Annotated in this window: 94 protein-coding genes and 6 pseudogenes (1 of these 100 running past the window's edge); 50 read left to right on the top strand and 50 right to left on the bottom strand. The window is 70.2% G+C overall.

What is annotated here, in order from left to right; all coding sequences use genetic code 11:
- The 3 genes in view from AB0C87_RS16885 to AB0C87_RS16875 are tightly spaced (at most 54 nt apart) and all read left to right on the top strand, a layout consistent with a single transcriptional unit that may run on beyond the window.
- Nucleotides 1-652: the 3' portion of an oligopeptide/dipeptide ABC transporter ATP-binding protein gene (locus tag AB0C87_RS16885; RefSeq protein WP_353831264.1), read on the top strand. The gene continues 296 nt to the left of window position 1, outside the view; the window shows 652 of its 948 coding nt (coding positions 297-948); the start codon falls outside the window, past its left edge; the stop codon is at nt 650-652.
- Complete coding sequence (locus AB0C87_RS16880) at nt 649-1,638, top strand: M24 family metallopeptidase (protein ID WP_345172243.1); 990 nt, start codon at nt 649-651, stop codon at nt 1,636-1,638. The genes AB0C87_RS16885 and AB0C87_RS16880 overlap by 4 nt, the downstream gene beginning before the upstream one ends.
- 54 nt (nt 1,639-1,692) lie before the next feature.
- Nucleotides 1,693-4,185 carry a LuxR C-terminal-related transcriptional regulator gene (locus AB0C87_RS16875; RefSeq protein ID WP_360578315.1) on the top strand — a complete coding sequence of 831 codons (2,493 nt, stop codon included), beginning with the start codon at nt 1,693-1,695 and terminating at the stop codon, nt 4,183-4,185.
- Between the two features lie 9 nt (nt 4,186-4,194).
- On the opposite strand, the gene AB0C87_RS16870 is transcribed toward AB0C87_RS16875, so the two are convergent.
- Nucleotides 4,195-4,803, bottom strand: a complete 609-nt coding sequence (locus AB0C87_RS16870; RefSeq protein ID WP_360578313.1) for a hypothetical protein — start codon at nt 4,801-4,803, stop codon at nt 4,195-4,197.
- Nucleotides 4,800-5,195 carry a rhodanese-like domain-containing protein gene (locus AB0C87_RS16865; protein ID WP_345172249.1) on the bottom strand — a complete coding sequence of 132 codons (396 nt, stop codon included), beginning with the start codon at nt 5,193-5,195 and terminating at the stop codon, nt 4,800-4,802. Before AB0C87_RS16865 ends, AB0C87_RS16870 begins: the two co-directional genes overlap by 4 nt.
- Before the next feature lie 262 nt (nt 5,196-5,457).
- Between AB0C87_RS16865 and AB0C87_RS16860 the strand changes: the two genes are divergently transcribed.
- The 8 genes from AB0C87_RS16860 (at nt 5,458) to AB0C87_RS16825 (ending at nt 17,479) form a co-directional block, all read left to right on the top strand.
- On the top strand, nt 5,458-6,843 hold the full coding sequence (locus AB0C87_RS16860; RefSeq protein ID WP_353831267.1) for a serine hydrolase: 1,386 nt from the start codon (nt 5,458-5,460) through the stop codon (nt 6,841-6,843).
- Nucleotides 6,840-7,883 carry a membrane dipeptidase gene (locus tag AB0C87_RS16855; RefSeq protein ID WP_353831268.1) on the top strand — a complete coding sequence of 348 codons (1,044 nt, stop codon included), beginning with the start codon at nt 6,840-6,842 and terminating at the stop codon, nt 7,881-7,883. Before AB0C87_RS16860 ends, AB0C87_RS16855 begins: the two co-directional genes overlap by 4 nt.
- 166 nt (nt 7,884-8,049) lie before the next feature.
- Nucleotides 8,050-10,143, top strand: coding sequence for an ABC transporter ATP-binding protein (locus AB0C87_RS16850; RefSeq protein ID WP_360578310.1), 2,094 nt, complete (start codon nt 8,050-8,052; stop codon nt 10,141-10,143).
- A 64-nt stretch (nt 10,144-10,207) separates the two neighbouring features.
- The gene (locus AB0C87_RS16845) at nt 10,208-11,158 is read left to right on the top strand and encodes an ABC transporter permease (RefSeq protein ID WP_360353355.1); all 951 of its coding nucleotides are present in this window, start codon (nt 10,208-10,210) and stop codon (nt 11,156-11,158) included.
- A gap of 20 nt (nt 11,159-11,178) precedes the next feature.
- Nucleotides 11,179-12,072 (top strand): ABC transporter permease, encoded by an 894-nt coding sequence (locus AB0C87_RS16840; protein WP_345172260.1) that lies wholly within the window; start codon nt 11,179-11,181, stop codon nt 12,070-12,072.
- Between the two features lie 196 nt (nt 12,073-12,268).
- Nucleotides 12,269-14,131, top strand: coding sequence for an ABC transporter substrate-binding protein (locus AB0C87_RS16835; protein WP_360578308.1), 1,863 nt, complete (start codon nt 12,269-12,271; stop codon nt 14,129-14,131).
- A 31-nt stretch (nt 14,132-14,162) separates the two neighbouring features.
- Nucleotides 14,163-15,398 (top strand): erythromycin esterase family protein, encoded by a 1,236-nt coding sequence (locus tag AB0C87_RS16830; protein WP_360578306.1) that lies wholly within the window; start codon nt 14,163-14,165, stop codon nt 15,396-15,398.
- Entirely contained in the window at nt 15,395-17,479 is a 2,085-nt protein-coding gene (locus AB0C87_RS16825) for a prolyl oligopeptidase family serine peptidase (RefSeq protein ID WP_360578304.1), read from the top strand. The genes AB0C87_RS16830 and AB0C87_RS16825 overlap by 4 nt, the downstream gene beginning before the upstream one ends.
- Here the strand turns inward: AB0C87_RS16825 and AB0C87_RS16820 are convergent.
- From AB0C87_RS16820 to AB0C87_RS16780, 9 genes are all read right to left on the bottom strand, one after another.
- Nucleotides 17,457-19,121, bottom strand: a complete 1,665-nt coding sequence (locus AB0C87_RS16820) for a helix-turn-helix domain-containing protein (RefSeq protein ID WP_360578302.1) — start codon at nt 19,119-19,121, stop codon at nt 17,457-17,459. The two genes, AB0C87_RS16825 and AB0C87_RS16820, sit on opposite strands and share 23 nt — an antisense overlap.
- Nucleotides 19,122-19,215: 94 nt before the next feature.
- Nucleotides 19,216-20,325, bottom strand: coding sequence for an o-succinylbenzoate synthase (menC, locus tag AB0C87_RS16815; protein ID WP_360578300.1), 1,110 nt, complete (start codon nt 20,323-20,325; stop codon nt 19,216-19,218).
- The gene (locus tag AB0C87_RS16810) at nt 20,322-21,209 is read right to left on the bottom strand and encodes a GNAT family N-acetyltransferase (protein ID WP_360578299.1); all 888 of its coding nucleotides are present in this window, start codon (nt 21,207-21,209) and stop codon (nt 20,322-20,324) included. Before AB0C87_RS16810 ends, menC begins: the two co-directional genes overlap by 4 nt.
- Nucleotides 21,202-22,434 carry a M20 family metallopeptidase gene (locus tag AB0C87_RS16805; protein WP_360578297.1) on the bottom strand — a complete coding sequence of 411 codons (1,233 nt, stop codon included), beginning with the start codon at nt 22,432-22,434 and terminating at the stop codon, nt 21,202-21,204. The genes AB0C87_RS16810 and AB0C87_RS16805 overlap by 8 nt, the downstream gene beginning before the upstream one ends.
- Before the next feature lie 134 nt (nt 22,435-22,568).
- A complete protein-coding gene (locus AB0C87_RS16800) occupies nt 22,569-24,266 on the bottom strand; it encodes a Na+/H+ antiporter NhaA (protein WP_360578295.1) in 1,698 nt (565 codons plus the stop codon).
- 10 nt (nt 24,267-24,276) lie between these two features.
- Nucleotides 24,277-24,588 carry a DUF6510 family protein gene (locus AB0C87_RS16795; RefSeq protein ID WP_345172277.1) on the bottom strand — a complete coding sequence of 104 codons (312 nt, stop codon included), beginning with the start codon at nt 24,586-24,588 and terminating at the stop codon, nt 24,277-24,279.
- A gap of 16 nt (nt 24,589-24,604) precedes the next feature.
- On the bottom strand, nt 24,605-25,276 hold the full coding sequence (locus tag AB0C87_RS16790) for an FAD-binding oxidoreductase (RefSeq protein ID WP_353831277.1): 672 nt from the start codon (nt 25,274-25,276) through the stop codon (nt 24,605-24,607).
- Nucleotides 25,277-25,284: 8 nt separating this feature from the next.
- Entirely contained in the window at nt 25,285-25,884 is a 600-nt protein-coding gene (locus AB0C87_RS16785; RefSeq protein WP_360578293.1) for a sulfite oxidase-like oxidoreductase, read from the bottom strand.
- A gap of 247 nt (nt 25,885-26,131) precedes the next feature.
- A complete protein-coding gene (locus tag AB0C87_RS16780; protein WP_360578291.1) occupies nt 26,132-27,766 on the bottom strand; it encodes a LamG domain-containing protein in 1,635 nt (544 codons plus the stop codon).
- 325 nt (nt 27,767-28,091) lie between these two features.
- Between AB0C87_RS16780 and AB0C87_RS16775 the strand changes: the two genes are divergently transcribed.
- On the top strand, nt 28,092-28,403 hold the full coding sequence (locus AB0C87_RS16775; RefSeq protein WP_360578289.1) for a hypothetical protein: 312 nt from the start codon (nt 28,092-28,094) through the stop codon (nt 28,401-28,403).
- A 298-nt stretch (nt 28,404-28,701) separates the two neighbouring features.
- Here the strand turns inward: AB0C87_RS16775 and AB0C87_RS16770 are convergent, their stop codons facing one another.
- Nucleotides 28,702-29,733, bottom strand: coding sequence for a hypothetical protein (locus tag AB0C87_RS16770; RefSeq protein ID WP_360578287.1), 1,032 nt, complete (start codon nt 29,731-29,733; stop codon nt 28,702-28,704).
- A gap of 172 nt (nt 29,734-29,905) precedes the next feature.
- Nucleotides 29,906-31,186, bottom strand: a complete 1,281-nt coding sequence (locus tag AB0C87_RS16765; protein ID WP_360578285.1) for an NYN domain-containing protein — start codon at nt 31,184-31,186, stop codon at nt 29,906-29,908.
- A 446-nt stretch (nt 31,187-31,632) separates the two neighbouring features.
- On the opposite strand from AB0C87_RS16765, the gene AB0C87_RS16760 reads away from it, so the two are divergent.
- On the top strand, nt 31,633-32,454 hold the full coding sequence (locus AB0C87_RS16760; RefSeq protein WP_353831281.1) for a hypothetical protein: 822 nt from the start codon (nt 31,633-31,635) through the stop codon (nt 32,452-32,454).
- An 85-nt stretch (nt 32,455-32,539) separates the two neighbouring features.
- Here the strand turns inward: AB0C87_RS16760 and AB0C87_RS16755 are convergent, their stop codons facing one another.
- From AB0C87_RS16755 to AB0C87_RS16740, 4 genes are read right to left on the bottom strand one after another with little or no spacing between them, the layout of a single operon-like run.
- Nucleotides 32,540-33,304: a hypothetical protein gene (locus AB0C87_RS16755; RefSeq protein WP_353831282.1), complete on the bottom strand. Its 765-nt coding sequence runs from the start codon at nt 33,302-33,304 to the stop codon at nt 32,540-32,542.
- The gene (locus AB0C87_RS16750) at nt 33,297-36,806 is read right to left on the bottom strand and encodes a hypothetical protein (protein WP_360578282.1); all 3,510 of its coding nucleotides are present in this window, start codon (nt 36,804-36,806) and stop codon (nt 33,297-33,299) included. The genes AB0C87_RS16755 and AB0C87_RS16750 overlap by 8 nt, the downstream gene beginning before the upstream one ends.
- Nucleotides 36,799-39,003: a WD40 repeat domain-containing protein gene (locus AB0C87_RS16745; protein WP_360578280.1), complete on the bottom strand. Its 2,205-nt coding sequence runs from the start codon at nt 39,001-39,003 to the stop codon at nt 36,799-36,801. Before AB0C87_RS16745 ends, AB0C87_RS16750 begins: the two co-directional genes overlap by 8 nt.
- Entirely contained in the window at nt 39,000-41,696 is a 2,697-nt protein-coding gene (locus AB0C87_RS16740; protein WP_360578278.1) for a hypothetical protein, read from the bottom strand. Before AB0C87_RS16740 ends, AB0C87_RS16745 begins: the two co-directional genes overlap by 4 nt.
- 443 nt (nt 41,697-42,139) lie before the next feature.
- Here AB0C87_RS16740 and AB0C87_RS16735 point away from each other — a divergent pair, with 443 nt between their 5' ends.
- The gene (locus tag AB0C87_RS16735; RefSeq protein WP_360578276.1) at nt 42,140-42,646 is read left to right on the top strand and encodes an SRPBCC family protein; all 507 of its coding nucleotides are present in this window, start codon (nt 42,140-42,142) and stop codon (nt 42,644-42,646) included.
- Nucleotides 42,643-43,818 carry a zinc-dependent alcohol dehydrogenase gene (locus AB0C87_RS16730; RefSeq protein ID WP_360578275.1) on the top strand — a complete coding sequence of 392 codons (1,176 nt, stop codon included), beginning with the start codon at nt 42,643-42,645 and terminating at the stop codon, nt 43,816-43,818. The genes AB0C87_RS16735 and AB0C87_RS16730 overlap by 4 nt, the downstream gene beginning before the upstream one ends.
- 117 nt (nt 43,819-43,935) lie before the next feature.
- On the opposite strand, the gene AB0C87_RS16725 is transcribed toward AB0C87_RS16730, so the two are convergent.
- From AB0C87_RS16725 to dnaK, 8 genes are all read right to left on the bottom strand, one after another.
- Nucleotides 43,936-45,045: a hypothetical protein gene (locus tag AB0C87_RS16725; RefSeq protein WP_360578273.1), complete on the bottom strand. Its 1,110-nt coding sequence runs from the start codon at nt 45,043-45,045 to the stop codon at nt 43,936-43,938.
- Nucleotides 45,046-45,238: 193 nt separating this feature from the next.
- Nucleotides 45,239-45,787 (bottom strand): type 1 glutamine amidotransferase domain-containing protein, encoded by a 549-nt coding sequence (locus AB0C87_RS16720; protein WP_360578271.1) that lies wholly within the window; start codon nt 45,785-45,787, stop codon nt 45,239-45,241.
- Between the two features lies 1 nt (nt 45,788).
- Nucleotides 45,789-46,949, bottom strand: coding sequence for a glutathione-independent formaldehyde dehydrogenase (locus tag AB0C87_RS16715; protein WP_360578269.1), 1,161 nt, complete (start codon nt 46,947-46,949; stop codon nt 45,789-45,791).
- Nucleotides 46,950-46,989: 40 nt separating this feature from the next.
- On the bottom strand, nt 46,990-49,605 hold the full coding sequence (clpB, locus tag AB0C87_RS16710; RefSeq protein WP_353831291.1) for an ATP-dependent chaperone ClpB: 2,616 nt from the start codon (nt 49,603-49,605) through the stop codon (nt 46,990-46,992).
- Nucleotides 49,587-49,931: a chaperone modulator CbpM gene (locus AB0C87_RS16705; RefSeq protein WP_345172316.1), complete on the bottom strand. Its 345-nt coding sequence runs from the start codon at nt 49,929-49,931 to the stop codon at nt 49,587-49,589. The genes clpB and AB0C87_RS16705 overlap by 19 nt, the downstream gene beginning before the upstream one ends.
- The gene (locus AB0C87_RS16700; protein WP_345172318.1) at nt 49,931-50,890 is read right to left on the bottom strand and encodes a DnaJ C-terminal domain-containing protein; all 960 of its coding nucleotides are present in this window, start codon (nt 50,888-50,890) and stop codon (nt 49,931-49,933) included. Before AB0C87_RS16700 ends, AB0C87_RS16705 begins: the two co-directional genes overlap by 1 nt.
- Complete coding sequence (locus AB0C87_RS16695) at nt 50,890-51,486, bottom strand: nucleotide exchange factor GrpE (protein WP_360578267.1); 597 nt, start codon at nt 51,484-51,486, stop codon at nt 50,890-50,892. Before AB0C87_RS16695 ends, AB0C87_RS16700 begins: the two co-directional genes overlap by 1 nt.
- Entirely contained in the window at nt 51,449-53,326 is a 1,878-nt protein-coding gene (dnaK, locus tag AB0C87_RS16690) for a molecular chaperone DnaK (protein ID WP_345172322.1), read from the bottom strand. Before dnaK ends, AB0C87_RS16695 begins: the two co-directional genes overlap by 38 nt.
- A 353-nt stretch (nt 53,327-53,679) precedes the next feature.
- Between dnaK and AB0C87_RS16685 the strand changes: the two genes are divergently transcribed.
- The 8 genes and pseudogenes from AB0C87_RS16685 to AB0C87_RS16650 all read left to right on the top strand — a co-directional run.
- The gene (locus AB0C87_RS16685) at nt 53,680-54,129 is read left to right on the top strand and encodes a DUF1931 family protein (RefSeq protein WP_345172324.1); all 450 of its coding nucleotides are present in this window, start codon (nt 53,680-53,682) and stop codon (nt 54,127-54,129) included.
- Nucleotides 54,130-54,227: 98 nt separating this feature from the next.
- The gene (locus AB0C87_RS16680; protein ID WP_360578265.1) at nt 54,228-57,095 is read left to right on the top strand and encodes an AAA family ATPase; all 2,868 of its coding nucleotides are present in this window, start codon (nt 54,228-54,230) and stop codon (nt 57,093-57,095) included.
- Nucleotides 57,096-57,265: 170 nt separating this feature from the next.
- Entirely contained in the window at nt 57,266-58,840 is a 1,575-nt protein-coding gene (locus AB0C87_RS16675; RefSeq protein ID WP_345172328.1) for a Na+/H+ antiporter, read from the top strand.
- A gap of 178 nt (nt 58,841-59,018) precedes the next feature.
- The gene (locus AB0C87_RS16670; RefSeq protein WP_360578262.1) at nt 59,019-59,141 is read left to right on the top strand and encodes an Hsp20 family protein; all 123 of its coding nucleotides are present in this window, start codon (nt 59,019-59,021) and stop codon (nt 59,139-59,141) included.
- Between the two features lie 79 nt (nt 59,142-59,220).
- Nucleotides 59,221-59,607 (top strand): thioredoxin, encoded by a 387-nt coding sequence (gene trxA, locus AB0C87_RS16665; RefSeq protein ID WP_345172332.1) that lies wholly within the window; start codon nt 59,221-59,223, stop codon nt 59,605-59,607.
- Nucleotides 59,591-61,183 (top strand): FAD-dependent oxidoreductase, encoded by a 1,593-nt coding sequence (locus tag AB0C87_RS16660; RefSeq protein WP_360578260.1) that lies wholly within the window; start codon nt 59,591-59,593, stop codon nt 61,181-61,183. Before trxA ends, AB0C87_RS16660 begins: the two co-directional genes overlap by 17 nt.
- Nucleotides 61,184-61,201: 18 nt before the next feature.
- Entirely contained in the window at nt 61,202-62,428 is a 1,227-nt protein-coding gene (locus AB0C87_RS16655; protein ID WP_360578259.1) for an FUSC family protein, read from the top strand.
- 471 nt (nt 62,429-62,899) lie between these two features.
- Nucleotides 62,900-63,073, top strand: a pseudogene (locus tag AB0C87_RS16650) (IS630 family transposase); the annotation flags it as partial.
- A gap of 72 nt (nt 63,074-63,145) precedes the next feature.
- Here the strand turns inward: AB0C87_RS16650 and AB0C87_RS16645 are convergent.
- Nucleotides 63,146-63,523 carry a nuclear transport factor 2 family protein gene (locus AB0C87_RS16645; RefSeq protein ID WP_360578257.1) on the bottom strand — a complete coding sequence of 126 codons (378 nt, stop codon included), beginning with the start codon at nt 63,521-63,523 and terminating at the stop codon, nt 63,146-63,148.
- 193 nt (nt 63,524-63,716) lie between these two features.
- Here AB0C87_RS16645 and AB0C87_RS16640 point away from each other — a divergent pair, with 193 nt between their 5' ends.
- Nucleotides 63,717-64,637, top strand: coding sequence for an SEC-C metal-binding domain-containing protein (locus tag AB0C87_RS16640; RefSeq protein WP_360578255.1), 921 nt, complete (start codon nt 63,717-63,719; stop codon nt 64,635-64,637).
- 458 nt (nt 64,638-65,095) lie between these two features.
- On the opposite strand, the gene AB0C87_RS16635 is transcribed toward AB0C87_RS16640, so the two are convergent.
- The 3 genes from AB0C87_RS16635 to AB0C87_RS16625 form a co-directional block, all read right to left on the bottom strand.
- The gene (locus AB0C87_RS16635) at nt 65,096-65,875 is read right to left on the bottom strand and encodes a polysaccharide deacetylase family protein (protein ID WP_360578253.1); all 780 of its coding nucleotides are present in this window, start codon (nt 65,873-65,875) and stop codon (nt 65,096-65,098) included.
- Nucleotides 65,872-67,026: a glycosyltransferase gene (locus AB0C87_RS16630; RefSeq protein WP_360578252.1), complete on the bottom strand. Its 1,155-nt coding sequence runs from the start codon at nt 67,024-67,026 to the stop codon at nt 65,872-65,874. Before AB0C87_RS16630 ends, AB0C87_RS16635 begins: the two co-directional genes overlap by 4 nt.
- Before the next feature lie 108 nt (nt 67,027-67,134).
- Entirely contained in the window at nt 67,135-67,548 is a 414-nt protein-coding gene (locus tag AB0C87_RS16625; protein WP_360578250.1) for a hypothetical protein, read from the bottom strand.
- 152 nt (nt 67,549-67,700) lie between these two features.
- Here AB0C87_RS16625 and AB0C87_RS16620 point away from each other — a divergent pair, with 152 nt between their 5' ends.
- On the top strand, nt 67,701-67,844 hold the full coding sequence (locus AB0C87_RS16620; RefSeq protein WP_345172348.1) for a hypothetical protein: 144 nt from the start codon (nt 67,701-67,703) through the stop codon (nt 67,842-67,844).
- A gap of 296 nt (nt 67,845-68,140) precedes the next feature.
- Here the strand turns inward: AB0C87_RS16620 and AB0C87_RS16615 are convergent, their stop codons facing one another.
- Entirely contained in the window at nt 68,141-69,457 is a 1,317-nt protein-coding gene (locus AB0C87_RS16615) for an MFS transporter (protein ID WP_360578248.1), read from the bottom strand.
- A gap of 223 nt (nt 69,458-69,680) precedes the next feature.
- Here AB0C87_RS16615 and AB0C87_RS16610 point away from each other — a divergent pair.
- Nucleotides 69,681-70,217, top strand: a pseudogene (locus AB0C87_RS16610) (DUF6461 domain-containing protein); the annotation flags it as partial.
- Nucleotides 70,218-70,471: 254 nt separating this feature from the next.
- Here the strand turns inward: AB0C87_RS16610 and AB0C87_RS16605 are convergent.
- The 5 genes from AB0C87_RS16605 to AB0C87_RS16585 form a co-directional block, all read right to left on the bottom strand.
- Nucleotides 70,472-72,019 carry a M4 family metallopeptidase gene (locus tag AB0C87_RS16605; protein ID WP_360578246.1) on the bottom strand — a complete coding sequence of 516 codons (1,548 nt, stop codon included), beginning with the start codon at nt 72,017-72,019 and terminating at the stop codon, nt 70,472-70,474.
- 427 nt (nt 72,020-72,446) lie between these two features.
- Complete coding sequence (locus tag AB0C87_RS16600) at nt 72,447-73,427, bottom strand: helix-turn-helix domain-containing protein (RefSeq protein ID WP_360578244.1); 981 nt, start codon at nt 73,425-73,427, stop codon at nt 72,447-72,449.
- A gap of 275 nt (nt 73,428-73,702) precedes the next feature.
- Complete coding sequence (locus AB0C87_RS16595; protein WP_345172356.1) at nt 73,703-73,828, bottom strand: zinc-ribbon domain-containing protein; 126 nt, start codon at nt 73,826-73,828, stop codon at nt 73,703-73,705.
- Between the two features lie 965 nt (nt 73,829-74,793).
- A complete protein-coding gene (locus AB0C87_RS16590; protein WP_360578242.1) occupies nt 74,794-76,395 on the bottom strand; it encodes an AMP-binding protein in 1,602 nt (533 codons plus the stop codon).
- A 106-nt stretch (nt 76,396-76,501) separates the two neighbouring features.
- Entirely contained in the window at nt 76,502-77,152 is a 651-nt protein-coding gene (locus AB0C87_RS16585) for a TetR/AcrR family transcriptional regulator (RefSeq protein WP_345172359.1), read from the bottom strand.
- A 118-nt stretch (nt 77,153-77,270) separates the two neighbouring features.
- Between AB0C87_RS16585 and AB0C87_RS16580 the strand changes: the two genes are divergently transcribed.
- Genes AB0C87_RS16580 through AB0C87_RS16540 form a run of 9 tightly spaced genes read left to right on the top strand, consistent with a single transcriptional unit; the run spans nt 77,271 to nt 84,382 of the window.
- Nucleotides 77,271-78,110 carry an alpha/beta hydrolase gene (locus AB0C87_RS16580; RefSeq protein ID WP_360578240.1) on the top strand — a complete coding sequence of 280 codons (840 nt, stop codon included), beginning with the start codon at nt 77,271-77,273 and terminating at the stop codon, nt 78,108-78,110.
- Nucleotides 78,107-78,418 carry a hypothetical protein gene (locus AB0C87_RS16575; protein ID WP_345172363.1) on the top strand — a complete coding sequence of 104 codons (312 nt, stop codon included), beginning with the start codon at nt 78,107-78,109 and terminating at the stop codon, nt 78,416-78,418. Before AB0C87_RS16580 ends, AB0C87_RS16575 begins: the two co-directional genes overlap by 4 nt.
- 2 nt (nt 78,419-78,420) lie before the next feature.
- The gene (locus AB0C87_RS16570) at nt 78,421-79,263 is read left to right on the top strand and encodes a hypothetical protein (protein ID WP_345172365.1); all 843 of its coding nucleotides are present in this window, start codon (nt 78,421-78,423) and stop codon (nt 79,261-79,263) included.
- Nucleotides 79,253-79,600 (top strand): non-heme iron oxygenase ferredoxin subunit, encoded by a 348-nt coding sequence (locus tag AB0C87_RS16565; RefSeq protein ID WP_345172367.1) that lies wholly within the window; start codon nt 79,253-79,255, stop codon nt 79,598-79,600. The genes AB0C87_RS16570 and AB0C87_RS16565 overlap by 11 nt, the downstream gene beginning before the upstream one ends.
- A complete protein-coding gene (locus AB0C87_RS16560) occupies nt 79,597-80,895 on the top strand; it encodes an SRPBCC family protein (protein ID WP_360578238.1) in 1,299 nt (432 codons plus the stop codon). Before AB0C87_RS16565 ends, AB0C87_RS16560 begins: the two co-directional genes overlap by 4 nt.
- Nucleotides 80,892-81,398: a 3-phenylpropionate/cinnamic acid dioxygenase subunit beta gene (locus AB0C87_RS16555; protein WP_345172371.1), complete on the top strand. Its 507-nt coding sequence runs from the start codon at nt 80,892-80,894 to the stop codon at nt 81,396-81,398. The genes AB0C87_RS16560 and AB0C87_RS16555 overlap by 4 nt, the downstream gene beginning before the upstream one ends.
- Before the next feature lie 13 nt (nt 81,399-81,411).
- Nucleotides 81,412-82,230, top strand: coding sequence for a 3-(cis-5,6-dihydroxycyclohexa-1,3-dien-1-yl)propanoate dehydrogenase (hcaB, locus tag AB0C87_RS16550; protein WP_360578236.1), 819 nt, complete (start codon nt 81,412-81,414; stop codon nt 82,228-82,230).
- Complete coding sequence (locus AB0C87_RS16545; protein ID WP_360578234.1) at nt 82,227-83,198, top strand: LLM class F420-dependent oxidoreductase; 972 nt, start codon at nt 82,227-82,229, stop codon at nt 83,196-83,198. The genes hcaB and AB0C87_RS16545 overlap by 4 nt, the downstream gene beginning before the upstream one ends.
- Entirely contained in the window at nt 83,195-84,382 is a 1,188-nt protein-coding gene (locus AB0C87_RS16540; RefSeq protein ID WP_360578232.1) for an FAD-dependent oxidoreductase, read from the top strand. The genes AB0C87_RS16545 and AB0C87_RS16540 overlap by 4 nt, the downstream gene beginning before the upstream one ends.
- Before the next feature lie 378 nt (nt 84,383-84,760).
- Here AB0C87_RS16540 and AB0C87_RS16535 read toward each other — a convergent pair whose 3' ends face one another.
- From AB0C87_RS16535 to AB0C87_RS16515, 5 genes are all read right to left on the bottom strand, one after another.
- On the bottom strand, nt 84,761-86,494 hold the full coding sequence (locus AB0C87_RS16535) for a SpoIIE family protein phosphatase (protein ID WP_360578230.1): 1,734 nt from the start codon (nt 86,492-86,494) through the stop codon (nt 84,761-84,763).
- Nucleotides 86,495-86,914: 420 nt separating this feature from the next.
- Nucleotides 86,915-87,301 (bottom strand): STAS domain-containing protein, encoded by a 387-nt coding sequence (locus AB0C87_RS16530; protein ID WP_360578228.1) that lies wholly within the window; start codon nt 87,299-87,301, stop codon nt 86,915-86,917.
- A 700-nt stretch (nt 87,302-88,001) separates the two neighbouring features.
- The gene (locus AB0C87_RS16525; RefSeq protein WP_345172382.1) at nt 88,002-88,205 is read right to left on the bottom strand and encodes a cold-shock protein; all 204 of its coding nucleotides are present in this window, start codon (nt 88,203-88,205) and stop codon (nt 88,002-88,004) included.
- Nucleotides 88,206-88,493: 288 nt separating this feature from the next.
- Nucleotides 88,494-88,901 (bottom strand): hypothetical protein, encoded by a 408-nt coding sequence (locus AB0C87_RS16520; protein ID WP_353832873.1) that lies wholly within the window; start codon nt 88,899-88,901, stop codon nt 88,494-88,496.
- Between the two features lie 62 nt (nt 88,902-88,963).
- On the bottom strand, nt 88,964-89,308 hold the full coding sequence (locus AB0C87_RS16515) for a hypothetical protein (protein WP_345172386.1): 345 nt from the start codon (nt 89,306-89,308) through the stop codon (nt 88,964-88,966).
- Nucleotides 89,309-89,779: 471 nt separating this feature from the next.
- Here AB0C87_RS16515 and AB0C87_RS16510 point away from each other — a divergent pair, with 471 nt between their 5' ends.
- Entirely contained in the window at nt 89,780-90,667 is an 888-nt protein-coding gene (locus AB0C87_RS16510) for a tyrosine-type recombinase/integrase (protein ID WP_360578225.1), read from the top strand.
- A gap of 562 nt (nt 90,668-91,229) precedes the next feature.
- On the opposite strand, the gene AB0C87_RS16505 is transcribed toward AB0C87_RS16510, so the two are convergent.
- Both AB0C87_RS16505 and AB0C87_RS16500 read right to left on the bottom strand, forming a co-directional pair.
- On the bottom strand, nt 91,230-92,402 hold the full coding sequence (locus AB0C87_RS16505; protein WP_360578223.1) for a glutathione-independent formaldehyde dehydrogenase: 1,173 nt from the start codon (nt 92,400-92,402) through the stop codon (nt 91,230-91,232).
- A gap of 17 nt (nt 92,403-92,419) precedes the next feature.
- Complete coding sequence (locus tag AB0C87_RS16500) at nt 92,420-93,679, bottom strand: amidohydrolase (RefSeq protein ID WP_360578221.1); 1,260 nt, start codon at nt 93,677-93,679, stop codon at nt 92,420-92,422.
- A 141-nt stretch (nt 93,680-93,820) separates the two neighbouring features.
- Here AB0C87_RS16500 and AB0C87_RS16495 point away from each other — a divergent pair.
- The 3 genes and pseudogenes from AB0C87_RS16495 to AB0C87_RS16485 form a co-directional block, all read left to right on the top strand.
- Nucleotides 93,821-94,054 (top strand): annotated as a pseudogene (locus tag AB0C87_RS16495) (TRIC cation channel family protein); the annotation flags it as partial.
- A 74-nt stretch (nt 94,055-94,128) separates the two neighbouring features.
- A pseudogene (locus AB0C87_RS16490) lies at nt 94,129-94,263 on the top strand (TRIC cation channel family protein); the annotation flags it as partial.
- 102 nt (nt 94,264-94,365) lie between these two features.
- Nucleotides 94,366-94,512 (top strand): hypothetical protein, encoded by a 147-nt coding sequence (locus tag AB0C87_RS16485; protein ID WP_360578506.1) that lies wholly within the window; start codon nt 94,366-94,368, stop codon nt 94,510-94,512.
- Nucleotides 94,513-94,723: 211 nt separating this feature from the next.
- Here the strand turns inward: AB0C87_RS16485 and AB0C87_RS16480 are convergent.
- Nucleotides 94,724-95,037: pseudogene (locus AB0C87_RS16480) on the bottom strand (IS5/IS1182 family transposase); the annotation flags it as partial.
- A 63-nt stretch (nt 95,038-95,100) separates the two neighbouring features.
- Here AB0C87_RS16480 and AB0C87_RS16475 point away from each other — a divergent pair.
- The 5 genes from AB0C87_RS16475 (at nt 95,101) to AB0C87_RS16455 (ending at nt 97,512) form a co-directional block, all read left to right on the top strand.
- Entirely contained in the window at nt 95,101-95,628 is a 528-nt protein-coding gene (locus AB0C87_RS16475; RefSeq protein ID WP_360578219.1) for a GNAT family N-acetyltransferase, read from the top strand.
- Nucleotides 95,629-95,724: 96 nt separating this feature from the next.
- On the top strand, nt 95,725-96,048 hold the full coding sequence (locus AB0C87_RS16470; protein ID WP_360578217.1) for a Tn3 family transposase: 324 nt from the start codon (nt 95,725-95,727) through the stop codon (nt 96,046-96,048).
- 60 nt (nt 96,049-96,108) lie between these two features.
- Nucleotides 96,109-96,717: a dihydrofolate reductase family protein gene (locus tag AB0C87_RS16465; RefSeq protein ID WP_360578216.1), complete on the top strand. Its 609-nt coding sequence runs from the start codon at nt 96,109-96,111 to the stop codon at nt 96,715-96,717.
- 26 nt (nt 96,718-96,743) lie between these two features.
- A complete protein-coding gene (locus tag AB0C87_RS16460; protein WP_353832882.1) occupies nt 96,744-97,145 on the top strand; it encodes a VOC family protein in 402 nt (133 codons plus the stop codon).
- A gap of 145 nt (nt 97,146-97,290) precedes the next feature.
- Nucleotides 97,291-97,512 carry a hypothetical protein gene (locus AB0C87_RS16455; RefSeq protein WP_353832883.1) on the top strand — a complete coding sequence of 74 codons (222 nt, stop codon included), beginning with the start codon at nt 97,291-97,293 and terminating at the stop codon, nt 97,510-97,512.
- A 102-nt stretch (nt 97,513-97,614) separates the two neighbouring features.
- Here the strand turns inward: AB0C87_RS16455 and AB0C87_RS16450 are convergent, their stop codons facing one another.
- Nucleotides 97,615-98,256, bottom strand: coding sequence for a carbonic anhydrase (locus tag AB0C87_RS16450; protein ID WP_360578214.1), 642 nt, complete (start codon nt 98,254-98,256; stop codon nt 97,615-97,617).
- 747 nt (nt 98,257-99,003) lie between these two features.
- On the opposite strand from AB0C87_RS16450, the gene AB0C87_RS16445 reads away from it, so the two are divergent.
- The 3 genes from AB0C87_RS16445 to AB0C87_RS16435 all read left to right on the top strand — a co-directional run bounded on the left by AB0C87_RS16445 (nt 99,004) and on the right by AB0C87_RS16435 (nt 104,818).
- Nucleotides 99,004-99,279 carry a hypothetical protein gene (locus AB0C87_RS16445; protein WP_360578213.1) on the top strand — a complete coding sequence of 92 codons (276 nt, stop codon included), beginning with the start codon at nt 99,004-99,006 and terminating at the stop codon, nt 99,277-99,279.
- A gap of 305 nt (nt 99,280-99,584) precedes the next feature.
- Nucleotides 99,585-101,102, top strand: coding sequence for an MFS transporter (locus AB0C87_RS16440; RefSeq protein WP_360578211.1), 1,518 nt, complete (start codon nt 99,585-99,587; stop codon nt 101,100-101,102).
- A 482-nt stretch (nt 101,103-101,584) separates the two neighbouring features.
- The gene (locus AB0C87_RS16435; RefSeq protein WP_360578209.1) at nt 101,585-104,818 is read left to right on the top strand and encodes a WD40 repeat domain-containing protein; all 3,234 of its coding nucleotides are present in this window, start codon (nt 101,585-101,587) and stop codon (nt 104,816-104,818) included.
- 762 nt (nt 104,819-105,580) lie between these two features.
- Here the strand turns inward: AB0C87_RS16435 and AB0C87_RS16430 are convergent.
- Entirely contained in the window at nt 105,581-106,054 is a 474-nt protein-coding gene (locus tag AB0C87_RS16430; protein WP_353832886.1) for a hypothetical protein, read from the bottom strand.
- Nucleotides 106,055-106,171: 117 nt separating this feature from the next.
- Here AB0C87_RS16430 and AB0C87_RS16425 point away from each other — a divergent pair, with 117 nt between their 5' ends.
- Nucleotides 106,172-106,372 (top strand): DNA-binding protein, encoded by a 201-nt coding sequence (locus AB0C87_RS16425; RefSeq protein WP_360578207.1) that lies wholly within the window; start codon nt 106,172-106,174, stop codon nt 106,370-106,372.
- Between the two features lie 791 nt (nt 106,373-107,163).
- Here AB0C87_RS16425 and AB0C87_RS16420 read toward each other — a convergent pair.
- Complete coding sequence (locus AB0C87_RS16420; protein WP_360578205.1) at nt 107,164-107,463, bottom strand: hypothetical protein; 300 nt, start codon at nt 107,461-107,463, stop codon at nt 107,164-107,166.
- Nucleotides 107,464-107,599: 136 nt separating this feature from the next.
- Between AB0C87_RS16420 and AB0C87_RS16415 the strand changes: the two genes are divergently transcribed.
- Together AB0C87_RS16415 and AB0C87_RS16410 are read left to right on the top strand one after the other, a co-directional pair.
- Nucleotides 107,600-112,441 (top strand): caspase family protein, encoded by a 4,842-nt coding sequence (locus tag AB0C87_RS16415; RefSeq protein WP_360578203.1) that lies wholly within the window; start codon nt 107,600-107,602, stop codon nt 112,439-112,441.
- Between the two features lie 315 nt (nt 112,442-112,756).
- Nucleotides 112,757-113,353: a hypothetical protein gene (locus tag AB0C87_RS16410; RefSeq protein WP_360578201.1), complete on the top strand. Its 597-nt coding sequence runs from the start codon at nt 112,757-112,759 to the stop codon at nt 113,351-113,353.
- Here AB0C87_RS16410 and AB0C87_RS16405 read toward each other — a convergent pair.
- From AB0C87_RS16405 to AB0C87_RS16390, 4 genes and pseudogenes are all read right to left on the bottom strand, one after another.
- On the bottom strand, nt 113,350-113,637 hold the full coding sequence (locus tag AB0C87_RS16405) for a transposase family protein (RefSeq protein WP_360578199.1): 288 nt from the start codon (nt 113,635-113,637) through the stop codon (nt 113,350-113,352). The genes AB0C87_RS16410 and AB0C87_RS16405 overlap by 4 nt on opposite strands.
- 34 nt (nt 113,638-113,671) lie before the next feature.
- Nucleotides 113,672-113,920: a transposase family protein gene (locus tag AB0C87_RS16400; protein WP_360578500.1), complete on the bottom strand. Its 249-nt coding sequence runs from the start codon at nt 113,918-113,920 to the stop codon at nt 113,672-113,674.
- A gap of 510 nt (nt 113,921-114,430) precedes the next feature.
- Nucleotides 114,431-114,580 (bottom strand): hypothetical protein, encoded by a 150-nt coding sequence (locus AB0C87_RS16395; RefSeq protein ID WP_360578198.1) that lies wholly within the window; start codon nt 114,578-114,580, stop codon nt 114,431-114,433.
- A 319-nt stretch (nt 114,581-114,899) separates the two neighbouring features.
- Nucleotides 114,900-115,010, bottom strand: a pseudogene (locus AB0C87_RS16390) (hypothetical protein); the annotation flags it as partial.
- Nucleotides 115,011-115,343: the final 333 nt, after the last annotated feature.

The raw sequence follows: 115,343 nt of genomic DNA, 5'->3' as shown, positions 1-115,343 counted from the left end.
CCAGATGGTCTTCCAGGACCCGTTCGCGTCGCTGAACCCGCGCCGCCGGGTCGGCGGCCAGATCGCCGACGGCCGCCGCGGCGGCCCGACCCCGGGCGAGCTGCTGGAGCGGGTCGGGCTGTCGGCCGACATGGCCGCCCGCTACCCGCACGAGTTCTCCGGCGGGCAGCGGCAGCGCATCGCCATCGCCCGCGCCCTGGCCGCCCAGCCCTCCCTGCTGATCGGCGACGAGCCGATCTCCGCGCTGGACGCCTCCGCGCAGGCGCAGGTCGCGGGGCTGATGCGGGCACTGACCGTGGAGTCGGGGGCGGGGCTGCTCTTCATCAGCCACGACCTGTCGGTCGTCCGGATGATCGCCGACCGGATCGCGGTCATGTACCTGGGCAAGATCGTCGAGATCGGCCGGACCGCCGAGGTCTGGGCCGACCCGCAGCACCCCTACACCCGGGCCCTGCTCGCCGCCATCCCCGCGCCGGACGGGGCGGGCACGCTCCCCGCCGAGCTGCCCGGCGACGTGCCGGACCCGGCGTCGCCGCCGTCCGGGTGCCGCTTTCACCCGCGTTGTCCCCACGCCATGGAGATCTGCTCGAAGCGTGAGCCGGTGCAGGAACGCGGGGTGGCCTGCTGGCTCTACGACTCGGCGCCGGAATGAGCGACGATCGCGTGGAGCGGGTGCGGGCCCGCATGATCGAGCATGGCGTGGACGTGCTCGTCCTGCGGCCCTCCTCGAACCTGCGGTACCTGGCCGGCCCGGCGCCGCACGGCTTCCTCGTCATCACGCCGGACGGCCCGCCCGAGCACGTCCCCGACGCCTCGTCCCTGATCCCGGTGGGCGCGCGGGTCGCCATCGATCCCCAGATGCCCGCGCATGAGCTGCTGTCCATCCAGGAGCGGCTGGGCCCGCAGACCCTGTTCGCCTCGGCCGAGCCGCTCATCGCCCCGCTCCGGATGCGCAAGTCCGACGCGGAGATCGCGGCCATGGAGCGCGCGGCCGTCGCCGCCGACCGCGCCGTGGCGATGGCCTCCGAACTCCGCTGGTCCGGCGCCACCGAACGGGAGATGGCGCGGCTGCTGCGCCTGCTTCTGCTGGAGACCGGCCACGACGAGGTCACGCTCGTCACGGTCGCGGCGGGGGAGCACTCCGCCGCGCCCTACCACCGGCCCACCGAGCGGGTGATCAACCCGGGCGACGCGGTGCTGGTCAACATCGGGGGACGGCACGAGGGCTACTGCTCCGACATCACCCGGATGTTCGTCGTCGCCGAGCCGCCCGAGGACTTCGAGGCCATGTACTCCGTCGTGCTCGCCGTCCACAGCGCCGCCTGCGAGGCGGTGCGTCCCGGCGTCACCGCCGCCGAGATCGACGAGGTCTGCCGCGCCGCCATCGCGGCCAGCGGATACGGGCTGTTCTTCGTCCATCGCACGGGCCACGGGGTCGGGCTCGACCAGTTCGAACCGCCCTACCTGACGTCGGAGGACCGGACCGTCATCGAGCCCGGCATGACCGTGTCCGTCCAGCCCGCCATCTACCTTCCGGGACTGTACGGCGCGCGGATCGAGGACGTCGTCGTCTGCACCGACGTCGGAGCCCGCCGCCTGAACCAGAGCCCGCGCCTGCTCATCGTCACCGACCGCTGAACGTGCCGTGATCCCCGGGTGGACTCGTCCGCCGATGACGGGATACTCCAAGGGGTGGGATCGGACGTCTTTCCGGACGAGCTGCGGGCGGCGGGGGTGACGCCCCGCGAGCTGGAGATCTTCTGGCTCGTCGGGGACCGCCTGCACAACCAGGAGATCGCCGACGTCCTGCACGTGTCGGAGCGGACCGTGGAGAGCCACGTGTCGGCCCTCCTCCGCAAGCTCGGCGGCCCGGACCGGCGAGCCTCGCCGAACCGGCTGATCCTGGTCGAGGCGGCGGAGCGGCTGAAGGCGCTCCGGGACGCCGCCGCCCTGCCCAGGCCGCTGTCCTCGTTCGTCGGACGGGACCGGGAGATCGACGACCTGCGCCGGCTCGTCGGCTCCCACCGGCTGCTGACGCTGACGGGGCCCGCCGGGACCGGCAAGACCCGGCTCGCGCTGCGGCTGGCGGGCCTGGCGACCGCACTGCCGCCCGCGGTCCTGGTCGACTTCGCCCGCGCCGCGCCCGGCCGGAGCGCGGAACGGGAGTTCGCCGACGCGCTCGGACTCCTCGCCGGGGAGGGCGACGGCTCGCGCGCCCAGATCCGTGCCGCGCTCGCGAAGGGGCGGCACTGGCTCCTCGTCGACAACTGCGAGCACGTGGCCGACGGCGCGGCGGCGTTGCTCGCGGATCTGCTGGCCACCACCCGCGGCCTTCACGTGCTGGCCACCAGCCACGGGCCGCTGCGGGTGGCGGGGGAGGTCGTGTACGAGATCCCGCCGCTGCCGGTCCCCGAAGAGGGCGACGACCCGGCGGCCGTGCTGAGCGCGGCGTCCGCGCGGCTGTTCGCCGACCGCGCCGCCGCGGTGTCCCCCGGTTTCGAGGTCACCTCGGAGAACGCCCGGCACGTGGCGGTGATCTGCCGCCGGCTGGACGGCCTGCCGCTGGCGATCGAGCTCGCGGCCGCCCGGACCCGCGTGTTCTCCGCGGCGGAGCTGCGGGCCCGGCTCGACGACCGGTTCGCGCTGCTGACCGACGGGGCGCGCGGGGCACCGGCCCGGCACCGCACCCTGGAGGAGGCGCTGAACTGGAGCTACGAGCTCCTGAGCGGCGAGGAGCGGGTGCTGTTCGAACGCTGCTCGGTGTTTCCGGCCACGTTCGACTACGACACCGCGACCCGGATCCTCGGCTACCCGCCGCTGAGCGGGGCCGCCCTCGTCCAGGTCTTCCCGCGCCTCCTGGACCGCTCGTTGATCTCGCGCCGGCGGCAGGACGAGAGGACCGAGTACTGCCTGCTCGACAGCGTCCGCCAGTTCGCGCTCCGGCGGCTCGAGGCGAGCGGGACGGCCGATCGGGCACGGGAACAGCACGCCCGTCACCACCTGGGGCAGGGGGTGGCCGCGCTGACCGACCTCTGCGGGCGCGACCAGGCCGCCGCGCTCCGCTGGTTCGGGCGCCACTGGGCGGACCTGCGGGCCGGGATGCGATGGGCTCTCCAGCGGCAGGACACGACGCTCGCGTGGGAGTTCCTCGCCGGGATCGGCACCGGTTGGGAGGTGCTCGGCGCCCGCGGCGAGCTCTTCGACTGGCTCGACACGCTGCTCGCACATCCCCTTCCGCGAGGCTCGCTGGGCGTCCGAGCCGCGATCACCTGCGCGATCCTGCTCGACTACCAGGACACCGAACGGGCGCGGGGGTTCGCCGAGCAGGCGTATGAGCGTGCCGGGAGCGCCCCGGCGCAGGACCGGGCGCTGGCCCTGCTCGCCCTCGGCTGGACGGCGAGGGCGGCGGTGGTGGCGCGGGGCAGCGAGGTCGGGGTCCTCGAACGGGCCGTCTCCCTTTTCGAGCGGCTGGGCGACGACTGGCATCGCGCGCTGGCGCTGTTCCGCCTCGGGCTGTCCGTGCCGGACGCCCCGGCCGCCCTGGCCCGGCTGGCGGATGCCGCCGACCTCTTCGATCGCCTCCACAACCCGGTCAAGCGCTCCAACTGCCTCTTCCACATGGCCAATGTCGCGATCGAGGACCGCGTCCGTCTCGACGAGGCCGCGACCTGGCTGGCCGAGGCCGGCCGGCTGGCCGGGACCAGCGGCAACGAGCACGAGCGCCTGCACGCCGAGGTCGCGCTCGCCCGCCTCGACCAGGCGCGCGAGGACCACGCCGCCGCCGAACCCCGGTTCGTCCGGTTGCTCTCCGAGTTCCGTCAGATCGGCGACCTGCGCTGCGCGGCACGGTGCCTCCACGGCCTCGGCGGCGCCGCGGCGGCCGCCGGAGACCACCGGCGGGCCCGGCGGCGCCTCGCCGAGGCCCTGGAGATCGCCGTCGGTCTCGGCGACCGGAACGTGCTCGTGACGAGCCTGCTCCTGCTCGCCGGAGCCGACCACGCGACCGGGCGGCCCGACCGCGCCGCGGTCCTGCTGGGCGCCGTCGAGAACCTCGTCCCGGCGCCTCTCGAAAGCCGGGAGCCGCCGCTCCGGGCCGCCCTCCGCGAACGCCTCGGGCCCGACGGCTTCGCCATGGCCCTCGCCACCGGCCGGAGCACCCCGCTCACCGCGCTGCGCTCGCTGTGAACGCTCCGGTCAGCCGAGCTTCGAGGTCTCGTCCTCGATCGGACGGCCATAGTCCACGGCGTCGAGGACGGCCGGGGGAGCGGTGGCGTGGAAGGCGGCGTCCGGACGTGCGCCGAGCGCGCCGTTGACGGCCGAGAACGCGATGCGCAAGGCCGCCAACACCGTGATCGCGAATATCTGGGCATCGTCCCAGCCGGCGTCGCGCAACTCCTGGACGTCTTCCGCGACGGTGCCGTGGGGCCTGCGGGCGACCTTCCGCGCCCAACCGGCCAAAACCCGTTCCCGGGTGGTCAGCCCGGTGTCGGCGCCGCGGAGCACGGCGGCGGCCGTGTCCGCGTCGCTCGCCTCCGCCAGCCGGGAGCCCCAGGCCAGCGCGCAGTAGGAGTCGCCGGCGGCCGAAGCGCACGCGGCGATGAGGACTCCGCGCGTGCGGAAGTCAAGCCCGGCTGCCGCGCCGGCCTCCCCGAGCAGCTCGGAGAGCCCGGCGGCGAGGCCGGGCCGGTGGGCCCACAGCCTGGAGTTGTTCATGACGTGGCCGGTGTCGGCGATGTCCTCGTCGAACATGCGCAGCGCCTCGTCGGTCAGGGGAGGGGCGGCGAGGAAGCCGGCCGCGTTCACCGCTGTCCCGCCTCGAAGGTGACCGGCCGGCCCTGCTCCTTCCAGGCGGCCAGCCCGCCGTCGAGATGCGCGACGTCGGTGTAGCCGAGCTCCTGCAGCGTCTGCGCGGCCAGCGCCGACCTGCCGCCGGAGGCGCAGTAGAGGATCGTCCGCGCGGAGGGGACGAACTCCTCGCGGTGGTACGGGCTGGCGGGGTCCGCCCAGAACTCCAGCATTCCGCGGGGCGCCGGAACCGCGCCCGGGATGGCGCCCTCGCGCCGGACCTCGTCGGGCTCGCGGAGATCGACCAGCGTCACCCCGCCGCCTTCCAGCGCGTCGGCGACCTCCGGCACCGACATGTTGCGCACCTCGTCTCGTGCGCGGGTCACCAGCTGCCGGACGGAACTGCTCATTGCCTCACCTCGAACTCTCGGGTGTCCTTGCCTCCCATCCGACAGGGCCCCGGTAGAACGCACATCCGTGCTCAGTACGGAGACGGCGTCCGGGGAGGCCGCCAAGCCCGCACCCCGCCCTTTCCGGCCATTGTTCTGCTCCGGGGCTCGCAGGGGGCTTGGCCGTGCCCACGAACCGGTGCGCCGCTCGTGGTGGCGGCGAACGAAGAGCGCCGGTCCCGCCGGCCCTATGCTCGTCCGGAGTCGAGCGGGGAGGACACCAGTGTCGAAACTGGACGAGATCGGTGCGTGGCTGCGACACCGGTTGGCGGACCTGCTCGCCGAGAACCGGGTGCCCGGGGCGGCGGTGGCGGTCTGCGCGGGCGGCGAGACGGTCGACGCCGCCGCCGGGGTGCTGAACACGGCCACCGGCGTCGAGGCGACGGTCGACTCCCTCTTCCAGATCGGCTCGATCACGAAGGTGCTGACCGCGACGCTGGCCATGCAGCTGGTCGACGAGGAGAGGCTGGACCTCGACGCTCCGGTGCGGACCTACCTCCCCGAGTTCCGTATCGCCGACGAGCGCGCGGCGGAGCGGATCACCGTGCGTCAGTTGATGTGCCATGTCGCGGGTTTCGAGGGCGACATCTTCACCGACACGGGCAAGGGCGACGACTGCGTCGAGAAGTACCTGGGCGTCCTGCACGAGGTGCCGCAGCTGTTCGAGCCCGGCGAGATGTTCTCGTACAACAACGCCGCCTACTGCGTCCTCGGCCGGATCGTCGAGGTCGTACGGGGGAAGCCGTTCGACGCCTGCATGAGGACGCACCTGTTCGTGCCGCTGGGCCTGACCCACGCCGCGAACGACCCCTACGAGGCGATCATTCACCGAGCGGCGGTGGGACACGTCGAGCAGACGCCGGGCGGCCCGCTCGGGCCCGCCCGGGTCTGGGCGCTGGCGCGCTCGAACGCGCCGGCCGGGTCGATGCTGGCGATGCGCCCTCGCGACCTGCTGGCCTTCGCCCGCATGCATCTCGCCGGAGGGCTCGGCCCGGACGGCGGCTCCGTGCTGAGCCCCGCGAGCGTCAGGGCCATGCAGCAGCCCCAGGTCGGACTGCCCGACATCGACCAGGGCACTGCCTGGGGCCTGGGGTGGGAGCTCTTCGACCTCCCGGGCGGCCGGGTCTTCGGCCACGACGGCAACACCATCGGCCAGTCGGCGTTCCTGCGCGTGGTGCCGGGGCGCGACGTGGCGGTGGCGATCGTCACCAACGGCGGCTCGCCGCGGCGGGTGTACACCGAGATCGCGGGTCGTGTGCTCCGGGAGCTCGGCGGTGTCGAACCGCCGGGGCAGCCGACGCCCGATCCATCCGCGCCTCCGCTGGACGCGTCCCGCTACGTCGGCACCTACACGTCGAGCACCAGTGAGACCACGGTGAGCCAGGACGAGGAGGGGCGGCTCTGGTTGGAGCGCGTCCCCACCGGGATCACCGCCGAGCTGGACGACGCGCCGTACCGGACGGAACTGGTCGCCTGGCGCGGCGATGCGCTGCTCCCGGTCGAGCCCGAGCGCGGCGTCCGCGCCCCGCTCGCCTTCCTCGGCGACGACGGCACGGGGCACGCGATGTATCTGCACAACGGCCGAGCCGACAGGCGCGTGCCGGCGTGAACGGCCTGCACCGGCGCGCTTTCGTCGCCGACATGCACAACGACCTGCTGTGCGCGGTGGTCGCCAGGCCGGTCGACCGCTGGGCGGAGTTCTTCCGGGAGCGCTGGCTGCCGCAGTTGCGGTCCGGCGGGGTGAACCTGGTGACGCTGCCGGTGTTCATCGAGGACCCGTTCCGCCCCGAGGGCGCGCTGCGCCGGACGCTCCGCATGATCGAGGCTGCGCACCGGCTCGCGGCCGGAAACAGCGACGAGGTCGCGTTGTGCCGCGACGGCGCGCAGGTCGACGGCGTCCTCGCGGAGGACCGGATCGCCCTGATCCTGGCGCTGGAGAGCGCTCCCGGCGTGGGCGAGGACGTCGAGCTGCTGGAGACCCTGTTCCGGCTGGGCGTCAGGATCGCGTCCCTGGCGCACTTCGGCCGCACGGCACTGGCCGACGGCAGCGGGGAGGACCGGACCGGTGGCCGGCTCACCCGCGCCGGGGTCGCGGCCTTGGCCGAGATGGAGCGCATCGGCATGCTCTTCGACGTCAGCCACCTCGGCGCCGCCGGCGTCGGGCACGTCCTGGAGCTGGCCTCGCGGCCGGTGATCGCGACGCACTCCTCCGCGCGGGCGCTCCTCGACCACCACCGCAACCTCACGGACGAGCAGATCCGGGGCATCGCCGCGGGCGGCGGCCTCGTGTGCGTCAACTTCTTCGCTCCGTTCCTCCACGAGGACGACCACTCGATCGACCGGTTGATCGACCACCTGGAGCACGTCGCCGGCGTGGCCGGCGTCGAGCACGTCGGCCTCGGCCCCGACTTCGTCAAGGAGGTGCTCGCCGACACCACTCCACCGTGCTGCGAGCGCGCCTTCGTCGAGGGGGTGCCCGCCGACGCGTACCTGCCCGGCCTGGAGGGGCCGGCGGGGATGCCGCTGGTCACCGAGGCACTGCAACGCCGTGGCTGGCCGGAGGACGCCATCGTCGCGGTCCTCGGCGAGAACGTGCGGCGGCTGCTGCGAACCGAGCTCGGCCGGCCCGCCGCCGTCGCCACCGCCTGAGCCCTGTGCGTGGAGGGCGCATGCCGATGCGTCCGGCTCGGTCGGTTCCGTATGCTCCCAGCCGCCCTCACGGCGGTGATCAGTTCGTGCGGACGGACGAACGCGGGCCTGAATGTTCGATGCGCGCTACAAACGCCGCCAGGGGTTTGCGTCCCAGTATCGTCGGGTGGCTAAGGAGAGCGCTGCCGCGCACACGACCGATGGCTCCGAGAACGCGCGTGGGCCCGCGAACGCCGATCGCGTACTGACGATCCGGGATCTGTCGGTCGAGATCCGGCGCGGCGAAAGGGTCGTCCGGCCCGTCTCGGACGTCGACCTGGTCCTGAACCGCGGGGAGACCCTGGGGATCGTCGGCGAGACCGGGTCCGGCAAGTCCATGACCGGGCTCGCGGTCATGGGCATGCTGCCCCCGGGGGGCCGGGTGACCAGCGGGTCGATCGACCTGGGCGGCGAGGAGCTCGTCGGGCTTCCCGCGGCGCGGTACCGGGCCGTTCGCGGCAACGACGTCGCGATGGTGTTCCAGGACTCGATGACCGCGTTGAACCCGACCCGGCGCATCGGGGAGCAGGTCGCCGAACCGGTGCGCCTGCACCACGGCGCGTCGAAGCGGGCCGCGCGCGGGAGGGCCGAGGAGATGCTCGCCCTGGTCGGGCTGCCACGGCCGGCCGAGCTGATGGACGACCATCCGCACCGGCTCTCGGGCGGCATGCGGCAACGCGTGATGATCGCGATGGCGCTCGTCTGCGAGCCGCGGGTCGTCATCGCCGACGAGCCGACGACGGCGCTCGACGTCACGATCCAGGCGGAGATCCTCGATCTCCTCGACGACCTCAGGTGCCGGCTGGGCATGTCGATGATCCTCATCACGCACGACATGGGGGTGATCGCCCGGCACGCCGACCGCGTCGGGGTGATGTACGGCGGGCGCATGGCCGAGTCCGGGCCGACCCGCGCGCTCTTCCGGCGGACGCGGCATCGCTACACGCACGCGCTGCTGTCCTCGATCCCCTCGCTGACCCAGGACCGGCGGGAAGAGCTGTTCAGCATCGCGGGCGCGCCGCCGGACCTGACCGCGGCCCAGCTGGGCTGCCCCTTCGCGCCGCGCTGTGACGCCGCGACGGACCGCTGCCGCGAGGAGCGGCCGGCGCCGTCGGTGGAGGAGGACGGCCATGCCCATGCGTGCTGGCATCCGCCCTCCGGTCCGGCGGCCAGGGTCCGCGCCCGGTTCGCCGCTCCGCCGGAGTCCCTCCCCGAGCCGGGGGCCGCGCCGCGGCTGCGCGTCGTCGACCTGAGGCGCGAGCACCCGGCGGGCGGCGGCGGTCTCTTCGGCGGCCGCCGGACCGTGAAGGCGGTCTCCGGCGTGAGCTTCGACGTGGCGGTGGGCGAGACGTTCGGCCTCGTCGGAGAGTCGGGCTGCGGCAAGTCCTCCCTGGGCAGGATGCTCGTGGCCCTGGACCGGCCCACCTCCGGTGAGGTGATCTTCGATGGCGAACCGGTCACCGGGCTGAGCGCACGGGCCCTCGGACCGCGCCGCACCCAGCTGCAGATGATGTTCCAGGACTCGAACGCCTCCCTCGACCCCCGGATGCGCATCGGCAGGATCCTGCGCGAACCCCTGGCGATCCAGGGCGTCGGCAGGCGCGCCGAGAGGACCGCTCGCGCTCGCGAGCTGCTGCGGGACGTGGGCCTGCCCGCGAGCGTCATGGAGCGCTACCCCCACGAACTCTCCGGAGGGCAACGGCAGCGCGTGGGCCTGGCCCGCGCGCTCGCCCTGGACCCGAAGGTGCTGGTCGCCGACGAGCCGGTCAGCGCGCTGGACGTCTCCATCCGCTCCCAGGTCCTCAACCTCATGCGCCGCGTCCAGATCGAGCGCGGGCTCAGCAGCGTGGTGATCTCCCATGACCTCGCGGTCGTGCGGTACCTGGCCGACCGGGTCGGCGTCATGTACCTGGGCAAGCTGGTCGAGACCGGGACCACCGAGGAGGTGTACGGCGCCGCCGCGCATCCCTACACCGCGGGGCTGCTCGCGGCGGTCCTGGAGGCGCACCCGGAGGCGCGGCGCCCGCCTGCGGGCGCGCGGGCGCGCGGCGAGCCGCCGAGCCCCATCGACCCGCCGAGCGGCTGCCGGTTCCGCACCCGGTGCGCGCTGGCGACCGATCTGTGCGCGGAGACGGAGCCCCTCTTGGAGCCGGTCACCGGGACGCACCAGGTCGCCTGCCACCACCCGTTGCAGCAGCCCGCGGAGCTGACGACCCGATGATCCGTCACCGGTACGCACCAGCGGAGACGTGCTCGCAGACCTCGCCGAAAGGGGATTCGCACAGATGACTTGGTACGTGGTCCGGCGCGTGGCGATCTCGCTCCTCGTCCTGCTCGGGATCTCCGCGGTCGTGTTCTTCCTCCTGCACCTCGTCTCCGACAGCCCGGGGCGCGTCGTCCTGGGCCAGCGCGCCTCGCCCGAGGCGGTCTCGGACTTCAACCGGTCGCACGGGTTCGACCGCCCGGTCGTCATGCAGTACCTCAGCTACCTCGGTCAGCTCCTGCACGGAGACCTGGGGAGGTCGTACAAGCTGAACGCGGACGTCGGGACCCTGCTGCAGCGGAACGTCGGCCGCAGCGCGATGCTCTCGCTGGCCGGCCTCGTCCTGGCGCTCCTGATCGCCGTCCCGCTCGGCATCCTGCAGGCCGTCAGGCGCAACGGCGTCATCGACCGGGTCGCCACGGCGGCGTCGTACGTGCTGTACGCGACGCCGTCGTTCCTGCTCGGGCTGATGCTGATCGCCGTCTTCAGCCAGTCCCTGCCCGTCTTCCCGGCCGAGGCGTCCCAGTCGCACTCCCCCTGGGTGGTGTTCACCGATCCGCGGGCCATGGCGCTTCCCGTCATCACGCTCGCCGCCACCAGCGTCGCGATCTTCTCCCAGTACCAGCGCTCCTCGGCCCTGGACCAGCTCGGCCAGGACTACATCAGGGTCGCGCGGGCCAAGGGACTCCCCGAGCGATTGATCCTGACGCGCCACCTGCTGCGCAACGCCTGCCTGCCGCTGATCACGCTGGTCGGCACGCTCGTCCCCGCGCTCCTGGCGGGCAACCTGATCGTCGAGTCGCTCTTCAACTACCCCGGCCTCGGCCTGCTGTTCCTCAACAGCCTGCAACGCGAGGACTACCCGGTGCTCCTCGCCTACACCCTCATCGGCGGCGTCCTGACCGTGGCCGGCAACTTCGTCGCCGACCTCGTGGTCGCGGCGGCCGACCGGCGGATCGAGCTGAGAAAGTGACCTCACGAGACGTGGACGCCATGACCACTGCGACGGACGCCGCGACAGAGCCCGAGAGCACGACGGCGGGGACCCCGGTCTCGATGCGGTCGGTGCTGCGCCGGCTGCGACGGAACCCGCTCGGTCTCACCGGCGGGCTGCTCCTGGTGCTCCTCGCCGGGCTCTGCTTCCTCGGCCCCCTGTTCCACCCCACCGACCAGACCACCGTGGACCTGGTCAACGCGGCCCTGCCCCCCGGCCCGGGACATCCGCTCGGGACGGACACCAACGGGTTCGACGTGCTCGGACGGCTGATGGAGGGCGGCCGGGTGTCCCTGCAGATCGGGCTGCTCGCCGCGATCTTCGCGACCACGATCGGCACCGTCTACGGCGCCGTCGCCGGACTCGCCGGGGGAGTGGTCGACGGGTTCCTGATGCGGCTGGTCGACGTCATGCTGTCGGTGCCCTTCCTGTTCTTCGTGCTGATCCTGTCGGCCCGGTTCCATGCGAACGCCCTGTCGCTGAGCCTGGTCATCGGAGGGTTCTCCTGGCTCATCTCGGCCCGCCTGGTCCGCGGGGAGGTCCTGACGCTGCGGGTGCGGGAGTTCGTTCTGGCAGCACAGGTGATGGGCTCGTCCCGCCGGCGGCTGATCCTCACGCATCTGGTCCCGAACGCGCTCGGCGTGATCATCGTCAACATCACCTTCCAGGTCGCCGACGCGATCCTCGTCGTCGCCGCCCTGGGATTCCTGGGCTTCGGCCTGACGTATCCCACCGCGGACTGGGGCAGCCAGCTCGCCAGCGGCGTCACCTACATCTCCGCCGGCTACTGGTGGCTGATCTACCCCGTCGGCGGCTGCATCGTCCTCACGGTGCTGGCGCTCAACCTGCTCGCGGACGCGCTTCGCAATGCGGTCGGGAAAAGGACCGACTGAAAGACGGCGTGAAGGACGGCGTGAAGCCCGATCTGTGCGCCGCGACGGACACGGGGCCGAGAAATCGTCGGGTCGACCGAACCCTCGCCGGCGCCGGTGGTGCATCTTCGACCCACGCTGCGGAGGCCCCGACACGCACCGTCCTGGCGTCCCCCATCCCTCCGCGCATCTCCACCCGACATGTAGGGAGCCATCAATGACGCAAAGGTCTGGCCGGCGGCGAGGACGCCTCACCGTGGCGCTCGCCGCGTCGGTCGCCGTGTTCGCCGCGGCATGCGCCGGCGGCGCCGGCGCGACGAAGGACAACGCCCGCGAATACGACACGCTGCCGAAGCAGGCGGGCAGCCCCAAGAACGGCGGGACGGCGACGGTCGCGTTGATCCCGGGTCTCAGCCCCAACTTCATCTACCCCTACCCGCCCGCGTCCGCCAACGGGACCGTCATCGGCCGCGGGCTGATGTGGCGTTCCCTCTACCGGCCCAGCGGCGAGGGCGACAAGATCGTGGACGCCGGGTCGAGCCTGGCCGAGGCCCCCGCCTACAGCCCCGACCGCAAGACCGTGACCATCAAGATGAAGGACTACACGTGGTCCGACGGCGCTCCGGTCACGGCCGAGGACGTCGTCTTCTCCCTCGCCCTCCTCAAGTCCGCGCTCGCGGACAGCCCGGCCAACTGGAGCTTCTACACGCCGGGCCAGTTCCCCGACGGAGTCACGGCGGAGGCCGCCGCGCCTGACACGCTCACCCTCAAGCTGGAGACCGCGTACAACCCGTCGTACCTCCTCTCCATGCTGACGCTGCTGTACGTGATGCCGTCCAAGGAGTGGAACATCGCCCGCACAGGAGGGCCGCACCTGGACTACACGAAGCCGAAGAACGCGACGGCGATCTACAAGTACCTCACGAAGGAGTCCGGGTCCCAGTCCACGTTCGCCAGTAACCCGCTCTGGCAGGTGGTCAACGGGCCGTACCGCCTCAAGGCCTTCGACCCGACGACCGGTTCGTTCTCCCTGGTGGCCAACAAGTCCTACAGCGGCCCGGCCAAGTCGCGGCTCGACCAGATCGACTTCAAGGCGTTCACCTCCGCCGCCGCGGTGCTCAACCAGTTCAAGGCCGGCAACCTGACCGTCGGCACGCTGGACTCCGGCTTCATCACCCAGATCAAGGCGCTGAAGGCGAAGGGGTACAACGTCTACGGCGCCCCCGCGCCCGCCCGGTTCGACTCGCTGACCATCAACTTCAAGAACACCGTCGACAACTTCGACAAGGTCATCGCGCAGGCCTACGCCCGGCAGGCCCTGCAGCGCCTGATCGACCAGCAGGGCTACATCGCCAGCCGGGGCATCTACAACGGCGCCGGCTCCCTGAACTACACCACGGCGGGCAGCGGTTCCCCCTACCCGCCCGAGTTCGGCGACGACCCGCCCTACCCGCACGACCCCGCCGCCGCCGAGAAGCTGCTCACCGACAACGGCTGGAAGGTCGTGCCGGACGGCTCCACGACCTGCGTGCGCCCCGGCACCGGGACGGGCGAGTGCGGCGCCGGCATCCCGCGGGGCCAGACGATCAGCTTCACCCTGGCCTCCGCGAACACCCCGGCCTACGTCGGCGCCCGCGACGTCGCGTTCGCGTCGGCGGCCAAGAAGCTCGGCATCAAGGTCAAGATCGTGACCAAGGCGCTGAACTACATGTACTCCAACTACGGCAACACCTTCGCGCCCGCCAAGAAGAACGAGTGGGCGATGCAGGACAACGGATCGCTGTACCTCGCGGCCGGGTACCCGAGCAGCAACACGGTGTTCAACACGGAGGGCAGCTTCAACCTGGGCAGCTACCGGAACGCCGAGGCGGACAAGCTGATCGACGCCTCGACGTTCGGAGCGGACGCGAAGGTCCTCTCGGCCGAGGTGACCAGCCTCGCGAAGGATCTGCCCGTGCTCTTCCTCCCGACCCCGCACACCCTGGTCGTGTGGAAGGACAGCCTGTCCGGCCCGCCGTCGTCGTTCAACGCCCTGCTCAGCTTCCTGTACTCGCCGGAGCAGTGGTACTTCCACGGCTAGCCCGGACCCCCGCCGCCTTCCAGGAGCACCCATGACGCCTGACACGGGCGCGTTCGTCCGGCGGATCCGCCGGATCGACCCGGCCGCCGCCGACCTCGACGATCTCGAGACGGTGCGCGACCTGGTCGGCGACGCGCGGGTGGTGGCCATCGGCGAGGGCGCGCACAACATCACCGAGTTCCACGAGCTCAGGGACCGGCTGTTCCGGATCCTCGTCCGGAGGTTCGGGTTCACGGGCTTCGTGATGGAGTCCGGCTTCGCCGAGGGACTGGCCGTCGACGAGTGGATCCACGGAGGACCGGGGCAGGCCGAGACGGTTGCCCGCGACGGCATCACCTACCGGTTCGGCGAGTGCGAGCCGATGCGGCGGCAGCTGCGCTGGATGCGACGCTGGAACTCCGGGAGCTCGGCGAAGGTCGCCTTCTACGGGATGGACCTTCCGGGCTCGTCCACGTCACCCGGGCCGGCGGTACGCGCCTGCCTCGACCGGATGCCGGGACGCCCGGGTGACGAGGAGCTCCTCCGCCTGGCCGACCTGGGAGGCCGGACGGAGGCGGCGGTCCGCTTCGAGGCCATGACCGGCGCCGATCGCGACCGGCTGCTCGCGGGGCTCCGCGAACTGGGGGAGCGCGCGCTCGTGCTCGACGACGAGGTCGTGCACCGGTGCGCGGCCTCGTTCCGCGCCTTCGCCGAGGAACTGGACGCGCCTTCCGCAGGGCCGTACCCACGGGACGTGTTCATGGCAGAGACCGTGGGCTGGATCCTTGAGCGGGAACGGCGCATCGTCGTGAGCGCCCACAACGCGCACGTCCGGCGATCGCCGTTCCTCGGCCGGCCGATGATGGGCGGCCTGCTCGACGCCTCGCTGGGAGCCGACCTCGTCTCCATCGGGATGAGCTACGGCTCCGGTCCGGAGGTCCGGTTCACCCAGCGCTCGCCACGCCCCTTCGACTGCGACGTCTCCCTTGGAGCGCGGACGCTGCCGCCGAACAGCATCGAGTCGCGGCTGGACCGCCTCGGCCCGCCCGTGGCCGTCGTCGACCTCCACCGCGCGCCGGCCGGGCTCCTCGACGGCGTCGACGGCACGCTCGCCAACGGCGGCCTCGATCCCGTCGACGACTTCCCGGCGGCCTACGACGCCTTCATCCATTTCCGCCGGGCCACCCGGGTCCCCGGTGCGTTCGAGCGGCTCCGCGCGGAGTTCGAGACGGCCGCACGGGCAGACGCGCAGCAGCCCGCACGATCTGAAGATCCGGAGTCCCCGTGACCTTTCCCTACCCGCCCACCCGTACGGTCGAGGTCTTCGAGGACGTCGCGGGCGTCCGCGTCCCGGATCCGTACCGCTGGCTGGAGCAGGAGACCGATGAGGTGCGGCGATGGCAGCGGCGGCAGGCCGAGCTCGCCGCCGCCGTCATCTACGACGGGCAGGACCCGGAGGCCTTCCGGGGCCTGATCCAGAAGTACGACAGCGGGTCCCGCCCGGCCCTGCCGAGATGCGCGGCCGGCCGCTGGTTCCGCGCCGTGACCCCGCCGGACGGCGGACCGCCCACGGTCGTGGTCGCCGACCAGCCGTTCGGCGCCGGACGACCGGTGACGAGCCTGGCCCAGTTCGGCGACGAGGAGAACCCGGCGTTCCTGTCCTGGATGGCGCCGGCGCCGGACGGCCGCGTTCTGGCCCTGGGCATCTGCACCGACGGCAGTGAGCACAACACCATCCGGCTCGTCGAGGTGGCCTCGGGGCGGCTGCTCGGCGGCGCGCCGGAGCAGGTCCTGCACAGTGCGTGGACCGGCGGTGTCTCGTGGCTGCCCGACAGCAGCGGCTTCTACTTCTTCGCCCTCACCGGCTCACCGCAGGAGTTCAGGCAGGCGGTGTTCCTCCACCGGCTCGGCGCACCGTCCGGGAACACCACCGCGGAGCCGATCCCGGTAGGAGAGGACTCCCGGGAGTACACGCTCGTCCAGACATCGCCGGACGGCCGGTGGGCCGTCGCCAGCCATCGCGTGGGCAGCCCGATCCCCGTCGCGGTTCGCGACCTGTCCGAGCCCGGCAGCGCATGGCGCCCCTTCGTCACCGAGTGCCCCGGGACGATCGCCGGCCACATCGTCGGCGACCATTACATCGCCGTGACCGATGTCGCCGCCCCCCGCGGGCGCGTGGTCGCCATCCCGCTCGACGCGGCGAACGCCGGCGACCCGGCGGGTTGGACCGAGCTCGTCCCGGAAGGCGACACGGTGCTGCGGTCCCTCACCCCGGTCGGCCGGCACCTGTACCTCAGCGAGTTCGACCGGACCTTCGCCAAGGTCCGGATCATCGACCGCTCGGGCGCCACCGCCGGTGGGGTGCCCCTCCCCGGCCGCGGAGCGCTCGCCGCTCCCTTCTTCGCCCTGACCGCCCTGGCCTTCGGCGCCCACACGGACGACTTCGTCTTCGCCTTCTCCACGCTGACGAGCTCCTGGGGCGTCTACCGGCACCGTCCCGGCGAGACGGAGGTCGAGACGCTCTCGGCGCCGACGGTCGCCCTCGACGCCGAACTGGAAGCGGGACGGGCCGTCGCGTCCGACGGCGTGGCGGTCCCGTACCACGTGGTGCGCCCGGCCGGAAGCGACCCGACGCGTGCGGCGCCGACACTGATCTCCGCGTACGGCGCGGCGAACGTGCCCCTCCTGCCCCAGTACCAGCCCGACATGGCCGCCTTCGTCGCCGCAGGCGGCGTCCTCGTGCAGGCGTACCTGCGCGGGGGCGGGGAATTCGGCCGGGACTGGTACCAGGCGGCGCACCGGGAGAAGCGGCACGTCCGCGACGCCGACCTCGTCGCGGTCGCCGAGCACCTCATCGCCGAGGGCCTCACGAGCGCCGACCGGCTCGCGCTGACCGGTGGATCCGACGGCGGACTCATGTGCGGAGTCGCCGTCACCACGCGGCCCGACCTGTGGCGCGCCGTCCTGCCGCGGGAGCCTCTCCTGGACCTCATCGGCGGCACCCGCGACCCCTACCTCGACTTCGTCATCCGCAAGGCCTGGGCCGACCCGGACGATCCGGCGGAGGTCCGCCGCCTCCTCCGGCTGTCGCCGTACGAGCTGGTCGGCCCCGGCGTCTTCCCGGCGGTCTACGTCCAGGCCGGGGCGACCGATCCGCGGTGCCGGCCCTGGCACGCGCGCAAGTTCGCCGCACGGATGCAGGCCGCCCAGGAAGGGGAGGCGCCGATCCTGCTGCACGTCTTCGACAACGCCGGCCACGGCGCGGCGACGCCCCATGACGTCGCGGTCGCGCAGGACGCCGAATGGTTGGCGTTCCTGGTCAGGACGCTCGACCTGCGGGGCCCCGTCAGTCGTCCGGAACCGACCTGATGGACATCAGGCGCAGTTGCAGCATGGCCGAGAGGCGCGTGTTCGGGTCGCCGAGGTCGACGCCGCCGACCTCGGCCGCCCGCCGAAGCCGGTAGCGGAACGTGTTGGGGTGCACGAACATCGCGGCGGAGGCCACCGCGACGTCGCCGAAGGCGTCGAGCCAGGCGCGCAGCGTCTCGACGAGACTGGTCTGGTGCTCCTTGTCGTAGGCGACGATGCGCGCGACGGGGCCGCTGGGGATGTCTCCGCGGGGAACGAGGTCGGCGAGTTCGAGCAGCAGCGCCTCGACGTGCACGTCGTCCAGGCGGGCCACCTGCCGCCCGGCGACTCCTGATCGCAGGACGCGCAGGGCCCGTTCGGCGCCCGAGCGCGACCGGGCGAGCGCCGAGCTGTCCGGGGCGAGCCGTCCCACCCCGATCAGCGGGCGCAGCCGGGACCCGACGCGGGCCAGGAACTCGGTGGCGACCAGGACCGCGCGCTCCTCGGCGTCCTGCCGGTTCTGCGGGAAGGGGAGGATGCCGTAGGAGACGTCGCCGATCAGCGCGGCGGCGGCGCGCGGGTGCATGGCGGACAGGTGCATGGCGAACGCGTCGGCGAGCCGCTTCCGTTCGGTGGCGAGCTGCGCGGGCAGGGGGCTCTCGGCGGCCGAGCCGACGACGGTGAGCGCGAGGACGACCGCCCGCTCGTCCTTCAGGCCGAGGCGGCGCACCGCCTCCAGCGACCGCGGTCCGCTTTCGAGGGCGGTGCTCAGCAGCTCCGCCCGCACCCGCCGCTCCATGTCCGCGTCGGCGCGCTGCCACACCATGTGCATCGCGACGAGCTTGGACGCCTCGTAGAGCGCCTGCCCGCGCTCCTCGCTCAGGGGCTCGGGAACGACCACCCAGATCGTGCCGAGGATCTCGTCCCCGGCGCGCACCGCGATCGCCGCGCGGGGGAGGGCGGGCGGCTGCGTCGCGTCGTCCGTCCTGGGCAGGGGCGCCACGAAGACGGGGCCGTCGCTGCGGTAGATCGCCTGGAACACCCCGCGCTCCTCCAGGATGCGGGTGTACTGCTCCGGGACCTGCCGGCCCAGGATCGTCTGGACCCGGGACAGGTCCGCCTCCTCCTGCCGGCTCGAGAAGGCCAGCAGGCGCGAGTTGCGGTCCTCGATGGTGACGGGTGCGTTGAGCAGCGCGGCGATGGCGTTGGCGACCGCGAAGAGATCACCGGACGGGATCCGGCCGAACGCGTCGGAACCGGCGTCGTACAGGCCGCTGTCGGCGGTCAGGGTCCGGAGCATCCCCGTCAGGTGGGTCCACGACGCGCCGCGGGCGAACGCGAGGACCGCGACCCCCGCTCCGCGCGCCGCCGCGACGAGCCGCTCGTCGGCCTCCACGGGCGCGCGGACCACCAGCCCGGCGGCGCCGCGCCGCCCGAGCTGGGTCACGACCCGCGCGATGTCGGCGGGATCGTGCAGGCCGACGCCCATCACCAGCGCGTTGCTCGGCAGCTCGGGCTCGTCGAGCGGGTCGTAGATCACGACGCCGCCGATGTCGCCGGCGAGCTCGACGTCACCGCAGACCACGTCGAGCAGCGTGGTGCCGAGTTCTTCCAGGACGCGCCCGAGGCTGGCCCGCGGGAGGCTGGTCACGGGGAGGAGCATGCGCCCGAAGCTAGCGCGGCGCGTGCGGGTCGTCGTTCGTACGGCATGACGAAATCACGCTATCCGATCTGTCCAAAAGGACAGGAAAGGATCATCAGGTCGGAACGGGTGCCCATGTCTTGGTGACCGTGACGGCGTCCAGGACGTCGGGGATCGGAGTGACGCCGAGTCCCGGTCCGGTCGGCACGGCGAGGTGCCCGTCCTCAAGGCGGAACGGCGGCGTGATGTCGGTCCGGTAGTAGCGGTCGGACGCGGAGGTGTCGCCGGGCAGGAGGAATCCGGGCAGGGCCGCGAGCGCCACGTTGGCGGCGCGCCCCACTCCCGTCTCGAGCATGCCGCCGCACCAGACCGGAACGTCGTGCGCCGCGCAGACGTCGTGGATCCGGCGGGCCTCGAGGTAACCGCCCACGCGGCCCGGCTTGATGTTCACGACCCGGCAGGCTCCGAGCGCGATCGCGTCGGCGGCGGCGCGGGCGGAGACGATCGACTCGTCGAGGCAGACCGGCGTGGTGATCCGCGCGGCGAGCTCCGCGTGCCCGACGAGGTCGTCCTCCGCCAGCGGCTGCTCCAGCAGCAGGAGGTCGAACGGGTCGAGCCGGGCCAGGTGCCGGGCGTCGCCGCGCCGGTAGGCGGTGTTGGCGTCGACCTGCAGCGGGATGGCGCCGAACCGTTCGCGCACGGCCCGGACCGGCTCGACGTCCCAGCCGGGCTCGATCTTCAGCTTGATCCGCAGGTAGCCCGCCTCCAGGTATCCGGCGACCGTGTCGAGCAGGGCGGGGATCGACTCCGCGATCCCTACCGACACCCCGCACGGCACGGTGTCCCGAACGGCGCCGAGGGCCTGGCCGAGGGCTACGCCGCGGGCGCGAAGATCCGCGTCCAGGATCGCCGTCTCCAGCGCCGCCTTGGCCATGCGGTGGCCCTTGAACGGCGCGAGGGCCGGGGCGACCTTGTGCGCGTCCAGGTCCGTCACGCCGGCCAGCGCCGGCACCAGGAAACGGCTCAGGACGTCGGCGGCGGCGTGCGTGTACTCCGAGGAGTACAGGGGCGCCGTCCCCGCGCCGCACTCGCCCCATCCCTCGGCCTCGTCGGTGACGGCGCGCAGCAGCAGCGCCTCCCGCACGGTCTCCGTGCCGAACGACGTCCGGAAGGGCGACACGAGCGGCACCTCGATGGTGCGGATCTCGACCCCGGTGAGCTTCACTCCGTCTCCTGCCTGTCCAGGACGTACCAGCCCGTGCGGTCGAAGCCGCGCACCCGCGCGCCTTCGGTGAGCAGCTCGCCGAGAACCTCCCGTACCGCCGTGCGCCACTCCGCGGCGCGGTCCGGGTCGCTCAGCCGGAGGGCCTCGACGTCGCCGGGGACGCCGACGAGCACGGTGCGCGCGTCGGCGCGCCCGGCGACCGGCCCGCCTGCGGCGGAGACGCCCAGCGCCACGGACGCACCCGCCGCGCGGGCGGCCCCCGCATCGGTCAGTCTGGGGCCGCCGTCGCATGCCGCCCCGACCTCGGGCGCCTCCAGCCGCCACCGGACCAGGACCCGGTCGGTGTCGTCGCTGCGGTTGATGTCGTCGTCCATCGGACCGTAGAAGTTCGACAGGTACTCGGTCGGCTCCGCGGCCAGCTTGGCGATGTTGAAGTACGCGTTGCGGCGCACCAGGGGATCGTAGGTCCAGCAGATCTCGCCGACACCGCGCAGCATCGCCCAGGCACGTTGATGCAGCTTCAGCGCGAAACCGACGTTGCGCCCCTGCACGTGCGTCAGCACCCCGGCGATGTGACTGTGCAGAGCCTCGCGCGCCGGTGGGGAGAAGAAACCGAAGCAGGCCCCCACCAGCTCCCCGCCGTCGAAGGCGCCGCTCACGTAGCTGCCCGCCTTCGCCATCGCGCGCAGCAGGTCGGCCGTCACCGGAGGATTGTTCTCGCCCGTGCGCCAGATGCGCTCGTACAGACGGCGGACGGCCTCGAGCTCGCCGACCCTGTCCAGGGGGCGGATGTCGACGCCCGCGGCGTGCGCGGCGGCCTCGGCCGCGGCGCACGCCGCGTCGACGGGCTGGGACTCGCGACGGTCGCGGATGAGATCAGTCACGCCGGCCATGGTTCCAGCCGGTCCCGTCCCGCAGATGGTCCGAAAGCACCGGACGACGGGGCCCGGTTCGTCCGGACGGACAACCCTCCGCCGCCAGCAGCTCGGCGACGAGCGCGGTGAGCAACCGCGTCCGCTTCGGCAGCTCCGCCACGAACAGGTGCTCGTCATCGGCGTGCGCACCCCCGCCGACCGCCCCCAGCCCGTCGAGGGTGGGAGTGCCGACACCCGCGGTGAAGTTCCCGTCGGAGGCGCCGCCGACGGCCACCGAAGCGAGCGGACCGACCCCGAGGCCGTCCGCGAGCCGGCGCGCCCGCTCGAACAGGTCCCTCGACGCGGCGGCCGGGAGCGGCGGCCGGTTGGGGCCGCCCCGGACCTCCACGCCGCCGCCGGGCAGCACCGGCCGCAGGGCCTCCATCGCCGCATGGACGCGGTGCTGCTCGGCGGCTTCCCGCACCCGGACGTCGACCTCGAAGCGCGCCGCTGCGGGAACGGTGTTCGCCGTCGTGCCCGCCTCCAGGCGGGTCGGCGTGACGGTCGTGCCCAGCGCGGGATCGCCCAGCTCGACCACGGCCATGATCTGGTGCGCCGCCTCGACGGTCGCGTTCACCCCGCGCTCCGGCTCCAGGCCCGCGTGCGCGGCCTTTCCCCGCACCAGCACCTCGTAGCGCGACACGCCCTTGCGCTCGGTCTTCAAGGCCCCGCCGGGCCCGGCGGCTTCCAGCACCAGCGCGGCCGCGCACCGCCGCGCCTCCCTCTCGATGAGCTCCCGCGACGAGGGCGACCCGGGCTCCTCGTCGCCGGTGACGAGGAGGGTCACGCCGTCCAGGTCGTCCAGCGCCGCCAGCGCGTGGAACGCCATCACCAGCCCCGCCTTCATGTCGAAGCACCCCGGCCCGCGCAGCACCCCGTCGCGGACCTGGAACGGGTGCGTCTCCAGCGAGCCGATCGGCCACACCGTGTCGTGGTGCCCGACCAGCAGCACGCGCGGTTCGGCGCCGAAGCGCCACCGGACATGGGTGCGCCCGTCGATGACGACGCGCTCCGCCTCCGCCCCCAGGAGCCGGGCGCCGACCTCGGCGACCACCTCCGCGCTGCGGGCGACCGCGGCCAGATCGTCGGACGGGGACTCGCAGCACACGAGCCGTTCGATGTCGGCGATCATCGTGGCCTCGCCCGCACGGACCCGTCGCGGGTCGCGGTTCGCCACGGCACGGCCTTCTGTCACGGTGGACACCTCCGGTCGACGCATCGCTCAAGCTTCGCGAGTCGCGCCGCGGGCGGACCTGTCCTGTCGGCCAACAATGGCGCGCGAGGTTGGGAACCGGCGATGAAACCGGGCGGCTCTCTGGGCCGCTCGTGTCAGGAGCCGACCGCCGCGCGTTTGCGGGCGCCCCGGACCGCCGCGGAGAGCGTGGCGATGTCGTAGGCGCCGACGTGGCGCCGTCCGTTGACGAAGAAGGTCGGGGTTCCGGAGACGCCGCTCACGTCGGCCGAGTCGACGTCCTCGGCGATCCGCCCGGCACCGGTGTGCCGGCGCAGGTCGGCGCGGAACCGGTCGACGTCGAGGCCGATCTCGCCGGCGTAGCGGACCAGGTCCCGGGGGCGCAGCGCGTCCTGGCGGTCGAGCAGCAGGTCGTGCATCTCCCAGAACCGGCCCTGCGCGGCGGCCGCCTCGGCGGCCTCGGCCGCGAGCTGCGCCTGGGGATGGATGTCGTTGAGCGGCAGGTGGCGCCACACGTACCGGACGTCCCCATAGTCGGCGAGCAGTTCCCGGACGACGGACTCCGCCCGTCCGCAGTACGGGCATTCGAAGTCGCCGTACTCCACCACGGTCACCGGCGCGTTCGCGGGACCGCGGACGTGGTCGCGCTCGGGCTCGACCGGTGCGGCCAGGTCGATGATGCTCTCCGCCGTCCCGAGCAGCGCCCGCAACCGCCTGCGCGGAGGCAGCAGCGCGGTCACGCGGACGACGACCCAGGTCACGAGCGTGGCGCACAGGGCCGCGGACAGCACGCCGATCTTGGCCTCCTCCAGCCGCTCACCGGTGAAGGAGAGCGTCGCGATCAGCAGGGCCACGGTGAAGCCGATGCCGGCGATCGCGCCGCCGCCGCCGACCGCTGCCCATCCGACCGGCGGACGCAGCCGGCCCCGGCTCACCCGGGACACCAGCCATGAGGCCCCGAGGATCCCGACCGGCTTCCCGGCCACGTAGCCGATCACGATGCCGAGCGTCACCGCCGAGGTGAAGGCGCGGCCGAGGAACCCGGCGGTGATCGTGACGCCCGCGTTGGCCAGCGCGAACAGCGGCACGACCGCGTAGCTCTCCACCCCGGCGGACTGGACCGCCGCCCACGCGGCGACGCCCAGCACGACGTACACCGGGATCTGCCGCACCCCGAGGGCGCGCACCAGCACGGTCACCGCGAGGATGCCGACCGCCAGCAGCAGCGGCGGCAGCGCGATGTCGCCGCTGTAGACGACCGCGATCACCGCGAGCGCGATGACGTCGTCCACGACGGTGGCCGTGAGCAGGTACGTGCGCAGCCGTGCGGGAAAGGCCCGTCCGACCAGCGCGAGCACGCCCAGCGCGAACGCGGTGTCGGTCGACATCGCGATGCCCCACCCGTGGGCGGCCGGCCCCCCGGCGTTGAAGGCCAGGTAGACGGCCACCGGCACGACCATCCCGCCGACACCGGCGGCCAGCGGCAGCGCGAACCGCCGCCGGTCGCGGAGCTCTCCCATGTCGAACTCGCGGCGCGCTTCGAGCCCCACCACGAAGAAGAACACCGTCATCAGGCCGCTGTTGACCCACTGCCGCAGATCCTGCGAGAGCCCGGCGCCCCCGAACCGGACGGACACCTGCGTCTCCCACACCCGCTCGTAGGAGGACGCGTCCGCGTTCGCCCAGACCAGTGCGGCGACCGTCGCGGCCAGCAGGACCACGGCGCCGCCCGTCTCGGTGCGCAGGAACTCCCGCAGCGGGGTCCGCAGGTTGCGCGCCCACGCGGTCCGGTCGGCGAACGATCCGGAGGGCGGGCCCGCTCGGCGCTCCGTCATCGCTGGACGCTCACCCGGGCCCCTCCTCGCCCGGCAGCCGGACGCGCAGGGCGACCGTCCCGGTCAGGTCGATCCAGGCCGAGTCCGGCGTCCGGACGTAGCGCAGGAGGACATGGCCGCATCCAGGGCAGCGGGCGACCAGACCGGGCGCCCGGTCGTACACCCGCAGCTCGGCGATCGGGCCGGTGAGCCCGCAGTTGACGCAGCGGCCGGTGGCCGCCGTGACGTCCACGGCGAACAGCTCGCTCAGCGGGCCGGCCAGGGCGTTGCCGTCCACATGATCCATGGGACCGGGGGCGTCCTCCCGGCGGGGCACGTTCATCTCGCTCAGCCTCCGTTCAGCCGAACCGTTCGGTCTTGATCCGCCGCGGGTCGTGACCGCGGGCGAGCAGCATGTCGGCCGCCGACTCCACGAACCCCGTCGGCCCGCAGACGAAGCAGTCACGGTCGGGCGGGCCGTCCCCGAGATCGGCCGCCGTCAGCCGGCCGGGCGGGCGGGGCCAGCCGCCGGGGGCCGCCCGGGTGTAGACGTACGCGACCTCCAGCCCGGGCTCCGGACGCCGCAGCTCGTCGGCATAGAACACGTCCTCGGGCGTGCGCGTGGAGTACACCAGCCGGAACCGCGTTCCCGCCCCGGCCAGACGGCGGGCACGGACCATGGCCATCAACGGCGCGATCCCGGAACCGCCCGCGACCAGCAGGACGTCCCGCCCCGCCTCGGGCCGCCACACGAACCAGCCGCCCACCGGACCCCGGATCTCGACCGGATCACCCTGGCCGAGCACATCGGTGAGATACGGGGAGACCTCACCGTCCGGGACCCGCTGCACGGTGAGCTCCACCCGATCGGGCGCGGAGAGCGAGTAACTGCGCTGCGCGGCGTACCCGTCCTCCGCGGTCAGCCGCACGTCGACATGCTGACCGGCCAGATGCCCCGGCCAGCCCGGCACCTCGAAGACGAGCGTGCGGGCCGTTTCCGTCTCCCGGCGCGTCCCGGCCAGCCGCGCCACGCGCCACGCTAGTCGCCCTGGTACCGCTGCTCGCGCCATGGGTCCCCGTAGTCGTGGTAGCCGGCGGTCTCCCAGAAGCCCGGCTCGTTCTCGTTCAGCAGGTCGATGCCCCGCAACCATTTCGCCGACTTCCAGAAGTACAGGTGCGGAACCAGAAGCCGCACTGGCCCCCCATGCTCCGGCGCCAGGTCCTCTCCGTCGTAGCGGTAGGCGATCCAGGCCTTCCCGTCGAGCAGATCCTCAAGCGGCAGGTTGGTGGTGTACCCGCCGTACGAGGACACGAGCGCGAAATCGGCCGCGGTCTCCACGTCGGCCAGCAGGACGTCCAGCGACACCCCCTGCCAGTCCGTGCCGAGCTTGGACCACTTGGTGACGCAGTGAATGTCCACCCGCGGCTTCTCGAACGGCAGATCCAGCAGCTCCCGCCACGTCCACCGGTATTGCCGCCCGGTCTCCGCGGTCACCGTGAGCTCCCACTCCTCCGGAGGGACCCGCGGGGTCGGACCGGCCGACAGCACGGGGAAATCCTCGGTCAGGTACTGCCCGGGCGGCAACTGGACCGCAGCCTCGCGCCGCCGCCCATGGAACCCAGGCGAAACGACCCCCATCACAGCCTCCCCTCATCAGGCAGAACGGACCCCGTCCTCTGGCCCTTCCTTCCCCAACCCACCGACCCCGATGCGGCCCCCACCCTGGTCACCACCGACCCCGCGCCGGCTGGGCACCCCGCTCCTCCTGGAGCGGCACAGGCCAGCCTGGGCGGACGCCTACAACCTCAGCACCGCCCTTACTACGTCAAGCCCGTTGGCGAAGTGTCTGGAAGAGTGCCGACGCGGAAGGGCGGAAGCGCTGCTTTCAGGTACGGGTGAGGAGGACGCTCCGGACCTGGGAGCGGACGAGAGCGCGGTCGAAGACGCGGACGTCGTCGATTCCGCCTCGCCAGTGGTCGAGGGGGCGGCCTTGTTCGAGGGCCCGGCCGATTTCCAGCGGACCCGTCGCGCGCACCAGCCTGCGGCACGACCGGGTGGCCGACAGTTCCCCGTTCACGTAGAGCCGCAACTGCCGCGTCTTCAAGTCGTACACCGCGGCGAGGTGCGTCCATGTGCCGGCCTTCGGCCGCTCCCGGCTGAAGACGGTCTGGTCGCCGTCGGCCCACCCGGTGGCCTGGTTCGGGACCAGGATCGCCCACCTTCCCTTGTCGGAGTCGTAGCTGAGCAGGAAGACGTCGAAGTCGCCGTGGTGCACGCTGAGCACGGTGCCCCAACCGTCGCCGGCGTCGAGCCGAACCCAGGCGGTGACGGTGAAGTCCAGATCCGTGCGGAACACCGCGTTCTGGGCTGTGGTGTGGGCGGTGCCGTCGAGCAGCAGCGCCTGCCCGCTGGGCGCGGCGATCCGACTCGCTCGGCCGGCCGTTCTCAGCGGATGGCGGCCTTCGGAGTCCGCGGCGAGGTCGTTTTCGGGATCGTCGAACCGCCACCAGGCCACCGGCTCGGCCGCCGGGGCCGCCGGGGCCGCGAGCGGCGGCGCCGCGGAGCCGCTCAGAAGGAGCAGCATGGCGGCCGACAGCGCGACCGCGTATCGCCGGATCCGGTTGCGCGGCCTGTTCGCGGCCGCTCTCGGTTGTGGTCGAACCGGCCTGGTGTCGACCAGGAGGAAGGTCTGCGCGGGGGGCATCGCGTGGGCTGGCGACCCGTCACCGGCCAGGCGGTCGTAGGCTGCCAGCCATTGCGCTGCCTCCGTCACGGCTTGTTCGGGGCCGAGGCAGGCGCGGACGAATGCTTCGACGGTTTCTCGTCGTGGCAGGGTGTCGCCGGTGAGGGCTTGGGCGATGGTGCTGCGGGGCAGGCTGTCGCCTGCCGCCTCCGCCCGCCGCTCCAACTGCCGGTAGGAGAACCCCGAGCGCCGCTTCAGATGGCGCAGGGCGTCCATCAACTCTTCGGCGTCGCGAATCCGAGGTGGTCGGGGGCCGGTCGGGGGTCTGCCGTGTGACCGAGAGCGACGCTGTGCCTTGGGCCGGTCCGGATGTGAGCGGTGATCGCCAGTGCCGGTTCCGAGGGTGGACCGGGGCGATGCCCCCAAGTCGTTGCCCTCGGCGAGCCTGTCGTACGCGGCCAGCCACTGCGGGGTTCCCATCATGGCTTGTTCGGGGCCGAGGCAGGCGCGGACGAATGCTTCGACGGTTTCTCGTCGTGGCAGGGTGTCGCCGGTGAGGGCTTGGGCGATGGTGCTGCGCGGCAGGGTGTCGCCCGCCGCCTCCGCCCGCCGCTCCAGCTGCCGGTAGGAGAATCCCGACCACTGCTTTAGGCGACGCAGGGACGAAACGAACTCTCCGCCGGACCGCATGTCCTCCGGAAGAAAAATCTCCTGCGCCATGTTCCCCCTGCCGCCCGAATGGCACCCGCCGCCTATGCAAAGAATGATGGCCGCAGTCAAAGATCTCTGACAAGGGCGATTTCGTCGGGTAACGCTACGTCGCCGGATCGTGTCCACAAGTGATCATTGTCGATGTCCGGGAACCGGTGCCGTCCGACCGGCCGTCCGGCGCTGTCCGGGACACCGCTCTTATCCCTTTGTGCAGGCCACACCTGGTGTCCCGGACGAAAATCCCCTTGTGGTGCAGCCGCCTCCGAAGCACGTTGCTGATGGACGCGGAAGGGCGCGTCCAGGCTCGTCCACGGTGAGGAAAGGAGGTCTCTTCGGCTGGCCTGCGTACGCCGACAAATGCTTCGAGTAACGGATCTCAACCCTTTACTCGGAGGCGGTGCGACCGGCCGGCCTTCAGAAGATTCGCCGCACAGTCGAAAAGGAGACGAAGATGGCAGCTTTCCGCACGAAGAAGATCACCCGGCTCGGTCTGACGACCGTCGCCGCCATCGGCCTCGGCGTGGGCGCGGCCGCCTCGCCGGTGCAGGCGGCGCAGACCGCTCCCGCGCGACCCGCCGTCGCGGGGCCCAACTGCGGCTGGACTCCCGCCACCAACGGCAGCGGGTCCATGCGCACCGACAAGCCGATGAAACTGCGGGAGGGCCCGTCGGCCACCTGCGACACCATCGGGTGGACCTCCATGCCCACGAACCAGAAGCTGTGGGCCCGGTGCAAGTTCGTCAACGACGCGGGGAACACCTGATACTACGTCCGTCCGGAGCCGCCGGCGGGGGAGTACTGGGACCCGGGCTGGATCTTCTCCGGGAACGTCACCGGCGTCCCCTCGGGGATCCCCAAGTGCTGAGCACGTCCTAGGGGCGCGCACGATCTGATCCGTTGATCGGATCGCGACCGCCGGCGGGGGTCGCCCACCACGGGCGGCTCCCGTCGGCGTCGTCGGCTTCCATCGCGTTGAACTCGTACACGGCCTCCGTAGACGCAACCCCAGCGCGATGTGTCCTCGGTGATGGGCCCCTCAGCGGCCGTCACTAATCCGAGTGCTAGGAGCCGTTGAGGGCCGCCGGGTCATCCTCTCCTTGCCTTCCGACTCCCCAGATGCCGCCGGGCACGGCGGCCAGGTCGTACACCGCGGTCCCGGCCGGAATCGTCACGGGCTCCCATTGGCCGCCGCTGTAGCGGTACGGGGGCTTCTCCGGCGGCGCGGACGCCTCCGGCGCGACCCAGGGGGTCCCGGACGCGTCCACGGTCAGGTCGCCGAGATCGGGGTACCCGGCCGGGGGCGCGATGTAGGTCCATGCGGTGCCGTTCCAGTGCGCCAAACGCTTGGCCGTGATGCCCCAGACGTCGTTCGCGGCGACCGGGACGACCTTGCGGAACCAGTCGTTGACCGCGGGCGGCGGGACGTTCTTCCAGACCGCGCCGTCGAAGTGCGCGGCGGCGGGCACCTGCTGCACGCCGTCCTTGTAACCGACCGCCCATGCGTCGGACGAGTTGAGCCCCTGGAGGTCGGCGACGTAGTCGAGCCCGGGCACGTCGACAGCGGTCCAGGTGTCGCCGGTGCGCTTGAACAGCCCGTTCCCGGACTCCAGGTCCCAGGTGCCGGCGAAGGTGCCCGCCGGGCCGGTGGCGAGCATGGTGACGTACTTGGCCGGAACCGCGACCTTCTGGAACGCCGAGCCGTCGAAGCGTGCCACGTAGGTGCTCCACCTCCCGCTGGCGCCGAGTCCGCCGGCGATCCAGGTCTCGCCCGCGCCCGAGGCGACTTGCGCGATCTCGCCCTGGCCCGTCCAGCCGTTGATCGGATACTCCTTCCACGACGAGCCCGCCCAGCGCCGCACGACCGGGTTCCCGTCGTTGTACACGGGGCACAGATCGCCCCAGTGCAGGCAGTACTTGCCCTGCACACCGCCGACCCAGACTCCGCCCGCGCCGTCGGCGGTGACGTCGTGGAGCCGCGCCGTCGGCCACAGGAAAGGCAGGGAGACCGGACGCAGCTCGGGGGCGGCCGCGACGGCGGGTGCGGGAAGAGACGCGATGGCGACGGCGATGCCGGCCGCGATGGCACGTTTCATGCGAGCACTATCCAACGAATTCCAAAAAAACACCAATGTCTACTGGAACGGTCGACCCGGTCGCATGCGGACAAAGCAGCGCCGCCCTCGCCGGCTCCTCAATGGGCACCCTCACAGTCCGATCACCGTTCTCCACAACGCCCTGCGGCATGGCCGGCCCGATCCGCAGTCACTACTCCTGCCCTGGGCTGCTTGCCGCGTGGTCCACCGGCGCGTCCAGCCACCCCCGTACGACGGTGAGGTCTTCCTCGGAGAACACCGTCTCGCTGGAGTCGATCCGCTTCAGGACGCTGCGTACGAACGCCTCGCCGATCTCCTCCGCGGTCGGCGGGGGGTCGCGGTAGAGCGGGGAACCGCCTCTAGAGGCGCCGTTCATGACGAACCCGATGTGCTGGCGGCTCACCCGCAGGCCCCCGTCCGCGAGCCTGTCCCGCGACCAGGCAGTGCACTTGGTCATGTTGAACGTGTGCTCGGACGCGTAGTCGGAGAGCGCGCCGTAGACGGCGGGCCACCAGTCCTGGGGGAGCTGGGGCAGGTTCATCAGGTCGCCGAGACGCTCGATCGGCTCCGGCACCGGCACTTTCTGCGTGCCGCCCTCGGGCGGCTGGTGCCGGTTTCCGTCCCACAGCAGGTGCTGGGACATGGTCAGGCCCGGCAGGTTCAGGCTCCACAACGCCCTGGAGAAGCCGCCGAGACCGAACCAGTTCGGACCGATCGCGGCGGCGCCCAGTTCATCGCGCACTTGCTGCGCCAGCGCCGCGAGGTTGAGCGGTTCGGCGGCGCCGTTGTACTCACGCGACACGATCGATCTGAAAGCCTCGTAGGCACCGGATCTATGGGCGGCGACGGTTCCTGGATGTCCGGTGCCGTCGCCTTCCGGCGTGATCTCTCCGCTCGGGTCGTCGTCGAGGTCGATGGATTCGCCTTGGACGAGCGCGAGCATCTGATGACCGTTGAGTACCTGGTCGGCGATCGAGGTGTACGCCTCGGCCGCGTCCAGCGGCGACATGATGAGCGTACGCCGGTCCGCGCGGCGCAGCCGTTGGAGCAGCGGCGTCATGTCGGAGTCGCCCGAGGCGATGATGAACTCCTCGCACACCGGCTCCGTTGACAGCGCGTCGATCGCGTCGACGACCACCCTGATGTCCGCTCCGTTCTTCGTCGCGTTGTATCGCGGGCAGTCGACAATCTCGAACCCGGCCCGCACGAACGCGCCCCGGTAGCGGGAGAAGTACTTGCGCTCCGTACCCATCGGGACGTAACCGCTGGGATTCAGGTAGCACCGCAGCACGAGCCATCGCCGCCGCGCGCCGGTCTCCGAGATCTCCGATAGCCGCCGCAGCCACGCTCCGGGGTCCGTCGCGAATCGCTCGGCCGCCAGTGGATCCAACTCGCACAGGCCGCTGAAGACATTGTCAAAGTCCAAATACAGTGCAGTCCGCATATGGTGCATGGCAGTAATCTAGCGCCATCGCATCTCCTGAGGCCAGATGGCTGATCCTGGTTGCATGGGTGTTCAGTGAGCCTTTTTTGGTGCGCTCCTCCCGGACGCAGGCTCCACGCGTTGATGGACAAGGTCCACTGGGATTACCCGGCTCCAGAATGAATTTGCTGCTGAACTCGGGAAGGCCGCTATCGTTCGTTGCCCGCTCGTCGGGTTCTGAATCCCAAAGCAGGGGCTGAAGACGAAGGGCGGCCGTTGTCGGTCCCGGCTGTTCGGGCCCGGTGGTGCAGGCCGCTTTAAAGATCGTGTCGGCGGCTGGTGTCCATACCCGGCCGTACCTCTAGCAGGAGGCCTTTGCCCGTGCTTTGCTAATCGCATTCGACCGTTACGGCATTGCGGTCGACCCAGGGGGATGCGCACGTGCCGCGCGGCGGGGCGTGCGGCAAGGAGGGACAATGCCTCTTACGTCGAAACTCTTCCGCGACGACGTGGCGCTGCAGAAATGCCTGGTGTCGGACGCCGGCCACGTCACACCCGGCGCCCGGGGCGACCACGTCTCCAAGATCCAGGCCGCGCTCGTCACGTTGGGCGCCGGCGTGATCGCTCCTGACGAGATCGAGGGGATGCTCTACGGCCAGACGACGGCGCGGACCGTACTGGCCTTCAAAGGACCACCGCGCAACATTCTGGGCCCCGGCCAGACGACGCCGGACAACATCGTCGGCAAGAAGACCATCGCCGCGCTGGACAACGAGCTCGTGGCGTTCGAGAACAGACCGCCGCCCGCCGTGTTCAGCCTGTTCGTCTCTCTGACCCATGAAGGATCTCCCCACGACCACAGCACGTGCCCGAGGGACGCCGGCGGGCGCCTGGTCGACCACATCGCCACGCCGATCAACCCGGGCCTCGGGCGGAAGGTGAACATCGGCGGCGAAGGGGAGACCCGGTACCAGGGCTTCGAGGATTTCGTCACCGACTCCGGAGTCATCGGCGGACCACCTCGCCCGCTGACCGACGCCATTCCCCGCGACACGGTCACCGACATCGCACTGCGGTCCGCGCCCATCACGCCTCGCGGAGAGAGCGAGATACGCCGGATCGCGGCGTCCGGCGCGCGCCTCACGATCGCCACGAACGCGTACACGCTGCCGAAGATGGAGCAGATCGTCCAACGGCTCGGCGGGACCGTCATCGAGCGCATCTCACTGCCGGACACCTCGGTCCCGGACGGACTCGGCTACCAGATCCTGGTCGTCGTACTCCCGCCCAAGTTCTGACCCAAAGTCAACACGACACGGCTCGCACCGAGTTCCGTGCGGTGCCTCCGGTCATCCCGTGAGCATCCTGCCCACGACGTGCTCATCAGCCGCCGACCTCTACGCCATAGCCGAACCAGTACCCGCACGGCCTCCATTCAGGGGCCGGGATGGAGGTGTCCCCTTCCGAGATGGGAGGGAAGTACTCGATATCTACCCATGGTTGGAGCCACACCCCAGGCCGCCCCGAGGCGATGAGCGCGTCGGCGTCCACGACCACACGCCAGGCGAAACTCCCGTCCCAAGTGGGCGGTAGCCCGAAAGGCCCAGGACTGTCTGTCGCCGGCTGCACGCTGAACCAGCCGGCCGATTCCGGGTCCGGTGCTCCGATGTTGAAGCGTAGAGACGCATCCATGCCAGGACCGCGGAACTTGAACAAGATTTCGCGGCCGCCGTCGGAGAGGTCGAGGTAGGTATCCGGATACGAGGTCCCTCCCCATCCCGACGGGAGTGGCCGGGAGAAGCGACCCTGTTCGCTGACGGCCGGTGTGAGACCAGGTGATCGCACGCGTCCCCGTAGGTGGTGGCGCTCGTACCCGCCCTCGGCCGGCATGATGATCTGCACGCCGGCTTGGACGTAGGCGTCCGCGGCCACCGTGAACTGGTCGGTCTCGACCCGGAACCACGAAGCCGGGGTCCCCTCGTCCGGCAGGATGTCGAATGTCGCGGTGACGGGGTCCGTGCCCGCGTTGTGGATGACGAAGTTGATCGTGCCGCGCAGCATCCCCGACCCGTCGTCGGCGACGTTCACATCGATCGGCGGGGTCTGGGTCAGTCCGCCTGTGTCCACCCAGATCTCCAGCTCACCCATGGTCGTCCCCTTCCGGCGGCCATCCGCCCGGGATCGGGATGTGGTCGATCAACACCGTGCGTTCGGTCAGCTCCGGCGGCTGCGCGCCGAGGCCCTCCTCCGGGGCCGCGAGATCGCCGAGCGGAGTCAGGTCTTCGACCTCCCGCACGCGCAGCCGCAGCGGCCGGCCTCCGGGCGGCAGCGGCAGCTCGATCGGCGCGCCGGACGCGTCGCCGGTCCGCGTGAACGTCGGCAGCGGGCGCCACGCGGGCAGGCCGGGGTCGGTGGCGGGGTCGACCGCGATCAGCTCCGGCGCCGGGCCGCCGTCCGGGGCCTCGTCGATGCCGACCTCGACTCGGTTCGGCGGCCGCGGCCCGACGCCGTGCACCCGGACGAGCAGCCGTCCCCCGGCGCGCTCGACGACGATCTCCCGGTCGGGCAGGAGCGGCACCCGCTCCGTCGTGGCCACCGGCGACAGTTCCAGCGCCGGCAGGCTGTACGGCTGGTAGCGGGCCACGGCCAGCCGTACGAAGGGCCGGTACGCGCGCATGTCGGCGGGCGGGGTCAGCGCCACCTCGGCGCGCCACGCGTCGCCCTGGAAGGTGACCGGGCACGCGATCACCGATGCGGTCAGCTCACCGCCGGGCAGCCGCACGGAACGCGCCTCACCGCCGAACCACTCGGCTCCCGGGTACCGGCCGACGCGCGGCGATGCGTAGACGGGGTCTCCGGCCAGCTCGGTGACCAGGTGCGCGGCATCGCCGGGGCTCTCGGACGCGACCACGCCCAGGCACTCGCCCGCACCGGTCGCGTACCAGGGGCGGGCCAGCTCGACCACCAACCGGTTGCCGGAGCGGCGGCGTACGATCCGGTCTGGCCCGGTCTCCTCCGACCAACGGAAACCGGGCAGCACCGCAAGCACCTCGAGTTTCGGCGGCCGGGCGGACGACGGCACCACCACGGTGCGCGGCTCGCCCAGGAGCTCGAACGCCCCCGGCGGGTCCTCCGGGGCGAAGTACGGCCGGTAGCGGCTCACCGCCTTGGCGGTGTAGGTGACGTCGCGATGCCGGGTGTCACCGAGCTGGTGCGCGAAGCGCAGTCGCGGCGCCTGGTCACGGTCGACGTCCCGGTCGTGCACGTGGCCTGCCGTCATCGGCTGTACGGAGTCGTCCGACCATTCCTCCCAGGCGGCGGCGACCTCCACCCTGCCCGTGCTGGCGGTGTGCAGCCCGTCCTCGGCGAATTCCGCCGTGACGATGGCCGCCGTGTCGCCCTCGCCGCGAGTCGCCTGCAAATCCCGCCATACCGGGGCGATCCTGGGCCGGCGTACGGCGTGCACGGCGTGCACGGTCACCGGCGGCGAGAGCAGCGGGTGCCGCCCCCGGAGCGCGTTCCCGCTGGTGACTCCGCCGGGGGCGGCGCGCGGCCCGAGCCACTCGTGGACGGCGAAGTGCGGGAGGAAGCCCGGCGTGACCGTGGAGGAGAGCTCGACGTCGGCGCTCTCCCCGGGAGCCAGGTCGATCCGGAGCCGATCGTCGTTCTCCCAGCTGAGCGCGACCCCGGTGCCCTCGGGCACGTGGTCCCCGACCACGACGGTCTTGGAGTCGGTGCCCGGCCAGGGGCGCCAGTCCGCCGCCGACCACGGCCCGCCGGCGTACGCGGCCACCCCGGCGGCCGCCGGGTCCGGCAGAGAGAGCGCGGGCTGGTCGCCGGGCGCGACCCGCAACGCCTGCGCGGCGAGCCGCCAACTCTCGGCATCGGTCATCGAGTCGAATACGCCGTGCTGCTCGATCAGCGCGAACACGGCCGCCGGGGGATGCAGCGTGCAGGCGTCCCGGGCGGCGTAGCGGGGTTCGGCGGCGGCGAACTCCTCGGCGGTCATGCCCTGGTCGCTGCGGATCACCAGGTGGTCGACGGCCGCGCCCGGCAGCGGTGCGGAGTCCACGTGCAGGCGGGGCGGCGCCACCGGCTCGGCCCGGCGGTAGGCGATCTCGTCGCTGGCGCAGTCGTCGGTGACGGCGTCCAGATCAGGGCCGCCGCCGGCGATGTCCGCCACGCGCACGCGTAGGCGGTAGCGCCGGCCGAAACGGAGCCGGGGGAGCGCCCCCTCCGGCACGTCGAAGCTCCAGTCCAGGTTGTACGGGGCGGCCATGCGCGGGGCGGCGGCCTGCCAGGTCCGGTCGGGACGGTGGGCGAGTTCGGGAGGCGGCACCGCGAGGCTCCAGCCGTCCCACCGCACCACGATCTCGTCCGCGCGTATCACGCCGTCCTCGCCGCGTACGGCGGCCAGGTGCTTGACGTGGCCCTCCTCCCGGCGGCCCCGCCCGGTCCCGATCTCGATACGGTCGCCCGCCGCGTCGAGCACCGAGTAGGCGGCCTCGCGTGCGCACAGCGACCGCCACCGGGGGTCGTCGGCGTCGAACACGTCCACTCGATAGCCGAGCACCAGATCGGTGGCGTCCAGTTCGTCCTCCGCGTTGCCGTCGGTGGCGTGGACGCGGTTGTGGGCGCGCAGGGCGGCCCGGTCGAGTCGGTCTTCGAACTCGCGTTGCCGGCCAGGGCGGATCAGCATCAGCCCGGCCGACCGTAACGCGGGCAGTTGTGCGCCCGGCCCGCTCGGCGCGGAGGGCCCGGCCGGATCAGTGCCGGAGGCGAGCAGCCGTGCGGCCGCCCGCAGTCCGATCACCCCGCCGTCCACGTCGAAGGTCGCGATCGCCCAGGGCGGCGTGTCGCGCGTCTCGTCCACCAGGTCGATCCGCGGTGCGTCCGACAGGTCGACGACCCCCCGCCGTACGTCACCGGCCCGTTCCGGGCCGGCACCCGGCCAGAATCCCTCCGTGTCGAGCTCGTACCACGTCCACGGCGAGGTGAGCACGAGGTCGGTGCCGTACGCGCGCACCGACAGCCGATCGCCGTCGTCCAGCTCGCCGGCGTCGATCAGCAGCTCGAATACCAGCCCGAGGTCACGCAGCACCTCCGGATGCTCGCGGATCAGCCCGAACGTGCGCCGGAAGTCCATGGCCGAGTCCAGCAGCGGCGAGTCCCGCGGCGGTTCCGGCGGAGGGACGGCGGCCCACGGCCGCAGATACCGCGCCAGGTCGGGGGCGCCGTCGGGTTCGGCCAGCGCCTCGCTCACCTCGCGGTACGTCAGGCCGATCCGCTGGGCGTCGCCGTACCGGGGCGTCACCAGGGCGCTGTCCGGCTCACGCAGGCCCGCGAACAGCCTGGCCGCGTCGCCCCGGAACACGGCGTCCCAGACGTCCTGGCGGGCCACGGAGTCGTACAGCACCGGGCGGAACCGTGTCGCCTGGACGCCTGAGGGATTCTTGACGTACAGCCGGAAGTCCAGGTCGTCGAGCAGCATCCTCGGCCACGTGTCCAGGCCTTCGGCCGTCAGGGAGTCGCCGTCGAGCCTCGGAACCACGACGACCCGCAGCACGGCGGGCCGGCCGATCTCGTGGCCGGGCACGTCGGCCGGGGTGAGCAGGCGGTTCGGGACCGCGATCAGCACCAGGTCACTCATCGCCCCGGCCTCGGTAGAAATGGACTCCGTCTTCGCAGGCGACGGTGAGCACCCTGCCGTCGGCGGTGAATCCCAGGTCGTGGGAAACGCCGGCCACCGGACCCCACCAGAAGGCGTCCGCGTCGTCGCGAACCCCGCGTCCGACCGCCTCGCCGTCAAGGTCGAACATGTACAGGTACGGCTGCTCGGTCGCCACGAGCAGGGCGCGTCCCTTCGGATAGAACACCGGCCGGGTGACCGGGTACGGCAGCCGCCACGCGGTGTGCGCGTCACCGGGGGAGGAGACCGAGGTCACCCGCACGTCGTTGCCCGCCGCGGTCGCGAGCAGCCGGCCATCCGGGCTCACCGCGACCTGGTCGATCCCCGTGTGGTGGGGGATCGTCTCGGTGAGGCCGGTACGGATGTCCACGAGCACCAGCGCGGCGTCGGCGTTGCCGCTGGTGATCACCAGCTTGGCGCTCCCTTCGCCGGGCACGGCGAACGCCAGAGAGGTGATCTTGCCGTCGACGTCGATCGGCTTCTCGAGGATCTGCTCGCCGTCGTGGCGCAGCAGGCGGCAGTGGTTCCGGCTCGCCACCGCGATCACCGCGTCGTCGGGTGATTCGGCCGGAAGCGCCGCGACCCGCTCGAGCGGTTCGTCGAACTGCACGCTCGTCGGGTCCTGCTCGTTGACGTCGTAGAACCGCAACCACGTGTCGCCGCGTACGTCGACGAGCCGCCGGTCGTCGACGAACGCCGCCTCGCGCGGGGCCCGGGTGGCGGCGGAGGGGCGCCGCGGCCAGGACTGCAACGGCGTGCCGAGCAGCGTACGGGCCACGAGTCTTGTGTCGGCCAGCCACACCGCGCAGTGGTCACCGCTCGGGCTCACGGCCAGGCCGAGCACCCGCGCGTCCGGCTCGCTCTCGTAGAGGGGCACGGCGTCGCCGAGCCTGCGGAAGTACTCGAAGCCGCCGGGCCCATCGCCCGCACCGACCACGCCGATCCAGGTCCGTTCCCGCTCCGGCGCCTGGGAGTCCGGGATCGTGGCGAGCACCATCCGGTACGGGGTGCCGCGCCGCTCCCACTGCTGCCGGTGGGTCCACGCGGCCGCCGCGACGTCGCCGATGTCGTAGCAGGTGACCCGGTTGCCGCCGCACAGGGCGATCCGGGTGCCGGAGGGGTTGAACTCGATCCGGTCGGCCTCGCCGTCATGCCGCCAAAGGCAGGCGCCGGTGCCGGCCTCGAGCAGCGTCACCCCTGGGCCGGACGGGGTGGCGTTCACGGCCAGCAGCCCGCCGTCGGGGCTGAATCGGACGCAGCGTGGCCTGCCCGCGGCCGGGTCCAGCCGCAGCGTACGGAAATCCTTCGCCGGGGCCAGCCCGGGCAGCGTCCGGACCGTGAGCTCGGAGCCCGAGGCGTAGGCCACGAACTTCCCGGACGGACTGGTGGCGATGCCGTGGTAGCCGACCGAATCTCCGGCCGGGAGCCGGTACTCGACGTACCCGTCGCCCTCGAACTCCATGATCCAGCCGGAGGTGCCGGGCTCGCCACCCGCTTCGTCCACCCAGAAGGACTCGCCCACCGCGAGGAGGATCTCGCCGGTGGCCCACTTCAGCTGCCGGCACTCGCCGAGGAGGGGCCGCGTCTGCTTCGAAGGTCGCGGCTCGCCGGTAGCGCAGTCGACGATCGAGGGTGGCGAGCCGTACGCGAGCAACGAGGGCGAGCCGTCGGGTCCCAGGCACCACGGCTGGCTCAGCAGCAGCGACACGGACCTGGTCCACCCGGCAGGATCGCCCGGCTCCATCGCGTAGGCGAGGAACCCGTCATCGGTCCACGCCAGGAGGAACGGATCTCCGACGTCGCCGAAGGCGAGGTCCCTCGCGCCTTGGTACTGCCGCTGCCAGAACCGTTCGCCGGTGTGCACGTTGAGCCCCACCAGCCGCTGGAACGGCTCGGTGTCGTGCGGAACCTGCATCCGTTCGGCGTACGCGCAGACCCCGTACGCGGCCTGGACCGTGATCGCGGTGAGGGTGCCGCGGGGCAGGCCGCTCGGATCCTCTCCCCACGCGGGCTGAGCTTGCCCGCCGGGCACCGACAGCTTCAGCGGGGGATCCGTGGTCCCCGTACGGGCGGCCAGCAGATGATCGCCGTCCGTCCAGAACAGCCGGTCCGGGGCGAACGGCAGGTCGAACTCGGCGACCGGGGGGACGCTGCTCACGGCTCCTCCTTCGAAGGCGCGGGCGCGAAGCGGCTGCGGTACCGCCGCCAGTTCTCCAGCCCCGGGTCGTGGTCGCCGTCGGCGGTGAGGGCCGCGAAGGCCGCGGGCCGGGTCAGTGCCGGCGCGCCCCCGCCGACCAGGCGCCATTCGCCACTGTCCAGCTCCACACGCTCCGACCAGAACAGGACCTCGATCTCGAGGATCACGGTGGCGCGGCCCACCAAGTCGTTCGTCGCCGACCGGTACGTCAGCTCCAGCCTCAACTCCACCGAGACCGAGACCAGCCCCAGCACGTCCAGGGCGCCGCCGATCCGCAGGTAGCCGCTGACCTCCAGCTCGCCGGAGTCCCAGACGAACCGCACCCCGCCGAGGATGTGGGCCTCGCCGCGCGCGACGTAGAACTCGACGGCCACCAGCGCCCCGAACTCCAGCGCCGCCTCCAGCCGCCGCAGCCCGTTCTGGTCCGCGGCGAGCTCCAGGTAGCCGCCACCGCCGAACGCCATCACGGTCAGCACGAACGGGTTCGTCCGGCCGGAGAAACCGAGCACGACCACGGGTGACGCGCCGGTGAAGGACACGTCGACGCCGGCCCGGAACAGCATGTTGCGCATCACGAAGACGCCGCATGTCACGGCGGGCAGCGGCAGCGTGTAATCGACCGCGACCCCGTCGGTGGACGGTGTGATCTTCGGCCCGGCGGCGCCGATCGCGACGTTGTCGCCCAGCTCCTGGAGCAGCTTCAGGCCGCCCAGCAGCTTCGCCCCGAGGCCCTCGACGGTGAGCCCGTTGGGAGGCGCGCCCTGGTCCGGCGGCTCGGGCCCGGTCCGCCGGACGTACGTCATCTTCGCGAACGACAGCTCGAGCAGCGGGTTGGACGTGGGCAGCCGCAGCCCGAAGTCATGCAGTGTGCAGGTCACGCTCGTGCCGGTGTCGGACGCGACCACGTTCAGTTCGAGACGGGTGGTGTCCTTGGCGACGAATCCCGGAAGGTTCTTCCGGAACGTGACGGCGCCCGGCTGCGACCAGCTCATCGTGACGACCGGACCGCGGCCCGGCCGCATCTCCGAGGTGATCATCGGAGGCACGTCGATCCGTTCGACGATCTCGCGCAGCGGGTAGCCGAGCAGGCCGGCCCCGGCGTCGAACAGGCCGGCCGGGGAGGACACCAGGGCGCCCGCGGCGGCCTTGACGGGGCCGTAGTCCCGGGAGATCGCGTTGACCCGGTACGCCAGCGCCGCCAGCCCGCCGGAACGCTCCGCCCGCCCCGCGAAGTCGATCGGTATCGCCTCGCCTGCGGCGAGCTCGAGCATCGCGAACGCCGACTCGCCCTGCTCGGCGAAGGCGTCGGTGTACCGGAACGGGTGGTAGGCGTCGGCCTGGTCCAGCAGCCGTCCCAGCGCCGGCAGCGTCATCTCCAGCTCCTCGAGGACGGCCCCCGGATCGGCGTGGTCGAACCGGCCGCCGAGCGTGAAGCCGCGGACCAGGTGGACGTCCGCCGGTGCGGCCTCGGGCGCCCGGACGAGGTCGAGCGGGGTTGGCGGGATCGTGACCGTGACCCGGCCGTAGAACCTCCCGAGTTCCTCGGCGAGCCGCGAGGCCGCCGAGGTGTCCAGCGACCGGTCCGCGACGAACACGAGCGGGACTTCAAGCCGGACGGGTCCGTTCGGCGCGTGGCACTCCACCGGGAAGAGGAGGGGCTGCCCGGCCGAGGCCATGGGCCGGAAGTACGTGTCCCTGCGCTGTCCGTCCCCGGCATCGAAGCTCTGCCAGTCGGGGTGCTCGAGCTCGGTGAAGACGGTTCGGGAGACCTCCACCTCGTCGAAGGGGAACCGGCGGCTGATGGCCGGGTCCCGAGACCGGCCGCGTACCGGCTCGACGACCGTGAGCTGGTACGCGTGGCGAAGCACCGCGACCTGCTCGGCCGCATCGAAGGCGCGCACCACCGACTTCTCGTAGACGGCCCGGTGCCCGAACGGGTAGAGGTAGCCCAGGGCGAGGAAGCGGACGGACATGTCCCGGCCGAGTACGGCGCTGTGGTCCCATTCCGCCTCCGGCCAGCGTCCGGAGGCCACGAGGGAGCCCCCGAGCGCGCTCAGCTCGAACAGGCGTGACCGCGCCGGCGCATTGCCCGTCAGCTCGGCAAGGGACTGCCGGGCGAACCGGTCGAGCGCCGGCACGAAGTCCGGAGGGTCGCCGATGCCTGCCGCCGTCCCGTCCACCACCACGAGCTCCACCCCCGAGCCGGGCTCGGAAGCGTGCAACCGGGTACGCCACAGCGGGTTGGTCTCATCCGGGACCGTGCCGACAGGGTGGCCGGCCCGCAGCGGGCGTCCGCCCTGGCCCTGGGGGCGGACCTTCAGCCGCCACGGCAGCTCAACCACGCTACCGGCGTCGACGGCGAGCTCGCCGGCGGCCCGGACCAGGCCTTCCACGGTGAGTTCGACCCTGTTCCCGGCCGGCACGACGAACCGCAGCGCGCTCGACCCGGACAGCCGCGCCCGCCGCCGCCCGGCGGCCCCGGCGGTCTCGGCGATCGTCTCCTCGGCCAGGTGCTGTGGCGGAAACCAGAGCGTGAGAACCCCGCCGCCCGGGTCGGCCACCAGCGCCGCCCCTCCGCCGGTGACGGTCATGCGGGACCACTCCACCCCCAGCAGCAGGTGGTCCGCCGGTCGCGCCACCAACGCCCTGATCATCGCCTCGTCCCCGTCACATCACCCTCATCTCCCAAGGTGACTCCGAGCGCGGCCGCCACCGCCGGGAAGCCACATGCACCCGCTCAGGGAGCCGGGCGGATGCGAATCCGGCGGCCCTGCGGGCGGCTCCTCGGGATGCGACACCAGGATTCGTACGGCCAAGACACCGGTCGGCATCGACGTCGGCAAGCGCGCGCAGCATCTCGGTGGACAACTCCATGGGCCACCTCCTGAGGAGCTGGCCACTCAGCCACATGGACGGCGTACCGCGGGCGACATACTGCGCGTGGCGGGAAACCCAACTCGTACAGGCCAGACTCCGGAGTGGCGATCCTGGAGTCAAGACGCGCAAAGCGCGTAATGGCGTTCAGGCCACACATGGCCTTACGCCGGGCGCTCCACGGTTCGGGCGCACGATAAAGGCGTGGCGAAGGAAGTCAGCCTTGCTGGTCGTGCTGTGTCATCCCTCGGATGTGTCGGGTTGCGGTGGCGCAGATGGTCTGCGCTCGGGTGGGCTGCGTCAGCCGGGCTGGCCTGTGAATCGGGTCGCCAGCGCCCCGTTCGGCGAGGACGTCGAGTGGGACGCGGAGATCACCGACGAGGCTCCCGGCGAAAAGATCGGGTGGCGGTCGACGGGCGACGCCGACGTGCCGAACTCCGGCACGGTCCGGTTCATGCCGGCCCCGGACGGTGCGAGCACCGAGGTGCATGTCGGCTTGGTGTACGACATTTCGGGCGGCACGGTCGGCAAGACGGTCGCCAAGTACTTCGGCGAGGAACCGCACCAGCAGCTCGACGACGACCTGCGCCGGCTCAAGCAGGTGCTGGAGACCGGCGAGGTGGTCCGGTCCGACGGCGCCCCGTGGGGCAAGCGGGCCCGCAAGGAGTTCCCGCAGCGTCCAGCGCAACCGCTCTCGGAATCCGAGCTCGCGAAGGGAGCGGACGAGTGAGAGCGAACACCTGGGCGGGCCGCAACAAGGTCGAGGTCCGCGACGTGCCGGACCCGATGATCCTGAACAGGCGCGATGCCATCGTGCGGATCACCTCTACCGCGATCTGCGGCTCTGACCTGCACCTGGTCGACGGGTACGTGCCCACGATGCAGGACGGCGACGTCATGGGCCACGAGTTCATGGGCGAGGTGGTCGAGGTCGGCGCGGGCGTCGATCCGGACCGGCTGCGCGTCGGAGACCGGGTCGTGGTGCCGTTCCCGATCGCCTGCGGCGCTTGCGCCGCCTGCGCCGCCGAGCTGTACTCCTGCTGCGAGAACTCCAACCCCAACGCCGGGGTCGCGGAGAAGATGTTCGGTCACCCGGTCGCCGGAATCTTCGGCTATTCGCATCTGACCGGCGGCTTCGCGGGCGGACAGGCGCAGTACGCGCGGGTGCCGTTCGCCGATGTCGGTCCGCTGAAGATCGAGTCCGACCTGACCGACGAGCAGGTGCTGTTCCTCTCCGACATCCTCCCCACCGGCTACATGGGCGCCGAGATGTGCGACATCCAGCCCAGTGACGTGGTGGCGGTGTGGGGCGCCGGCCCGGTCGGCCAGTTCGCCATGGACAGCGCCCGGGCGCTCGGAGCCGCGAAGGTCATCGCCATCGACAAGGAGCCCTACCGGCTGCGGATGGCCGAACGGGCGGGCCATACGCCGGTGAACTTCGAGGAGGTCGACGTACGGTCCCGGCTGCTCGAACTGACCGGTGGCCGGGGACCGGACAAGTGCATCGACGCGGTCGGCCTGGAGGCCTCCCACGGCAGCGCGCACATCGCCGCCTACGACCGGGTCAAGCAGGCCGTACGGTCGGAGACCGAGCGCCCGCACGCGCTGCGCCAAGCGATCCTGTCGTGCCGCAGCGGCGGCGTGGTCTCGGTGATCGGCGTCTACGGGGGCCTGCTGGACAAGTTTCCCGCCGGCGCGTGGATGAACCGGTCGCTGACCCTGCGTACCGGTCAGTGCCACGTACAGCGCTACATGAAGCCGCTGCTGCGGCGCATCGAGCGCGGAGAGTTCGATCCGACCCGGATCATCACCCACACGCTGCCGCTCGACGAGGCGGAACGCGGCTTCGAGCTCTTCAAGAACAAGCAGGACGACTGCGAGAAGGTCGTCCTCAAACCCTGACGGCCCTCCCCGGCCGGCCGCCGCGGCGAGCGCGGTGGCCGGCTGCGGGTCTGTCCGGCGATGCCGGTTTGCGGTGCCGCCCGGCAGTGCGGACGGGTCCTGGTGTGAAGGCGGGAGCTACCCGTCCTTCTCGTCCCGCCAGCCGCCGGGGTCGGGATGGTAGCCGTAGGCGGCGGCCCGCACCGTGTCCTCGTCCTCCAGCCCGGAGCCGATCGCGCCGCCGACGGTGGCCATCGAGCTGATGATCCAGGCCAGCATCAGGTAGTCGGTGGAATCGACCGGCCGCTGCAGGGTCTGCTCCAGCACCGGTGCGTCGATCAACAGCGCCGCGGCGAGGATCGTTCCGGCGAACAACACCAGATAGGACACCGCGGTGGCCAGGGTGAGGGTGAGGATCGTGCCCACGTTGAACAGCCGGGCCAGCTCGGCCGGTGTCTCCCGGTCCGGTTTCTCCCACAGGTCGTGCGCGATGATCAGCCAGGCCACCAGTGCGGTCAGCCCGAGGATCATGATCGCGGTGAGGCGGAGCGGGCCGAGCGCATCGCCCATCTCCCAGATGGTGCTGGTGGTGAGCGCGAACGCGGCCGTGCCGAAGACACCGACCAGCAGCTTGGACAGGCCCAGCAGGGCGCGCCCCGGGCGGTTCGCCCGGACCATCCCGGTCACCAGCCGCACCCGGCCGATCAACTGTGAGGCGACGTAACCCAGTTCCCCGGCATCGGTCTCGCCGACCACCCGGTGAATGGCGCCGACCTGGCTGGCCAGCTCGCCCGGTGCCTCGCCGGCCGACGGTACCCGGTCCTGGCGAGCGTCAGTGAGCAGCCGGTCCACGAGCTCCGGAACGGCGGCGCGGACCGCTCGCAGATGGCGCAGCCCCAGCGCGGGCAAGGACACCAGCGCGACTCCGCGCCGGGCGGACGTCCGCGCGACCAGCGGCACCCCGTCGGTGTGCAGCGGCAGGTCGGTCAGGCAGATCGCGACGTCCCACCGGGCGTCGGCGCGCCGGCGGGCGAGATCGTCCAGTAGCGCCTCAACGCCGCCGTCGCGGCGGGGAGCCACCTCACCCCAGCCTTCCCGGACGATCCACCGCACGTCCGCGTCCACCCGTTCGCCGAGCAGGCCGGCCAGCTCGGCGGTGAGTCGCGCCACCACCTTGGCCGGATAGTCCGGCGGGGTCGCCACGAGCCCGACGACGATCTCCGGCCGTTGCTGATCACTGGCGGCCATGGACGCTCCCCACCGGTAGCCGTATGAAATTCCACGTCTGGCTACCCGCGGTCGCGCGACACATGTGCCGGGGACCGGATCCGCTCTGAGGGGAAGCAATCTGCTGATCGGCTATCCAGGGCCGAAGGCAAACGCTGGGACGGACGCACGTTCGTGGTCGACGAACGTGCGTCCGACGTGTAGCGGCGGTGGCCTACGGGGCTTTGGCGAACTCCTGCACGATGCGCTCGCAGAAGTCCGGCAAGTCGTCGGGCGACCGGCTCGTGGTGATGTTGCCGTCGGTGACGACCGGCTCGTCGACCACCTCGGCCCCGGCGTTGCGCAGGTCGGTGCGCACGCTCGGCCACGAGGTCAGCCGACGATCCCGCGCGACGTCGGCCTCGACGAAGTTCCACGGGCCGTGGCAGATCGAAGCGACCGGCTTGCCCGACTGGACGAAGTCCCGGACGAACCGCACCGCGGCGGGTTCCATCCGCAGTTTGTCCGGGTTCACCGTTCCGCCCGGCAGGAGCAGCGCCTCGTAGTCGTCGACCGACACATCGCCGACCAGCTGGTCTACCGGGAAGGTTCCGGCGTCTTCGAGGTCGTGGTCGCGCGCCTGGATTTCGCCGCTGGTGATGGAGACCACGACGGTGCGGGCGCCGGCGTCGTCCAGCGCTTGCCGCGGCCGCTCCAGTTCGACTCGCTCCACCCCGTCGGCCGCGAGGATGGCGATCCGGCGCCCGTTCAGCTCTCCGGCCATGTCAGGCACCCGCCCCCGCCATCTCCGGGTGCAGGACGACCTTCGTCCAGCCGTCGTCTCGCTTGTCGAAGTGCTCGTAGGCCTCCGGCGCGCGGTCGAGGGGCAGCTCGTGGCTGACGATGAAGGACGGTTCGGCCTTGCCCGCGGCGATCAGGTCGCGCAGTTGCCGGTTGTACCTCTTGACCGGGGCCTGGCCGGTGCCGATGTGCTGGCCCTTGAACCAGAACATGCCGTAGTCGAAGGCGAGTTTGCCCTGTCTGGCCAGCTCGTCGGCGGCCCCGGGGTCCTGGGGCACGAAGACGCCGACATTGCCGATGTTCCCGGTGAAGCGCACCGAGGCGACCAGCCGGTTCATCGTCAGGTTGGCCTGCTCCTGCCCGTCGGGCTCGTGCGCCTGGTAGCCGACGCACTCGCAGCCGTTGTCCGCGCCCAGGCCCATCGTCTCGTCCAGAACGGCCTGCACCGGGTCGACCTTCGAGTCGTCGATGGCGATCGCGCCGATCGACTCGGCCAGTCGCAGCCGGTCGGGGTGCCGGTCGACGACCATCACCTTGCTCGCCCCTCGGATGGTCGCCGAGAAGGCGGCCATCAGCCCGACCGGACCCGCGCCGTAGATGACCGTCTGGTCGCCGGGCCGCACGCCGGCCATCTCGGTGGCGTGGTAGCCGGTGGGGAAGATGTCGGCGAGCATCACGTAGTCGGTCTGGCGCTGCTCGGCGTCCTCGCCCAGCCGCAGGCAGTTGAAGTCACCCCAGGGCACGCGCAACAGCTCGGCCTGTCCGCCGCTGTAGGGGCCCATGTCGGCGAAGCCGTACGCGGCGCCGGCCATTTTCGGCTCAGGCTGGGCGGTCAGGCAGTAGTTCGTGAGCTGCCGCTCGCAGTTCTTGCAATGTCCGCACGCGATGTTGAAAGGCAGGACGACCCAGTCGTCCACCCGGACCTTGTCGACCCCGGCACCTACCTCCACCACCCGGCCCAGGTTCTCGTGTCCGAACGAGCGGCCGGTTTCGAAGTCCGTCCGGCCCTCGTACATGTGCAGGTCCGAGCCGCAGATATTCGCCGACGTGATCCGCACCAGTACGTCGGTGGGCCGCTCGATCCGCGCGTCCGGCACATTCTTGACGCTGACCTGCCGCGGTCCCTCGTACACCACTGCCTTCATGATTACCCCCTTGTCGCAGATGCCTCACTCGCCCGGTCCGTCACACCGGATTCTCGTAGCGGACGTTCAGTTCGCCGTTCGCGACGGTGATGTGGATGGTCGCGCCGTCCCGGACATCCCCTGCGATGAGCGCGCGGCCGAGCCGGGTCTCGACCTCGCGGGCGATGAAGCGGCGGAGCGGGCGGGCGCCGTACACCGGGTCGAAGCCCTGCTCGGCGATCAGCCGCCGGGCGTCCTCGTCGATCGCCAGGCGCATCTGCCGGTCGGCCAGCCGGGCGCGGAGGTCGTTGAACATCAGGTCGACGACCTGCTCGATCTGCGGCAGCGTGAGCGGCTTGAACAGGACGATGTCGTCGACCCGGTTGAGGAACTCCGGACGGAAGTGGCGGCGCAACTCGCCCATCACCCGGTCGCGGGCGCCCGGCTCGATGTCACCCTCTGAGGTGACGCCCTGCAGCAGATGCTCCGACCCGATGTTGGACGTCATGATGATGACGGTGTTGCGGAAGTCGACGGTGCGGCCCTGCGCGTCGGTGAGGCGGCCGTCGTCGAGCACCTGGAGCAGCGTGTTGAAGACGTCGCCGTGCGCCTTCTCGATCTCGTCGAACAGCACGACGGAGTAGGGCTTGCGCCGGACGGCCTCGGTGAGCTGGCCGCCCTCCTCGAATCCCACGTAGCCGGGAGGTGCGCCGACCAGCCGGCTGACGGTGTGGCGCTCCTGGTATTCGCTCATGTCGATGCGGACCATGTTCTCCTCGGTGTCGAACAGGGCCGCGGCGAGGGTGCGGGCCAGTTCGGTCTTGCCGACGCCGGTGGGGCCGAGGAAGACGAACGAGCCGATGGGGCGGCGCGGGTCCTTGATGCCGGAGCGGGCGCGGATGATGGCGTCGGACACCAGCTGGACGGCCTCTTCCTGTCCGACCACGCGCTCGTGCAGAACCTTGTCGAGCTTCAGCAGCTTGTCCCGCTCGCCCTCCTGCAGGCGGCTCACCGGGATGCCCGTCCAGCGCGACACGATCGCCGCGATCTCCTCCTCGGTCACGACCTCGCGCAGCAGCCGTCCGCCGCCCTGCTTGCCGGCCAATCGCTCTTCCTCAGCGCGCAGCCGCCGCTCCAGGTCGGGCAGCTTGCCGTGCCGCAGCTCGGCTGCACGGTTCAGGTCGTAGTCGCGCTCGGCGCGAGCGGCCTCCTGCCGAAGCTGTTCGATCTCCTGGCGCAGCGCCTGCACCTTGCGGAGCGCCTGGCGCTCGGCCTCCCACTGGGCACGCATGGAGTCGGCCTCGGCGCGCAGCCCGGTCAGTTCCTTCCGTAGTTTCTCCAGGCGGTCCTTGCTCGCCGCGTCCTCCTCCTTGGACAGTGCGGCCTCCTCGATCTCCAGCCGCATGACGCGGCGGGTGAGCTCGTCCAGCGGCGCCGGCAGGGAGTCGATCTCGGTGCGCAGCATGGCGCATGCCTCGTCGACCAGGTCGATGGCCTTGTCCGGCAGGAACCGGTCGGAGATGTAGCGGTGGCTGAGCGTCACGGCGGCGACGAGGGCGGCGTCCTGGATCTTCACACCGTGGAAGACCTCAAGGCGTTCGCGCAGGCCGCGTAGGATGGAGACGGTGTCCTCCACGGTGGGCTCGTCGACCAGGACGGGCTGGAAGCGCCGCTCCAGGGCCGCGTCCTTCTCGATGTGCTTGCGGTACTCCTCCACGGTCGTGGCGCCGATCATGTGAAGTTCGCCGCGGGCGAGCATGGGCTTGAGCATGTTGCCGGCGTCCATGGCCCCTTCGGTGGCGCCCGCGCCGACGACGTTGTGCAGCTCGTCGACGAACAGCAGGATCTGGCCCTCGGCGGCCTTGACCTCGTTGAGCACGGCGGTGAGGCGTTCCTCGAACTCGCCCCGGTACTTGGCGCCGGCGACGAGCGAGCCCATGTCCAGATTGAAGATCGTCTTGTCGCGGAGGCCCTCGGGGACGTCGCCGTTGGTGATGCGCAGGGCGAGCCCTTCGACGATGGCGGTCTTGCCGACGCCGGGGTCGCCGATCAGCACGGGGTTGTTCTTGGACTTGCGGGACAGGATCTGGACGACACGGCGGATCTCGGTGTCCCGGCCGATGACGGGGTCGAGTTTGCCCGCCGCGGCATCGGCCACCAGGTCACGGCCGTACTTCTCCAGCGCCTCGTAGGCGACCTCGGGCATCGCGGACGTCACCCTCTGGTTCCCGCGGATCCGGGTGAGGGCCTCCAGGAAGGAGTCCCTGGTGATGCCCTGACGGCCCAGCAACCGTCCCGCCGCGGTCGCCGAGCCCTCCTCCAGCAGTGCCATGACCAGGTGTTCCACGGAGACGTAGTCGTCCTTCAGCCGTTCGGCCTCCTGCTGGGCGGTGTCGAGGAGGCGGGAGAGCCTCTGGGTCACCAGGACCTTGCCGGGCTCGGTGCCGGGACCGCTCACGCTGGGGCGGTGTCCCAGCTCGGCCTCCAGCGCCTCGCGCAACCGCGCCGGATCGGCCTTCGCCTCGGTGAGCAGTCGCGGGACCAGTCCGTCGGGCTGGTCGAGCAGGGCGAGCAGGAGGTGCTCGCCGTCCACTTCGACATGGCCGAAGCGCAAGGCCTTGGTCTGGGCGTCGTGCAAGGCCTCCTGGGATTTCTGGGTCAGGCGGTTGGGGTCCACGGTCGGCCTCCGGTGTGGTGGTGGATGCGCAGTTCCCGCTCGAGCTCGGCGACGCGGTCGAGCAGTTCGACCACGAGTCCCAGCGCGGCGTAGTTGAGGCAGAGCCCCGTCCGCAGGCGTTCGAGGCGTGCGTATGCGGCGACTTGCCCGGGCGGGAACCAGAGCCGGCCGGAGCGGTCGCGTTCGGGATCGAGCAGCCCGAGACGCACCAGCCGGCGTGCCAGCTCGGGATGGATTCCAGCGGCCTCGGCGAAGGCGTCGAGGTCCATCCGCCGGGAACGGGTCGGGACGATGGCGTAGACCGTGCCGGGCAGCAGCTGGACCATCACGATCTCCTCGGGTCGAACGGTGACGCCGAGGCGAGCTCTTCGAGCAGCCTGCGTTCCGTTTCGGATGGCTCGGGCGGCACCACGATCCGGACTTCGGCGAACAGGTCGCCCGGGGTGCCGCGGGGGTTGGGCAGCCCGCGGCCGCGCAGCCGGAGCCGCCGTCCACTGGACGTGCCGGGGGGCACCTTCACCTTGGCCTCGCCGCCGGGCGTCTGCAGTGCCACGGTCGTGCCGAGGGCGGCCTCCCACGGAGCGAGCGGCAGGTCGGTGTATATGTCGCGACCTTCGACGCGGTAGCGGGGATGCGGGGCGATCCGCACCACCAGGAAAAGGTCGCCGGCGGTGTCGCCGCTCCCGCCCTGCCCGGCCAGCCGGATGCGCTGGCCGTCGGTCACACCGGCGGGAACGGTGACGTCGAGGGTCTGCCGGCCTCCTGGACGTTCGAGGGTGATGGTGCGTCTGGTCCCTCGGTATGCCTCCTCGACGCTGACCTCGATCTCGGCCTCCTGGTCTGCGCCCTGCGACGGGGACCAGGCCGACCAGCCGCCGCCGCCACGCCCGCGGCCACCGAAGATCCCACCGAACAGATCCTCCAGGTCGATGTCCTCGCCGAACCCGCCGGTGCGGCCGCCCCCCGTGGTGGCGTAGGGCCCGGCGCGTCCGGCGCGTCCGGCGCCGGCGGCGGCGCCCGCACGAGAGCGTGCCCACATGTCCGGGTCGACGTCTTCGGGAACCCGCCGGAAGTCGGGCCCGAAGGCGTCATAGCGGCGGCGCTGCTCGGGGTCGGACAGGATGGCGTAGGCCTCGGAGACGTCCTTGAACCTCTCCTCGGCTCCGGGGTCCTTGTTGATGTCGGGGTGGTGGGCCCGGGCGAGCTTGCGGTAGACCCGCTGGATCTCGTCCTGGTCGGCGTCCCGGGAGATCCCGAGCACCTCGTACGGATCTTGGACGGCCATCAGTCACCGGCCTTGGCCGACACCGACACCAGCGCCGGACGCAGCTGGTTCTCGTCGTCGCCGTACCCCGGCTGGTGCACCTCGACCACCGTGCCCGGCGGAACATCGGGGTCTGTGCGCACGGCGACCGCCGAGTGCCGGGCCGGATCGAACGGGACCCCCAGGTCATCGCGACGCGGATAACCGAGGTCGCGCAAGGTCGCCACGGCCCGGTCCCGGACGCTGCGAATGCCCTCGACGACGCTCGCCGGGTCGGACTCGGCGTGCTGGAGTGCGCGTTCGAGGTCGTCGAGAACCGGCAGCCACGCCGCGGTGGCCTCCGCCCGCTGGGCACGGCGCTGCGTCTCCAGTTCGCGTGCCATGCGCTTGCGGAGGTTGTCGAGGTCGGCGAGCGCGCGCCGCCACAGGTCCTCGAGTTCCTCGACCCGTGCCCTGAGCCGTTCGACCTCGCCGAGATCCCGGCCCGTCGGCTCGGCGGCCTTCTCCTGCTCGGGCCCCTGCCCGGCGCTCTCTGGCCGCTCGACTGACCGGTCGCGGTCGGCCGGCTGTCCGGTCTGCTCAGTCCGTCGTGAATTCGGCGTCGATGACATCGTCATCCGAGCCTTCCGTCGTCGCCCCGGCGGGACGCTCGCCCGCGCCCGCTCCGGTGGTCGTTCCCAAACCGTGCAGGATCTGCTGGAGTTCGGAGGTGAGCGTGCGCAGCCGGTCCAGCGGCGCCTCCTCCTTGATGGCCTGCCGGGCGTCCTCGATCAGCGCCTCGGCCCGCGACTTCTCATGCACGGGCACCGTGTCGCCGAGTTCACCGAGCCGGTGTTCGACCTGGTAGACGGCCGAGTCCAGCTCGTTGCGCGCGTCGACCTGCGCGCGCAGCCGGGCGTCCTCCTGCCGGTTCTGCTCCGCATCGGCGATCATGCGCTCGACCTCGCTCTCGTCGAGGTTCGAGCTCTGGCTGATGGTGATGTGCTGCTCGGCGCCGGTGTCCTGGTCGCGCGCGGAGACGTTGAGGATGCCGTTGGCGTCGATGTCGAACGTCACTTCGATCTGCGGTTCGCCGCGCGGCGCGGGACGGATGTTCTCCAGCCGGAAGCGACCGAGCACCCGGTTGTCGGCGGCCCGTTCCCGTTCACCCTGCAGGACCACGATGTCGACCGCGTTCTGGTTGTCCTCGGCGGTGCTGAACGTCTCGGTGCGGCGGGCGGGGATGGTCGTGTTGCGCTCGATGATCTTGGTCATCACCCCGCCCATGGTCTCCACGCCGAGCGACAGGGGCGTGACGTCGAGCAGCAGGACGTCCTTGACCTCGCCCTTGAGGACGCCGGCCTGGATCGCGGCGCCCAGTGCCACGACCTCGTCGGGGTTGACCGACATGTTGGGGTCCTGGCCGCCGGTCAGCCTGCGGACGAGGCTCTGCACGGCGGGGATCCGGGTGGACCCGCCGACCATGATGACCTCGTCGATGTCGTCGGCGGTGACCTTGGCATCGCTCATCGCCCGTTCCACCGGGCCGACGCAGCGCTCGATCAGGTCCGCTGTGATCTGCTCGAACGCGGAGCGCATCAGCGAGGTGTTGAGGTGTTTAGGGCCGCTGGCGTCGGCCGTGATGAACGGAAGGCTGATCTGCGTCTGGGTCACCGTGGACAGTTCGACCTTGGCCTTCTCGGCGGCCTCGAACAGCCGCTGCAGGGCCTGGGGGTCCGCTCGGAGGTCGATCCCGTTCTCGCGCTGGAACTCGTCGGCGAGGTGGTCGACGATCCGGCGGTCGAAGTCGTCGCCGCCGAGGTGACCGTCACCGGAGGTGGCGCGGACCTCCACCACGTCGTCGCCGATGTTCAGCAGGCTGACGTCGAACGTACCGCCGCCCAGGTCGAACACCAGCACGGTCTCGTTGGCCTTCTTGTCGAGGCCGTAGGCCAGTGCCGCCGCCGTGGGCTCGTTGATGATGCGCAGGACTTCCAGTCCGGCGATCTTCCCCGCGTCGCTCGTCGCCTGCCGCTGGGCGTCGTTGAAGTAGGCGGGCACGGTGATGACCGCCTCGGTGACCTTCTCACCGAGCGACTTGCCGGCGTCGTCCGCCAGCTTGCGCAGCACCAGCGCCGAGATCTCCTCCGGCGCGTACTGCTTGCCGCGCACTTCGAAGCGTGCCGTCCCGTCGGACCCTTCGACCACGTCGAACGAGACCGCGTCCTTCTCGGTCTCGATCTCGTCGTAGCGCCGTCCGATGAAGCGCTTCGCCGAGGTGATCGTGCCCTTCGGGTTCATGATCGCTTGACGCCGGGCCAACTGCCCGACCAGCCTCTCTCCCTGTTCGGTGAAGGCCACCACGGACGGGGTCGTCCGCGCCCCTTCCGCGTTGGGGAGGACCCTGGGCTCACCGCCTTCCGTCGCCGCGATGACCGAGTTGGTGGTGCCGAGGTCTATGCCGACTGCTCTACCCATCAGGTTCCCTCCGATGGTCCTCACCGCGCTCTCCGGCGAGATGGCGTACGTCGTTGCCGGAGACGGCGATGCCTTCATCCCCACGTTGCGGCATCAGGGGGCCCGGCACATCCACTGACCGTGTAGGTCTGAGCTCGGCGCCCACTACCAAAGGGCGTTGGTGAACTCGTCGCGGGGGGATGGCGGCAGGGCAAGGCGGCGCGCAGATCGGAACATCGGCCCGGCGTGGTCGGGCAGCCTGTTCGCGGGCGAGCCACGCCTACAAGATCTGACGATGTGACGGCCCCCCGGGGCGGGGATGCTGCAAGCAGTTCTTCTTCTCCTCCGTCAGGAGATGACAGGGAGGCGGGATCATGGCCGTGATGGGAATCAGCAGGTTCGAGCGCTTCTTCAGGTCTGCCTCCGGGGTGGACGTCGACAAGAACGATCTGCGGCGCTACCACGAGTTCCTTGACGCCAAGCTGTACGACCTGCTCCTCATCGGGCAGGCCAAGGCGAAGGCGAACGGGCGCGACATCATCGAGCCGTTCGACCTCCCGATCACGAAGGGCCTGCAGGAGTGCATCCACCGGTTCCGCCGGCTGGACGAGGAGATCGAGGTCGAGCCGATCCTGGAGCTGCTGGCGAGGCGGCCGCCGCTGGACATCGCGGTCCGCGATGTCACCGATGAGAAGCTTCCCGAAATCGCGGGCGGCCTTTCCTACGCGCTGTCGCAGGCCTTCCGGATCGTGTTCCCGGACCGGCGCAACCCGCAGACCACGCAGTGGGAGCGTGTCCAGCGCCTGTTTGACCTGCTCTTGTAAACGGGACCGCCGCGTTGACCGGTTTGTGATAGATGTGAACTGCGCAGGGTTATGCCTTAACGTCAGTTTTATTTAATTTGCCCGCAAATGAGACAGTCGTGCGTCGGCGGTCGCGTAATCGCCGCAATCACGGGCACGTTGCCCGCATGGAGGGCAGACCGCCGACGCGGGGCGCGACGTTCGGTCGCCAGCGGGAACAAGCGAGCATCGACGAGTTGCTGACGCGCGTCGACGGCCCGAGGGTCATGCTCGTGGAGGGTGAGCCGGGTATCGGGCGGACCCACCTGCTCGAGGAGGCCGCGCGGATCGCCGCCGACGAGGGTTTCTCGGTGGTGGACCCGGATACGGCCCCCGAACTGCGCCGGCCCGCGGACCTGGAGTCTTTGCTGTCGGTACTCGACGAGCCTGGTCCGCCTTCGCCGTCGGCAGGCGGACAGGACCGTTCGGCCGAGCGGCTGCGGGTCGCACTGGAACGGCGGGCCCGTTCCACCTCGCTGCTGGTCGTGCTGGACGATCTGGACTGGGCCGATCCCGAGACGCTCCTCGCGCTGCGGACGCTGCCGAGCCGGCTCGCATCGTCTCCCGTGTGGTGGATTCTCGCACGCCGGACCGGTTCCGGCGGCGCCGAGCCCGATCGGCTGTTCTCCCGGTTGAAGGCGCGCGGCGCCGTCCTGTTCCAGCTCCGTCCTCTGCCGGATGAGGCCGTCTTCGAGCTGGTCACCGCCACTCTGGGCGCGTGCCCTGATGCCGACCTGCGCGTGCTCGCAGACAAGGCCGGCGGCAATCCGCTGCTGCTTCTCGAGCTGATGAACGGACTGCTCGAGGAGGGCTGTGTGGTGACCGCCCGGGGCCACGCTCGCCTCAGCGCCTCGCGGTTGCCGGAGCGGGCCCGTCTCGTCGTCCAGGGCCGCCTGGAAGATCTGGATCCGGAGGCACGGCGGCTTCTCGAGGTGGCTGCGCTGCTGGGGCCCGCGTTCCACCCCCTGGTCGCCGCAGACCTGCTTGGCATCACCCCCTCCGAACTACTGCCGTCACTGGAGGCGATACTGGCGACCGAGTTGCTGGCAGCGCATGAGGACGCTCTGGTGTTCCGGCACGACCTGGTGCGCGAATCGCTGATCACGGATATCCCCGGTCCCGTCCGGCAGGCTCTGCATGTGCAGATCGGCAGGACCCTGCTGGAGCACGGCGGGAGGGTGAAGGCCGCGGCGGCCCACCTCATGGCGGGGGCGGTCTCAGGCGTCCCGGAGGTCCTCCAGAGCCTGGACCGGGCGAGCGCGCAGATGGTCGACACCGACCCGGCGGTCGCCGCCGAGCTGACCCAACGGGCGCTCGAGCTCACCGAGCCCGCCGATCCGCTGTGGTTCGCGCGCACGATGACGGCGATGCGGACGCTGGTCACCGCCGGTGACCTGATGGGGGCCGCGGATTTCGCGGAGGCCGCGCTCGATCGATGCGCCTCCGGCCCGTCGACCGCCGAACTGCTGACCGCGCTGTCCTTCGTCCTGGTGCCGATGGGGCAGGCCGCCAAGGCGTCGGACACGGCCAAGGCCGTGCTGGACATGCCTGATCTGACCGACGAGGTGCGCGACCGCGCCGAACTCGCTCTCCTGCAGGCCGAAGTCGGGCTCCAGGAGAGCGGAAGCGCGCTGGAACGGGCCAGAGAGATCCTCAAGGCGGTCGACGTGCCTGGCCGTGGCCTGATGACCGGGGCGCTCATCGTCCTGGCCGTGAACGACTGGGACAAGGGCGATCTGATCGGCGCACTCGACCTCACGCGAACCGGTGTGCGGCAGGTGTCCAACGACGGCGTCCATGAATGCCGGCTTCACCCAGGTCTGATATTGGCCTCGTTCCTGGTGGACGTCAGGCTCATGGACGAGGCGCGGCGGACGATGGTGCTGGAGACCGGCGGAGCCGAGGGGATCGGACGCGACGGCTGGGCGGCCGGATCGGCGATCGTGCGATCTCGCATCGACCTCGCTGAGGGGCGTCCAGAGGAGGCGATCCGCGGGGCGAGGGCGGCTCTGGAAGCCGCCGACGCGGTCGGGGCGCGCCTGCTGGGCGCCTGCGCCAGGTCCACGCTGTCCATCGCGGCGCTGCGCTCCGGCGATCTCGAGACGGCCGCCGAGCACAGCCTCGGAGGCAAGGACGCGGGCGGCCCGGCGTCCCCTCCCTTCGACCTGACCCGAAGCGAGTTGATCCGGGCGCAGGTGACCGAGGCGCGTGACGGGCCGCGAGCCGCCCTGCCCGGAGTGAGCCGACTCCTCGACGGCCTGGCGACGCACAACAGGGTGCTGATCTGCGATCCGACCGCGGCGGCCTGGCTGGTCCGGACGGCGGTCGCGGTGGGTGAGCCCGGGCATGCCGAGAAGGCCGTTGCCGCGGCCGACCGGCTCGCCGACATGAACCCGGGGCTGCCCAGTCTGTCCGCCGCCGCCGAGCACGCCCGCGGGCTGCTCCACGGCGATCCGGACCTCCTGCGACACGCCGGGGCGGAGCACGCCGACCACTGGTCATCCGCGTCCGCCTACGAGGACCTCGGCATGCTGCTGAGCGGACTGGGCGGCGCACGCGGTCGTACGATCCAGTGGTTCGACGAGGCTCTCTCACGCTACGCGGCGGCCGGCGCCGAGCGGGACGCGGCCCGCATCCGCGGGCGCCTGCGGCGGATGGGGGAACGCCGCAGGCACTGGGAACGCCGCGATCGGCCCGTGACCGGCTGGGCCAGCCTCACCGGGACCGAGCAGCGGATCTCCGGGCTCGTCTCCCAAGGGCTCACCAACCAGCGCATCGCCGATCAGTTGTTCGTCAGCGTCCACACCGTCGCGTTCCACCTGCGGCAGGTCTTCCGCAAACTCGACATTCGCTCGCGCGTCGAACTGGCGCGGCAGGTCCTCGAACACTCCGACGACCCTCCCGACGCGCATACCAAGAAGAGCTCCGACGGCCCGGAGGCCGAGTAGCCCGCCGCCCACAGACGCCCTGGACCGGAAACGCAACGGACCGGCAAGGGCAGCCGGGTAGCAGCTTGCCGGAGCGTCGACGGCAGTGATCGTCCGCAGATCAGTGCCTCTTGGACATTTCCCTACCTGCGTCTTCGGCTGGCCGTGCCCTGACAGGGAAGGCCGCGATCATGGGCCCGGAATCCGTGTTCATCGTCGTCCTGGCCACCGCGGCCGTCGTCCTGCTCTCCCGGGCCCTGTCGGCGCGCATAGGGATGCCCGAAGCGATCCTGCTCGTCGTGCTCGGCGCGGCGATCGCGTTCCTGCCCGGCATGCCCGAGATCGAACTGCCGCCGGAAGTGGTGCTGCTCGGCTTCCTGCCCCCGCTGGTCTACTACGCGGCGTTCTTCAGCGCCCCGCGCGAGGCGAAGGCGGAGGCCGTGCCGATCACGACACTCGCGATCGGCCTGACAACGGTGACCACCTTCGCCGTCGCCGCCGTCCTGCGGTGGGTTCTGCCCGACCTGGGCTGGGCGGCGGCCCTGGCCCTCGGTGCCGCCGTCGCCCCCACCGACCCCGTCGCCGCAATCTCGATCATGAAGCGGCTGAACGCGCCGGTTCGGATCGTGACCATCATCGAAGGGGAGAACCTCATCAACGACGCCGTCGCGCTCACCGCCTTCGTGCTGGCCGTCGAGGCGCTGACAACGCCCTTCAGCGTCGGCCACGGCATAGCGCGGCTGGCCGGAGTAGTCGCCGGCGGCGTGGCGTACGGCCTGGCAGTGGGGTTCGTCGCGTCCCGCCTGCGCCGCCGGATCCGCGATCCCGGCAGCCAGATCGTCGTGTCCCTCCTGACGCCGTACCTCGCGTTCGTCCCGGCCGACGAGCGCGGCTTCTCCGGGGTGCTCGCCACCGTCTGCGCGGGCTTCTACCTCGGCACGCGCGGAGAGGGCGTGCTCCAACCGGCGTCTCGGCTGCCCGGTCACCTGTTCTGGCAGGTGCTGGTCTTCCTCCTGGAGTCGGCACTGTTCGTCTTGCTCGGCCTTGAGATACGCGTCATCGTGCGCCAGTTGACCGGCGCGGCATGGCCGTCGGCGATTCTCGGCGCGGCAGCGGTCGCGGCTGTCATCCTGGCCCTGCGGCTGGCCTGGACGCAGTTCGTCTTCCCGCTCTCCCGGTACCTGCCCGGCCGGCACATCGCCTTCGATCATCTGCCCTGGCGCGGCAGGCTCGCCATCGGCTGGAGCGGCATGCGAGGCGCGATCTCACTGGCGATCGTGCTGTCCCTGCCGGCCTCCGCGCCGGGCCTGCCGCCGGAACGGCGCGGCGAGCGGCTCTTCGTGACCGGCGCCGTCGTGTTCATCACCCTGATCGGATGTGCGACCACGATGCCCGGCCTGCTGAGACGGCTGGGCCTGGCCGAGTCCGACCGCGTCCGGATCGAGTACCGGGAGGCGAAGATGGCCGTGGTGGAAGCCGCCCTGGCCCGGCTCGACGAACTCATCGAGAACGGCGAGGTCGATGGTCGCACCGGCAGGACCTTCCGCCAGCTGTACGAGGACCTCCTGGAACAGATCGGCACTGAGTTCGGCGAGGACCTCGACGAGGAGGTGACCGACTCCCTGAGCCTCCGCCGCGAGTTGGTGCGGACACAGCGAGAGAAGCTGCGCCGGCTCTACTCCAAGGGCAAGATCAGCGTCGAGGGCCTGCGGGCCGTGGACCGATGGCTCGATCTAGAGGACCCCGACATCCGGGAAGTCGGCTGACCGGGGGCGCTGCCCACACCTGTCAACTCTGAGGATGTGCCGGACCGGACGGACGGGCAACGCTCTCTATAGAGAACGTGCACGACCGGGAACCGACCATCACGGGGGAGGTCAAGGAGCGGGAGAGCCGCGGACTGCGGCATCGCAAGCAGCGGCGCACCGGCCGGTTGAGTACCGGATGTTCCCGCTCGGCGACATCGACGCCGACCGGGGCGACGCGAACCTCGCCGACGGCGTGCTGACCGTGACGGTTCCCAAGTCCACGACCGAGAAGGACCGCCACGTCGAGGTCAAGGACTGACCCTTCCAGGGCGCTTCGACCACATCCGCTGGAGGAGCCGGTGATCGTCCGTTGTGAGCACTGCGGAAAGAAGAATCGTGTGCCGGCGGCCGCTGACGGCGGTCCGGTCTGCGGGAACTGCCACCGGCCGCTCCCATGGATCGCAGAAGCCGGAGACGAAGACTTCGCCGAGGTCGCCGAGCGCTCCTCGGTGCCGGTCATCGTCGACCTGTGGGCGACCTGGTGCGCGCCATGCCGGACGGTCAGCCCGGTACTGGAGCACCTCGCCCGCGAACTGGCCGGGCGGCTGAAGCTCGTGAAGATCGACATCGACCGGGCGCCGAAGATACAGGAGCGCTTCGCCGTTCGTGCCGTTCCCACGCTGCTGCTGATGCGTGACGGGAAGGTGATCGACCAGCGAGCGGGCGCCGTGCCCGCTGGGCCGCTCCGGACGTGGGTGGAGGGAACCCTTGGAAGAGACACCTGATCTGAACGGCGCCTACCCCCGGCTCGACCGCGAGCAGATCGGGCTGGTCGCGGCATACGGCGAACAACGCCCGACCCACCGCGGCGATGTCCTCTTCTCGGAAGGGGACCGGGACTACGCCTTCTTCCTGGTCCTGGCCGGGACGGTGGAGATATTGGACAAGGGCGAAGTCATTCGCGTGCACGGTCCGGGACGCTTCCTCGGCGAACTGGGCCTGCTGACGGGTCAGCCCACGTTCCTCACGGCCCGCGTCGCCGAGCCGGGCGAGGTGATCGCGATGCCGCCCGGGCGGCTGCGCGAGCTGGCCGCCCAGGAACCCTGGTTCGGCGATCTCGTCCTGCGGGCGTTCCTCATCCGCCGGTCGCTGCTCATCGCGCAGGGCGCCGGGCTGCGGATCATCGGCTCGCGGTTCTCCGCTCGCTGCCGTCGACTGCGCGACTTCGTCGTGCGCAACCGACTGCCCCATCGATGGATCGACCTCGAGGACGACGAGGACGCGGAGACGCTGCTCAGGGGGCTCAGCATCCCGGTGTCGGAGACACCCGTCGTGATCCTGGACGGGAAGCGGGTGCTGCGCAATCCGGGGGACGACGAACTCCCCCGGCTTCTCGGGCTGCCGCCACCGGCACCGGCCTCCTCGGCACACGATCTCCTCATCATCGGCGCGGGTCCGGCCGGGTTGGCCGCGGCCGTGTACGGCTCCTCAGAGGGGCTGGACACGATGGTCGTCGATGCCATCGCCACCGGAGGGCAGGCCGGGACGTCGTCCAAGATCGAGAATTACCTCGGTTTCCCCGCCGGCATCTCGGGCGCGGATCTGGCCGATCGGGCGGTCATCCAGGCCGGGAGATTCGGGGCGAAGCTCCAGGTGCCCGGCGAGGCCACGGGGCTACGGGTACGCAGCGACCGGTACACCGTCGACCTCGGCGGGGGCGGCGAACTCTCCGGCCGGACGGTCGTCATCGCGACCGGCGCCCGCTATCGCCGGCTGGACGTCCCGCACCTGGAAGACTTCGACGGCGCCGGGGTGTACTACGCGGCGACCCAGGTTGAGGCGCTGCAATGTCGGCACATGCCGGTGGCCATCGTCGGCGGCGGCAACTCGGCCGGCCAGGCGGCCGTGTTCCTGGCTCGGCACGCCACCCGTGTCCTGCTCTTCGTCCGGGGTGCGGAGCTCGGCGAGAACATGTCGCGCTACCTCGTCGATCGGATCGAGCACTGTCCCGAAATAGAGGTGTTCCTCCACACAGAGATCCGTGAAGTGCACGGACACGATTTTCTGGAGGAGGCAGTCGCGGTGAACAACCGGACCAGTGAAGCCCGCCGATTCGAGATTCGCGCGTTGTTCGTCTTCATCGGAGCCGCGCCCTGTGTCGACTGGTTGGCGGACACGGTCGAACTCGACGACAAGGGATACGTGCGCACCGGCGGACCTCAAGCCCTGCCGTTGGAGACCAGCCTGCCCGGCGTGTTGGCCGTCGGTGACGTGCGAAGCGGTTCGATCAAGCGTGTCGCTTCGGCGGTGGGGGAGGGGGCGATGGCCGTCCGCATGGCATTCGTGCGCCTGAACCGATAAACGGCTGTGGGGCGTGAGATGAGCAGTGACCAGCGAATACGCGCAGCCGTCACGCCGGCGCGCGTGGGCCTGAGGCGGCTGCGGACGCAGCCCACGGCCTTCGAGATCGCTCGCCTAGCCGTGACAGCGGTTCTCGCGTTCGCGTTCGCGTCGTGGTTGCCCGACACCAGTCCAAGGCCCGTACTCGCCCCTCTGACCGCGATCCTCGTCCTCCAGATCACGCTGTTCCAGACCATTCGCCATGTCTGGCAGCGCGTCGTCAGCGTCGTGGTCGGTGTGATAGTCGCGGCACTGCTGTCGAGCCTGGTGGGATTCAGTTGGTGGAGCCTGGGCCTGACCATCACCGCCGCGCTGATCTGCGGAGTCTTGATGCGGCTCGGCAACTATGTCCTCGAGGTGCCGATCAGCGCGATGCTCATCCTGTCTCTCGGAACCGGCGCCGCGGCCACGGGACGGATCGTGGAGACCCTCGCCGGCGCTCTCACCGGCCTGATCGCCGGACTCCTGACCTCACCCGTCAGGATCCAGGCAGCAGAGGAGGCTTTGGAGGGTCTGAGCGACATCATGGCCCACCACCTCCATGACATCGCCGACGCAGTTGAAAAGGGTACCGAGCCGCGCACGTACGGCGAATTGCTCGCCCAGGCCCGCTCCCTCAGCCGGGACGTCCAACGCGTGGACGGCGAACTCGCACAAGCCGAGGAGAGCATCCGACTCAATCCGCAGGGGGTCGGAATGTTGCGGGCAATGGTGGCGCTACGGGAGACCCTGGCCGCGTTGGAACACTGCGGGATCACCATCCGCGGCCTGGCCCGCTGTCTCGCCGACCACGCCAGCGACTCCGAGTCAGAGCGAGAGGACCCTCTGTCCCAGAGCGACGCTCGCAGCCGCCTGGCCACGGCGCTGGGACATCTGGCCTCGGCGCTGAGCACCTACGGGCGAATGCGCCGCCAGCAGTTCACCACAGGAACGACCGACCTCGAGGACCCTCTCGCCTATCATCTGACCGCCGCGCACGAAGAGCGCGTGAGACTGGGCGAGTTGTTGTGGGCCGACAGCCCCGATTGGCCGCTCCATGGTGAGGTCCTCGTTCATCTCGACCGCTTGAGAAACGAACTGAAGTCCGAGCGGCGGATGCTGACCAAAGGACGCCCAAACCGCCGACTCGGCATCCCCAAGCCTTCGCCGCCCGCCACACTCAGCCCGATCCGGCGGCGAACAGACCTACGCCGAACACGCTCCTGACCGCCTCCCCGTCGACAGGCCCGAGCGCCTTCAACCCGGAACGTCGTTCAGTCCACTGAGGACCCCAATGCCTCGGCGCCGTCTGGGCCTGGATCAGGCAGATGAGAACGGCGTCTACGACGACGCGGCCCGTGCCGCGGCCTTCGCCACCGCCCAGATCCGGCGGCACCTTGTCACCAACCTGCATTCCGCGCAGGACGCCTGCTGGGCGGCCTCCGATGCCCTCCACGTCGCAGCCCGAGTCACCGGCCACCGTCACCACCACCGCGCCGCCGATGCCTGCTCGACACCCTTGCTCAGCTGCGCAGCCTCCAGGAGCGTCACGTCCAGGCCGACGCTGCTCGAAGAGCCGCCGTCCATACGCGAGAAGCACGACCAGCGGGCGGCGCACCCTCACCTTCGCTGGCCGACCCGAACGCGCAAGCGCGCCTGGCCATGGCCGCCTTCCCGAACGCGTGGCCTGTCAATGTTGCCCACCACCGCAGCCACCCCACACAAACCCAGGCACTGCACCGCTACCTGCGCTGGCGCAGCGCCAACGCTCGCTACCCCGACGTACTTGCCGCCCAACGAAAGGAACGCGCCCGCATCCGCAGCGAGAAGGTCGTCCGCTGGGGCAGACGCTCACCCAACGTCGCAGCCTGAGCGACCGCGAACCGCAGCCCCGGAGCGCCGAAAGGGACAAGTTCACGAAGAGGACAGCGACTGAAGGACGACTCAGGAGGCGGACGGCTCGATCTCCCCCGCAAAGACGATGACCTGGTCGATGAGGCTCCGCCGCAGATGGACGACATCGGTTCCCGCCAGGCGGGGGCCTCCGTCCGGCGTGGTGAAGACCCACTGGTACCGGGCCCACTCGTCAGGCATGTCCACCGCTGAGCAGCGCGCCATCGTACCGGTCCCCGCCGGGTGGCGCCGGATGTCCAGCACGAACCGCTCGACCGCCGCGATTCCTTCGCTGCGGCCCAACGGCCCCCAGAAGACCACGTCCGTGGTCAGGGCCTGGGAGAGCAGAGCAGTCACATAGCTGTCGGCCGAGGCGTTGAACGCGGCGATGAACGTGTCGATCGCGGAGCGCGCCGTCTCTTCCTGCATGCCCCAGTAATACCAGGCGTTGCGCGTGCGCTCGTCCCGCGAGCCGCCTTCCGATCACGGTGGACCATCCCGGTCACAGCACCAGATACGCCGCTGAGGCTGGTGGCGGACGTGGCTAACAAACGATCAAGAGGCCGGTTCGCGAGAGCCCTCTCCCTCCTTGCCTCCTTCGCCGTCATGTGCGGAGAAAGGCGTGGATTCTGCTGGCGAGAATCGCTGTACGCCTCTGACGGACGACGAGGAAAGGGCGGAAGCGCTGCTTTCAGGTACGGGTGAGGAGGACGCTCCGGACCTGCGAGCGGACGAGAGCGCGGTCGAAGACGCGGACGTCGTCGATTCCGCCTCGCCAGTGGTCGATGGGGAGGACTGGTGCCGCCGCCATGAGGGAAGTGCGTCCGGTCTGCTGCTGGGCCGCGTCCTCACCGAACGCTGCCACCTGCTCAGACATTGCGGCCGGAGCGAGGACGCCGCCGCCTGCGGCGGCGAAGCGGTGGCGGTGCTCGGCCGAACGGAGGCGCCGCGCCTCGTCATCGCCCGCGCCTACGCCGCCCTGGCCGTCGCCAGGGCCGAGAACGGCGAGCTCGACGATGCCTGTGCGGCGGCCTTCCGTGCGATCGAGGATGCCGAGAACGCCGATCCCGCCGAGGACGTCGACGTGCTGAATGTGGCAGGACTGCTCGGCGACCTGATGAAGCCCCTTCTCACCGCGAAGCGCACACCCGACGCCGAATGGGTCGCCCGCCGCACGGTCGAAATGCTTCGCAGCGTTGCGGTCCGCAACCTCGCCAGCCGTGAGGACCTGGCGCGGGCGCTATTCCGGCACGGTGTCTGCCTCAAGGGTCTCGGACAGTTGGAGTGGCTTCCCCCGGTACAAGAGGCCATCCAGTTGCTGCGCGACCAGCAGGCCGACGGACTCGGAACCAGCCAAACTCGGGAGAACCTCAATCTCTACATGCGGTTCCGAGCGCAATTCCTACCGCGGAACGTGGCGGCGCTGCAGTCGGGCACCGGAGTGGAGCGCATCGACCGTCACGGCCGAAACGATCCATGCCCCTGCGATTCCGGCCGCAAATACAAGCGCTGCTGTCGGCAGCCGGGCGCGAACCGACCATAAGCCTTGGTCGGCCCGCCGCAGCAGAGACGAGGCCCCGATCGGGTCCGCAGCTGCAACGCACGCTCCCGCCCTGCGTCCGTGCTGCGGCCCAGCGCGTCCAGGAACGCGCGCTTCCGCGACATCGATTGAAGTACTTCATCAGCTCCTCTCTCCGATGCCGTATCCACACCTCCCTCGGAAGTTCTCCAGTGTTCCATGGCCGCACGCCCTTGTCCGCTATATCTGGGTCAGTGTCGCGATGATGAATTGTTATTCCATGTTTTTCTATCCGCGTGAGACGACCCCATTTCGAGGCTGTATCACCCCCCGTCGGGTGCCGATCCGTTCAGAATCGCCGAGCCGACAACGAGCCGATATGGGCCGTTGACGGTCTGCTGGCCGGGCACGGGGAGACGAGACCGCCCGTGCCGTCGCGGGGCTCCTCAGGGCAGCGCTGGAAGCCGCTCCGTGAGAGGAGCTCAATGACCACCCCGTCCTGGGCCTGCGCCGGGCGGGGCGGTAGGCCGAGGGCCTTGTCGCGGCGCGTCCAGCCCGTGGTCGCGTAGGGGACCGATCGACAGGCCGCGGTCGCGTATCCACTCCAAGAGCGGCGGCAGCGCGTCGAGCGTGTTCCTCCACGAGTCGGGTGCCGATGTGCAGTCGGAGTCGTGGAGGAGCACGGTTCCTCCACCGTCGAGGTCGCGCGTGAGGGTCGCGAGGATGGAGGCGGGGGTCGCCGCGCGCGTCCAGTCCCTTCCCCAGTTCGTCCAGAGAACCGGTGTGAGGCTTAGGCGGCGGGCCGCCCGCAAGGCCGAGAGGCTCAGCACACCGTAGGGGGGCCGGTACCATCGCGGCACCGTCCCGGTGACGTTGACGATCGACTCCATCGCCCGGGCCAGGTCGTCGTAGGTCGCGGCGGGCCCACGCAGCAGCATGCAGCGGTGCTCCCATCCGTGGACGGCGATCTCGTGTCCTGACTCGGCGAGGCTCCGGCCCAGGTCCGGGGCGGCGTTGAGCATCCGGCCGAGCAGGAAGTAAGTGGCCTTCACCCCGTGCTCCCGCAAGACGGTCAGGAACGCCGGCGTCGAGCGCGGGTCCGGACCGTCGTCGAACGTGAGCGCCACATGGCCGGGTTCGCCGACGCCGGCCAGCCCGGGGAACAGCTGCCGGCGCAGCGGCCCGATCGACGTGACGGCCGGCGAGGCATGTGCGGTGGCGAGGACACCTGCCGCCGTCACGGCGAGACGCGTGGCGCTCATCGGGACGCCTCCACCATCTCGGAAACCTCCATGGACGCGGGCCGGCCGGTGGCCGCGGGGACTCGTCCGGTCGCCAGGGCGGCGACGATCGCCGCCGGGTCGGCGGCTCCGGTGGACTCGATGGCGCGGGGTGCCGTCAGCGTGGCGAACAACGCCTCGGGCAGCTCGTCGGGTCTGCGTGCCCACGGCGCCCATCCGGACTCCTCCAAAGCGGCGGCGTTGGTCCTGCCGTGTCCCGGAAGGCAGCGGTAGCTGATGACGGGCAGGCCGGACGCCAGCGCCTCGAGGGAGCTGAGGCCGCCGGCGTTCTGAACCACGAGGTCACAGGCGCGCATCAACGTGGGCATGTCCTCGACCCAGCCGAGCGTGACGCCGACGCCGGAGCGGGCGAGCGCCTCCCGCAGCGCGGTGTTGCGCCCGCACACGACGACCGGCGTGACCAGCCGGGACGCGGCCACGTCCCGTGCGGTGGCCGCCACGTCCCCGGATCCCCAGGCGCCTGCGACCACCAGGGCCAGGCGGTCGTCGTCCGGCAGGCCGAAGTGCAGCCGTGCCAGCTGCCGTTCGAGGACGGACGAGGCGGGCCGAAAACCGGGTCGTACGGCGGGCGCGCACACCTGGACGTTGGCCGCGCCGAGCCGTCGCGCCTGCGCCGCCGCCGTCGGGTGCAGCGCCAGGTGGGCGTCGGCCCTTTCGGCGATCCATAGAGGGTGCACGGACATGTCGGTGAGGTAGGTGACGACCGGGACTCGGAGCGCGCCGCGCCGCCGCAGCCGGCCCAACGCCTGGCTCGCGAGGGGGTAGGTCGACACGACGACGTCGGAGCCCGCCGCCGTATGGGCGAGGCGACGGGCGGCCAGCCCGCTCAGGGCACGTGCCGCCGCCGCGAGTTTCCTGCGCCGGTCCAGCGCGGTGAACAACCGTTCCCAGCTTTCCGGGGCGGCTCGCAGTTGCAGCGCGTACGTCTGCCGAAGGAGGCGGCCGAGGGAGGCTGGGAGGAGGTCGAGCAAGTCGTGGCGGTCGACGGTGAATCCGGCTTCGCCGAGCCGGCGGGCCAGCTCGCTCGCCGCACCGTCGTGCCCGGCGCCGACGCTCGCCGACACGATCGTGACGTGCCGTCTCGTGCCGGGGTGGATCAAGGAGGGGGTCACGACCTGGTGCCTTCTGTCTCGACGCGACGGAACTCGGCCGTCGCCGGCCGGAGGGGGAGTCAGGGAAGGGATCGCTCGTCGCCGCGCGTTCCGCGTCGGCGGCGACCGTCACGACCGGCGGGCGCGCCGGATGCGCAGGCGTCCGCACAAGGTGCCGCGGTGCTCGACGCCGACGGTGGTGAACCGCCCGTACACGATGGCCAGCCAGCAGAACCCGCCGACCGCGACCACTTCGGCGTGCTGCTTCCGGCCGGCCAATCGGCCGCCGGTGAACAGCACTACCGGGAGGGTCGAATCGGCCGGCAGCCGGCCCCAGGCGATGGCGCACGGGCGTCCGCAGGAGACGGCGCGCCGGGCGCCCCGCAGCATCTCCGGCGCCACCGATGACCGCACGAGGACGTCGACCAGGGTCTCTGCCTCGTACATCTCCAGCGCGGGCCGCTCCTTAGCTGCCCGGACGAGCCGAATCGCCCACGGGGTGCCGGTCAGGCACTGCTCGACGGGCGCCGCGCTGGTGGCCATGGGGTGATCTCCTTCCGTGCCCAGCTCATGGGGCACGGGATCAGCGTCGTCGTTTCGAGAGCGAAGAACAGTAACGCGGCTATCCGACTCGGGGTGGCACTAGGTTCACCTTTGACCATCCCGCCTGCTCCAGGAGCGCCGCCTGCCCCGGAGTGCCCATCGAGGCGATCGCCGATCTGTGCGGGCACTCCTCTCCGGCGGTCACCGGGGAGGCCTACCGGTACCAGCTCAGGCCGGTGATCACTCGGGGCGCCGAGGTGGCCGACGCGGTGTTCCGTTCGGGCAAGTCGGCGTAGGCCGTATGGCGGTGGCTCCCCGGTTGGCTTCGAACCAGGGGTGTCCTACTGCGAACAAGGACGTTGTCCAAGCCTCCGACCTTGATCGAGTGCGGGTGCTTGTCGGTGCGTGTCGATGGGGTCTGTGATGCGGTGCGCTCATGTCTCAGAGGCGCTGAACGAATCATCCCCGCATGCGCGGGCTGCGGTCGGGAGCAGGCTGTCCATACAAAGCAGGGCCCGGCTGGTGCCGGGCCCTGCGATGGAGCACTCGTTGAGTGTTAGTTGCGCCGGCGCTGTGTGCCGGCGAAGGGTGTTCAGGTCCGCGGTGCTGTTCCGCGTGCGAGCAGTTTTGCGGCCACCGGCGCCATGAAGGCGACGGTGCCCACAACTGAGGCCAGCGAAGCCAGGCCGGCGACGACCAGCGTCGAACGTGGCCCGAAGGTCTCGGCCAGCCAGCCGATCAGGGGATAGCCGACAAGCGAGCTCCCGGTGATCACCAGCAGGTACAGGCCCATCACCCTGCCGCGCAACTCCTCCGGGGCGCCCAGATGCGTGAGCGAGTAGGCCGTCGTGGTGAAGGTCATCAACGCCATGCCCGTCGGTAGCTGCATGGCAGCGAAGGCCCAGTAGTGCGGCATCAGTCCGGTCGCGGTCACCAGGATCCCGAAGACCGCCGCCGCGGCCAGCATGTCCCGCATACTCGGCTGCTTCCGACGGGCGGTGAGCAGTGAGCCGACCAGCCCGCCGACTGCCGCCATCGCCGTGACGAGGCCGAATGACGAGGCTCCGGTATGGAAGACCTCTCGGCTCATCAGGGCATCGGTCACCGCGAAGTTCATGCCGAACGCGGAGACCAGCAGCATGATGGTCATCAGCATGAGCAGGTCGCGGCGCTGCCGGACGTAGCGCAGGCCCTCGCGCAGCTGGCCTTTTGCCCGCGGCATCGGAGCCTTGACGTACAGCTCGTCCTCACGCATGAGGTAGAGCCCGAGTTCCATGGCGGCGAACGACGCGGCGTTGATGAGGAAGACCGGACCGGTGCCGACGGCGGCGATCAGCACGCCGGCGACGGCCGGGCCGAGGATCATCGTTGTGTTGAACAGCGCGTTGTTCAGGCCGATGGCGTTGGACACGTCGCGTGGCCCCACGACCTCGAAGGTGAACGCCATCCGGGCCGGGCTGTCCACTGTCACGGCCAGGCCGAGGCCGAACGCCAGGGCGTACACATTCCACACGCTGACGGAGCCGGTGACGGTGAGCAGGCCGAGCACGAGCGCGAGCGTGCCCATCACCGCCTGGCTGATCATGAGAATGCGCCGCTTGGGGTACCGGTCGGCCAGGACACTGCCGTACAGGCCGAACAGCAGCGCCGGCAGCAGTTGCAGACCGGCCGTGATGCCGACCGCGGTGCCGCTGCCGTGCGTCAGTTCTAGCACCAACCAGTCCTGTGCGGTCATCTGCATCCAACCGCCGATGCTGGAGATGCCCTGACTCGGCATGAGCAGCCGGTAGTTGCGATGGTTCCGCATCGAGCGGAACAGCCTGAGGTCCTGCTGAGCCGCTTGAGGAGCGCTGCTCGGCGAGCCCTCCCTGGCGGAGTCGGCTCCACCTGCACCCGAGATGTCGGACATTGTTGGTCCTTTCGTTTGTGTGGTCTTGCCGTGGCGCCTCTGCACGCCACCGCAGGGACCGTCCTGTCAGCGCACGGCAAAGCAAGAGGTCGGCTGGGAAGGGTGAGAATCGCGACACTGGATGTGTCGGGCGACTCCGACCTCACCCAAGCGCCCAATCGTCCGCGCGCAGAACGCCCTCGCCCACTCCTTGGGGTAGCCGTCTTCGTGACGCGGCCTCACCGCGAGGCAGCTTTTGGACCGGATGGGTGCCGAATCGGCCACTTTGGCCCTGCGCGGCCAGGACGTCTTCCTCGATGAGTTCGGTGACGTCCTCTACGACGACGACGCCTACGTGGTGTCCGCCGGACGGTATGCGTCGTGGGCATGGGCATGGGCATGGGCGTGGGAGCACGGCAGTTGGTTGTGCGTCGAAGACGACGAACTGGTGCGCAGGGTCTCGGCCGACACGACAGCCGTGATGCTGCACGCCAACGAAAAGCCCATGGTCGAGTTCCGCTACGCCGAAGACGGGCGCCTGGTCACCGGCATCAACACCTTGCTCAGCCTCCGTCCCGAAGACCGCACTGGGAGCGAACCCCACCGCTTCGATGCCACACTGCGCGCACTGGAGGCCGACCCGGATAGCAACGACTACGGGCCCCTGGGGCTCCGCGGACTCTTCTATCGGGTCGCCGAAGACCTCGGCATCGGACTCCCGCACGAAGACTTGATCAAGACGCCCGTCTTCAGCGGACAGCTCCATCCTCGAACTCCGTGACCAAAACCGGCGAGGCTTTCACAACCGTCCTCACCGGCCCACACCGACTGATTCCTCACGAACAGTGACTCTTCACAAATTTGATCCAGAACCGCTTTTTGGCCGACGCACTTACGGTGATCGCCAGCTCGCACGTCACGCGCTCAAGGGCGGCAACCGCGATGACGGTGAACGATGAGTACGCCCGGTGCGGGCCCCCGCACCGGGCGTACCGGGAGGTCGTCAGTGACGTCCCACGTGCTGTGTCGGACGGATCAGCAGGTCGGCTCGCCGCTCTGCGCGGGAACGTTGATGGCGCTCCACGCGGCCTTCACCGCGTTGCACTCGGTGGTCGAGCCGGGGAACAGCTCCTTGGCCGCCTGGAGGGTCGCGACGCGGGCGCGGGCGTGGCTCCAGCTCGTCACCTTGCGGTTCAGGCCGCCCATGAAGATCTGGCCGGCCTTCTGGATGCCGATGCCCGTGACACGGGAGTTGTTGCAGGTCGGGCTGGTCGGGTTGCCGTTGGTCGGGTTCGAGCCCTCGGCGAGCAGGTAGAACCAGTGGTTCTGCGGGCCGGCCGCCGCGTGCACCTCGGTGCTCGGGATCGAGGACGAGTAGCAGTTCGGGTCGCCCAGCGCGGACGGGTTGTACATGTTGCGGATCGGGCCCTGGCCGACCAGGTCGACCTCCTCGCCGACCAGGTAGTCCGGCGGGTCGTAGGTGGAGGGCTCGTTCATGTAGTGCTCGGTCAGCGCGCCGAAGATGTCGCCGGCCGACTCGTTCATGCCGCCCTTCTCGTTGCCGCTGCCGCCGCTGGCGCCGCCGGGCGTGGTCTGGAAGATCGCGTGCCCGTTCTCGTGGCCGACGACGTCGACGGAGGTGGCCAGCTTGGTGTTCGACTGGTTGTGTCCGAAGTTGGTGTAGCTGCCGTTCCAGTAGGCGTTGACGTCGTTCAGACCCACGCGCGAGGGGAAGCCGCGGCCGTTGCCGTTGGTCCCGTTGCGGCCGAGCCATGCCTTGAGCATGTCCCATTCCTTCTGGACCGCGTACAACACGTCCACGCAGCCGGTCTCCAGGTTCGTCCCGCTGCCGTTGCCCCAGGCGCTGTCGGTGCCGGTGTAGGCCGAGCCGCCCTGGCCGCCGCACTGGTGGCCGGGACGCGAGGGGTCGGTCATGGACGTCGCCGCGGTGCTCAGGTCCACGGTGCCGTGGTAGAAGCTTCTGTCATCGGCGGCGTCGCGGACGTCGTCGAACGTCCCGACGACCTTGCCGGTCTTGGCGTCGACGAACACGTGCAGTTTCGTCTCGCCCTTCTTCTGGTGACCGGTGACGACCGTTTCGTAGACCAGGCGTCCCTTGCCTTCCGCCAGCACGGTGAGGCGGGGGGTGGAGACCGTGTCGACCTTCGCGACCTTGGCACGCGACACCGCGGCGGCCTGCGACGTCTTGATCGACGCCTTGACGCCGACGTTGAGCGTCGCGGTCTGGTTGACCGAGGTGCTCAGCACACCGCCGTCGGCGTTCGTCGTGACGACGATGTCGCCGCCGTAGACGGGCAGGCCGTCGTAGGTGCGCTGGTACTCCACGTACTGGAGGCCGCGCAGGCCCGAGGTGACGTTCGTACGGAAGATCTTGTCCTTCGGGGCCTTCTTGACCTCCGCAGGCTTGGCGGCCACGAAGGTGTCGGCCGAGACCGCCGCGAGCGTGCGAGGGTTCGGCTTGGCCGGGGTGGTGCGGGCGGTCGCTCCTGTGGCGGGGACGGACATCGCCACGGCGAGGCCGGCCGCCAGCGCCGCCGCCCCGATCGCGGTCTGGTGTCTCACAGGGGTGCTCCTTCCACGGACCCGACGGCACAGGGCGTCCGAAGCCTCACGTGGGAGCGGCCTGAGACGCCCTTGCCGCTGGGGGGATTGGGGACGAGTCGCTCATCCGGGATGAGCTGCCCCGAAGTGCACCTTGCCGGACTTGAACGTGTCAATACATTCAAAGCAGCATGAAATTTCACAAACCAAGAACTGAGGCACTGTATGCGAGCCAAATTCCCTGGTGAACATCATCCGGCCCGGCCCAGCGGAGTTACGGGCGGCACCGGACTCCGGTGATCAGAGGTTGGCCCTGAGTATCCGCGCAGCGACCTCGTCCATCTCCCGACGAAGCTTGCGCAGGCCGGGAAGACCGTGGGTGGCGGGCGTGGACCGCCAAAGCCGTCTTTTCGGAGGCCGAGTCTGGCCTCTGCAAAGGCTGGTGGCCCTACTTACGTGCGCGCCAATACTGCTCCTCCCTGTATTGGCGCGGAGACAAGCCGTAGGCGTCGCGGAACGCCTGGGTGAAGTGTTGCGGCCTGGAGAACCCCCATCGCGCCGCGATCTCGCTGATCCGACGGGTGGCGAGCAGCGGTTCGGCCAGGTCGCGGCGGCAGTGTTCCAGACGGCGTTCGCGGATCCAACCGGCGACCGTGCGGCCCTGCTCGTTGAACAGGTTGTGGAGGTGGCGCAGGGAGATGTGGTGGGCGGCGGCGATCGAGGCCGGCGACAGGTCCGGATCGCTGAGGTTCTGCTGGATGAAGGTGTGAATCTGGGCCAGGAGCGCCCGCCGGCGGGTGTGCAGCGGCACCGCGTCGCCGGCCTCCAACTCGTGGGCGAGGGCGGCGGTCAGAGCCTCCAGTGCGGGGGTGGACAACCTTGCCAGGTCAGTGGGGCTGTACTCGCCGATGTGCCGGGCGAGTTGAAGGAGGAAGGTCGAGGTGAGGGCCCCGACCCCCTGGGAGCCGGGAATCCGCACGGCGGTCAGGCGGTCGAGGTCCCGGGCCGGCAGCGGCAGCAGGTCGCGCGAGAATCGCAGCACCAGCAGACGAGCGACGGGGGAGTCCGTGGAGAGTGTCGCCGAATACGGCCGCGAGGTGTCGTAGAGAACCAGGTCGCCGACGCCGAAAGCCGTCTCCCGGCCGTTCTGCGTGGCGTTTCCCGCACCGTCCACGGCGATCCCGAGTTTGCACAGCCCGGGGTCGTCCTGGCGGATGAGCTTCGCCGTCCGGCGTATCACGTAGGGCGTCGTCGTCATCAGCGCGACCTGGAGAGAGCCCAAGTCCCAGATATCCATACGGGCTTGGAAACTCGTCTCCAGGTCCGGGTCGCAGCTGAGCTCGTAGGGAACCCAGGTCCGGGAACTGACCTCATGCCAGAAGGCGAACCGCTCGCCGGCCGCCAACCCGTTCGTGCTCACGGTGTGCATGGATGCTTTCAATCTTGGACGATTCACGTCCAGGAGCGGTCCTTTGCGTACGGACTCGCGACCTGCCCCTCAGGAGGCGCCCCTCGTCGCGATGAGGGTGCCAGGTTCCGCTGGTCAGAACTCCGGCAGGTCTCGGTGTGCAGATGCTTGTCCCTGATTGGCTTGCCGGCAGAGCCGCACACCAAGAAATGAGCTCCGACGCTCGTTGCAAGCAACGAACGCCGGAGCCGACTTAAAGGTAAAAGTAAAACGAGATGGCCCGGTGTGCCGCTACCTCAGCCGATCCGGGTGCCGCAGCTCTGGCAGACCTTGGCGTTCTCGCTGTTGTAAGTGCCGCAGGTGGGGCACGGGTACTGGTCGACGCCCATCGCCCGGCGGACGATCATCGCGATCTTGCGCATCGCTTCTCTCCTTTGATGATTCGCAGACGGCTTTTACCGCCAGCAATCCGAACTGTACACATCTGCGACTGTCGTCGGCGACGAGAAAGCGCTTCTTCGGTCATATCAGTGCAGAATGTGCACTCATCCGTAAGAGTCGTGCACGCATACTGAAGAGTGGCAATGGAATCGCTCTGCGGCGGGGGCGCAAGCCTGGCTCGTTGATGGCCGATAGGGCGATGAGCGGGGCGGGGGGCTGGAACCAGTTCACCGCCAGGCCGGTGTGCCAGGGCGGTGCGGCGCCTCGATGCGCAGCGAACAAAGCTTCTGGCGAGCGACGTGGGGGAGGCGGTCCAGGACGTGGCAGGCCGCAAGGAGCAGAGGGTGTTCGGTGTGATCGCTGGTCGAGGCGTTCTTACGCAAAGCGACGGCGAGGGCATCCGCTGGAACCGGATGCCCTCGCCGTGGGGTCCTGGGGGCCGAAGCCGCCGCTATGAGGATGGGCAGAAGACGTGCTCCATGGCCTTGCCCATGGCTTGGCCCGATCTGGAGTTGTCCTTATTGCTCAGGGCGGCCGAAATCGAGAGTTGGCGGTGGCCGTCCTCTGAGTAGAAGGTCATGGCGATGAGGCAGGGGCCCGCCCATGATGTAGTGGTCGAGTTTGCTCCATGAGCGCGAGAAGCTCCCCGTCGGATGGTATTCCTGGGGTCCGTCCCATGGTCGGGGTTGATCAGGTCGAGCACATGTTGCAGGTCGGCGATGGCCCGCCTGCGGCGTCGACGGCGACCACGACGGCCGCAAAGACCGCTACAACCCCGCCGACGCCATCCACTACCTGACACGCGACGTGTCGTCGAAGAGGGCCGCCCGCCATAGATGATCAGTTCCGCCAGTGTGTCCGGCCGGCCGAACGTTCCTACGCGCTGCGGGATCTCGCTGGCGGACCAGCCGAGGCGTGCGCTGGCTTGTTCGTCCGTGGAGATTTCTCAACCGGGTTCGGTGACCTTGGCGGCGCCTTCCGGTGTGTTCTCCGGCTCGGAGGACGTGAGCACGGGGTGTTTGCGCAGGGCGATCCGGTCGATCTTGTTGGCGGGCGTCCGCGGCAGTTCGGGCAGGATGAGGATCCGGGACGGCCGCTTGTACGCGGTGAGACGCTCGGCGCAGTGGCGTTCGAGTTCCTGGAGGTCGGGTGGCGTGTCCGGTGCGGCGGACACGAACGTGACGGGCCGCTCGCCCTTGCGCTCGTCCGGTACGCCGATGGTCGCGGACTCGACCACCGCGGGATGGGCGAGCAGCGTGTCGTCGATCTCGCGGGGGTAGACGTTGAAACCGCCCACAATGATCATGTCTTTCGCGCGGTCGACGATGCGCAGGTAGCCGTCATCGTCGAAGCGTCCGACGTCACCGGTGTGGAACCAGCCGTCCCGGTGCGCGGGGATGATCTCTCCGTCCAGGCCGCGGTAATGGCGCAGCATGTGAGGCGCCCTGACCCTGATCTCGCCCACCTCCCCGGCGGCGACGGGCGTGCCGGTTCGGAGGTCGGCGACCTCTACCTCGACGAGGGGGGAGGGAATCCCGACCGAGCCTGGGCGCGGTGGTCGCCCGACCGGGTTGTAGGTGATCGGTGCCAGTTCCGTCATCCCGTACGCCTCGTAGATCGGTAGCCCGGTGACCGCCTGCCAGCGTTCCTGCAGGTCGGCGGGGATGGCCGAGCCGCCGCCCTGGCAGAGGCGCAGCGCCGCCAGATCGGCGCGGGCGAGTTCGGGGGCCGCGAGGACGCCGCCGTAGATGGCCGCCGGTCCGCCGCTGAAGACCGTCGCGCGATGCCGCTCCAGTTCCGCGACGACCGCCGCGGGGACGAAGCGCGGCACCATCACGAGCCCGCCGCGGCGGTAGACGGCGTGCAGGAAACCGATCGCCAGGCCCCAGATGTGGAACATCGGCGCCACGTTGAGCCAGATCTCCTCGTCCGGACGCGTCGGCCAGCACAGCTCGGCGCCCTCGACCGTCGTCAGCAGCGTTTCGTGGGTGTACTCAACGCCCTTCGGCAGACCGGTGGTGCCGCCGGTGAACAGAAGAGCGGCCAGGTCGTCGGGGGCCGGGCCCTCCACCGGGGCCGCCGAGTCCGCGGGTCCGGCCCGCCGGAGATCGGCGTCGGCGACCGGCAGGACGTCCAGGCCCAGTTCGGCGGCGGACGCGAGCGGACCGGGTGCGGCCGCCTCCGCGTCGGTGAGGACGAACGCGGGTGAGGCCCCCTTCAGCAGCGGGACCAGCTCCGCCGGGGTGTAGCCGGGGTTGAGGCAGGCGATGCTCCCGCCCGCCGTCCACACCGCGAAGATCGCCACCGCCATGCGAGGGCTGTTGGGCATGGCGACCGCGATCGTCGCACCCCGCGCACCCGCCTCGGCGAGACGCGCGGCCAGACCATCGACCGCCCTGCCGTACTCGGCGTAGGTCAGCGTCTCGGCGCCGCACATCACGGCCACGCGGGCGGGGGCCAGGGCGACCGCTTCGCGCAGCGCCGCGACCATCGTCGCCGGCCGGCGCCCGCACGTGCTCGAGGGGACGGATCCATCCAAGGCAGGCATGGCTGCACTCCTCTCACCAGAGTGCGTTTTTTCTATCGGTCTATCGATAGAACGTCAATAGCCCAGCTCGGACGGGCCGGGCGTGGATGAGAGGAGGAGCCGCCGCTCAGTCCTCGGGCGGCAGGCCGATCAGGTCGCAGAACGCGGCGGAGACCTGTCCGGCGTTGAACTCGTCCGGCTTGTACCACCAGTGCATCCAGCTCATCATTCCGAGGATCCCCTCGCTGACGATGCGGGTCGGGTGCCCGGCCGGCAGGACGCCCTGCTCCTGCGCGCGGGAGACGACCTCCTCGACCCGGACGACGAAGTCCCGCTCGTGGCCGCTGACCTCACGGCCGACGTCCGCCGGCAGCGAGCGGAACTCCTTCCAGTACACGGCGAACGTTCGCTGGTTGAGGGCGAGGGAGCGGACGAAGGCGTCGATGACGCGACGCAGTTGCGTCGCGGGGTCGGCGGGAGCGGCGAGGGCGTCGTCCAGCGCTCTCGTGAAGTCGCGGTCGACCTGGCGGGCGATCTCCGACATGAGGACTTCCTTGGAGCCGACGTAGTGGTAGATCGTCGGCTGGCTCATCCCCGCGCGCTCGGCGATCTCCTTCGTGGTGCCCCGGTCGTAGCCGCGGACGAAGAAGACGTCGGCGGCGACGTCCAGGATCCGGCGCCGCTTGTCCTCCCAGTCGTCGTTCCGGCTGCCGGGCTTGCGCCCCGGACGCCTGCGCGTCGTGGCCTCGTCTCGTCGTGCGGTGTCCTCTGGAATCACGCTCCGATGCTAGCCGAATGATCGATCGGCCGATCGATCGCTTTGCGGCCCGGCGGTCCGGCTGCTACAGTCCCCAAAATAAATCGATTGACCGATCGAATGAATGGGAGGTGTCGTGGTGGGAGACCGACTCTTCGACCAGGGCGCCCAGGTGCGCCGGGTCCTCGCGGCCGGCCACGAGACCGCGTACCACGAGGCCGGGAGCGGGCGGCCCATCGTGCTGCTCCACGGATCCGGCCCAGGCGTCTCGGCCTGGTCGAACTGGTCCGGAGTGCTGCCCGCACTCGCTGCCGGGCACCGGGTGCTCGCGCCCGACATCGCCGGATTCGGCAGGACCCTGTTCCAGGAGGGGACCGAGTACGGGATCAAGCTCTGGACGCGGCAGCTCTTCGCGTTCCTCGACGCCCTGGACATCCCGTCCGCCGTGCTGGTGGGGAACAGCTTCGGCGGCGGCCTGGCGCTGGCCGCAACGCTGCGGGACCCGTCCCGCGTGGACGGCCTCGTACTGCTCGGCACGCCCGCCGGGACGTTCACGATGACCGAGGGGCTCCGGGCGGGCTGGCACTACGAACCCGATCCGGACGAGATGCGGCGCATCCTGCGGCTCTTCCCGTATGACAAGAGCCTCGTCACCGAGGAGATGGTGCGGGCGAGGTACGAGGCCAGCGCCGCCCCGGGCGCCCAGGCGGCCTTCCGGAAGCTGATTCCGGAACCCGGCCCCGGGGACACGCCGGTCAAAGGCGTCCCCGAGGACAGGCTCCGCGCGATCGCCAAGCCCGCGCTCATCGTCCACGGGCGCGAGGACGAGGTCATCCCCGTGGAGCTCGGCTGGCGCCTGGCCCGCTCGATCCCGGACTCCGAGCTTCACGTGTTCGGGCAATGCGGCCACTGGGTGCAACTCGAACGGCCCGCCGCGTTCACCGCCCTCGTCCGCGACTTCGCCGGGAGGCGGGCATGAGCCTGCACGGCGTCGAGAAGGCGCTCTACGACCTCAACGTCGACCGGCGCGCCCGGGAGACCTTCAAGGAATCTCCCGCCCGTTTCGCCGATCGTTACCGGCTGACCGGGGAGGAGGCGGCGATGCTGACCGATCGGGACGTTCGCGGCCTCGCCTCGCTGGCCGCCAACCCGATGCTCGTGTGGGGGTTCTGGCTGATGCTGGCGCCCGAGGGGGAGCGCGGTGCACCTGGCTATCTGGCCAGGCTGCGCGCCGAAACACCCGCTCGGCGACCCGTCCCCGCGTCCGGCGATTCAGAGGGAGACTGACCATGGGCAGCATCGTCGGCGGCTTCCTGCTGCCCCACGACCCGATGATGTTCACGCATCCGGACGCGCCGGACGCGCCGGTGCGCGAGCGCGTGCACGAGGCGTACCGGGAGATCTCCCGGCGGCTCGCCGCGCTGGACCCGACCACAGTGGTGATCATCGGCACCGACCACTACATCCTGTTCGGCCCCGGCTGCCTGCCGCAGTTGCTCATCGCGACCGGAGACCTGGACGGTCCGGTCGAGCGGCTGCCCGGCCTGGCGCGCGGCCCGCTGCCGGACAACGCGCCGCTGGCCCGGCACATCGCCGGGCACGGGCACCGGCACGGCGTCGACTGGGCGGTCGCACCGACGTTCACCGCGGACCACTCCGTGGTCATCCCCTACCATCTGGTCGCCGAGCCACTCGGGCTGCCGGTGATCCCCGTCTACCTCGCCTGCGGCGTCGAGCCGCTGCTGCCGCTCGCCCGCGCCGTCCGCGCCGGAGAGGCGATCCGGGAGGCCGTCGAGGCCGCCGGAGAGGACGAGCGCGTCGCCGTCATCGGCAGCGGCGGTATCAGCCACTGGGTCGGAACCGCCGAGATGGGCCGGATCGACTCCGGTTTCGACCGGATGGTGCTCGACCGCGTCGCCGCCGGCGACACCGCCGCACTGGCCGGCCTGGATGACGCCGAGATGCTTGCGGAAGCGGGCAACGGCGCACTCGAAGTGCGCACGTTCGTCGCGGCGATGTCGGCCGTGGGGCCCTGCCGGGGGGACGTCATCGCCTACGAGGCCGTCCCGGAGTGGATCACCGGCCTGGGCTTCGCCGAGCTGGTCCCGCTGGAGGCCGCCGATGTCCGCTGACCTCAAGAGCACCGGAGGCCGTACGGTCTTGTGCGCGGCAGACGATGTGCCTCCTGGGCGGATGCTGCGCGTCGTCACCGGCGACGCCGGGCCGCTGCTGGTCTCGAATGTGAACGGGACGATCCATGTCACCGACGACACCTGCACCCATGCCGAGGCGTCGCTGAGCGAAGGCGATCTGGAGGGAGGCCGGGTCGTCTGCCCGGTGCACTGGGCGGAGTTCGACCTGGCGACGGGCGAGGCCCTGTGCTTCCCCGCGTCCAGACCCCTCACCGTGTACAGGGCGGTCGTCGAGGACGGCATGGTCGTCGCGTTCCTCGCGCGGAGGTCGGCATGAGCGGCATGAACGACGAACTGCTCGCACTGTCCGGGCTGGACGACGGCTGGCTCGATCGCCGCGTCTTCTGGGACCGGGACGTCTACGAACTGGAGCTGGAGCGGATCTTCGCCCGGTGCTGGCTGTTCGTCGCCCACGAGTCCCAGCTGCCGAAGCCCGGCGCGTTCCTCACCACCTGGATGGGCGAGGACAACGTGCTCGTCGTCCGGCGGCGGGACGGCTCCATCGGCGCCTACCTCAACAGCTGTCCCCACAGGGGCAATCGCGTGTGCACCGCCGAAGTGGGGACGGCCCGCGGGTTCGTGTGCAACTACCACGGATGGTCGTTCGGCCTCGACGGCGGGCTCACCGGCGTGCACGAGTCCGCGGCCTTCGGCCGGGAACCGGGCTTCGACCGCTCCCGGCTCGGGCTCACCCCCGTGGCTCAACTCGACACCTACAAGGGATTGGTGTTCGCCACGTTCGACCCCGGCGCGCCGCCGCTGTCGGACTACCTCGGCGACTTCGCCTTCTATCTCGACGTGATCCTCGACAACGACGAGGGCGGCACGGAGTTCGCGGGCGGCTCGATCAAGTCCGTCCTCGGCTGCAACTGGAAGATCGCGGCGGAGAACTTCGCCGGTGACGCGCTGCACGCCGGCTGGACGCACGCGTCCGGCGCGGAGGCCATGCTCGGCCGCGGCGTCCCCGACCTGGGCGCGGAGGACGCCGAGAGCTACCACGTCAACGCGAACGGCCACTGCTGGGAGTTCAACCTGGACGGCGTCGGGAACGCCGCCACCCTCGGTGACCCACGGGTCGTGGCCTACCTGCGCGACCATGAGAAGCGCGTCGCCGAGCGGCTCGGCGACCTGCGGGCGCGGATGGTCGGCTCGATCAGCTCGGTGAACGTCTTCCCGAACTTCTCGTTCCTGCCCGGCCAGAACACCTTCCGGACATGGCAGCCGAAGGGGCCGCACCGCACCGAGCTGCACACCTGGGTCCTGGTGAACCGGAACGCCCCCCAGGATGTGAAGGACGCCTGGCGCAAGGGAGCGATGATGACCTTCTCTCCCTCCGGCGTCTTCGAGATGGACGACGGCGAGAACTGGGAGCTGGCCACCCGGTCCAACGCGGGCGTGGTGACGCGGAAGCAGCGGCTCTACTACGGCCTCGGGTCCGGATCGGCGATCGAGCACCCCGAACTGCCCGGCAACGTGCACCGCGGACAGATCAACGACGCCAACCAGCGGGCGTTCTACCGGCGCTGGTCGCAACTCCTTCGCGCCCGCACATGGGACGAGGCGGCGTCATGACCGCGATGGAGACGTACTGGGAGGTCCAGACCTTCCTCGCCTACGAGGCGCGGTTGCTCGACGAAGAGCGGTACACCGAATGGCTCGGGCTCTTCACCGAGGACGCGCACTACTGGGTCCCCGGCGTGGAGAACCGCGGCCGGTCCGATCCGGACGGTCCCTACGCGCCGTCCCGTATGGCCTACTTCGACGACACCCTCGAGGACCTGCGCCGTCGTGTCGTCCGCTTCACCGCGCCCACCGCGTGGGCGGAGGACCCGGCCACCCGGCACCTCCACGTCGTGTCCAACATCGAGGTGGAGCCGGCGGAGACGCCCGGCGAGCTGCTCGTCCGCTCGGTGATCGTCAACTACCGGGGCCAGGGCGACATCGACGCCGCGACCCTGTACGGGCGGCGCGAGGACGTCCTGCGCCGGGTCTCGGGCGAGCTGCGGATCGCCCGCCGGCTCGTCCTCCTGCGGCACGCGGTTCTCCCCGCCAAGAACATCAACACCTTCTTCTAGGAACCGGCACGACATGACGGCAACAGGTACAGGACGGCTCGACGGCCTGGTCGCGCTGGTGACCGGCGGCGGAAGCGGCATCGGCCGGGCCATCGTCGACCGCTACGTCGCCGAGGGAGCGCGTGTGGGCGTTCTCGAACGCGACCCCGGGCGGGCCGCGGCGCTCGCCCGCGATCACGGTGACCGGGTCACGGTCGAGATCGGAGACGTCAGGGAGCCCGAAGCCCACGCCGCGTCGGTGACCCGAACACTCGACGTCCACGGCCGCTTGGACGCCTACGTCGCCAACGCTGGCGTGTACGACTACTCGACCCGCTTCGAGGACCTCGGCGAGGACCGGGTCGCGGCGGGTTTCGCCGAGCTGTTCGAGACGAACGTTCTCGGCTACATGCTCGGCGCAAGTGCGGCACTTCCGGCACTGCGCGACAGCGGCGGATGCCTCATCTTCACGGTCTCCTCCAGCGGCTTGTACGCGGGCGGCGGTGGGGCACTGTACGTCGCGTCCAAGCACGCGGTGGTCGGGCTGGTCCGGCAGCTCGCCCACGAACTGGCCCCGGACGTCCGGGTGAACGGCGTCGCCCCAGGCGCGACGCTGACGGCACTCGGCGGGCTGGCCGCCCTCGGCAGCGCCGACCGGCGCCTGGACGCGGAACTGGACGGGCTCGACCGGCACATCCCGCTCGGCTTCGTCAGCGACCCCGCCGACCACGCCGGCCTGTACGTCCTGCTCGCCGACCCACGTGACTCCCGCTTCATGACGGGAGCCATCCTGCCGAGCGACGGCGGGCTCGAAGTCCGCGGTGCGGCACGTCGACCGAAAGGCGCCCGATGAACCCGAAGCTGACGGTATCGCTCGGGCTGTGGCAGGACAGGCCCGCACGCGAAGCCCTGGAAACGGCCGCCCTCGCCGACGAGCTCCGCTTTCCGGAACTGTGGATCGGCGAGATGGCCACGTACGACGCGTTCGCCCTCGCGGTCGCGGTGGCCGCCCGGACGTCCTCGATCATGCTGACGCCCGGGCCGCTGCCGGTCGCCGTCCGCGACCCGATGATGATCGCGATGGCGGTGGCGTCACTCGCCGATCTGACCGGTCGCGTCGCCGGCGTCGCGATCGGCACCTCCAGCCCGCACGTCGTGGAGCGCTGGCACGGCCGCGAACGGCGGGATCCTCCCACCGCGCTCGCCGAGTCCGCCGAGGTCCTGCGGCACCTGCTCGCCGGAGAGCGGGCCGGCTTCGAAGGCAGAACCGTTCGCGTCCAGGACTACCGGCTTCGGCTGCCGGCACCCCGCAGTCCCATCACGATCGCGGCGTTCGGGGCGGCGGCGGTCCGCGCGGCCGCCCGGCACGCCGACCGCATGGTGGTCAGCCTGGTCACGGCGGACTCGGCGGGACGGCTCGCGGCACGGCTCCGATCCGAGTCCGATGCGGCCGGCACCAGCGCACCACCGGTCGCGGCGTGGGTGCCGGTGGCCGTGGACGGGGGCGCGCAGGCACGTGAGCAGGTCCGCCGGGCCGTCGTCGGCTATCTTGCCGCGCCCGGATACGCGCAGATGTTCGAGGAGGCCGGCTTCGGCGACGTGGTCGCCTTGGCGCGCAGCCGCCCCCATCCGTCCGAGTTGCTCGCCGCCGTCCCGGACGAATTGGTCCACGCGGTGGCGGCGCTCGGCGGGCCGGAGGAGGTCGCGGCGCGGCTCGCGTCCTACGCCGTCGACGAGATCGCCGTCCTGCCGTGCTGCACCGAAGAGGACCCGGCAGGCGAGCACACCCTGCGCACTCTGGCCGCCTGGACCGGACCGTGAACCGGCACGTCCCCTGCAGGATCGTCATCGTGGGCGGCGGCCTCGCCGGGCACACCGCCGCGACCACTCTTCGAGCCGAAGGCTACGACGGTGAGCTGATCCTGCTCACCGACGAGCCGTGCCCGCCCTACGACCGGCCACCGCTGTCGAAGGAACTGCTCGCTGGGACGGTCGACGACACCACGCTGCCCACAGCACACGACATCGAGGTGCGCACCGGCTCCCGTGCCCTTCGGCTCTACCCTGACGCCGTCGAAAGCACGACCGGCACCGACCCCTACGACGGGCTCATCATCGCGACGGGCAGTTCCCCCATCAGGCTCGCCGATCCGTCACCCCACGTCCACGAATTGCGCACCGCCCTCGACGCGCTGCGTCTTCGCGAAGCTCTGCGCACCGCCTCCTCGGTCGCGGTCGTCGGCGCGGGCTGGATCGGCAACGAGGTCGCCACCCGCGCCGCCGCGCTGAACCTCAAGGTCACCGTGATCGACGCCGCGTCCGCCCCGCTCGCGCGGGCGATGCCCGCCCCACTCGCGGAACACTTCGTCCCCTGGTACGCCAACCGGGGGATCGACCTGCGCTTGGACACCCCGGTTGACGGGGCGGACGAACGCGGCGTGCGTCTGGCGGACGGCGGGCGCGTCGACGCCGATCTCGTCGTCATGGGTATCGGCGCACGCCCGGCCACCGGCTGGCTCCACGGCAGCGGCGTTCCGTTGGCTCCTGACGGCGCCGTCGAAGCCGACGCGACACTGCGTGCCGGCCCGGGCTCCGTCTTCGCCGCGGGGGACGCCGTCCGCTGGCCCTCCAGCTTGTTCGGTGACCGGCTCCGCGTCGAGCACTGGGACCACGCCGCAGCATCCGGCCGGACCGCCGCCCGAAATCTCCTCGGTCTCGGTGAGCCCTACGACCCGGTGCCCTACTTCTGGTCGGAGCAGCTTGGGCACCGGATCCAGTATGTGGGCCATCACCGTCCGGCGGACACGTTCGTCCTGCGTGGGAACCCCGCCGGTCGGGGCCCTTGGGCGGCCCTGTGGTTCCAGGGGCCGCGGCTGCGTGCCGCGCTCTCCATCGACGACCCGCGCACCGCGAGGGACGCGCGGCGCCTCATCGCCAGCCGAGTCCCCCTGTCCGCCGACCGGGCCGCCGACCCGGACGTCCGGCTGAACGAAACCGCCTTGTAATCACAGAAGACCAGTCGATCAAGGCCGAGGGAAGTCGATCGGGGAGCCACTCACCTGCGGAAACGTCAGGGGAGTCGTGCCGGGTCCGGGGGGCCGACCACGGTGGCTCCCCGATCGGCTCCCATGCCTCCTCCCGTCCAGGAGGGTCCTACGGCGAGCAAGATCGGGTTCGAAGCCTCTGGCTTCGATGGTGTAGGTGCTTGTCAGCGCGTGTCGATGGAGTCTGTGATGCGGCGCGCCTCCTGTCATGTCCACCGTGAAGACGCCGTCGGCAAGGGGATCCCGGCGGTTCGACACCCCTACAGACAGGCGGGTGACCACGGCCAGATCAGCGAGCTCCTGTCAGCGCATGCGCACGCCCGAGCCACCTTCGTGCCTTCATGCTGGGACGCGGAGGGCGAGGAGAGCGACGTCGTCCTCGCCGCTGAGCTCCATGCGCTCCAGGAGTTGGTCGCACAGGCCGGACACGGGGAGCCGGGCCAGGTGGGCGCTGTGGCGGCGAAGGCCGGTGAGGCTGTCGGTCAGGTCGGTGCCGCGGGTCTCGATGAGGCCGTCGGTGTAGAGCAGCAGGGTGGACAGCGGCGGCAGTTCGCGAGTGCCGTCGGGGCGGCCACCGGTGAGGGTGGGGTTGCCGAGCAGCATTCCGTGCTCTTCGAGGAAGGTCGTGGCGCCGTCATGGGTGATCAGGAGCGGCGGGGGGTGGCCCGCGTTGCACCAGCGCAGGTGCCAGGATCCGGCGGTGGTCCTTTCGACGCGGGCGAACACGGCGGTGGCGAGTTCGGCGTCGCTGACGGCGTCCATCACCGCGTCCAGGCGCTCCAGGACGGTGCTCGGGGGCGCGGCGAGATCCCAGGCCAGGGCCCTGAGCATGTTGCGGACCTGCGCCATGCGGGACGCCGCGCGCAGGTCGTGGCCCATGATGTCGCCGATGACCAGCCCGGTGGCGCCGTCGGCGAGAGGGAAGGCGTCGTACCAGTCGCCGCCGACCCAGCTCGCCAAGGCGGCGGGCAGGTACCGGGCCTGGAGTCGCAGGTCGTCCGGCTGGGGCAGAGGGGTGAGCAGGCTGCGCTGCATGGCCTCGGCGGTGTTCCGCTGGGCGGTGTACAGCCGGGCGTTGGCCAGGACGAGTCCGGTGCGGCGCGCGATGTCCTCCACGACGAGCCGGTCGTCAGGACCGTAGCCGTGCCGGGGGCGGGAGTAGCCCAGGGTCAGCGCGCCGTAGGTCTCGCCCCGGGCCGCCAGCGGGGTGATGATCACGTTGTGGGCGTCCATGGTCTGGAAGAGCTCGTGCTGCGCGGCGGTGAGCGGCTCGTCGGAGTACGGCCGGGCATCGTCGCCACTGATGACCATGGTCGGGGCGCCGTGCAGCACTCGCGCGAGGGGACCGCGCGGGGACCGGGGGAGTGGCGGCAGCGGCCCCTCCAGGCGAGCGATGTCGGCGGGGGAGAAGTCGCGGTGGGTCGCGGCCATCCGCTCGACGCGTCCGTCGGGGACGAGCAGGTCGACCTCCGCCCAGTCACCGAGCGCGGGGACCGCCAGCCGGACCAGCCGCCGCAGCACCTCGTTCTCGTCCAGGGTGGACGACAGCACCGTGGTGATCTCGGCGACCAGAGCCAACCGGGAGTTGGCCCGCCGCGCCTGCACCATCCGGTCGTGCTGTTCCCGCTCGATCCGGAGCCGCTCGGCCGCGTCCTGCAGCACGATGACCGCTCCGGTCACCGTCCCGGCCTCGCGTTCCTCCGCGCCCGGCTCGCCGGCGTAGACCGGCGCGGATGACCAGGAGAGCGTCACCGAATGCCCGTCGCGGTGGGTGAAGGAGTCGCCGTCGGCGTGGTCGGGGACACCGGTCCGCAGCGTCCGGAGAATGCGGCAGTCCAGCCGCGGAGGGAGATCGCTCTCGGAGGCGCGGTGCAGGAACCGCTCCACCGGTCTTCCCAGCGCCTCTTCGGAGGAGTGCCCCAGCAGATGCCGGGCCCAGGGATTCCAAGCCGTGATCCTGCCGGACGCGCTGACGGCCACGATCGCCGAGTTCATCGCCTCGACCAGGCCGGCGGGGTCCGCCCCGCCCCGGTCGTGCGGCTGCCCGCTCATCTGCTCCTCCTGGTCGGACATCAGGATCCCTGCCCCTCGTGGCCACCGGAACACCTCGGTCCCGCAGGTGCATGGGCCGATCTGCCGGCGGCCCGCTCCTCGGAGGCGTCCCCGGTACCGGTGCACCGCGCGGTCGCCTCCGCTCGGCCGGTTCAGGAGACGATCAGAGAGACGACGGCGATGACCGTGCAGACGGCGGCCAGCGCGATGGCCATGCCTGCGGCGAGGCCCTTCACCAGCGCGAGGTAGTCGTCTTTCATCGTCATCGGCTCGCCTCGGAGTTCGATGGACCTCTCGGCTGGCCGCCGGTGGGGGAGAGCGCTCGACGAGAGATCACGTTTCCGCCCGACCAGTGAACGTCCCGCGCTGTCCGGTACAACCGGCCTGGCCGGACACGGTGCGCTCTGGCCGCCATGCCCGTGGCGTCCAGAGTCCCGGCGGTCATGCCGCGGCCTGGACCGCCGGGGTCGCCTGGACCACGAGTACGCGGTCCAGGCCCGTGAGGTGGAGGAGTTCGGTGAGTTGCCGGTTCGCGGCGCCGAGGCGGACGGTGATCCCGAGGCCTGCGGCGCGGTGCTGGATGCCGACCAGGACGGCGAGCCCGGCCTCGTCACAGGACGACACCTCGCCCAGGTCGAGTATCAGCAGCCGACCGCTGGGACGCAGCAATCCCATCAGGTGCTCGCGCAGCGCCGGCGCCGCGGAGGAGCTCAGGTGGCCGTGCAGCGCGACGATGGTGTGGCCGGGGCGCCGGCGGGGGGGTACCCGCCTCTCGACGGCCGTCGCGGCCGGGCCACCGGCAGCGGACGCGCCGCTCAGGGTGCTCATTGGTGATCTCCGATCACGGAACGCCCTACCGGGCCCGGGAGGTGGGCGACGAGTGACACCGGATCGTGCGGCACGGGGGCGGGCGTAGACGTCACGGGAAGCGAGGATCTCACCGCAGCACATCGCCGGTCAGGGCCGCCGTCTGGGAACCTGTGCGAGTCGAGCACTGTGCGGGCCATTTCGAGGCCCCGTTCTCGGTCCGTCGAAGACCGGATCGTGATCGCCGAAGACGGCGCCGGCATGGCGGCCCGCGCACGAAATGCCCTCGGTGCCACCGAGCCTACGCCACCGGGCACCCCCTGGACAGGCCGCCCTCACGCTGACCCCGGCGGAAACGGGGACGTTTCCCTGTCACTCTCCAAACCCGATCACCACAGATCAGGTTCGCGCAACGACCTTCATGGGCGGATCCGGCGGACGGCGAAGCGCCTGTCACGCCTGCACGACCACGATCAACGAGCCCGCCTACTCACGTGCCCAGGTCGCCCCAGTGACATGGGTTCAGCACCTGCGGGTGGGCCAGGGATCGCCTTAATTCGCCGGCGTCAAATCCTCACCACCAAAAAGGCGAAGAAGGAAATGCGCTGGCAACCTTTCCCAGGCGATCAGGCCGATTTAGCGTATTTCACCGGATCGAGCCGAGGGGCAGGTCCGCAAAAGCGGACCCGCCCCTCGGCTCGATCGTTCTCCGTGCGCGTTGTTAGAGCGCGCGGACCAGGTCGGCCTGCATGCCCTTGGGGCCGCGGATGGAGGTGAACTCCACCTTCTGGTCCTCTTCGAGGGTCCGGAAGCCGTCGCTTTCGATCACCGACTGGTGAACGAAGATGTCGGCGCTGCCGTCATCGGGGGCGATGAACCCGAAGCCCTTGTCGGGGTTGAACCACTTCACGGTTCCCTGAGTCATTGGATGTCTCCTTCGGACGGGTGCGGATCGACGCGGTCGCGTTGATCCGGGCTGCTGGCCGTACGCCCGTCTGGAGTGACCCAAAATGACGAAACGCCCGCTGTCGGAACTATGCGGGCGTTTCCACGTTCGCAAAACTCGACTACAACCATTGCTGCCCACACTACACCACAGCCACAGACCCCCAGCGATTTCCCGCATTCCACCGAGGTGGCGGCGGCCCCCGCACGGTGATGACGGGTTCTGGCGAGGTGATCGGACGTCTGAGACAGCCCGGACCCGTCCGGGTCAGATCGGGAGTCGGGCGCGTCCGCGGGCAGCGGTCTGGCGGACCCGGTGAGCGGCCCGATGGCGGCACGTTCGTCGGCGGTCGGCGGTATGCCGGCGCCACAGCCATACCCCCACCGCTGCGGCGGCTGCTGCGACGAACATCGCCGCCGCTCCGCGGCGGATCTTGAGCGGAGTCGGGCTCTGGTCGGCGGAAAGGCCGGGTAGACGAGAGGGGCCGACGGCTTCGGCCAGTTTGCCGATCCGGCCACGGAGTGCCTGGGCCGGTTGCCATGCGCGGTCGGCGGCGGGCTTAGCGTCCGGCCGGTCGGTGGGGACCGCGGTGTCGCTGTCCGTGTCTGCGGGGATGGGGGCGTTGGGGCTGGTTGCGGCTGTGCTCGGCGTGTTCTTGGTGGGGTCGGTGTCCATGGGGGTGGTTCCTTTCAGTGAGGGATCGGGGGCGAATCGTGGAGCTGAGGGGGCGGGGCAGGTCAGTGGTCGATGGCGGGGCTGTCCGGCCGGCGCCAGACGAAGGTGCGGGTGTACCAGATGCCAGGGCCGTTGTGAGCGCGGCGGTGCCCGTAGACGATGGCGATGATGTGGCGGCAATCTTCTTCGGCGAGGGTGCCGTCATCGGCTTCAGGCCGCTCGGGTCCGCGTTGTATCTGGATCAGGAGCAGGCGGTCGGTTGGGCGTAGTTCGAGACACAGTTCGATCTGGCCGGCTACGCAGTCGACCGGGCGGGCGGCCAGTTTCCGGATCGAGGACGCCGCCTGCCAGGCCAGGCTGTCGGCGGCGGCGCCCAGATCCCACTGCCTGAGCGCGGTGCGGATCACTCGACGGGTCCGGGCAGCCGCCCAGCGCGTGCCGGGCAGGTGCCATCGACCAGCGTGCACCATCGGTTGGGGGCCGTCGGCGGAGTCGTCGGACCTGCTGGTCACAAGTCCGCTGTCACAGCACGGGGCCTGACGCCGAGGGGCGCGAGTCCGGCGTTCAGGTAGCGGCCCGGCTCGGGCCGGCCGCAGGGACGGGACGGCGGCACCGCCGCAGATGTGCGATGGGCGACCGGTCCACGCATTGGGGGTCGGGGCGTGTCGCTGGGGTCCTCGCCGGGGCGATCTGGGTCACGGGCAGGATCCTGACAATGGAGCACATCTTTTCTGGCGGAGTTGGGGCCGCGCGACGGGTCAACCCCAGGGGCGGAGATGTCGTCGTTTCCGGATATGCTCACTCTATCAGCGACTTCTGATATTGGCTAATATCAGAAGTGAAGTCCGACGGGAGTTCCTGAGCTTGAGGGGGAAGTGGTGGCAGGTCGCCGTCAGCAGGTATCCGACGCCTACCTCGGCGTCCACACCGACTACGCCGCCGCCCTGGCCGACACGGCGCTGGACGCTGCCACCCGCCGTGCCTACGACTCCCGCGTCCGGGTGTTCCTGGCCTGGCTACAGGACGCTGCGAACCTTGCCGACGGTGACCCCCTGACCGACCCGCAGGTGCGCGACCTCAGCGCTCGCGAGTACAAGACCTACCTCAAAACCGTCCTAGGCCGCTCAGACAACACCGTCAACGCCCACCTCACCGCGCTGGACCGCTTCTACGAACACCTCGGACTAGGCAAGGCCGGCGTGAGCCGCACCCGCACTCCTCGCCGAGCCCCCCGCGCTCTGACGACCCCCCAGCAGCAGCGGTACCTGGGCGCGGTCCAGCGCCGCGCTCTGGCCCGCGATCGGGTGATCGGACGGCTGCTGCTCTACTGCGGACTGCGCGTCTCCGAGCTGGTCGCCCTGGACACCGGCGACGTGCCACTGTCGGCACGCCAGGCCAGGGTCGGTGTCCGTTCCGCCGAGAATGAGATCTCCCGCGAGGTCCCGCTAACCGACGCCGCAACATGCGACACCGTCGCATCCTGGAAGAGCGAACGAGCCGCCTGGCCCGGCGCCGACACCCCCGCCCTGCTGCTCAACCGCCGGGGCGGGCGCCTGTCGGCGCGGGCCGTCGATCAGATCCTCGACGAGGTCGCCCTTGACGCCGGCCTGACCGACCAGGACGGCAATCCGACCGTCTCAGCACACGTCCTGCGGCACACCTTTGCCACCAACCTGCTGCACGCCGGAGCAGACATCGTCAGCGTCGCCGAACTGCTCGGCCACACCCGCCTGGACACCACCCGGCGCTATACCCAGCCCGGATAGCGCCCACCCGCACCGACCTCCAAGGCGCCAGCGAACCCCACCCTTTCTAGGTCGCTGGCGATCCACATTCTGGACAGAAACTGGCCCGGGGTCCTTGTCGCCGACGATGCTGGCATCTTTATTGGCCTAGAAGCATTGAAAAAAGACATAATGGAAACGATTTATCGGGGCACCCCGCTCCGGACGCCGCCGACCCGAGAACCGGACTGCCTAGACCTGGATACGTTTATGTATGGGATGCCGGTCGCGTTGTCGGCCCGGGGGCGGGCCTTGCTAATGGTGGTGGCGATCTGACGCGGATCACGGTAGTCCCCAATAATGGTAGGGTGGTTACTGCCTTTCCGCCTAAATGCTATGGGGCAGACCATGAGGGCTCCCTGGTTGGCTCCCCAAACCCCGCCTAAGAGGCTTCTACTATGAGCAAGATGACGGTCCGAGGCCTCTTCGTCCCGGATGGAACGCGGGTGTTCGTCCGTGCGTATCGATGGAGTTCTGGAGGCAGCACGCCAACTGCCAAGGTCCTGGCCGGCCATCTTTCATGGTCAGCCAAGGTCGGCGGCTGCTACGGGTGGAGGACGGCTTTGATGACACCGGCCTCGCGGCGATCGAAGGCCGCGTACAGGGCCGGGGCCTGCTCCAGGTCCGCGTGGTGGGTGACGACGAACCCGGGGCGGGCGATCCCGGAGGTGACCAGGTCGCGTAGCGGTACGGTGTAGCGGCGGTCGTGGGTGCGGCCGGTCCCTATCGTCACTCCTTTGCCCCACAGTGTTCCCCAGGGCAGGCGCAGTGCACCGTCGGCGCTGCCTTCCGGGGCGGGGTGCAGGTCCTTACCGGCATAGAGGCCGATGATGCCCAGATGGCCGGTCTGGTTGATCAGGCGGGCCAGATCGGCGAGGACCTGGGTCGGCTTCTCCTTGGAGAAGTCTGCTCGGTCGCGGGCCTGGAAGCCCACTGCGTCGATGCCGCAGTCGACGCCGTCCAGCGGTTCCTCGCCGCGCGGCAGCCCGGTGCTGCGCCGGTGGTCGCGGATCTGCTCGACGGGGTCGCCGTCGGCGGCGTTCACCGGTACGGCGCCCGCTTCGGCCGCCTTGTCCAGCCGCTCGGGTATGCGATCCACCACGAAGACCTCGGCGGCGCCGCGCAGCCGCGCGCTGTAGGCGGCCAGCAGGCCGATGGTGCCGGCGCCGAACACCGCCACCGTGCGTCCGGGGCGGACCTGGGCGAGTTCGGTGGCGTGCCAGCCGGTCACGAACGCGTCGGCCAGGGTGACGAAGTCGTCCTCGCGTTCGTCGCCGGGCTCGCCGGGCAGTGGCACGCAGTTGGCGTCGGCGTACGGGACGCGCAGCTGGTCGGCTTGGGCGCCGGTGTAGTGGCCCATTCCGGCGTACCCGTAGGCCGCGCCGAAGCCTCCGGGGCGTACGCGCAGGCAGGCTGCCGACAGGCCGCGTGCGCAGTTGGCGCACAGGCCGCAGAACAGATGTGTCGGCAGGACGACCCGGTCCCCGGCGTTGATCGTCTGGACCCCTGGCCCGGTTTCCGCGACCGTCCCGAGCGCCTCGTGCCCCAGAACCATGCCCGGGTCGGCGCCGGTCCGGCCGTCGTACATGTGCAGGTCGGTGCCGCAGATCGCGCTGGAGGTGATGCGCACGAGCACGTCCGTCGGCTCCTCGATCCGGGCGTCAGGTACCTGCTTGACCTCGACCTCCCGGTCGCCTTGGAACACCACTGCTCTCATCTGCGTCTCCTTCCGGTCTACCGCGCGGCGCCGAGATAGGCGAGGGGAGCGACCACGGCTGCTTGGACAGCGGTGTCCAGCGTGGGCTGGATGACGGGGGCGAACGCGGCGCTGTGGTTGGCCGGGATGTCGGTGGCCACAGTTCCCCTCCTGGCGGCCGAGGCGTACCGGTCGGGATCCACGCCACCGAACCCCCAGAAAGTGAACGGGACTCCGAACGCCTTGGGGATCTGACTGAAATCCTCGCTGGCCGTTTGCAGAGGGAGCGGCCGGGCCCGGTCGCCGAAGAAGTCGTCGAACGCGGCGGCGACCTTGCGGGTGGTGTCGGAGTCATTGACGGTGGGCGGGAAGCTGCCGAAGTGCTCGATGTCGGGAGGCTTGGACGCGCCGGACGCCGAGCATTCGGCGGTGGCGATCCGTTCGATGGCGTCCCTTATCTGGTTGCGCGTGTCGTCGTCATAGGCGCGGACGTTCAGCTGAATCTCGGCCGAGTCGGGGATGTTGTTGGGGTTGGAGCCGGCGTGGATGCTGCCCACGGTGAGCACCGCCGGGATCAGCGGGCCCAGTTCGCGGGAGACGACCGTCTGCAGCCGGACGACGGGCATCGAGGCCATCACCACCGGGTCGATGCCCATGTTCGGGGCCGAACCATGAGCGGACCGGCCGTGGACGGTGATTCGGTAGTTGTCCGCCGCTGACAATGCCGACCCTGACCGGGTGAGTACCTGCCCCGCCGGATATGGCAGCACATGCTGGGCCAGGCACACGTCGGGCCGGGGGACCTGGTCGGTGAGCCCGTCCTCGACCATGGCGTCGGCGCCGTCACCGGGCTCCTCGGCGGGCTGGAACAGCACGGTGTAGGTGCCTTTCCAGGCGTCCTTGGCCTTGGCCATCAGTTGTGCCGCGCCGAGCAGGGCGGCCACATGGGTGTCGTGCCCGCAGGCGTGCATGACAGGCCGCCCGTCCCCGTCGGTGACCGTGCTGGCGTACGGCAGGCCCGTCTCCTCCTTGATCGGCAGGGCGTCCATGTCAGCGCGGAAGAGCACATGCCGGCCACCCCCGTTGTCCAGCACGCCGACCACGCCGTTGCCGCCGATTCGATCGTGCACCTGGTATCCCCAGGAGTTCAGGCGTTCGGCTACCAGGGCGGACGTCCGCGTCTCCTGATGCCCGAGTTCGGGGTGGGCATGGAGATCGCGGTAGAGAGACTCCAGATCAGGCCTGATGTCGTCCAGCCCGGACAGCACCCGCCCGGCACCCCCGGTTGCAGTGACCATCGCCCTTCCTCTCACCCGAAAAGGTGACGCTCTGCATGCTTATCGTTATAGGGGCCTAAGCGCGCCAAACAGCCGCAAACGTTCGACAAGGCCGCCGGTCGCCCGCCCCTGGCTCCGGCCGGTGATCCTTAAGATCACCGTGTGGGGATCGAGACGATCACGACGGTGCTCGACCTGACCGGGGTGTTCATCAACGGGCTGCTCGGGGGCGCGGTGGCGCGCAAGCGCGACCTGGATCTCTTCGGGTACCTCTCGATCGGGCTGGTGTCCGGGCTGGGCGGTGGTCTGATCCGCGACACGCTTCTGCAGCACGGGCCGCCGGACGCCCTCACCAACGCCTTCTACATTCCCACCGCGCTCGTCGGCGGAATGCTGGCCTTCCTGCTCCAGTTCACTGAGCAGGACTGGAACCGGGTGTTCTACCTGCTGGACGCCATCGCGCTCAGCGTGTGGGCCATCACGGGGGCGCAGAAGACCCTGGACGTCGGCTCGGCTGGCTCCCCGCGCTCCTGCTGGGGACCATCACGGCGGTCGGTGGCGGCGCTGTCCGGGACCTGCTTCTCCAGCGCGTCCCGGCGGTGTTCGGCGGCAATGCCCTCTACGCCTCTGTCGCGCTCGTGGTCGCCGGGATCCAGGTTGCCTGCTCCGGGCTCGGCGCCCCCGTCGCCGGAACGGTCGCGGGGGTCGTGACCGGCACCGCCCTGCGGGTGATCGCCTACCGGCGGGGCTGGGCACTGCCCGAGGGAACGACCTGGGAGCCACGCGACGTCCTCGGCAAGGTCACCCGCCACGACCGGCGCGACCCCGACCACCGGCCACCCAACGACGAGTAAGCCCTGACGAGCAGGAGGCCGTCGGCGCACCGTGTCACCCGCACGAACGCTCCCACTCACGGCCCCGCCCGGCAGCGAAAACTCAGACACCGCACCAGTCTCCGTTACTGCTTCCTAGCAACAGAACGTTCCTTATCGCTACGACGCTCCACTCGTGGGACGCCACGCACAGGGTGCGGCCTTCCCGGCGGCGACGGCGCATCTGACATCGGCTGAGGCTTCTGCCGACGGCAGACTTGGCTCCGGACTTCTCCCACGCCTTGCAGTCGTTGCGGTTCCCGGCGGGCGGCCGGCCGACCACGACGACCGGGCGGGTTTCGGCGTCGATGACGACCATTAGTGCGCCAGTACGCCGCGACCAGCGTGCCCGGTCCTCCAGCGGAAGGCTCCACGGCCGGCCCTTGCGGACGGCGCGTCCGAACCCTCGTGCCGCAGAACCGTCACCAGTTCGCCTAACTGCCGCGGGCTCAGCCCGGTGAACGGGACTGTCCAGGACGGCTCCGACGCCTTGATCACCAGCCACACGGTCCGCGTGATGCCGAACAGAAATTGATGGTGCGGCACGGCTCTGGCGTCAAGAATCACCGGATGCATGAAGTGAAGCTGTCCGACGGGATCATCGCTCTGTCCCCCCTGCGCCTGGACGATGCGGAGGCGCACCTCGCAGGGGAGGACGAGCTGCTCGTTCGCTGGCTCAACGGCGGCCCAGGCACGCGACAGGGCATCGAGGCGTACTTCCGGCACTGCCGGGAGCAGTGGGACACCGCCGGACCACTCCGCGCGTTCGGCATCCGGACGGGTCCCGACGAGGTGCTCGTGGGCACGATTGACTTGCGATTCGCAGGAGAGGGTCTGGCGCCCGGCCAGGTGAATGTCGCCTACGGCCTCTATCCGTCCTGGCGGGGGCGTGGCCTGGCTACCCGCGCGGTCCTGTTGGCCTCCCAGTACGCGGCGAGTGAGGGCGCTGCGGAGGCGGTAATCCAAGTGGAGCCGCGGAATCCCGCATCTGCCGCAGTCGCGCAGCGGGCAGGGTTCACTCCCGGCAAGCCGACACACAGCAGCGACGGCACAAGGTTCGACCGGTACATCCGGGACCTGCACGCCGCCACCCGGTGACGACCAACAGTTACGGGACAGCCCTTAGCAGTACGACCAGATGGTCAAGTACGCCACCGCGCTGCGGCTGGGCACGGCCGAGGCCGAGTAGGTGCTGTGCCGCTTCACCCAGGGTCCCAGGACCCCACCTACAAGGCCATCGAGGAACTCGGCAAGGCGGTCAGGAGGGTGTTCGTCGCCGAGTACGTCGCCTCCCCGGAGCTGCGCCGGGAGATCCACGAGGGACTGCAGGTCGTGGAGAACTGGAACTCTGCCAAAACGACCTGTTCTCCGTCAGCGCCGGCACCATCCCGCGCAGCGACAAGGACCACCAGGAAGTCTCCATGCTCAGCCTGCACCTGCTCCAGTCCGCGCTGTAGATCTCCGGAGGGAGCGGTCGACCTTGAACCCCTGACGAATCACGGTTGGCCGCGACGATGAGTTCTCCGCCCGCCCGTGGTCTCTCCTGGAAGAACGGCATGATCGACGAGGCGGAGTCGAATGGGCAAGGTTGTTGCGCAGGCATCGGTGTCTCTGGACGGGTTCATCGCGGGGCCGGGCGGTTCGGGATTCGACCGCCTGTTCGCGTGGTGCACCGCTGGGGAGGTGGCGACGCCGTCGGCGCAACCCGACCGGCTCACGTACCGCACCTCGGCCGGGTCAGCGGGCTATCTGCGCGACACGATGGCGCGCACCGGGGCCTTGGTGGTCGGCCGGGGCCAGTTCGATCTGACCGGTGGATGGGGCGGGTCGCATCCGATCGGGGACGTGCCCGTGTTCGTGGTGACCCACCGGCCACCGGAGGGCTGGGTGAATACCGTCACCCCGTTCACCTTCGTCACCGACGGCGTCGAGTCGGCGATCCGGCAGGCGGTCGCGGCCGCCGCCGGGCGCGATGTCGGCGTCGGCCCGGGGAGCCTGGTCGGCCAGGCCCTGGACCTGGGGCTGCTGAACGAGTTGCGGCTGGACCTGGTGCCGGTCGTGCTCGGCGGCGGTGTACGCATGCTGGACGGCGTCGGGGCGGCGCCGGTCGACTTCGGCGACCCTGAGGTGATCGTCGGCGCCGGGGTGACACACCTGATCTACCGGCGTTCCGTTCCCGCCACCTGATCTGTTTCCTACCTGGAGTGTGCGTGATGACGCAGATGAAGTTCGAACTCGTACCGGTGCCGGTCGCCGATGTGGACCGCGCCAAGGCCTTCTACACCGACAGGCTCGGGTTCGCGGTCGACGTGGACGTCGAACCCGTGGCGGGAACGCGGATCGTGCAGCTGACCCCACCGGGGTCGGCATGCTCGATCTTGTTGAGCACCGGACTCCCGGGCATCGCGGAGATGACGCCGGGCTCATTGCGCAGTCTGCATCTGGTGGTCGCCGACGCGCGCGCCGCCCGCGCCGAACTCGCCGCGAAGGGAGTCGACGTGGGTGAGGTCGACGAGCACGAGGGCGCCATGCTGTTCGTGCCGTTCGCGGACCCCGACGGCAACACCTGGCTGCTCCAGGAGATGCCGTGGCGCTCCGCCGACTTCACGCCCTGACCGCCTGCGGCAGGGCCGACAAGCTTGGCCTCCCACGCCGGTTACGGCTGGGCCGGGCGGTGCGCTGGTTGCCAGGCCGAACACCTCGCCCCTGCCGCAGCCGGGCAAAGCGGGCTGAGGACAGCGCCGGGTAAGAAAGTGGCGGGTGGCGCAGGTCACCGGGTGGTGTGAGGCGGTCGGTCAGGATGCCACGCGCCAGCTCGGCGATCTGGCCACCTTGCAATCGGAGGCGGCGCATATGCGGGCGTTGGCGGTCCGCTGCCAGCTGGCCGACGCGGTACGCAAGCCGCAGGGCGCGGCCGAGGAGTTCCGGCAGGCCCGGATCCTCGTCCAGTCCCCAGAGTCGACCGGCCGCGCGAACACATAGCACAGGCCCGCCGCCGTCGCGTGATCCCAAGATGTGGGAACCGGCGCCGCGCCCCTGGTGGTCGGGACCGCGGGTGGCCGGGCCCCGGTGGTCGGGACCCGGTCAGGGCACGGCGGAGATCGCAGTGTCCAGGCCGCGGGCTACGACGATCTCGGCGTTGCCGTCGGCCAGGCGGTAGCGAAGGCCCACCACTGCGGCCTGCCCGGCGGTGACCCTGTCGGCGAGTGCCCGGGAGCGGTCCAGCAGCAGGTCGACGGTGTGCCGTACGTGCTCGGCCAGGATCTGTTCCGGCTCGGCTCGTCCGGCAGCGCGGGCGGCCAGCACGCTGGGCGTCACCCGCTCGACAACATCCCGGACGTACCCGGCCGGTGGCATGCCGTGCTCCAGCGCGGCGCACGCCGCGCCGACCGCGCCGCACGAGTCGTGACCCAGCACCACCACCAGCGGGCAGCCCAGAACTTCCACGCCGTACTCGATGCTGCCCAGTACCTCCGGCCCCATCACCTGGCCAGCGGTACGCACCACGAACAGGTCGCCAAGACCCCGGTCGAAGATGATCTCGGCCGCCAACCGGGAATCGGAACACCCGAACAGCACCGCGAAGGGCTGCTGGGCCGGGGCGACCTGGCTGCGGCGGGCGGCGTCCTGGTTCGGGTGCTCGACGGTACCCGCGACGAAACGCCGGTTGCCGGCCAGCAGCAAATCCAAGGCCTCGCGGGGCGTCGGGTGCGTGATCTCGGTCATGGCCGCAGCCTATGAGCCGGTCACAGCCGCCGCATCTCTGCCCTGCGCCCTGGGGTGTTGCGGCCCTGAGTCCCCGCGCGACACCCTCCCCGGGTCAACAGAGACCTGGTCTCACGGCGGCTCGGGCAACAGGATCGGCTGAACCGTCCGGCAGCGACGCCTCGACCTCCTGGCCGCGAACGCGGCGGCCGAGCCTGCTGCCCCGGGGGCGAGCGCTGCCGGCGGCGCGGGGGGCGAGTGGACCCCGGTCCCTGACACTTGATGGTGTTCGCTGCGGTCCAGGGCCGCCTTCGTGTTCGAGCTTCGCACGGTCTCGGGGCTGAGAAGTTCTGACCTCACCTCAGGGCCGGGCGGGCGCTCCCCAGCGGGACGGGGAATGGGAGAGGCTTGGGCCCGCCCCAGGTGCGCCATCCGCTGATGGTCCTGGGCGCGGTGTCGGCGCACGCGTTTCCGCGGGTTGAGGAACCTGCGGAACCGGGGTGCCGATGACGAGGATGTGCGTCGTTCGCCGACCGCCCACGGCACCACTGCGGTTCCATAATGACCATGATGCGAAGAAGGTCATCGGCCGCCGTCGTCGCCGTTGGTGTCGCTGTCGTGTTCGCCGCTCTCTCGTCCTGTTCCTCTGCTTCCCCGAACGGGTCTCCCGCCAAGGGCCAGCCCGCCAGATCCGGTTCCGGGTCACCGGCACCCGATCCCACGCCGACCGGGCCGTGCGCTGATGGGACGTGCGAGATCAAGGTCGCCGTGGGCGACGTTGTGACAGTGCCGGGAAAGTACGGCCTCGGGCCGATCGAGGTGACGGCGATCACCGGCCGCGCGGTCGAGATGGTCGCGCCGCTGACGGGGTCCGGCTACAGCATTTCGGGCTGTTCCGGTGGCGGCGGCGTTTCGTCGCAGGGCGGCGACGTCCGGCTGAGCTGCGAGAAGGGAACCACCGCGACCATCAACAACGCCATGAGCCTGGAAGTCGCCGAGATCCTCGACGCCGCCGCCGTCCTGCGTATCGAACCCACCGGGTGAACGCTGGAACCAGGTCTGGAACCAGCTCACACCCAACCGGCGCAGCCAGATACAACCAGCCACATATAGGAGACCTCAAGGAGCATTCCTCGACCGAGTGCCTCCCCAGATCGCATGCACGTAGGCGGCGATCTGCCGGAAGGTACTCAGCCTTGTACCAACCGCCGGTAGGCGTCCGCGCCAGCACTCCCCACCAGCATGACGAGGTGGGGCATATGGGAGTGGAACAGGTTCATATCGCTCAGGACGTCTACGACAAGCTCGGTGAGCGGGCGTTGCAGGAGATCGCTCGATAGCTTTGGCCGGTGGACCGTCAGACGTGCGGTTTTAACAATCGCTTGCCGTCGACCGAGCACGCCTCCTCTTCATCATCAGGTGACTTCTCCGGCGCGCTGGTGCTGATTACCGTCTCTGGCGAACGTGAAAGACGGCACCGCCGAGGCGCCAGCCACATCGGGTCAGATACTCAGCGCTCGGCTCGATACGGCTTGAACACTGACTGGCTGGAGGACATGACGGAAGCCTCATCGCGGGCTCGTCGGTTGTTCCTGGGCGGGCAGTCGATGTCTCTGCTCGGTGACGGCTGCGCGGTGCTCGCTGTGCCGCTGCTGGTCCTGCAGTTGACCCGTGACCCGTTGGCGGCGGGTCTGGCGGCCGCGCCGCGCGGGATCGGCTATCTGCTGGTCGGACTCCCCGCGGGGCCGATCGTGGACCGGCTGAATCCGTGGGCGGTGCTGGTCGCCATGGATGTGCTCCGCGCCGGGGTCTTCGTGATCCTTCCCGCGTTGGTGTGGCTGGGGGCTGCCCCGCTGGGGGCCGTGCTGGCCCTGGCGTTCGTGGGCGGGGCCGCCACGGTGTTCTTCGACGCCGCGTTGACCGTCGCCGTGAAGGACCTGTTCCCGGCCGAGGGGTTGCTGAGGGCCAACTCGGTGCTGGAGAGCGCCGACCGGACATCGCAGATGGTGGGCCCGGCCATCGTCGCTCTGCTCGCCACCTGGGTCGGTGCCGAAACCGCGTTACTGGTCAACGCGGCGACCTTCGCGGTGTCGCTGGCCACCCTGGTGCCGCTGCTGATCGAGGTGAGGGCGGTGCGGACGCGGGGCGATGACGCCTGGAATGCGCGGTTGCCCGGTCCTCCGGCGCCCGGCAGGGCCGGCCGAGCCCGGATGACACCGAGGTCGGTTCGCCTGATACTCCGCAGGCTCTGTGAGGATCTTTGGGAGGGCCTGCGGTTCATCGTCGGCTTTCGCCCGCTGCTGGCCCTCACCATCGTTCAGACCCTGGTCAACCTCTGCCTGGCGGTGGACACCCTGATCGTCTACTTCGCCCGCGTGCAGCTGGGCCTTCCGACGCCGCTGGTCGCCGCCGTGATCACGGCGGGCGGGGCCGGCGGGATCGCCGGGGCGGTCACCGCTCCGTTCATCGCGGCGCGGCTGGGGGCGATGCCCTCGATCAGCCTGGGCATCCTGCTGGCGGCAGGCTCCCTGCTGGTCATGGGAGCCAGCACCGGGTGGGCGCCCCTGCTGGCCGCCAACGCCGTGCAGATGTGGGCGGTGTCGATCGCCAGCGTGATCAACCGCAGCACCCGGCAGCGCTGGATACCCCGCGAGCTTCTCGGGCGAGTCACGACAGCAGCACGAGCGCTGTTCGTCGCGGCGACCCCTGTCGGTGCCGCCGTAGCCGGCGCGGTGACCAAAGCGTCCGGCCACGACCCACGCCCGGCCTTCCTGGGCGCCGGCCTGCTGATCGGCGTCATCATCGGCTGCGGCTGGTTCGGCGCGCTCCGGCGATACGACCTTCCGGCTGCAGTACCCGACTCCTGAGGCACCGGTCCGCTTCGCACGAAGGCCTGCGGGCATCTCAACACGCGGCTTCTGGCTCCTGAGGAATCACCGCTCAATGCGGGCTTGATTGTGGCCGCGAAAAGCAGCAACGCTTGTTCGCTGGTTTGGGCGACGGGCGCCAGTGAACCAGGGCAGAGATGCCGATGAGATCTGGTGACGGTGTATCGCCGTTGGCCAGCCGGTTGCTGCTCAAGCCCCGACCTGCGACCTGTCGGCATCGTGGCCGGGCACCGCCCAGTCGACAGGCCGCGGCACGGGTCGCGCCGCCGCGACCGGTCGCGGTCAGCCCGCAACGTTGGTAACCCTTGGCTGGGCGGCCTCTTCTGGGTTGGTCCCGGCGGCCCGGACACGTCCCACCAAGAACATGGAGAGCGGGCGTGGCCTCCGGGGGTCTGACACTGGTGGAACGAGGCTCGGCCAAGCTCGCGGCCCTCGTCGGCACCCTCCGCTAGCATCCCCGGATGATCTTCTCGGATGCCGAACACCCGGCCGATCGCATCCTCACCGACCCCGCCCGGCTGGTGCACGACGACCCTGATGAGATCCTCTCGCTCCTCTCCCATGCACGCAGCGGCCCCGCCCGCTTGGCTGCGGCGGTTTACCGTACTTCCCTGCAACGCCACCGCCGGGTCGACCCCGCGCGGCGCGCCCAGGCGCTCTCGCTCGACGCTGCGCGCTGGGGCTCCGACGACCTCGCGCGTGCCCTGGCCGCAGTGCCGGTAGCCTCCGGGCACGAAGGCGCAACCGTCGACTGGAACACCGGGATGCCGCCTAACGACCGCCTGATCCGGCGGTTCTCCGGCCGCACCGACCGCGTGTCCGCGATGGCGACCGCGGTCCTCGACGGCCGGCCCGTCGTCGTCACCGGCAGCTACATCAACGACAACGTGCGCGTGTGGGACCTCGCCACCGGCACCGAATCGAGCGAACCCATGGCCGCCAACCCCACCGCCCTCGCCACCACGGTGCTGGACGGTCGTCCCGTCGTCGTCACCGGCGAGCTGCGGGGCGGCATCCGCAGATTCGACCTGGCCACCGGTGCCGAGATCGGCACCGCGATGCCCGCGCACGACTGCGCCCACGCGATCGTCATCACGCGGCTCGACGGGTGCCCCGTAGCGGTGAGTTGCGCCTACGCGCCCGACGCCGTGCAGGTGTGGGACCTCGCCCGGGGAACGCGCATTGGCGAGCCGCTCGACGGCCACACCGAGCTGATCGAAGGTGCGGACCTGGCCGAGGTCGACGGACGCACGGTGCTGGTCACCTCCAGCATCGATCGCACGGTGCGGCTGTGGGACCTCGCCCGCGGCACGCAGATCGGCGAGTCTCTCGACTGCTACGGCAGTGCCGTGGCGACGACCGTCCTGAATGGCCGCGCGGTGGCGGTTACCGGCGGCGGGCCCGACCAGGGGCTGCTCATCTGGGACCTCGCCGACCGCATTCCCATCGGCGCGCCCCTGCACGGCCATCAACTGCGCCCCGCCGACATCGCCATCACAGAGGCCGACGGGCGACCGGTCGCCGTCAGTGCCGGTTACGACCGCACCGTGCGGCTGTGGGACCTCGCCGAGGGCCTCCAGCTTGGGGACGCCCTCACCGACCACACCGACGCAGTGACTTGCGTTGCCGTCACGAACCTGGACGGGCGCCCCGTCGCCGTCACCGCGAGCCGCGACGACACCATGCTGCTGTGGGACGTCTCCCTGCGGGGCTCGGCCCGGCCGCGACCGGAAGCGCGAGAGGACCGCCCGGCCTGGCGCCTGGATTGGGCCACAGGCTCCGACCTCAGCGAGCGCGCGCTCATGTCGATCCCCGGCGAGACTCACGCGCTGGCAGCCGGTTCCCTCCACGGCGATCCCATTGTGGTGTCCGCCAGCGACCGCGAACTGCGGGTGCTCGACCCCGCCACGGGGGAACGGCTCGGTAAGCCCATGACCGGCCATGGCGAGCGGGTGACCGCAGTGGCGGCCACCGAGCTGGACGGGCGGGCCGTCGCGGTCAGCGCCTCCGCCGACAACACGGTGCGGCTGTGGGATCTCGCCGGAGGCGCCCTTATCGGTGAGCCGATGAAGGGGCACACCCGCACCGTGGAGGCGGTGGCCGTCGTCGAGGTCGACGGGCGCGCCATCGCCGTCACCGGCGGACGCGACACGACGGTGCGGATGTGGGACCTCGTCGAGCGCACCCAGATCGGCGAGCCGATGACCGGCCACACCTCCCCGGTCAACGCCATCGCCGTCACCGAACTGGACGGCCGCCCTGTCGCCCTCACCGCAGGCGGAGACTTCCCCCGCAGGGACACCGCCGTGCGGATCTGGGACCTGGCCAACCGCGAGCCGCTTGGCGCGCCCCTCGACGCCGGCACACGCGAAGTGTCGGCGATCGCCACAACGGTGCTCGATGGCCACCCCGTCGCCGTCGTCATGGCTCACGACGATGACACCGTCGTGTGGGACCTGGCCACGCGCACCGAACTCTGCCGCCTGCCGACCGCGCGCCACCGCCCCCAGGCCGTCGCCGTCGCTAAGGTGGACGGGCGCGCCGTGGTCGTCATCGGCGATGGCACAGGCGAGGTCCTGGGCGGCACCGTGCGCCTGTGGGACCTCGCCACCGGCAAGCCGATCGGCGACCCCCTGGCCACCGACTCCACGACGGCTGTGGCCGTCGCCGAGATCGGCGGCCGACCGCTCGCGATCACCGGGGGAGCCGGCTCCGTGCGCGTGTGGGACCTGTCCCCGAATCCGCCGATCCCGGCCCGTCCACGCACGGGCCACCTCGGCGGACTGGTCGCCGTCGGGCTGACCGAGATCGGTGGCCGCCCGGTCGTGGTGACCGGCGCCTACCGCTCGGGCACCGTGCGGACCTGGGACCTCGACAAGGGCGAACGCGTCGGCGCCCCGATCGACGTGGGCTATCTCAGCGACATGGCGGTCACCAAGGTCGATGGCCGCCCCACTGTCGTCATCAGCCCGGACAACGACTTCGGCGCCTGGGACCTCGCCACCGGCGAGGAGCTGCTGCGCTACCCGACCGACCACGTCGCGGAGGTGCTCGCGATCGCGGTAGCGCACGACCGCGACCGTCAGCTGGTCATCACCGGGACCTACGACAACGCGGTCTCCGTCCACGTCCTGGGCAGCGGGGCACGGGCCGGCCGGCGCAGGACGACCCTGCACGGAGACCCCGTTCGCGCCGTCGCCGTCGCTGAGGACGACCAGGGCCGCCCGCTCGCGGTCACCGTGGGCGGCTCGGTGTCGGCCGAGGCCAACGTGTGGCAGGCGCGCAACGGCCGCCAGGTGTGCTGGGCGGACGCGGGCCACACCGACGACGTGAACGCCGTCGCCACGCTGCTCCTGAACGGCCGGAAGGTGGCGGTCACGGCGGGCCGCGACAAGGCGGTTCGCGTGTGGGGCGTCGACGACGGCAATGCCGTCCTGCCACCGCTGAGCGGCCACACCGGCATCGTCAACGCGGTGGCGGCGGCCATAGTCAACGGCAGGCCGACCGCGATTTCAGGCGGTGACGACCGTACCGTCCGGGTGTGGGACCTCACCGGTGGAAGCCCGGCCGGTGACGAGCTCGTCTTCCCGCACCCGGTGACGGCGCTCGCCCTCAGCCCTCAGGGGCGCATGGTCGTATGCTTCGGCGGCGACGTCGCGGTGTTCACCCAGTTTCCTGGAGGTGCACAGGGGTGAGCGGGCGAGGGGCCGGGGCCAGGCGGTGCCGAGCATGAGGGCGAGCAGCACGCCTCGGCCTCGGCACTGAGCTGGTGCGGCTGGGGAGATGAACGCCTCCACCGGCGCCCACCCGGCCTCCACCCGGATCTGCGGTCGGCGCTCGGCGACGTAACGCCCCACGATCCCGTGCGGACACCTGCGCGCCATGCTCGCCGACGAGTCGATCGAAAATTCGCTGACGGTGTGGCGCTGCTTCCCCGGCGCGGTCAGATCGGCCCGCAGCATCGTATCGATCAGCGGCTTGTAGTGATCCAGCCGCGACGCCCGCGGGGCCATCTTCATGCGCGGCTGCGGCCATGGCCGACTCCAGCGCCTTCCGGACGGTCGGGTGGGACACCCCGTGCTTGCGCATCGCTCCGCGGACCGACAGGCCCGCCTTCACATCACGGCGGATGGCCGCGTCCAGGTCAGTCTTGGACGAAGACCGTCCTCACGGCACCAAGCCCTGAAACCAACTCAATGCGGTCCTGCTGACCTCAGTGATGGCGGCTGCGCCTCACTTGGGATCCCGGCCCGCGATGCGCACCATCGCCGGTCACGGGTTATGGCGGCCGCGATGCCCAAGCCAGCAGTGGGCCTGTCACCGCGAGATCATGCACAACGGCCTGCCAGCCCATATGCATCGAAAAGCCACCGCACCCGCCGAGCCGCCTTCCTGACATGTCTGGGGGCCCCGCATACCGCCGGTACAGGAACGCGCTACTGGGCCGCGGGTCCAGGTCACGATCCATAGGACGAGAGGGACAAGGCCGCTCGAAGTTGCTCACACAACGCTTCCACCTCGGTCTCGCCTGGTACGGCCCCTTCATGGAACATCGCCATCTGCAGTGCTGGGCCGAACGCGTCGAACCGGGCCATGTCAGCCTTCACCGCGGGCTGGACCACGAAATGCAGGTGGCCCGGCACAGCATTCGCATGGGACCAGAGGCATACGTAGACCTGCTCCGGCTGGACGACCTTCGTCACCGCTGCGGCCACTCGCTGCAGCAACGGACCCAACGCCGCGCTCTCGACCACGTTCAACTCGGCGACATGGACGACGTGCCGCACCGGCTTGACCACCAGCGTCCCCAGGCCGAGCGGGCCCACCGAGTGCTCGACGACCCAACCCGACGACTCCGCCAGACGACCTCCGGGAAGAGGGCGGACCCCGACAAGAAGATCGCACGCGAGACACCCAGCGACAGGTTCCATAGAAGCCATCCTCCAGGCATCAGAACGCAATCGCCGCAAGAGATTCGCGCCGGCTGGCGATTCCCCGAATCAGCTCACCATCAAGACCGAGAAACCTCAGAAGCAGGAGGCAGTCGTATGCGACCGCTGACGAACGCTGAACTTGCCGAACTTCCTACCGTGGTCGACATCAGCACCGCCGCCCGAGCCCTCGGTCTCACCCGCTCTTACGCCTACCAACTCGCCAAACAGGACCAGTTCCCCTGCAAGATCCTCCGCATCGGCATCTGCTATCGCGTCCCCACAGCCGCCCTTCAAGCGCTGCTCGGCTCCGACTAACCGGAGCGCGCCGCTCCTGGCAGCTCGCTTGAGGGAGCAAGAAAGTCGGTCGAACGCTGAGGGTGCGGAGCTGACCATCTCTGGGATGCCCGTCCGGCCCGCCGGGATGGCGTGAGCTGTGGGCCGGAGGGAGCCGGGTTTGTGGATCCGGCCCTCCGGTTGGGCGGTCGCTGGCCTGAGTGTCGCTGCGTCTGTGGCGCGCTGAAGGCCTGACGGTCGGCGCGGTTGGGTTTGAACACGGAGGAGAGGGCGCGGGGCGGTGCCCGCGTCTTCTGGCCCTGTGTGAACCGTCCGGGTGCCGGGAGAGACGGCCGGGTTCGCTAACGAACGGCTAACCAACGATCAAGAGGCCGGTTCTCCGTGGTGGAGAAACGGCCTCTGAGCTGGTACTTCTTGTCGGGACGACGGATTAGAACCCACGACCCCTTGGCCCCCAGGCACAGCAAACCAGTCGATCAAGGTCGATGGAAGTCGATCGGGGAGCCCCTCACCTGCAAGAACACCCTGGGGGAGTCGCGGCAGGTCCGGAGGAGTCCACCAACGCTGGCTCCCCAATTGGCTCCCCTGTGGCTCCCTCCAAGGTTGGAGGTGCTCAACGACGAACAAGACCATAATCGGCGGCGGAGGCCGCTGCAGTGTCAGTCGTCCTTGGTCCGTGTCGATGGAGTGGACTGCTGGCCAATGTCGCCTCTCACCTGATGAACACGGATGCCGGTGGGCGGATCCCAGTAGCTCGACCCCCTGCGGCTTAAAGGTCCGGAGTCCCCGGTGTCAGAGCGGTCCTCCCAGCGTCAGTCTGTGCTGATCTGTCCGTATCGAGCACGATTCTCGTGCCACATGATGCCGCCGCATGCCGATCCGTCTCGGAACCGCCGAGCCGACAACGAGCCGACATGGGCTGTTGGAGGTCTTGCGGCTTCCTCGTCAGCGGTCCTTTCTGACCTGAACGGATGAGGTTTTGGCATCCGCACCCAGGTCAGCACCGCCTGGATGCCGGCATCGGCCAGAACGGTGTCGAAGAGGTCAGGGAACTTGCTGTCCCGGTCACGGATCAGGAACCGCGCCCGGCGGCCAGCGTCCTCCAGGTTCATGGGCCGGGTTCCGGAAAGCACAGTACCCGTCATCTTCGGTCGCGCCGGTAGGGGCAGATCGGCCGATCTAGTGGAAGGGCGTCTTCCGATCGGGATAATGGTTGCTGATCCCAGCCACTCGCGTTAGGTGCTGCTTGTGAGCGATCGCCGTGCCCTCCTGATCGGTGTCTCGGAGTACGACGGCGACCTCTTCAAACCACTCGGCGGGACTGTTGATGCCGACATCGGTCGCATGGCGCAAGCGCTCGGGGAATCGGAGTACCTCATCGAACGCTGTGCCCCAAGCCATGGGGTGCAGCCCAACCGTGGGGCGATCCAGCAAGCCCTGCGCCGCGCCTGTGTGGAGGCGCCCGTTGGCGGCGTCCTGCTGATCTACTACACCGGCCACGGGATAGTGATTGGTGGGCAGTCCTACCTGGTTCCCAAGGACTTGGTCGCGGACCTGGAGGACAGCACTCAGCCGGACCCCGACAGCCTTATTCCGCTGGTGCCGAAGGCCGTCGAGAAGTGCCCCGCCAGACTGATCGTCCTGGTCGTGGACGCCTGCCGCGACGATCCGTCCGGCCGGTCCGCGCCCGGCTTGTCCGGCGGGCGGCTATACCACCCACCGAATGGCGCTTTCGTCCTGCTCACCAGCTGTGACCAGGGGCAGACGAGCGGATACGACGAATCGGGGAGCTTCTTCACTCAGATGCTGAGCGAGGTCCTCGCCCGTCGTCACCCCGCTCGCACGCTGGACGAAGTCTTTGAAGCAGCCAGGGAGCGGATGGCCCGCCGCATGGCGCACACTGACGCACCGGACCAGACCCCGCAGCGCACCTGGGCCAGCGACCGCGTCGCCGGCGCGGAGCTGATCTGCGAGGGCGACCGGATCAGCGCCGCCTGGGAGCGGGCCGTCACACGTACCCGGCTCTGGTCCCGGGCGAGTTGCGACGAGGACCTCGTAGAGAAGACCCGTAGTTCCGTCGTCAAGGTCGTTGAGACGTGCGCACGGGACTGGCTATCGTCCGAAGCCTTCCTGCGGGACCATGCCGGTCTGTCCGATCCATGGTCGTCGCACTTCTACCCGACCAGGGTGCTCGACGCCCTCGACATGTGCCTCAGCTCGGACGCGCGCCTGACAGCCCAAGAACTCGGCATGCTCATCGCCGCCCCGTTCCTACGCGAGGCGACCATGGCGGACGGTATCCGCGACGCGGCCCGCCTCCGACCGACCAACTTCGAGCGGTTGTTCGCCAAGGGGCTGCGTGACGACCTCGAACTTACCTTCGCGATGTACGACCACGTCTGCCGCCGGGCTGAGGGGCTGGAGCGACGTCATCGCCTCGAAGCCAGAGACGCCCTAGCCATGTGGCTCGTCCACCGCTGGCTCGTCGCCCGCCCCCGCCTCTGGGAGGGCGCCGCTGCTTGCGAGGTCTCCCGGCGGCTGGCCAGAGCGCTTTCTGCCGCTGAAAGTACTGGACGGCTCACCACCGACGAACTCGCCGAAGTGTCCAGGACACTAATGCACAGCGTGGGCGCCGACGCCGACGACCAGCGGCTCACCGAGCGAATCAAGGGCACCGACTTCACCGACACCACCCGCGCGCTGGCGGCCCTGCTCGCCGTCGCCGGCGTTATGGCAGCCGACACTCGCCGCATGCCGACGGTCGTCGTCGACCACCTGGGCATCACCGACGAACTCCAACTCGGCGCCCTCCAGCGCGCGGTCGAGCTTCTCACCTGGGAAGCCGAGGCCGACGGCACGCGTCGCCTGACCGCGACCTGCGACCACCCCGCCATCCACGACGCGCTCGAACACGTCGCGAAGGCAGCCGAGCGCGCCCGCAGCGAGTTCCCTGGGCTCGGCGGCATGGACCCGGAGCTACTCGAAGGGCTGCCAGCCCGCCTGACCCACGACGGCCTGCGCGCAGTCAACCGTGAGGGGCGCCCTGCGTACAAAACGCCCCTGCTCGCCTTCCGACTATCGGACGAGAAGATCCGCGAACTGCTCATGGGACGGCAGCTCTACGGGGATCCGTCCCTGGCGATCCGCGAGCTGTACCAGAACGCACTCGACTCGTGCCGGTACCGCCGGACCCGTCGGAGGTACCGCGAACTGCGCGGGCTCGATCTCGCTCCCTGGGATGGACGCATCACGCTTAGGCAGGGTACGGACGCTACCGGGCGCGGTTTCATCGAGTGCCGCGACAACGGTATCGGGATGACCGTGGAGGCGTTGAAAAACACTTTCGCCAATGCGGGCGAGCGTTTCGTCTATCGCCAGGACTTCCGTTACGAGCAGGCCCGCTGGCAGGAACTGGACCCCTCCCTGAGGCTCATTCCCAACAGCCAGTTTGGCATCGGCGTCTTCAGCTACTTCATGATCGCCGAGGAGATCGAGATCAAAACCCGGGCAGTCGACGAGGATGACCAGACCGGGCAGGCGAACCAAATCCGGATCGCGAGCAGCGGAAGCCTCTTCCAGATCACCACTGCGGCCGACAGCGAGCCAGAGGGTGGCACCACCGTACGCTTGTACCTTACCGGCGACGAGCAGGTCTCGGTGCTCCGGACCCTACGGCGCCTGCTGTGGCTGTCGGAGTTCCGGGTCGAGGCGACCGAGGATGAGGTGGGTAGCGAGACCTGGTGGCCCGAGACTCTCCGCCCTCCGGGCGGAACCGCCGAACTGCTTCAGCACGAGACCGACCTGTGGTGGGTCCCGGGCGAGGGCGGTATCACCGCTGACGGCATCAGGACCAACGAGGAGATGCACGGCCTCGTGGTCAACCTGCGGGACCAGAACCGTCCCCGCTTCTCAGTGGACCGGAACACCCTCCAGGGATGGAACAAGGATTGGGTCAGAAGACAGATCCGGGCTTCGCTCCCTCGGCTGGTTGAGTGGCCGCAGTTCTCCCTCACGTGGCTCTGGAAGGTCGCCGGGTCCTCCCCGGAGATCGCCCGGCAGATCTTCGACCACCTTGTGGAGAACGAAGGTGAGATCAGCATCGGTGGAACCTGGGGCCGCGACGAACGTGCTCCGATCCGAGAAATTGGATGCCTGCCCATCGATGAAATTATCATGGCCGAGCGCAACTACTGGTGGATTGGAAATCGAAATGCATGGATCCGGTCCTGGAGAATCGGTGTCTGGGTGAGCAGCGGGATCGTTGAAAGTTATGGAAACATCCCTATCCCGCGATCCCTGGAAGGATTTCCCACGGTGGAGCCTGCCGACGCCCATTCGATTAGAAAGATCTACGAGGGCGGAGATATCCTTAATAAGGCATCACTTGGAAGGCCACCCATCGGGCTCCTTCTTCAGACACGGAGCCCAAGAGGCGAAGTCCCGCTTGAGCGACTCCGTCGCCTGCGGCGGTTTGCGATCGCTGGCCTCGATGTTTCGCAGCTGCGCCATGTTCCACTCCCGACGCGCAATCTGGACGAGGAGGAGGAACCTCTCCAGTGGGCCTTGGCGGCGTGGGCCCGAAACGATGCCGGGCAGACTCTCTGCTTGGGTAGTTCGTTGGCGCGGGTCTCCGCCCATCTCAACATATCGATCGGTGAGCTTCTCCAGCGGATTGACGATCTCCTCCCGGGGGCCGTCTCCAGTTTGGACCGGAATCTCGATGGCCTTCGCGAGCATGTATTCAACAATATTGAGGTTAAACTGTTCACCAGGGATCTTGACGGTTTGGAGCCCTGGATCGGCTCGGAGGTGACTCCCGCGCATGTGGCCAAGGCTGTGGCCAGGCTCGATTTGGAAGTGTCGGCGATAATTGAGATATTCGACCGCTTTGCCCCTCTCGGTTACACGGTCGTAATGCGCGATTGTTATCCCGATGAGTTGACGGCCGCGGAGATCGGTGTCCTGCAGGTGATTCCCATGGTCGGCCGGGTGCTGGCTCCGATCGAGTTCCTGGCATTGGCGACGCGGCTGGAAAAGAACGTCTACGAGCTTGCTCGCGAACTTGAGCGGGTCGTGGCGGCAGGATTCTTCTCTATCCCCGACTTGGCGGGCCTCGGCGGCGGCTCTGCGACTGAGGCTGAGGCGGAGATACTGGATGCCATCGGGCGACGTCTGGACTCTGAGGGGAGGTACAGAGTAAGCCTCTGGTCGGTCTTGTGTGATGTCTTGGGAAAGATCGGAATCGAGGGGCGTCCAGGATATGAACGAAGGTTGAGAGATTACGCGAGACTGATTGAGCTGTTAGAGCCAGGGCGTCCTATCACCGTTCCTGAACTGCTCTACCTTGCCTGGGAATTGAAGGTGGACCTGGGTGCCGCAATCGAACAGTACGTTCGGGTTTTTGGTGATGCCGCAGATCTGTCCATGGTTCCGGAGGAAGCGTTGGAGTCGCGGATCTCTGGCCATCAATTGACTGAATATAGTGCACTCACTGGCGACCTTTTCGAATTCTACTATGCTGTGGGTCCAGTCGACTGGCGGATCGATCCTTGGCGTATCCTTGCATCATCTGCGCGTCTTCGTCTCTCGGTACAGGAGATGCTGGAGCGGCTCGACGAGTGTCGTGTGGTCGGAGCTCCCGTGCCCGAGGTGAGCGAATCCGTGGCGGCGGACTATCTGGAATTTTTCCCGGACAGTTACGACCTCGCCATGACGAGTGAGCCCGAAGAGGGCAACCGGGACCGTCCTGTCAACCGAATTGATGCGCTCCACCTCGTCAAGACCGCCGGGCGGTTCGGGTGGACATTGGCCTACACCGATCAGCGATTTCGTCGGATCGAACCGCTCGGACTGGAACTCGACTATCCGGCGGACGCCTGCCCGGATGGGCTCGTCCACTGGCAGGACCTGCTGGTGCTCACCACATTTCTGGACGGGCAGGACCCGGTTGTCAGCGGTGTGATCGGGCGCGATCACATCGCCGCGGCGGCGAGGGACGTCGAGGAGTCCGAGGAGCAGGTCGCGGCTCGGCTCCGTAAGTACCGACCCTTGTTCGGCTACACAGTGGAAGGCCACAGCGATGAACGGTGATCGGCTTCCGATCGAGACCCACCGCGCCGTCGAGTATCGGCTGGTTGACCACGGGTTGCAGGACGGCGGGTTCACCGTGACGCGCGCCGCCGACGGATCCCGGTACGACATCATCGGTGTCTGCCCGGGATGCGGGGCGCGGGTCGTCCGACGATGGACGTTCGGGCCGCCTGGGGTCAAGAGCCGGCGGGACGAACGACGCATGCCGAAGCCCGGGCCCCGTACGCTCACCTGTGATTGCGGCAGCGTCCACGAAGACCGGCCGCCGGAGAACTACGACAAGGGGTGTGGAGCGTTCTGGCAGGTGACGCTCCCGTGAGCCTCGACCGGTATCGCTGGGACATGAAGGCCCAGCAGCTTCGGTTCGGCAAGGTCGAGACGGCGCGGCGGCAGGCCGAGAGTTGGCGAACCGGCCTTGCCGGGCTTACCACGCTGTTCGGGGCAGTCTTGGTTGTGAAGGGTCGAGACGGGTTCACTGACCTGGAGACGTGGACAAGGTGGGGTGTCATCGCCTTGCTGCTTCTGGCCCTGGCCGCGCTGGTCGCCGCCACGCTCCGCGCTCTATCTGCAGCGCATGGATTACCGTCCGACGAGATCCTCATGACCGGAGAGGATCTAGAGAACTGGTCCGATGGCGAGGTCGTCCGTGTCCGGCGCTCCATGGCATGGGCCCTCGGCCTGACGCTGCTGGCAGTCTTCATGATCGCTGTCGCGGTTGTACTGACCTGGACGGCGCCGACATCGAAGCAGGGAGGAGTCCTCCTCACCGTGGACGCCGCCGGAGCGCGCTACTGCGGCAAATTCATCAGCGCCGCTGACGGCAAGGTGATCCTCTCCAGGGACAAGACCATGCGGATCATCCCGCTGGCAACGGTCAAGGCGATGGAGACCGTAGCAAAGTGCCCGTCCTAGGTGAGGCGGCGGCAGTTGCGCAGGATGTTCCACCACGTCATGTGCGCGAAGGTGTGCTGGAGGCGGGCGCGCACCCGTTTGTGGACGATGTTGAGCTGGTGCTGCCAGGCGGGTAGCTTGCTGCCGTCGCGGGGACGCCGGTAGGGCATGATGACCTGCCGGTTTCCTTGGTAGCCGCTGTCGGCTATCCCGCGCGGACCCCGGCACGCGGTATCGGCACCTGAATCGTGGAAGGCGGTGCAGCCGCTGTGGTTGCCCGGCACCGGACGTCCGACCGCGACCACCAGCTGGGTGTTTCGTCGATGACCACCTGCATGTTCACCGAGTACCGGTAGTTCTTGGACGAGGCGGTGACCGTTCGATCGTGGACGGGAACCAGCATCCCGTCCACGATCCGCACGGTTTCGGGGCGTGCTGGCCAGTGACCGGGGCGAGTGCGAGCAGCGGCGCCAGGTGGTCCACGACGCGGTGCGCGGCGGGCTTGGCCAGCCCGAAAAGCAGCGCGACCTGCCGCAGCGTGAGGTTGGTGCGGTAGCACACGGCGATCAGCAGCACCCGGTCGGCCAGCGGCGGACTCCACCGCCGCCCGGTCCCGGTCCACTCACCGCCCCGACCTGCAACGATCCCGCACCAGGCGGCGGAACTGCCGCACCGTCCCCGCGCAGCACCTCCGCTTCGAAAGGAGGCGCATGCGAATAACGCTGGTCCTGTACGAACGAGATTCCGGCCGAGCTCCGTGCCGCATTAGCGTCAGGTCCCTTTCGCCGAAGCCGAGGAGATCGCGAAGTCGCTCAACTACGTGGAGATGATGGCAGCCGCCTCCTACGCGCTCGAACGCGCGCGCCGCAGCCTCCCCGAAGTGAAGCAGTACGCGGCGGAAAACAGGAAACGGTGGCGGGCCAGGAAAACAGCGACGAAGAACGCCCGCACCGCCGAGACCGCCCCGCTCCACGCACCGTCCGCAACCAGCCGAAACGAACCTCACGCCAGACACGCAAGAACACCTAGCTTTCCGTGGACGCGCGTCGTGCCTGTGGGGAGCGCGTCGTCACCGGGGCCTGCGTCCGGCAACCCAAGTCAGGTCCGTTCGAGTGCGTGGCGGAGGTCGGAGGCCGTGGTGAAACCGATGGCCGGACGGTCCCGCAGCGCCTGGTCGAGGGTCTCGGCGAGGCGTTCGGGGACGGCCGGGGTCCTTTCCCGCACGGGGATCGGTGCGTCCTGCAACACGACCTGCCAGAGGTCCTTGCCGGAGGGAAGTCGCGGGGGTAGGCCCCGGTGAGCATCCAGTACAGGCAGGCGGCGAGTGCCCACACGTCCACGTCGGGCTTGCTGTACTTGAAGTTGACGACCTGCTGCCTCGGCATGAAGCACGGCTTGCCCATGGCGCTGCCCGTGCGAGTGAGCCCGCTGAGACCTGCTTGGTCGAAGGACTTGGCGAGGCCGAAGTCGCCGACCTTCGCGACGGGGGCCTCGCCGGGCGGCCTGGGTGCAGCAGGATGTTGTGAGGTGTCAGGTCGCGGTGTACGACGCCGTGCCGGTGAGCGTGACCGAGGCCGTCGAGCACCTGGAACGCGATGGGCAGCGCCTCTTGGACGGTGAGGGGACGGCCGAGCCCGGTGACGAACTCGTGGACGCTGCCGCCTGAGCAGTACTCCAGGTTGAAGAAGAACGTCCGGCCGTCGCTGCCGAGGTCGTACAGCGAGGCGATGTGGGGGACGCCGCAGTCTCCGGCTCACTTCGGCCTCACGCAGGAATCGCGCCCGCGCCCGGTCACCCGCAGCCACCTTGGGGTCGGCGAGCGCCGCCAGGGCCGGCTCGCCGACCGCAGCCTTGTCGATCAGGCGGCGTACGACCTCGCCCGGGTCGGACGATTCGAGCGCCGGACCGGAGGTCCCCGGCCTAGGCCGTGTTTCGAAGTAGGTGGAGCCATTCGTTGATGGCGGTGATCTCGAGGGTTGCCTGGTAGCGGACGGAGAGCTTGTCGTATCTG

This window comes from Actinomadura sp. NPDC048021, assembly GCF_040653135.1.
GTDB lineage: Bacteria > Actinomycetota > Actinomycetes > Streptosporangiales > Streptosporangiaceae > Spirillospora > Spirillospora verrucosospora.
The sequence above is the reverse complement of the archived record's forward strand: the minus strand, read 5'-3'. Positions and strand labels throughout refer to the sequence as shown.

Coding starts and splice junctions, on each gene's coding strand:
- AB0C87_RS16425 (WP_360578207.1), top strand. CDS start 106,172: ATGCGACCGCTGACGAACGCTGAACTTGCCGAACTTCCTACCGTGGTC.
- AB0C87_RS16545 (WP_360578234.1), top strand. CDS start 82,227: ATGAACCCGAAGCTGACGGTATCGCTCGGGCTGTGGCAGGACAGGCCC.
- AB0C87_RS16840 (WP_345172260.1), top strand. CDS start 11,179: ATGACCACTGCGACGGACGCCGCGACAGAGCCCGAGAGCACGACGGCG.
- AB0C87_RS16685 (WP_345172324.1), top strand. CDS start 53,680: ATGGCCGTGATGGGAATCAGCAGGTTCGAGCGCTTCTTCAGGTCTGCC.
- AB0C87_RS16715 (WP_360578269.1), bottom strand. CDS start 46,949: ATGAAGGCAGTGGTGTACGAGGGACCGCGGCAGGTCAGCGTCAAGAAT.
- AB0C87_RS16670 (WP_360578262.1), top strand. CDS start 59,019: ATGTTCCCGCTCGGCGACATCGACGCCGACCGGGGCGACGCGAACCTC.
- AB0C87_RS16835 (WP_360578308.1), top strand. CDS start 12,269: ATGACGCAAAGGTCTGGCCGGCGGCGAGGACGCCTCACCGTGGCGCTC.
- AB0C87_RS16785 (WP_360578293.1), bottom strand. CDS start 25,884: ATGGGGGTCGTTTCGCCTGGGTTCCATGGGCGGCGGCGCGAGGCTGCG.
- AB0C87_RS16505 (WP_360578223.1), bottom strand. CDS start 92,402: ATGAGAGCAGTGGTGTTCCAAGGCGACCGGGAGGTCGAGGTCAAGCAG.
- AB0C87_RS16675 (WP_345172328.1), top strand. CDS start 57,266: ATGGGCCCGGAATCCGTGTTCATCGTCGTCCTGGCCACCGCGGCCGTC.
- AB0C87_RS16460 (WP_353832882.1), top strand. CDS start 96,744: ATGACGCAGATGAAGTTCGAACTCGTACCGGTGCCGGTCGCCGATGTG.
- AB0C87_RS16475 (WP_360578219.1), top strand. CDS start 95,101: ATGCATGAAGTGAAGCTGTCCGACGGGATCATCGCTCTGTCCCCCCTG.
- AB0C87_RS16560 (WP_360578238.1), top strand. CDS start 79,597: ATGAGCGGCATGAACGACGAACTGCTCGCACTGTCCGGGCTGGACGAC.
- AB0C87_RS16770 (WP_360578287.1), bottom strand. CDS start 29,733: ATGAAACGTGCCATCGCGGCCGGCATCGCCGTCGCCATCGCGTCTCTT.
- AB0C87_RS16420 (WP_360578205.1), bottom strand. CDS start 107,463: ATGAACCTGGAGGACGCTGGCCGCCGGGCGCGGTTCCTGATCCGTGAC.
- AB0C87_RS16750 (WP_360578282.1), bottom strand. CDS start 36,806: ATGAGTGACCTGGTGCTGATCGCGGTCCCGAACCGCCTGCTCACCCCG.
- AB0C87_RS16615 (WP_360578248.1), bottom strand. CDS start 69,457: ATGTCCGACATCTCGGGTGCAGGTGGAGCCGACTCCGCCAGGGAGGGC.
- AB0C87_RS16720 (WP_360578271.1), bottom strand. CDS start 45,787: ATGGCCGGAGAGCTGAACGGGCGCCGGATCGCCATCCTCGCGGCCGAC.
- dnaK (WP_345172322.1), bottom strand. CDS start 53,326: ATGGGTAGAGCAGTCGGCATAGACCTCGGCACCACCAACTCGGTCATC.
- AB0C87_RS16705 (WP_345172316.1), bottom strand. CDS start 49,931: ATGGTCCAGCTGCTGCCCGGCACGGTCTACGCCATCGTCCCGACCCGT.
- AB0C87_RS16655 (WP_360578259.1), top strand. CDS start 61,202: ATGAGCAGTGACCAGCGAATACGCGCAGCCGTCACGCCGGCGCGCGTG.
- AB0C87_RS16450 (WP_360578214.1), bottom strand. CDS start 98,256: ATGACCGAGATCACGCACCCGACGCCCCGCGAGGCCTTGGATTTGCTG.
- AB0C87_RS16575 (WP_345172363.1), top strand. CDS start 78,107: ATGAGCCTGCACGGCGTCGAGAAGGCGCTCTACGACCTCAACGTCGAC.
- AB0C87_RS16775 (WP_360578289.1), top strand. CDS start 28,092: ATGGCAGCTTTCCGCACGAAGAAGATCACCCGGCTCGGTCTGACGACC.
- AB0C87_RS16820 (WP_360578302.1), bottom strand. CDS start 19,121: ATGCTCCTCCCCGTGACCAGCCTCCCGCGGGCCAGCCTCGGGCGCGTC.
- hcaB (WP_360578236.1), top strand. CDS start 81,412: ATGACGGCAACAGGTACAGGACGGCTCGACGGCCTGGTCGCGCTGGTG.
- AB0C87_RS16625 (WP_360578250.1), bottom strand. CDS start 67,548: ATGGCCACCAGCGCGGCGCCCGTCGAGCAGTGCCTGACCGGCACCCCG.
- AB0C87_RS16765 (WP_360578285.1), bottom strand. CDS start 31,186: ATGCACCATATGCGGACTGCACTGTATTTGGACTTTGACAATGTCTTC.
- AB0C87_RS16500 (WP_360578221.1), bottom strand. CDS start 93,679: ATGGTCACTGCAACCGGGGGTGCCGGGCGGGTGCTGTCCGGGCTGGAC.
- AB0C87_RS16465 (WP_360578216.1), top strand. CDS start 96,109: ATGGGCAAGGTTGTTGCGCAGGCATCGGTGTCTCTGGACGGGTTCATC.
- AB0C87_RS16565 (WP_345172367.1), top strand. CDS start 79,253: ATGTCCGCTGACCTCAAGAGCACCGGAGGCCGTACGGTCTTGTGCGCG.
- AB0C87_RS16635 (WP_360578253.1), bottom strand. CDS start 65,875: ATGAGCGCCACGCGTCTCGCCGTGACGGCGGCAGGTGTCCTCGCCACC.
- AB0C87_RS16755 (WP_353831282.1), bottom strand. CDS start 33,304: ATGGGTGAGCTGGAGATCTGGGTGGACACAGGCGGACTGACCCAGACC.
- AB0C87_RS16570 (WP_345172365.1), top strand. CDS start 78,421: ATGGGCAGCATCGTCGGCGGCTTCCTGCTGCCCCACGACCCGATGATG.
- AB0C87_RS16590 (WP_360578242.1), bottom strand. CDS start 76,395: ATGCCTGCCTTGGATGGATCCGTCCCCTCGAGCACGTGCGGGCGCCGG.
- AB0C87_RS16865 (WP_345172249.1), bottom strand. CDS start 5,195: ATGAGCAGTTCCGTCCGGCAGCTGGTGACCCGCGCACGAGACGAGGTG.
- AB0C87_RS16740 (WP_360578278.1), bottom strand. CDS start 41,696: ATGATCAGGGCGTTGGTGGCGCGACCGGCGGACCACCTGCTGCTGGGG.
- AB0C87_RS16435 (WP_360578209.1), top strand. CDS start 101,585: ATGATCTTCTCGGATGCCGAACACCCGGCCGATCGCATCCTCACCGAC.
- AB0C87_RS16600 (WP_360578244.1), bottom strand. CDS start 73,427: ATGCACACCGTGAGCACGAACGGGTTGGCGGCCGGCGAGCGGTTCGCC.
- AB0C87_RS16525 (WP_345172382.1), bottom strand. CDS start 88,205: ATGACTCAGGGAACCGTGAAGTGGTTCAACCCCGACAAGGGCTTCGGG.
- AB0C87_RS16880 (WP_345172243.1), top strand. CDS start 649: ATGAGCGACGATCGCGTGGAGCGGGTGCGGGCCCGCATGATCGAGCAT.
- AB0C87_RS16800 (WP_360578295.1), bottom strand. CDS start 24,266: ATGACGGAGCGCCGAGCGGGCCCGCCCTCCGGATCGTTCGCCGACCGG.
- AB0C87_RS16700 (WP_345172318.1), bottom strand. CDS start 50,890: ATGGCCGTCCAAGATCCGTACGAGGTGCTCGGGATCTCCCGGGACGCC.
- AB0C87_RS16695 (WP_360578267.1), bottom strand. CDS start 51,486: ATGACGATGTCATCGACGCCGAATTCACGACGGACTGAGCAGACCGGA.
- AB0C87_RS16530 (WP_360578228.1), bottom strand. CDS start 87,301: ATGAGCACCCTGAGCGGCGCGTCCGCTGCCGGTGGCCCGGCCGCGACG.
- AB0C87_RS16795 (WP_345172277.1), bottom strand. CDS start 24,588: ATGAACGTGCCCCGCCGGGAGGACGCCCCCGGTCCCATGGATCATGTG.
- AB0C87_RS16845 (WP_360353355.1), top strand. CDS start 10,208: ATGACTTGGTACGTGGTCCGGCGCGTGGCGATCTCGCTCCTCGTCCTG.
- AB0C87_RS16830 (WP_360578306.1), top strand. CDS start 14,163: ATGACGCCTGACACGGGCGCGTTCGTCCGGCGGATCCGCCGGATCGAC.
- AB0C87_RS16520 (WP_353832873.1), bottom strand. CDS start 88,901: ATGGACACCGACCCCACCAAGAACACGCCGAGCACAGCCGCAACCAGC.
- AB0C87_RS16645 (WP_360578257.1), bottom strand. CDS start 63,523: ATGCAGGAAGAGACGGCGCGCTCCGCGATCGACACGTTCATCGCCGCG.
- AB0C87_RS16535 (WP_360578230.1), bottom strand. CDS start 86,494: ATGTCCGACCAGGAGGAGCAGATGAGCGGGCAGCCGCACGACCGGGGC.
- AB0C87_RS16725 (WP_360578273.1), bottom strand. CDS start 45,045: ATGGCCGCCAGTGATCAGCAACGGCCGGAGATCGTCGTCGGGCTCGTG.
- AB0C87_RS16430 (WP_353832886.1), bottom strand. CDS start 106,054: ATGGAACCTGTCGCTGGGTGTCTCGCGTGCGATCTTCTTGTCGGGGTC.
- AB0C87_RS16595 (WP_345172356.1), bottom strand. CDS start 73,828: ATGCGCAAGATCGCGATGATCGTCCGCCGGGCGATGGGCGTCGACCAG.
- AB0C87_RS16555 (WP_345172371.1), top strand. CDS start 80,892: ATGACCGCGATGGAGACGTACTGGGAGGTCCAGACCTTCCTCGCCTAC.
- AB0C87_RS16760 (WP_353831281.1), top strand. CDS start 31,633: ATGCCTCTTACGTCGAAACTCTTCCGCGACGACGTGGCGCTGCAGAAA.